Origin of the sequence: Fictibacillus barbaricus, from assembly GCF_031457135.1 — a bacterium.
Lineage (GTDB): Bacteria > Bacillota > Bacilli > Bacillales > Fictibacillaceae > Fictibacillus > Fictibacillus barbaricus_A.
Map to the genome: position 1 here is coordinate 1 of NZ_JAVDWA010000006.1, position 115,343 is coordinate 115,343.

A 115,343-nucleotide genomic window follows, 5' to 3' on the forward strand; every position below is an offset into this window, starting at 1 on the left:
TTTTTCGATTTCCGCTCGTATTTTTCGATTTCCGCTCGTATTTTTCGATTTCCGCTCGTATTTTTCGATTTCCGCTCGTATTTTTCGATTTCCGCTCGTATTTTTCGATTTCCGCGTCCAGCGAGTATTAATCTCGCTGAACGCGCAGCCATAAACAGAAAATGACCGGAAAAATCGCCTTTTAAACAATTTTCCCAGTCATTCTTCAACTGATTACCATATTCTTTTCAAGATGATTTTCTATTTCATCCGCTTTATGTGGTTTATAGAGATAGTAGCCTTGACCGCATAAACATCCATTCTCTAACAAACTGTCCACTTGTTCTGCACTTTCAATTCCTTCTGCAATTACATGAAAACCTAGGTTTTGCCCCATATCAATTATCGTTTTAACGATGGCACCGCTTTTTGAGTCAGTCAAAATATCATCAATAAACATTTTATCAATTTTTAGCGTATCCACTGGAAGTTTCCTTAAATAAGTTAAGGATGAATAGCCGGTGCCAAAATCATCGATGGAAATTTTCATTCCTTTTTCTCTTAATCGATGAAGGACAGGCAGTGTTTCTTCCATGCTTTCCATCGTCGTACTTTCTGTAATTTCAAGTTCTAATAAAGATGGAGGAAATTCAGCTTCCGAAAGGATTGCTTCAACTCTATCAATAAATGACTCGTCTAATAGTTGACGAACTGAAATATTAACCGAAATTGTGAGTTCGCTAAAACCTTTTTTGTGCCATACGGCTCCCTGAAGGCAGGCATTTTTTAAAACCCATTCTCCAATCGGTATAATTAAACCCGTTTCTTCAGCAATCGGGATGAAATCAACAGGAGAAACTATACCCTCATCTTCCTTATTCCATCTCAGCAGCGTTTCAACGCCAATAATTTTTCTTGTACAGAGTTCAACTTGCGGTTGATAAACAAGAAATAATTCATTATTGTTCAATGCTTTTCTTAAACCATGCTCCAGGTTTAATCTTCTTTCCATCTTCCCATCTCTTTGTTCAGTGAAAAACTGATAGGTATTCCGCCCTCGCTCTTTTGCTTGATAAAGAGCAGAATCCGCTCTTTTTAATAGAGTTTCACTATCAAAGCCGTTACCCGGATAAAGACTGATTCCAATACTAGGTGTAATGAATACTTCTTGTCCGCTTAATAGAAAAGACTTTGTAAAGGATGCAATCAGCTCTTCTGCGATTTTTATCACTTCATTTTTAGATTTGAAATCCATCAGCAGAAGGAACTCATCACCACTTCTTCTAAAGACCTCGCCTTTTTCGCCAAGAGTATTTTTAAGCAAGCCAGCAACCTGCTGCAGGAGCAAATCACCGAAACTATGTCCAAGTGTGTCGTTTAGGACATTAAAACGGTCCAGATCTAAATAAAATAAAGCTAGATTATTTTGTATGTAACTCGCTTCTTTCAACTTCTCATCAATTCTCTTTTTAAAACCGTTACGGTTAGGCAATCCCGTTAATTCATCGTAATAAGCCATATGTTCGATCGTCATTTCAGCACGTTTCCGTTCGGTAATGTCAATTAAAATCGAGTTGAAATCAATCAGTTCCTTTTGTTCATTTAAAAAAGGAATCCCTCTGTCATGAATCCATCTAATTTCTCCGTCAGGTCTGATGATTCTGTACTCGCTAGTCGCGACAATTCCGTTTTCAATGTCATTAGCCCTTTTTATCACAACATCCATATCATCCGGATGTATGACCTTTTTCCATAAATCAGCGTCATCATAAAAAGCTTTCAACGGGTATCCATACAGTTTTTCAATACCTGCAGTGATAAGGAGTTTGTCAGCCTTTAGGTTATGTGACCAGATGGCAACATCGATACTGTCAAAAATATTTTGCAGTTTCGTGTTGCTCGTTTTCAGTTGGCTGAATGTTTGTTTATGCTTTTGAATTTCCTGTTCCAAGTTTACTGAATACACATCTTTACGGTTCAGTATTTTATAAACAAATATTGCTCCTGCTATAGATATGACAATATTGAGCATATAAAACATATAGAATTGGCTGTAGATTAACCCTATTGTACCCGCAATCTGAACGCTGAATAGCATTGCAGAGATGTTTATCCATTTCTTCGTATTAGAGTGTCTTGATTCCATGTTTGCCTCCAGGGTCATAAAGGTATATCCTTTTTATCGGTTAACCCCTCACATACTTTACTTTTACTTACAAAAAAATCCCCTCTACTCATTAAATGAACAGAAGGGATTTTCTTAATCCTGCTTATACGCCAGCATTCCGCCAGACATATTTATCACTTTATATCCTTTATCCTGCAAAAAGAGTGCTACGTTCTCACTTCTTCTGCCTGATCGGCAAATGATAATGTGTTCTTCATTTTTATCAATTTCATCCAATCGTTCTGGAATTTCTCCCATTTTAATATGCTTTGCTTCCGAAATCTTTCCTTCTGCAATTTCTTCGTCTTCACGCACATCAATTAACGAAATTTTCTTGCCTTCTCTTAAAAGACTTTTTACTTCGGATGGGGATATTTCTTTTAATTCATAATCCATGAAATGTACCTCCTTTAGTTAGCTACGATATTAACAAGTTTACCTGGAACAGTAATTACTTTTCGAATTGTTTTTCCTTCGATACTTTGTCGTACCATCTCTTCTTTAAGAGCAGCTTGCTCCATATCCTGGCCATTAATGTTTGCTGGAATTGTCAATTTTGCTTTTAATTTCCCATTTACTTGTACGACGATTTCAACTTCATTTTCAACAAGCTGTGCTTCATCCCATACTGGCCAAGATTCATATGCGATACTTGACGCTCCGCCTAGTTTCTCCCAAAGTTCCTCACAAATATGAGGTGCAATCGGTGAAAGCATTTTTACAAACCCTTGGATCAGCGTCTTAGGAAGTACTTCTTGTTTATTCGCATCGTTTATAAATACCATAAGCTGCGAAATCGCAGTATTGAATCGCAATGCTTCAAAGTCTTCTGTAACTTTTTTAACGGTGATATGATACAGACGATTGAACGAATCAGATCCTTTAGCATCCTGGATCGCAGGATTCAACCCTTCTCCGTTTTCTGTTACTAACAATCGCCAAACACGGTCAAGGAATCTTCGTGCACCGTCAAGTCCAGTTGTGCTCCAAGCGATTGAGGCATCAAGAGGTCCCATGAACATTTCATACAGTCTTAATGTATCGGCACCATGGCTTGCTACAATTTCGTCTGGGTTAACAACGTTTCCTTTTGACTTACTCATCTTTTCGTTGCCCTCTCCAAGGATCATCCCTTGGTTGAACAAACGCTGAAACGGTTCTTTAGTTGGGACAACACCTAGATCGTAAAGCACTTTATGCCAGAATCTTGCATACAGAAGATGCAATACAGCATGTTCCGCTCCACCAATATACATATCCACCGGCAGCCAATGATTCAATTTTTCTTTTGAAGCCAGTTCTTCACTGTTTTTTGGATCGATATATCTTAAGTAATACCAGCAGCTGCCCGCCCATTGAGGCATTGTATTCGTTTCACGGCGGCCCTTTTTACCTGTAACCGGATCAACGACATTTACCCAATCTTCTACATTTGCAAGCGGTGATTCACCTGTCCCAGATGGTTTAATTTCCTTAACAATCGGAAGAACAAGAGGAAGCTCTTTTTCATCTACAGCTGTCATTGTGCCATCTTCCCAATGAATGATCGGAATCGGCTCGCCCCAATAACGCTGACGGGAGAAAAGCCAGTCGCGAAGTCGATAAGTAATCTTCTTCTCGCCTTTATTGTTTTCAACAAGCCATGCATTCATTTTTTCGATAGCATCCGCTTTTGACATTCCATTCAGGAAGTCAGAATTCACATGTTCCCCATCGCCTGTGTATGGCTCTTCAGCAACGTTCCCGCCTGATACGACTTCCACAATAGGGAGTTCGAACTTCACGGCAAACTCATGATCTCTCTCATCATGTCCAGGAACTGCCATGATTGCGCCCGTTCCATAGCTTGCTAATACATAGTCTGCAATCCAGATCGGAAGTTTAGCGCCAGTAACCGGGTGTATCGCATATGCACCAGTAAACACACCGGATTTTTCTTTATTCAATTCCGTTCTTTCCAAATCGGACTTTGTTTCTACCTGGTTTTTATAATTCGTTACCGCTTCACGCTGATCATCGGAAACGATTGTTTCGACCAATTTGCTTTCAGGAGCAAGCACAAGGTATGTTGCACCAAAAAGTGTGTCAGGTCTTGTTGTAAATACCGTAATTTTATCTGAATGTCCATCAATATCAAAATGAACTTCCGCACCTTCAGAACGGCCGATCCAGTTGCGCTGCATATCTTTCAAGCTTTCTGGCCAATCCAGTTCATTCAAATCTTCAAGCAATCTGTCAGCATACGCAGTAATTTTAAGCATCCATTGTCTCATAGGCTTACGGACAACCGGATGACCTCCGCGTTCACTTTTACCGTCGATTACTTCTTCATTTGCAAGCACTGTTCCTAGCGCTTCACACCAGTTAACGGGCACTTCATCAACATAAGCAAGACCCTTTTTGTACAACTGGATAAAAATCCATTGCGTCCATTTATAGTAATCCGGATCTGTTGTATTCACTTCACGATCCCAGTCATATGAAAATCCAAGCTCTTTGATCTGTCTCTTAAATGTACTGATGTTTTGTTTTGTAAACTCGGCTGGATCGTTCCCTGTATCAAGTGCATATTGTTCAGCAGGAAGACCGAATGCATCCCAGCCCATTGGATGAAGGACATTATAGCCTTGCATCCGTTTCATTCGTGAAAGGATATCTGTTGCTGTGTATCCTTCTGGATGGCCGACATGAAGTCCAGCTCCTGATGGGTATGGAAACATATCTAGTGCATAAAATTTTTGTTTGTCATATTCTTCTTTGGTTTGGAACGTTTTATTTTCCTCCCAAAAATGCTGCCATTTTTTCTCGATCGTTTTGTGGTTATAATACATAACCGATCCTCCTTCATAGACCCTTTATAATAAAACAAGGCTGTTTTCTTAAGCTTTGTTGCTCTTGAAAGTAGTTAATTTCCGCTCTTTGGACTCGCTTTCCGCAGGGTGTGCGGTGCTAGAGGAAGTAATTGTGCTCCTGCGTCTGCAAGTATAACTATCGAAGCAGGCTTCCTCGTCGCATGCCTTGCAAGATGAATATTCACGTGGCTGGCACGCTCTGCGATATTGAGTGGTCTCACCTGTCCCACTGATCCTGCAGGAATCTCGTCCTTTCGCTCCAATTAACATTTCAATGAAGAACTTAACCAAATTTCTCTCCATAGCAACATTCTTTTAGAAAAGAGCTTTAAACAAATAAAAAACCTTCCACCCCTAATAAAAATTAGGGACGAAAGGTTAGATCACAATTTTTAGAACCTGCCGCGGTACCACCCTGATTAACGTAAAAATCACGTTCTCTCAAAACAAACCTTAACGCGGCGGGACGGCAAGTATTACTTGATTCACACTTGCAACTAAAGGGTGAGTTCAAAAAAGTCCGGGTTGACTCGCAGCTTCCGTCAACTCTCTAGTGCTCCATTCTCTTTTTACTATTCCCTATCATCGTTATTGACGAATAAGTAGATGTTAATTTGTATTTTATGAATTCTTCACGAAAATGTCAAGGCTGTTTCACTTATATTTACCTATTTTTTCCTAATATAAACCATTAAACCGATACTGGATTTATAACTTCATTTTGCTTTTTGTTTATTTGAAGGTTTCTACTATAAATCCCTGTCAAGATAAAGGCAAAAACGAGTAAACCGATAGACGTCTTAAACAGTATATCCATATTAAACAAATCCGTAATCGTTCCACCAAACAAGGGACCTATCATTCTCCCTCCTGTTGCAGTACTGTTCACTACTCCTTGGTAAAAACCCGCTCTTCCTGCCGGTGCCAGCTCTGAAGCAATGGTCGGCACCCCTGGCCAGACAAGCATTTCTCCAATAGTCAGGATAATCATTGAAACTAGGAATCCATTAAAGCTATGTGCATTACCAACAATCACAAATGAGACAACAAAAATAACATAGCCTGTCAGGATCTGAGAGGTCGTTGTGGTCAGCCACTTTTTCAAAAACACATGAACCACTGGCTGCCCCAGTACGATTAAAAGTCCGTTCACCGTCCATAATAAACTATACATTTTCAAACTGACACCCATACTTTGTGTATACGCGGCAATTGTGGATTGCCATTGAACATAACTGATCCACGCAAGTAAGTAGCCTCCACAAAGGATTAGCAACGCTTTAAATGCTGGTTTATTATGAATACGGCGTTTTTGCGTAAATACAGTTTCCACACTCGTTTCTTCTTTCGTTCCTAGGTCTTTGAAGCCAAAGAACACAATGATCAAAAACGAAAATGACAATGCGGAACTGCTAATAAAGGAGATCGTAAAAGAATAAGACGCAGCAAGTCCCCCAAGTGCAGCACCTAGTGCAACTCCTGCATTTTGTGCAATATAAATACGGTTAAATGCCTTCCTGCCGCCTTCTTTCCACATCGTACCGGCTAGGGCATACATGGACGGAAATACAATCCCCATACCAAGTCCCATGAACACTAGCAGAATACTATAAGACCAAAAATCATGAAACCACACAAGCAGTAATGATGTACTGAATGAAATGAGAACGCCCAGCAAAATCGTTCGGTATCCCCCATAGCGGTCAAACAATAAACCGCCTGCCAGATTTCCAATAACACCCGCTCCAGAATTTAATAGAAGGACAATCCCAGCTATCGTTAAAGATTTACCTAAATGCTCGTGCATAAAAATTGTATTGATCGGCCAAAGAAAACTCGACCCTGTAACATTAAGTGCCATTCCAATAATAAGCAGCCACACTTTCGCTGGCATATTGATTCCCCCGCTTACAATGATGTCTATAATTCCTTCTGTATTTTAGTCCTTTTCACTTAATTTTACAATCCTAATAAACCACTAAGCTCCATAGCGCCGCTCACGTGAAAATGCTACAATGCTATATGGTGCTCATCACCGAAAAAAAGGAGTGAACATGATGGCACATTTGACTGAAATACCACCCTACTTTGGGGATAAAAGATATTACACCTGGAACCAGCATTTAAAATCGCATTTTGGTGAAAAAATAATAAAAGTTCCATTAGATGGGGGATTTGACTGCCCCAACCGTGACGGTAAAGTAGCACATGGCGGCTGTACCTTCTGTTCTCAAAGCGGATCAGGTGATTTTGCAGGTGATCGGCGAGACGATATTATTACCCAGTTCAACACCGTAAAGGACCGTATGAACCTTAAATGGAAAAAAGGAAAATATCTTGGTTACTTCCAAGCGTTCACGAACACATATGCTCCCGTTGAGAAACTTAGAGAATTGTATGAAACAGTTCTTGAGCAAGATGATGTTGTTGGACTTTCGATTGCGACACGCCCTGACTGTTTGCCCGATGATGTTGTAGAGTATTTAGCAGATTTAAACAAACGTACTTATCTTTGGATCGAACTCGGTCTTCAAACAGTACATGAACGGACAGCGATGCTGATTAATCGTGCGCATGACTATGAAACGTATGTAGAAGGTGTTAATAAGCTGCGCAAACATAATATTCGAGTATGCTCCCATATCATTAACGGACTTCCTTTGGAAACACCTGAAATGATGATGGAAACGGCACGGGAAGTTGCGAAGCTCGATGTCCAGGGAATCAAGATCCATTTATTGCATCTATTAAAGAAAACACCCATGGTTAAACAGTATGAGCAGGGAATGCTGGAATTCCTTGATTTTGACACATATGTGAAACTTGTATGTGATCAATTGGAAGTCATACCGCCTCATATGATGATTCACCGGTTAACTGGTGACGGACCTCCTGACTTATTAGTCGGTCCAATGTGGAGTTTAAATAAATGGAAAGTATTAAATTCGATCGAAGCTGAACTTAAGCGAAGAGACAGCTTTCAAGGCAAATTTTATCAAACTGTAAAGGAGCAATCATTATGATTTTAGAAGGTGTACTCCCTTTTGCCAGAACGCTGTTGCGAACTTTTAGCAATCCGGGAGACCTTGTGATCGATGCTACATGCGGCAATGGACATGATACATTATTTTTATCAAAACGAGTTGGAAAAGAAGGCAAGGTTTTCGCTTTTGATATTCAGGAAAAAGCCATTCAAAAATCTCAAAAAAGATTAATGGACAATGAAGCTGATGCCAATGTGACTTTTTTTCATGCCTCACATGATACTATAGCGGAGCTTCTTCCTAACACTGTTTCTGGCAAAATAGCAGCAGCTATCTTTAATCTTGGTTACCTGCCTGGAAGTGATAAATCAATCACAACTACAGGGACATCAACCATTCGTGCGATCGAGCAATTGCTGGAATTGCTTAAAATAGAGGGTGTCATAGTCCTCGTAATTTATCACGGACATGACGAAGGGAAGCGCGAAAAAGAACTGGTTATGAATTTTGTTGAAAACTTGGATCAAACGCAAGCACACGTATTAAGATATGACTTTATCAATCAAAAAAATGATCCGCCCTTTGTCGTTGCAATCGAAAAAAGAGGCTGAATTCAACTCATAAAGTTGGTTCAGCCTCTTTTTTTCATTTCTAAAGGCATTTGGAATTTTGTTGTTCTTGGAAGAGGTTGATCTCCATTTCAGGATGCTCGCTTTCCGCGGAGGGAGAAGTGAGCTAGGTTGAAAGACATATGAAGTACTTGCTCCTGCGTCTGCAAGAAACGCTATCGAAACGGGCTTCCTCGTCGCATGCCTTGCAAGGAGAATACTCAGGTAACAGGCACGCACCTTGCACTCCAATCAACCTGTCCATGAAGAGAATTAACTAAATGATCCAAAAGCAACAATCTTTTAGCTAAAAGTATATCAAGAAAGGGAAGGTTTTATTTTTTGATAGAGCTTACGGTTTACGTAAAAGAAGTAACTTGTCGCACCGCCTACTTTTACTAGCTTTGATGCCATCTGTTTAATGACAGGTGATTCCGAAACTTTTTTGTCAGCTAAATAGATTCCTAATAGCCCCCTCTGTATAAGACGGTGAAATTTTGAATTTGGCAGCTTGGCACAGCTTTTTTCTGCCTTTTTAGCAAAGTAGATCATGCGTTCAAGCATATGCTGTTCATTTTGGTAATACGTACAAAAGTTTAAGTCCCCTTCTAGCTTGTCTTCATCTTGATCGATAAAATAATCCAGCAAAATATGTAGTCCTTGAAGCCAAGGAAAATAGCCTTTTTTTATAGCGGCGGCTGACTCTTTCGTGAAATTCCCTTGAAAAGCATAACTTACTAAACAAAAGATTCCTAAAGTTGATCCAGCACAAGCCGAAAACTCATACCAAGTAATATCCGGCAAAATAGACTGATACTCCTCAAACCAGCTGATCAGCCGGGGTTCACGTTCATGCACTACAACATGCTTGTGAACTTGTAAATCACAATAAATTTCGGCAAGACCAATAAGCTCTTTCGCAATATTTGGATATGCTTTTATTTCAGATAAAACACTTTGACAAGTTAATACAAGGCTCGCCAGATAACCACCGTCATCTTGCTCTTCTCTATATCGGTAATAATTTTCCGGTACTGCTCCCGGAGTCAGAGCATGAAACATACTCTCATGAAGCGCTCGGAAATCCTTTTCGTTGAGCGATGTACTTCGGTCACAAAGATTATCTAAATAATCACTGATCGTTTGATAAGCCACTACAAAGGTCATCGCTTTTTTTTGGTGAGGTCCTGCCAGCAAAGTCAAGATGGCTCCCCCTTCACAGTGGAACATTTTATCAGAGATGCTGTTAAGTGCCTGCTGTCTCAATTCAGGGTTGGGGATTAATTTTGCTTTTTCACGCCAGTTGTTGAGCAGCATGCCAACTGCCGGAAAAACATTTTTATAAACGGAATACATTAATCCCCAAGGATGGACCGGAACTTTGTTCATGTCAGTGCTCCTTTTGTGTCGTTCTTTACTTACCTTTATCCTTTATTGACTTCACTATGCAATAATAAAAATCTTTTTACATAATCAAATACTTGATCACGTTCTGGTTCATTTAATACTTCATGGTAGAGAGAGGGGAATTCTTTATACCATTTTTCTTCAAGGTTTACACCGTTAAACCATTGTTTCACGGTCTCCTTATCTACGATTAAATCGTCTCCTGCCTGTAAAAGTAATAATGGCAAGTTCGGAAACTTTTTATAATGATCAAACACATACTTCATGGATGCTGTTAGTTCTCTATACCATCTCACTGATACTTTTTTTACGATGAGTTTATCTTCCTTATCCCGTACACGAATTTCTTCATTACGAGTAGCACTGCCTTCTGGCAGACCGGTAGCAAGTCGAACTCCAGGCGCCAATTTATTTAATAATACGGAAAGAACTTCTTTTCCTTTTGAAGTTTGATGTGACAATCCGAGACATGGTGATGATAGAATTAATGCTTTTATAGAGAGTTTCTTCTCCATCAGCGTTCGTATGACAGCCAAACCTCCCATGCTGTGACCGAGAATGTATACAGGCAGACCGAACTTATGTGCTTCAGCCACCCAGTTTTCAATCGTGAAAATGTATTCATCAAACGCATCGATATGCCCTCTGCGTCTCGTTGTTGTGCCCTGTCCAGGAAGATCACCAGAGACACAATGAAAACCCGCTGCATTAAATTGTTGGATCACCCAATCATATCTTCCATGATGTTCGTTTGCGCCGTGTACAACCACTACTGTACCTATGGCTTCCTGGTTCGTTGTCCATTTCCACATATAATCACCCTCTTTTTTAAAAATAGCTATTTTCGTAAACTTTGTTGCCCTTGACCCTTGGAAGTGGTTGATTTCCGTTCCAGGTGCTCGCTTTCCGCGGGGCTGGCGGTGAGCCACATTCGTAACGTTTCACTTTTAAGTGTCTCACCTGCCCGCCAGTCCCGCAGGAGTCTCCCACCTTACACTACAACCAACTATTCAAAGAAGACATTAAAAAAGATTTAATAGCAACAATCTTTTAGAAAAGAGCATTTAAATTTCAATATAAAAAAAACGGAATAATTTGCTACACTATAGTTAACTAAAAGATAACAGGAAGTGAAACTATGATATATCCTTATCAAGATAAAAAACCGAAAATTTCTGAAACTGCTTTTATTGCAGATTATGTAACCATTACAGGTGATGTTCAAATCGGCGAATACTCTTCGATCTGGTTCAACACATCCATACGTGGAGATGTTTCCCCTACAATCATCGGAAACTATGTAAACGTTCAAGATAACTCTGTTTTACACCAAAGTCCAAACAAGACTCTTCACATTAAAGATGGTGTCACGATCGGCCACAGTGTTATTCTGCACAGCTGTACAATTGAAGAGAACGCACTGATTGGTATGGGTTCTTTAGTGCTTGATGGCGCACAAATCGGTGAAGGTGCTTTTATCGGAGCAGGCAGTCTTGTACCTCCTGGGAAAGTAATCCCTCCCCACACGCTGGCGTTCGGCAGACCCGCAAAGGTAATTCGTGAATTAAATGACGATGATATTCAAGATATGGATCGTATACGCCGGGAATATTACGAAAAAGGTCAATACTATAAGTCTCTTCAGCCTAAGCGTTAAATTCAATTAAGTTACCATCTGGATCACTAACATAAACTTGATGCCATTCTGTTTTATTGATTTCTTTATTGAGATATGGGATTTTATGATGATCAAGAATCTGCAATAATTTTCCCATGTCTTTTACACGGACGGCAAAATGTCCGTCTCTGCTATCGATTTGTGTTGTGTTTCTTCGAGCTTTCCCCTCAGGATATTGTATAAGATGCAATTGAGTATTCCCAATATCATACCAAACGCCTGGAAAATCAAATTGAGGGCGTTTTTTGTTTTGTTTAAATCCTAAAATGCCTTCGTAAAAATACAATGATTCTTTCAAATTTGTCACTAAAACGGACACATGATGTATCCCTTCATACATAAGCCGCTCACCTCATTTAAAGAATGATTTGCCCATTATTTTACCATAGTCAAACAAAAATTGAGATGATTAAGTCATGATAACCTGTTCATTGTGAATAGCATAGATAGAAGACCCTTAGGAAAGGATGGTTTTATTCTGATGAATCGGTACACAAACACAAAATCATACGTGCCTTATCACAGCCCTTTTGATCCTTGTCCCCCGATCGGTGAAAAATTTTACTCGACTCCCCCCAATTTATATATGGGATTTCAGCCTTATGACCTGCCGCAGTTTTCTCCAAAAGAAGCGTTAAAAAAAGGAACTCTCTGGCCTGCGTTTTATGATTATTACGAAAATCCGTACGCAAGAAGGAGGTAATGACATTGCAGCAAACGTTGCCTGAAGAATTTTATCAGTGGATGGAAGAACTTCAAGCGGTTGATTTCGTGCTTGTAGAACTTACTCTGTATTTAGACACACATCCACAAGATTCAAATGCCGTACAACAATTCAACCAATTCGCCCAGCAACGTAAAAAGATAAAACGAGCCATTGAATCCAAGTATGGTCCACTCCAGCAGTATGGTAATAGCTATTCTGGAATGCCATGGAATTGGAACAGCGGACCTTGGCCGTGGCAGATTTAAATGAGGAGGTAGCCATAGATGTGGATCTACGAAAAAAAGCTTCAATATCCCGTAAAAGTATCGACTTGTAATCCTACACTTGCCAAGTATTTAATCGAGCAATATGGCGGGGCTGATGGAGAATTGGCAGCAGCATTAAGATACTTAAATCAAAGATACTCGATTCCTGACAAAGTAATCGGACTGCTCACAGATATTGGAACAGAAGAATTCGCTCATCTTGAAATGATTGCCACCATGATTTATAAATTAACAAAGGATGCCACTCCAGAACAGTTAAAGAATGCCGGCATTGATGCTCATTACGCAAATCATGATAGCGCCATCTTTTATCATAATGCAGCGGGTGTTCCTTTTACAGCAAGTTATATTGCAGCAAAAGGGGATCCAATCGCTGATTTATATGAAGACATAGCTGCTGAAGAAAAAGCACGTGCTACTTATCAGTGGATCATCAACCTATCTGATGATACTGATTTAAATGATTCACTCCGTTTTTTAAGAGAGAGGGAAATTATTCACTCCCAGCGTTTTAGAGAAGCCGTTGAAATTTTAAAAGAAGAAAGAGACCGGAAAATATTCTTTTAAGTGAAGTTAACGAATGCGGCAATTGATAAGTTTAAACAATATTTACAAGCCATTAATCTCCCCCTAACATTTAGGAACTATGATTGTAGTGACTACATTGAATAGGAGGGGATTTTTATTATGACAAAAGTGATCGGTTGGCTTTATGAAAGAGAGTGTACGATTTTTCGTCAAATAAATGGAAGAACACATAACTCGTTAGACCGATTTTTTTCAATATGGACACATCTAGGCGGAGCGACTTTTACCATTTCAACGGCTCTCATCCTTATAATTGCTCTTCCTGACCATTTAAAATCTTGGGGATTCGTATGTTTATTGTCATTGGCGCTTAGTCATATCCCTGTATCGATCGTCAAAAAAATATATCCGCGTAAACGGCCTTACTTATCCCTCCCAGATACAATCACTGGAGATAATCCATTAAAAGATCACTCGTTTCCTTCAGGTCACACTACTGCCATCTTCTCTATAGTGACGCCTTTAATCGTATTAGACCCTTTTATCGGCGTGTTTTTATTAGTTGGAGCACTATTAGTAGCCATATCACGTATGTATTTGGGATTACATTATCCTACTGATGTCATTGCAGGTATGATTCTTGGTATAAGTTCCAGTTTTCTTTCTTTTTTCTTAGTAAATGAAATGATAATGCCTTATTTTCATTAAAAAAGGCTGTTTTCGGATACTTTGTTGCTTTTGAAAGTAGTTGATTTCCGTTTCAGGATGCTCGCTTTCCGCGGGGCGTGCGGTATTCGAGGAAGTAAGTGTGCTCCTGCGTCTGCAAGCATAACTTCGAAGCTGGCTTCCTCGTCGCATGCCTTGCAAGGAGAATATTCAAGTGGTTGGCACGCTACGCGACATTGAATGGTCTCTTCTGTCCCACTGATCCCGCAGGAGTCTCGCACCTTGCACTCCAATCAACTTATCAATGAAGTCTCTTTACAAAAAATTACCTAAGAGCAAAAATCTTTTAGAAAAGAGCTTTAAAAAAGACATATCCGCTTAAAATATAGGGGTGAAAATTTATATTTCCTCGTTCGGCCAATATAAACGAAAGAAAAGCAGACACTCCGAAGAGGTCTGCTTTTTAACATGATTAGATATTTGCTTGCTTTTTAAGCTCTTCAGCTTTATCCGTTTGCTCCCAAGGAAGCTGGATATCTGTGCGGCCAAAGTGACCGTATGCAGCTGTTTGCTTGTAGATTGGACGACGAAGGTCAAGCATCTTGATGATTCCTGCTGGACGAAGGTCGAAATTGTTACGAACAAGTTCAACAAGAACTTCTTCAGATACTTTACCCGTTTCAAAAGTATTAACTGCGATTGATACAGGCTGTGCTACACCGATTGCATAAGCAAGCTGAACTTCAACTTTGTCAGCAAGACCTGATGCTACAATGTTTTTCGCAACGTAACGTGCAGCGTAAGCAGCAGAACGGTCAACCTTTGTAGCATCCTTACCAGAGAATGCTCCACCACCATGACGCGCATATCCGCCGTAAGTATCAACGATGATTTTACGTCCTGTAAGACCAGCATCACCTTGAGGTCCGCCGATTACGAAACGTCCTGTTGGGTTGATGAAGTATTTCGTGTTCTCATCGATTAATTCTGCAGGAACTACTGGAAGAATCACTTTTTCTTTTACATCTTTTTGAATTTCTTCTAATGTGTTTTCAGGGTGGTGCTGAGTTGAAATAACGATTGTGTCGATACGTACTGGCTTATCGTTTTCATCGTACTCAACCGTTACTTGTGTTTTACCATCAGGGCGCAAGTAAGGAATTTCTTCGCTCTTACGTACTTCCGTTAGGCGGCGAGAAAGTTTGTGTGCAAGTGAGATTGGAAGTGGCATAAGCTCTTCCGTTTCGTTGCACGCAAATCCAAACATTAAACCTTGGTCTCCTGCTCCGATTGCTTCGATTTCAGCATCTGTCATAGATCCTTCACGTGCTTCCAGTGCTTGGTCTACACCCATCGCGATATCAGCTGATTGCTCATCGATTGAAGTCAGAACTGCACATGTTTCAGAATCAAATCCGTATTTTGCACGGTCATAACCGATTTCTTTAATTGTTTCACGAACTACTTTCGGAATGTCAACGTATGTTGAAGTTGTGATTTCACCCGCTACAAGCACAAGACCTGTCGTAACTGATGTTTCACATGCTACACGGGCATTTGGATCATTTGCTAAAATCTCATCTAGGATCGCATCTGAAATTTGGTCACAGATTTTATCTGGATGCCCTTCTGTAACAGATTCAGATGTAAATAAACGACGACTTACTTTTTTGGACAATTGAATATCCTCCCTTTATCTACTTTCAATGATACGGTACTTTATTCTATTTATTTGCATACTTAATGTTCTTCGCCTGTAAAATGGCATAAAAAAAGCCCTTCCCTGTTTGACGAATTCAATCACGAGGAAAAGGTTTAAATACATATGCCTTCAACCTCTTATTTTCCAAGGTAATACACCTTGCAGGTTAGCACCTTTTCATTCATGAGGATGTCAGTTCATCCACCGAAATGTCGGTTGCTGGGTTTCATAGGGCCTGTCCCTCCACCTACTCAGAATAAGAGTAGCCGTTCTCGGAATATGATAGCGTAATGATCCTAAGCTGTCAATAGAAACTAGCTTTAAAACTGTTTATTCCTTATTATATAGAGAGAAGAAGTTATCAAGATTTTTGTAACCGTATTCAATATGATGGAAATTGTACATTTTTATCATTTAATTTTGAGTATTAAGAACTTTTTTGAAACCCTTTCATAAAATAGTATACATTATTTAAGTTAATGTGTTATACTAATTTACGAATATATCACTCTAGAATAAAGGATGGTACTGTCTGATATGAATACATTGGAATTTACGACAACTTTAAATGAGCTTGTGACTCGTCAATCGACTCACCTGAATTTACCTGTCCCGGTACTAGTTGAAAAATCGTTAACACGTAAAGAAGGCATACTAACTTCTACAGGTGCACTTCGAGCAACTACTGGCAAATATACAGGACGGTCACCAGAAGACAAATTTATCGTTGAAGACGCCTCCGTAAAAAAACTCATTGATTGGGGAAAAGTAAATAAACCTTTTTCACCCGAAAATTTCGATAAATTATACAAAAAAGTACTTCAATACTTAGGAACCAAAGAAGAATTATTCACATTCAAAGGTTTCGCAGGAGCAGACAAAGAATACCGCCTTCCTATTCAAGTAGTTAACGAATACGCTTGGCATAATTTATTTGCACACCAGATGTTCGTACGACCAAATGAAAGCGAATTGGCTGGACACGAGGCTGAATTCACAGTTGTATCAGCACCTGGCTTTCAAGCAAATCCAGCAGAAGATGGCACGAACTCTGAAACATTTATTATTATTTCGTTTGAAAAACGCATCGTATTGATCGGTGGAACAGAATATGCTGGCGAAATCAAAAAGTCCATCTTCTCTGTTATGAACTTCATGCTTCCCGAAAGAGGAATTCTTTCCATGCATTGTTCTGCCAACGTTGGCAACGAAGGCGATGTCGCATTATTCTTCGGTCTTTCAGGAACTGGGAAAACAACATTATCAGCAGATCCTAACCGCAGACTAATTGGTGATGATGAGCATGGATGGGCGAACACTGGCGTGTTCAATATCGAAGGCGGATGCTACGCAAAAACAATCGACCTATCTTATGAAAAAGAACCACAGATCTGGAACGCGATCCGTTTTGGAAGTGTTTTAGAAAACGTGATGCTTGATGAAGAATCAAGAATCGCCGATTATAAAGATTCTACATTAACGGAAAACACACGTGCAGCATACCCGGTTGACGCGATTCCAAATGTCATTCAGCCAAGTGTCGCTGGACATCCCAATACAATTATATTTTTAACAGCTGATGCATTTGGCGTGCTGCCTCCAATCAGTAAGTTAACGAAAGAACAAGCGATGTATCATTTCCTTTCTGGCTACACGAGTAAACTTGCCGGAACAGAAAGAGGCGTTACTTCACCGCAAGCTACTTTTTCAACATGTTTTGGAGCTCCATTCCTGCCGCTGCCAGCAACAGTATATGCAGAAATGCTTGGTAAGAAAATCGACCAGCATAATGTTCAAGTATACCTTGTCAACACGGGATGGTCTGGCGGAGAATATGGCGTCGGAAAACGTATGAACCTTGGCTATACACGTGCAATGGTGCAAGCTGCACTTGAAGGTGAACTTACATCTGTTGAAACTGTTGTAGATCCGGTATTCGGACTGCACATTCCAACACATTGCCCTGGCGTTCCTGATCAAGTTCTTCAACCGAAGAAAACTTGGGAAAACCAAGATCAATACGACGTTAAAGCAAAAGAACTGGCTGCAAAGTTCAAAGCTAACTTTGAAAAATTCAAAGCCGTGTCACCTGAAATCAAGCAGGCTGGGCCACTAGCTTAAAACTTAACAAGAAACTCCTTCAATTTTGAGAAGGAGTTTTTTTATTGGATAATTTTAGAAAAAACACTTGCAAAGTGACATCTGTGTCAGTTATAATAATGACATGGATGTCACTTTATATTTAGGAGCTGATTTTGTGGAACATGCTTCAGAAAAATTATTAAAAAGCAAACCTTATCAATATTTAATTTCTGCCCAATTGATTTCAAACCTTGGTGACTGGCTTTCTATTCTAGCCGTCTTCACGCTAGTCGGACTAAAATGGGAAGCTACACCACTTCAAATCTCATTCATCATGTTGTCACTTGCCTTACCAATGACCATTCTCGGTCCGATTTCAGGAGTATTTGCAGATCGGTGGGAAAGAAAGTACATTATGATTGTTGCAGATGCGGCTCGAAGCGTTATTATTTTCGGTCTCGTCTTTGCAACAGAACTATGGCACATATATGCATTATTAATTGGTCTAGGTTTATTTTCGACAGTTTTTAATCCTGCAAAAAATGGGAAATTAAAAGAAATTGTTCCAGATCATCACATGCAGCAAGCTACTTCCGTAAGCTCCGTGATTGAAAATGGCACAAAAATTATCGGTCCTGCCTTGAGCGGTTTTCTTCTTACTTTATGGAGTTTCAATATTATTTTCATACTGGATGCTTTATCATTCCTTCTCTCCGCACTTCTTTTACTTAACATTCCAACCAATACATCAAGAACAATGAATAATGAAATGACGACTGAGAGAACAGAAAACAACTTTGTCAAAGAATTACTCGAAGGGTTTACATTTATTAAAAGCCTTCCCATTATTTTTTATGGCACTCTCTTAATGGCTATCACCATGTTTGTGATTCAAATGTCCGATTCACAGTTTGTTACACTATTTAGAGAGCTTGAAGACTCTTCACCCAAAATACTCGGTACTGTTATGACTGCATCTGGTGCTGGATTCTTAGTTAGTGGTCTCATTTTGAGTAAGTACGAGATCAAAAAAGCAATCAACGCAATGGCTGCAGGCATTTTTGTATTAGGATTAGGATTTTTCAGTCTTGCGCTGCTGACAGACATGAACCTTGCTGCACCAATGATCTGGGCTCCTGCTGTTACTTTTTTAGCGTGTATTGGGGCGGGTTTGGTTTTTATTCCTTTTCAATCAAACGTAATGAAGGAAACCCCTTCCGATATGAGCGGACGTACACTTGGTACGATCGGAAGCGTCATGATGTTCGCTTCTCTAATCGGACCGCTTGCCGGTGGTGTCCTCGCAAACATATTCGGTGTAATCCCGATTTTCATCTGTACTTCTAGTGGATTGTGCCTAATAAGTGTGTTAGCTTTTATTCTAAGAGCACAGTTCGAAGCAAAAAAAGGAGAGCCATATGTCACCGAAAGTAACGGAGAGTCACAAAGAAGAGCGGAAGCGTAATATTCTTGATGCAGCAAAGAAGATTTTTAAAAAGAAAGGGTACGAAGCCTTTGTCATGCAGGATGTTATTGATGCAGTAGACTTAAGCAGAGGTGGAGTATACTCCTATTTTTCCAATAAAGAAGATTTATTTCTATCTATTTTAGAGTCTATGAACGAAGCTTATGAGAATGAATTAAATGAATTTGCCAAAAAACCTTCCATATGGGAAGCACTTAAGGATGAGTTTGAGGGATATAAAAATATGAAGGACGATGAAGATGCTTTTAGTGCCGTCCAGATCGAATATTTTTTAATTAATAGACGCGCTCCTCAAAAAACAGAGTACTTTAATGATCGATATCGGTTTGCGATTGCACAACTAGTTAACATGTTTAAACAAGGTGTTGAAAATGGAGAATTCAAACCTAACTATCCTATAGAAACCATTGCAAAATACTTTATTACGTTTAATGATGGATTGCACATTGCGTCCATATTTATCAAGAAAAACGAAATGAACTTCAATGAACAAGTTGATTTGTTCTTACAACAGCTTGGAACGATGCTAGGTGTAGAAAAATTGTAAGGAGCTGAACAATTCAGCTCCTTTTCTTATGTCCTTTCATCCACTCACACAATGCATATGTAATTCTCCGGTTTTCCTTTGGCGGAAAGTAATGTGTATAGGCAGGGTAAATCCATGTTTCGCAAGTTTTTCCCATCTCTTTTAATCTTTTTTCAATATCGATTGTATGATGAACAAGCACATTCTCATCCTTCATTCCGTGTATCGCAAGCAACGGAATATGTAATTCATTACAATAAAACAAAGGAGACCGCCACTCGTATTCTTCAGGGTATTTATCAGGAGTTCCGCCTATTACCCGCTTCATCATCCTTCGAAGATCTTCTCTTTCCCGATAAGTGGCCGCCATATCCGTTACACCGCCCCAAGTTACGATCGACTGGATTTCTGGAAATTCAATGGCTGTAAATAAAGCCATTGGTCCACCCCGTGAAAAGCCAAACACATGAATGTCTTCTTGATCCACTTTTGGAAACTGCTTCAATACTTCAAACGCAGCAAAAGCATCTGTTCTGTCCTTTCCTGCGAAATCTTCATTACCTTCACCGCCTAAGTTACCTCGATAATAAGGCGCCATAACCACAAATCCTTGTGACGCAAATTGAATGATTCGTGCGATTCGAACCATACCGACCGACTTAATGCCTCCTCTTAAATAGAGGAATCCAGGAAATGGACCCTTTCCAGCAGGTATTGCCGCAAGTCCTTTTATTTTTAATCCCTCATTAAAATAGGTCACAACATATAACTTGATTGTTGGATGCGGGGAAGGAAATCGCTGCCATTCTATGATTTTTCCTCTTTTCATTCCAGCACTCCTTTGTCATTTAGTGGGCAAACACACATTTACAGCAATCACATACATTATTACATAAAAGTCATGACTTCATTCCTATATACAGGGGGACCTTACATGAAACCATTCAAAAGAAAAATCACCATACTCTTTGCTTGTTTACTTGCGTTTTCTTTACTGCTTGCAGGGTGTAACAGCAGCTCTAAATCAAAACGGGAAACGGTAAGAATTGCTGAAGTTACGCGGTCTATTTTTTATGCTCCTCAATACGTTGCCATTGAGAAAGGCTTTTTTAAAGATGAAGGCATTAACGTTAAATTAACAACAACCTGGGGCGGAGACAAAACGATGACAGCCCTATTATCAGATGGGGCAGATGTTGCCCTCGTTGGTTCTGAAACTACTATCTATGTACATGCACAAGATTCTACTGATCCGGTAATCAATTTTGCACAGTTAACACAAACGGACGGAACCTTTTTGGTTGCACGTGAAAAGCCTGATTTCTTTTCTTGGGATCAGTTGAAAGGCAGTACTTTCCTTGGCCAGCGGAAAGGCGGAATGCCGCAAATGGCTGGAGAATTCGGTTTGAAGAAGCATGGCATTGATCCAAAAAAGGATTTGACCATGATTCAAAACATTGATTTTGCTAATATTGCTAACGCCTTCGCATCCGGGACTGGTGACTATGTTCAGTTGTTTGAACCTCAAGCAAGCCAGTTTGAAGAAAAAGGCATCGGCCATATTGTTGCATCGTTTGGTGAAGAGTCCGGTAAAATCCCTTACACCACTTTCATGGCAAAAGAAAGCTATATGAAAGATAACAAACAAACTCTTGAAAAATTCACAAAAGGATTATACAAAGCACAGCTATGGGTTGAAAACCATTCATCAAAAGAAGTTGCAGAAGTGATTGCTCCATACTTTGAGGATACCCCTATCGAATTGATTGAAACGGTTGTTGACCGTTATAAGAGCCAGCACAGTTATGCATTGAATCCAATTTTAGATGAAGAAGAATGGAACAATTTGCAAACCATTATGGATGAAGCGGGAGAGCTTCCGAAAAAAGTAGATTACAAAGTTCTAGTTGACACGTCACTGGCTAACAAAGCCATAAAATAATCGGTTTTGGAGGGATCGTCTTGGCCTTTTTGCAGCTAAAATCAGTCGGGCAAACCTACTTCTCAAAAAATTCTGCCACAACGGCCTTGGATGATATTTCACTTTCTGTAAATGACGGAGAGTTCTTATCTTTACTCGGACCAAGCGGGTGCGGCAAATCGACTCTTCTATCGATTATAGCCGGTCTTTTGATTCCGACTGCAGGATCTGTTCTCGTAAATAATCAGAGCGTGAGCAAGCCTCATCCTAAAATCGGCTACATGCTTCAGCAGGATTATTTGTTTCCTTGGAAGACGATTGAGGAAAACATTGTGCTTGGCCTGAAACTAAGGAAACTAAATACAAAGGAACACGTACAATTAGCATTTTCGCTGTTAAAAGAAATTGGGCTCGAACATACAAAAAGCAAATATCCCTCGGAACTTTCCGGGGGAATGAGACAAAGGGTGGCACTTGTCAGAACACTTGCTACCCAGCCTAAACTGCTCTTACTTGATGAACCTTTCTCTGCTCTAGATTATCAAACGAAATTAAAGCTAGAGGATCTTGTATTATCTACGTTAAAGGAGCATGGCAAGACAGCGATTCTCGTAACACATGATATCGGGGAAGCGATCGCAATGAGTGATACGGTCATTCTATTGTCCAACAATCCCGGACGCATATTCCGGACGTTTAAAATGCCTGACAGTCTCAGAAACCTCCTACCCTTCGAGGCAAGACAGCACCCTGATTTTTCAGCTGCTTTTCAGCAAATATGGGAGGAGTTGGAGAACATTGAACAGAATGATCTCTAATAAAAAACACCTGGATTATCTTTTGTCCATAAAAAAAGAAAAACGAAACATCCGGACCGTCCAGGTGCTCATTTTTCTTTTGTTTTTTTCAGTTTGGGAGATCTCTTCCAGACAGGGATGGATCAATCCGCTATTGTTTAGTTCACCCTCTAAAATAGGTGACCTATTTATAGCGAAAGCAACAGATGGATCCCTTTATATCCATGTAGCTGTAACACTTGGAGAGACCGTTTTAGGCTTTATTTTTGGTACACTGCTGGGTACTTTAATTGCCGCCGTTCTTTGGTGGTCGCCATTCCTATCTAAGGTTATGGACCCTTACCTCGTAATTTTGAATGCGATGCCGAAAGTTGCCTTAGGTCCCATATTGATCGTTGCAATCGGTCCTAATTTCGGATCGATCATCGCAATGGGAATCCTTATTTCCGTAATCATCACAACACTTGTTGTTTACACCGCTTTTCAAAATGTTGACGCCAATTATGTAAAAGTTGTTCGTTCATTTGGCGGCGAGAAAAAACAGTGTTTTAAAGAGGTCATACTTCCAGCTTGTTTCCCAACCATCATTTCCTGTCTTAAAGTGAATGTGGGCTTGTCTTGGGTAGGAGTAATTGTTGGCGAATTTCTTGTATCGAAACAAGGATTAGGCTATATGATTATTTACGGATTTCAAGTATTTAATTTTACTTTAGTGCTATTAAGTTTGTTAATTATCGCAGTATTAGCGACTATTATGTATCAAGCTGTCGGGTATCTTGAGAAAAGGCTCATTAAACATCACTCTTAAATTTACTATTAGACCAGGGAATGCTGCAGCGCATATTTCATGCTCTGTTCTAATACCTGGTCTTTCATCATAAAGCTAAACGATTTGTTAGTCGCCACATCCTCAGGAAGTTCACTCATTAAGACAGGACCATTTGTTTCAAAATATCGATGCTTCAGCAGAATTTTATTTACGATTGCCACATAAATATTTTTAATTATTTTTCCGCCTTTACCTTCTACATAGTACTGGCCAATATACTTCAATTCAGAAACACTTCCACCTGTTTCTTCAAAAACTTCACGAACTGCCGCTTCATCAGCCGTCTCTCCAGGTTCAACTTTCCCGCCTGGAAATTCGATCCCTCGTCTTGGATGCTCAGTTAAAAGCCATTGATCTTTAAATTTACAGAGACACCACACATGTTTTGGAGAATCTGAAAATGGGTGGTCTGAAAATGACAATTGTACTGTGTTGTTATAAAAATCTTTGAATGTTATGATTTCCATCGCACTTCTCCATATCGTCTATATCGACTGTTTCCTTTATTGTAAAGTCCGAAACACGTAAAGTCCAATCTTGTGTAATCGTGAAAAAACATGGGGAAATCCCATGTTTTAATCCACAGATGCATATGTGATGATCCACTTGCCATCCATATATTCATAACCTAGCGTTATATCATAAGTTCCATATAATTCTGAAGAATTTTTTTGGTATACCCTGTATGAAGTATCTGAAAGTTGTTTAATATCTACAGGCTTCTCTTGTTCAAGCCAGGGTGGCAGTTCAGTTGGAATGATGTAAAGTGATCCTTCTCTTTCTTCATATAAACCATTCGTATAATATTCAGCAAGATTATTTGAAACATAGTTCTTTAGATATGTTATATATTCTTTTTTTGATGAATAATTTATAACCTTATAATTTTCATCGGATTCCTGATTAAGAGCTTTCATGAAAAGAAGTGCCTTTTCTTTTGCCATCTTTTCATTGAATACAGGATTTTGTTCATTCTGGCTGACTGTTACTTTATTCTTTTCTTCAGCATTTACAGGCTGATTTATTATTTTATCAGAAGTACCTGATTTTTCTTGAACATTTTCGGGAATATGAGGTATAAACAGAAATGATAGTAAAACAGTAAAACAAAGTGCTATAAAAGCCTTCACGAGGTCCACCGCCCGTCATTGTTTTTGTTTCTATACTATAGACTATTCACGGTATGTTACGTTCTGAAACCCTAATTCTGGTTAATAGGAAATGGTACCCAATGAAATTAGTCTACCCTCAACATGTTCTTTTTGATTTTTTACCCTTTTTCCCGATTTCATACAATCCAGTTGCTGCCAATCCTGCGATACCTCCAGACCATAGCCTCAGCTCAGGTCCCATATCGGTAAAAGGCGCCGCCAGAAAACCAATAAACAATCCAACAAAGAAACTGCAGATTGGGGTGTATTTCTTTGGAATCGAAAAAGTTCGTTTTAGCAGCTCCATAAACGCCGTGACTAGCGGAGCTAAAAGCGATGAAAACAAGAGAACTTGCTCCAATCGGACCACCTCCACCTTTCATAGCTTCCATTTATGTAGTTTAAAGATTCAAGCTTCATAACTTAAATCCTGCCTAATTAAAAAATTACTTTTTGTCCTAAACAGACCGTATCTTTTTGCATAAACTAAAGTGCCATGATTTTTTCGGTTATTTTATTTTAATCGGTCCATACTATTGGTAATAGAGCAAGACAGGAGTGAGTTAGATGGTAAAAGGCGATGATCTATATCTTATCCGTCTGGAAGCAAATGAAATATCATGGTGGGAATACGCACGTAATGTTTCTCCTGTTTCTAGACCGCAGCAATATTTAACCTATTGGTCCTTTTTGAAAAACAGGGGAAAGCTGCCTAAGAGATTAGTAAAAGAAGCAGAATGGCGAATGGAAGCCAGAAGAAAAGGTTTATTGGATACTTAAATCATATGGAAACATATAAAAGAAGCAAAAGACCCTCTCGTCCAGGATCTTTTGCTTTATTTTTTAATTTAGTTATGTAATTTTTTGAGAAGCAGGTTCAATTTTCTAACCTTAGATTCATAACCTGGTTTTAAATCGTATTCTAAATCTTTTAACTCTGAATCAACGACCTCGTATGCATAACCTTGACTTAATAAGGTATCAACCAGCAAATCTTTTTCTTCAGCGGTCAAGTTCTTTGGATCCTTATATTTCATGTGAAAGCCCCCTTCCATGTATAAAAACATTATAACGTGAGGCTTATGTTTGAATCCTTACTAAAAATTTGGTAATTTCCTATTAATAACACTTACTTACTTGTAATGACAACCCAGGCGATTGCTCCGATGATGATGAGGATGTTTGTAAAAACGTCAATCAAACGCGTGTCTTTGCTTTTCTTTTTCGAGGAGAAAAATAAGAACAAACTGAAACAAAAGATAAAGGCGATAAATGGACCTAATACGGACCAGGATAGAAACAAAAAATGATTTTGCATACTTCATATCCTCCTTATTTAGTTCATAAATCGAAGGATTGCTTTCGTAAGGTAGCTGGCTGGCATATTTTAGTAATGAAGCCCCTATAGCTTTGCGTCCCCATTTTTCAATGAGTTTGCCTTTATCAAACGATTTATGTGGTATTTTTGGTTTTTTTGTCGGAAAAATCAATCTAATTTCCTATAGTTAGGGATATTATACCAAAAAGGAAAAAGCAGTGGAACAAAAACTGCTTTATCTTGAACTAATTAATTTGGTCTTCATGTAAGCTTTGGGCATATTTCCATTCAGATTCAAGTTCTGTTAATGTAAATTCTGTTAAATGCCTATGATCTTCATATCCGAAAACGCCCTTATGGATTAAATGTTGGATTAAGCGTTGTTTTCGCCCTTCAACTGCACGTCTCAACTGACCTTTATGATGCTCCATTCTCTGATCTTCTCCTTTTTGTTAACCATTTTAACCACCTATGAGAAGAAATAAGCAGGAATTTAAAATAAAGGCGGTATGGTAAACTTTGTTGTCCTTAGGAATGGTTGATTTGTATTTAGGATGCCCGTTTGCGCTATTGGTAAGGCGTGCTTCTATAGTTAGATATGCTACTGAATTTGCTGGATTGGGCTCTTTAATTGTTGGAATACGCGCTGCGTTTGTGGGATTGAGCTCTTCATTTGTTGGATTACGCGATGCGTTTGTTGGATTGGGCTCCTCGATGATAGGATTACGCGGTATTTTGGGCGGATTGTTCATGAGAAGCTAGAAACGCCTCAAAATAAAAGAGTTCCCTCTTATAATCAGAAGAAACTCAAGATGTTAATTATTAATGCAAAACTGATTTACTCCATTCTTCGTAAACGGCATTAGGCGCATTCCAGCATAGCCATGACACCATCGTTTTGATCCCATGCTGGCTAACTTCCCAGTATTCCCAGCGTCTTTTGGAAAGATTTTCATAAATACCTGTTTGATTAACCCAACCATCCATATGGAACGCCTCCTAATATTTATTACTTAAAAATTTCTTGATAAACGTTAAATTTCCTTTTTTTTACGTTTGAGAAACTTCGACAAAAGGTAACATATTATTGCAAAATCATATTAATAGTTTACATAGATAAGGGGTTTATCATACATGCATATAGAAAAAAAGAATCTATGGAATATGCCCACTTTGGAGCTGGCTCAAAAATTATTAGGAATGGAGCTTATCCATGAAAATGAGGATGGCGTTACATCAGGTTATATTGTGGAGACGGAGGCATATCTAGGTCCCGAGGATAGGGCCGCACATTCATTTGGTAATCGAAGAACAGCCAGAACAGAAGTGATGTTTCATGAAGCTGGCACCATTTATACGTACTTTATTTACGGGATGCACACCTGTTTTAATGTTGTATCTGGTCCTGTTGATAAGCCTGAAGCGATTTTAATCAGAGCTATTGAACCTGTAAAAGGTATTGATATTATGAAGAATAGGAGAACCGGTATTAAAAAAGAAGCACAGCTTACTAACGGTCCTGGCAAACTTTCAAAAAGTATGGATTTTCGGCTTTCGCACAGCGGTTTGAAAATAAACCATTGCAAAATTAGTATACAAGATGGTATTTCTGTACTTAAAAAAGAAATTTGTTCTGGTCCAAGAATTAATATTGCTTATGCAGAAGATGCAGTTCATTACCCCTATCGTTTTTGGATAAAAAACAACCCTTACGTATCTCGTTAATACGAAGGGTTAATTTCATTTTCAACGGAAACTGCCGCATCAACATCCAGCAAATCGATAGAGACAGACCGGTTGGTTTCCTGCATCCATGTTAGATGATGATACGCTTGTTTCTTTAATGAAACATATTTTGTTTGCATGATGAAGAGCCAGACAAGTAAAAACAATGTTGTTTTTACTGTGCTTTCTAGAGTGAATTTCATAGAATTGATCGGCAGAACGCCTGCTGCAATACTAGATATCAAACCGATAAATAGCGCTGCGAGTAAAAATAAGGATTGATTGCTGCGCAAAAACCTCACACGCTGCTGAAGGTAATTTTGAATAAACAGCCGCTCTTGGCTATTAAACTGAAGATACTTGCTTTTCGCTGATTTGGCGTTTCCAACTAACCCTTTTGAACGTTCTTTCTGCCATAGGTTCTGAAGAAAAAGAGAGTATTCAATATCTCTTGAATGTTCAAATGTCATTTTACGGTGAATGAAATTGTGCGATTGATAAAAAGTTATGATTCTGTTCACCGCTTCAATTAAAAGAATGCCAGCAATTATTGTGATCGCGAATACAAACCAAAACGAGTTCATGCCGCTTTCAAAAAGCTCTTTGATCGGATAAACTGCTGTTTTTATTTGGACCCATATTACCTTGTTTGCCAGTAAGAATAATTCTAGCCATTTTTCCAAAGAAATCACTCCGAAACATCAGTATGTATTCTTCCATTTTAACATGAAATCTACATCATCTTACATTTTTTTACTCAATTTCTTAAAAATCAAGTCTTAAAAATGAAAAAAAGCCACAGGGAATTTCCCTGCAGCTTTCTCTCCAATTCATTATGCACTGACTTCAGTTGTTTTAGAAGGACTAGCATGCTTATCTTCGCCTTTATCTACAATAACTGCACAAGCAGCATCTCCTGTAATATTAACGGCTGTTCTTAACATATCAAGCAAACGGTCTACTAAAAGCCCACGAAAAAAGAAAAGAATTTTCCGTGGGCTGTCTACCACAATACATAGACTTAGCCCATGTATAAAGTCTCTCTCCAAAAACGCTTACGAGGTTAGCTGTCGGATTAGGAAATTGAGAGTTATCCCTTTTGTATAAAACAAATTCATCCCTAGGCATATGCCAAAGTTGGTTCCCCCGCTTCTTCCCATTCGTATAGAACAGAAGAATTCAGCGAATCATATTATTATGCATTAATTTTATCAACATACTAAAAAATTTGTCAACATTTGTCCCATGTGAATTGTTCCCATTACAAGCATTGAACAATCTATGAATGTTTTTCCAAATTCTTTCTCTTACCCCATAAGCATGAAGAAAACTGCGAAATATGTAACAGGTTTTTATTTTCAGGGAGGTATATCAATATGAAAATTGTATTTTATGAAAAAGGTGATTTAAGCATTATCGTTGGGGCTTCGAAATTAAAAGGGGAGCTTACAATTGAACAAATAAAGAATGAAAGTGAAAAAAAAGCAAAAGAACTTGGTGAATTACTAGGCCGTGAAATCGGGTTCTTAATTGATATGAATGGCAAATTAGACGCGACATTTAAAAAATAAAAACAAGCTGACTCAGAAGCCGTAAACGTCTTCAAAGAGTCAGCTCTTTTTTGGGGGTTATTAAAGATAACTTTAAGGTTTCCATTGTTTAAATACCCAATTGCCCATTTTTAAATAACCTCTTCTATTCGGATGGAGCGTGTCAGAAAAATACATATTTTTTTCGATATTTTCGTAAAGCTCATAGGTAGAGATATATTTTGTTAATGAGCTCTCTTTACTAACATCAAGTATGGTATCATTCCAGCCCCGAATCACGTTAGGCGCATCAGGATCATATTCTTCTCCAAAATATGGATTGTATAGTCCCAGTACATAAATTTGAGCAAAAGAGTTGTTTTTTCTTACTATTTTCAAAGTTGTCGTAAGGTTTTTTCTTAATTGTTCTTTTCCAAGCAGTATGGGTTCTTTGGGCAGCTGTCTAAAATTCCAGCCTGCAGCCCGTCTGAAATCATTCGTCCCTATAAAAACAAACACATAATCCGCTTGTTTCAACGCCTTAATAACCACGCCATTATTTAATTGATGCAGAAGCTGATCTGACCTCTGCCCGCTTATACCAAAGTTGTTTAAAATCACATTTCTTCCTGTTTGTTTTCGGATATTATTTCGAACTACTCCAATGTAACCCATCCTTGTTGGGTCACCAACTCCATACGTTAATGAATCCCCAAGTGCTACAATTTTTATCGGCTGGTTTTTTTCTTGTCCGCTTGATTCATCGGTTTGTCCATACACTTGGAAAACAATAAAGAGTATTATGGCGAGAGCCGCTCCGCTTAATAACCACTTTTTTGAAACCTTCCGCACGTTATGCCCTCAATTCTAGTTAATTGTTTTGTTTTATTACTTTTTACCATAACGAGGGAAAATATCAAGTGCTGAATGTGTTATTTCATATGATAATCCTCTGTATCTATTTCAAATTCTGTCCATAAGTTTTCTTTATCATAGTGATACGTGTCTTTTTTCGTTAAAGAATGAATGAGTAAGGCAACACCTCCACATAATAGTCCTGCCGGTAATAAGGTAATTAAAAAACCAGTCATTTTAATCCCCTCCTGTACAAAACTATATGAAAGAATAAATGTCTTTATGAAAAGCTGTTTTTGTAAGCTTTGTTGCTTTTGGAAGTAGTTGATTTCCGTTCCAGGTCGCTCGCTTTCCGCGGGGCATGCGGTGAGCCACATTCGTACGTTTCACGTATAAGTGTCTCACCTGTCTAGCTGCAGCGGTTAGCCCCTCGAGGTCAAAAGTTCAATGGTCCCGAAGGCAAAAAGCGCCTTCTAAGTCCATTCCCCTTTTGCTTGTCGGGGCTGATCAAACCGCATCCGCTTTTCGGACTGCCCGCCTGTCCCGCAGGAGTCTCACACCTTCCTCTAAAATCAATTGGCAAAGAAGACAATAAAATGAGATTTGAAAGCAACAATCTTTTAGAAATGAGCCTTTTGAAAATAAGATTAAAAAAACAGACTTATGAAACCAGTTTCGATTGTTACCATGTTAAATCTTTATAACTAAGGGTATTAAAGCTATAGCAGAATTTTACGGAGGTGTACCAGTGGGGCTATTATTTACATTGCTCTATTTTGCAATCATTGCAATAGTTATTGAAATCAACGTACTTTTATTCACTTTCACAGGGCTGAAAAAAGAAATTGCCCGTTTTCAGGTTATCTCTATGTTCACGGCTACGGGCTTTACTACTGGGGAGTCCGAACTGATACTTGGACATCCCATAAGAAGACGGCTAAGTACTTTCCTAATTTTATTTGGTGTCTTCTCCTTGGCAGTTGTCATTTCTTCGATTAGCAACATATTATCGGATGAATTCCGTTCTATTGAACTTGGCATTATTTTTCTAGTCTTAATCGCCATTTATCTAATTTTATCCGTGCGAAGTTTACAAAAAAAGCTCCAAAAAACATTTAAAAAGCATTTACATAAAAAATATAGTTTGCGTGATCTTCCCATTCGTGAGGTTTTGTTCATGGATGAAAATGACATTGTTTTGGAGCTTCCGATTCATAACAATTCTTCGATAATCGGAAAAACTTTAGGTGAAGTAACCGAACAGGATGATGATTTAATTGCATTATTTATTAAAAGAGGGGATATTACGATCCGAAAAGAAGCTACTTCTACATCGATCCAAGAAGGAGATATTGTATTCTTATATGGCAGTGAAGAAGAAATTTCAAGTCGGTTTAAGGATGAAATGGAAGAACTTAAAAATAACGAGAAGAAGAATGAATAAGGAGAATCGTCATTCAATTCTTTTTGCAAACCTTTTAAGAATATCTGCTCTATATAAAGTGAGCTAAAAATACAAAGAAGGAGCCGGTCATGCTCCTTCCTTGTCTTACACTTATTTAAGTACAATTTGTTTGTTCATATTGTTTTTCATTTGATTTGAAAGTAAAACTTCTATATTGGAAGCATCCATGGGACGGCATTTGTAAAATCCTTGAATCTCATTACACTTCTGTTCTTTTAAATATTGGTATTGCTGCTCTGTTTCAACACCTTCTGCTACAACATTCATTTTCAGCGAATGAGCTAATGTAATAATCGCGGTGGCAATAGCAGAATCATCTGTTTCTGTACCAATTCCCCTTACAAAAGACTGATCAATTTTTAAGGTGTCGATCCGAAACTTTTTCAAATATCCTAACGAAGAATAACCCGTCCCAAAGTCATCCAATGCAAATTGCACTCCCATTTCCTTCAACAGATCGATTGTAAAAAAAATCGTTTCCTCGTATTTCATTAATGTACTTTCGGTTATTTCTAGTTCTAGTAATTGTGGAGGGATTTCTGTTTTTTCTATGACGGATTGTATAAAAGTGACTAAATCTCTTTGTAAAAATTGACGCGCTGACAAGTTTACAGCCATTTTCACATTCGGGTATCCTTTATCAATCCATTCCTTCGTTTGCATGCATGCGGTTTCCATGACCCAGGCACCAATCTTCGTAATCAATCCTGTTTCTTCAGCAAGCGGTATAAATTCACCTGGTGAGATCATTCCCCATCTCGGATGATTCCAGCGAATGAGAGCCTCAACAGCTAATATTCGCTCTTTTTTAATGGAATACCTTGGCTGATAATGAAGTATCAGTTCGTTATTTTCAATAGCATTATGAAGCTCATTTTCCATCAATAGACGTTCATAGCTGTTGCTGTTAAACCCACTTTGATAGTATTGATATGTATTTTTTCCATTCTCTTTTGCTCTGTACATTGCAAGGTCTGCATTTCTTAATAATACATTTGGATCACCACTGTCACATGGATAAACAGAAACACCAATGCTTGCCGTGATCCTAATCATTTCTTCCATTATATAAAGAGGTTCTGAAAAAAGATTTAATAGCTGAGACATGCTTTCGTTCATTTTTGAAAGATTAATATTCTCAAGAATGATAGTGAATTCATCACCACTCATCCTATAAATTCTTCCACAGCCTTTTGTGAATTTCTTCAGCCTTAAAGATACTTCTTTTAATACAAGGTCACCGAATGTATGGCCTAAAGAATCGTTAATAAATTTGAATCGGTCTATATCTAAAAATAATATACCTAGCTGCTGATTATTTTCATCAGCCTTGCTAAGAAAGCTTTCAAACTCTTCCGAGAATGACCTTCTATTTGGCAGTCCAGTAAGCTGGTCATAATAGGCCATTCTTTTAATGACTTCTTCATGTTTGTTTCTTTTTGTAATATCCCTCGCTATAACTACGATGTTTTCAATTTCACCAGATTCTTTTAACACTGGCATAGCTCTTGCTTCAATCGGGATATATCCCCCATTTTGATGCATATACCGAAATTGAACTTCTAAAGGCTTTTTATCTCTTAATAGCTTTGAAAACATTTTAGAAACAAAATCAATATCATCTGGGTGTGTGTATGTTAAAAAAGAATTACCTAGATTCGCCTCAATTCCAAAGATATGACGATAGGAAGGTGATGTATATTTCACTTTTCCTGCCGTATCCAGCGTAACAATTAAATCTGTGATATTTTCAGTCATTGCCCTGAATTTCGCTTCACTCTTCCTTAATGCCTCTTCTTTTTGTTTTTGCTCAATTGCCAGCCCAGCCAAATGTGTAAATGCTTCCATTGTCCGCCATTCATTTTCATCAGGTGATGCAGGGTGTTTAAAATATACAGCAAGAATCCCTAGGAGCTGATTGGATGATGAGAGAATTGGGTGGCTCCAGCACGCTTTTACACCATGCTTTAGTGCCATCTTCTTTTTTTTATTATTTTTCATCTCGTTAGCTATGTCTTTTAAAATGACAGGTGTGTAAGAATAAGCCGCTCTTCCGCAGCTCTCCTCAACCGGACTAATCTCAATCTGGTGTATTTCCTGTATAAAAATTTCCGGTAATCTGCTTGAAAAGGCATATTCAAGTTTTTGATCTCTTTCATTTGCGAGATGGATGCACACTTGGGATCGGGGCATAGCCGCTTCAAAATTAAGTGAGATTGCCCTAAAAACATCCTGAAGATTACTGCCCTTTGCAATCATTTCCAAGATGAGCTTTTGGCCAATTAACTGGGATTCCACGTTTTTCTGCTCAGCATAAAGAAGCCGGTATTGTTCTTCTGTTTCTTCTAATTTCGCGGCAATTATCTTTGCTTCGGTAAGATCTTTTACAGCAGCTAAAAGAAATGTGCATTCTCCATGTTTATTTAAAATGGGAGTAATATATGTTTCAGCAACCTGCAATTTCCCATTATTTTCACTTTCCGTTTGAAAATGAACAGGTTGTTTTGAATGTAATGTCTTTTCATAAAAGTTTTGTAATTTACTAGCCAATTCTTCATTTAGCACGTCTTGCATTCGCTTCCCAATGGCATCACGAGTAAGACCCGCGTATTTTAATGCCGCATCGTTTGCAGCAGCGTAACGAAATTGGTTATCTGCATCGATTTTCATTAAAAACATCATATCGAGAAATCCATTAAACAATGTGTCAATCTCTGTCTGATCTTCTATTTGAAACATATTATGGTCTCCTCAACAATTCAATCAATTAAATACCCAAAATTCTGAATGTTAATACAAGTATAGTAAATTACTCCTCCTTTTTCCATAAAAATTGCTGTTTTCGTTAAATTTTGAAACAGTCGATTTCCGTTCTAGGCTGCTCGCTTTCCGCGGGGCAGACGGCGAGCCACATTCGTACGTTTTACGTATAAGTGTATCGCCTGTGCGTTTGTAACAGGGCTAAAAAAAAGAAAGAACCCCCATATAAGATATGAGAGTTCCGAATCGTACTTAAGTATAAAAAAAAGAACCTCTCCCCAAGAGGTTCAGAAATCATTGCCGTCTTAAAGGCTTACCCTACTTCTTTTACAGTCATTGGAACGAAAGACAATAATACAGCGATTATATTATTGATTTGTTCCGGGGTAATATGTATCCCATCATTTGCCACTAATTCTTCTTTAAGACGGATTAACGTGTCAGCTTCCTCTAGCCTAGAATCCATCAAACAATAATCAATTGTATTTAACAACTCAAGCAATTGATTATTTTTATTGGTAATGTAATATGTAGTGTTCACCAATAAACACCCCCTACTACCATTATTAACGATACTGAGGTCATTTTCCTACAAAAACAATTCGTCAAATGACGACATATCTTACTTTTTATGGGTTTTAACCCATATTGCCTATGCGTTTATGTCGAATGCAGTCGAATAGACGTGGAAAAAGTCCTAGAATGTTTTATTCTGTAATCGGGAAATATTCACAACTTTAAAAAAAAATCGAAAATTACTTTAGTTAAATAACTTTTGTAATGAAGCAAATGGCGAAACATCTTCTTCGGTTTTTGTTTTGTAAACGAGTTTCTCTGGCTCAAAGAGTTTAGATTCTAAATAAGACGTTGGATTCTTTGAACAAACGATTTCCTTGAACATTTTCTTGAGGATTAGTGCTGTATTTATAGCATCGTCCAATGCCCTATGCTTAGAACCTTCATATGTGAGCTGTATGGTTTGGAGTGCTCTTGACAGTCCAAAACGGAACCCCTTTTCACTGTCATGAAGCATGCTAAAGTGAAATTGAAGATCATTATGATTAACAATCCATTCAATATCGGATTGATGAAAAGTAGAATCTGTAATAAGTGCCCACTTATCTTCAGGACCCCAAGAACATAAATAATACTCATCCGGTCCAATCCATGATCGGAAGCTTTGTATGGCTTCAGTATAGGAAGGAGCTGAAATCAAATCACGTTTTGTTATTCCTGTCAGGTTCGTGATGCGGGAATTTAATTTATCCATTTTAGGCTGTACGAAAGATTGAAAAGTATCAATCTGAACCAATTCACCATTGATTACACGCATTCGTACTGCACCGATTTCTATAATTTCCGACAGACGGTTCGTCATTTCTAAATCATAAACAATATATTGCATCCTATTCACCCCTGCCTTTTTATCATTTATGAACTGAAGAACGGATGGCTCCTTCATATTGTAGATGATTTTTTATGTGATTTGTTAATAAATTGAAATATTTCCTAAAATTTATTGCAGCATCCCATCCCCCATGCTTATAAGTTTAAATTTGCTGGGCTCTTAAATACTATTCTATTCTCCAGACTCAAGAAGTTTCTTAAACTGTCAAACTTTTCATTATGAAATTAGTATTAATTTTGTTAACATTAATGTTATCTAGTTTTAAAAAAAGATTTACATAAAGAGGGATATATGATGAAAAAAATGATATTGTTATTTTCATGTGCGGCAGCTTTAGTCATTTCTGCTTGCTCCAAAGATGAGGCAAAGCCCGCTCAGCCAGCTGCTGCCCAAGCTGAAGACGGAAACAAAAAGTCTGCTTCACCTTCTTCTCAAAAAGATGAAAATGCCACTGAAGCTTCTGCCAATCAATCCGATGAAACCGCTACAAACGAGGAGTCTGAAACGACTGATGTAGATGGTGAAAAAAAAGATTACTTATCGAATGATCACGAATTTGTGGCCAGCGAACTAGCAAATTTAAGTGAAAATCAAGTTAGCGACAAATGGGGCCAGCCGCAAAAATCAGAGAATGTTAAATTCCGCTATTCTGGAACATCTAACTTCGTGCCTGCTGTTGTCCATTATTACCAAAATGAAAAGTATGCGGTCACTTTTGTCCAAGGTAAAGCGGCACGGCTTGTTTACTATGTTGCAGATCAAGAAATTCCATTTGATGATGATGAAGAAAGAGTGAAGGCACTTCAACTTGCTGGTCTCCCGACAGACGCTGAAGAAACAACTGACACAGATACTGCTTATGTTTGGAATAATATTGGCGGTGTTTATGAAGTGACAATGTTTTCAAAAGCGAATATGGTAGATTATCTCTATATCACTCTTGATGAAGCTTACAAATAAACTTTAGACAAAAACGAGACATTGTTTCAATAAATCCGCTATTATCACCGTTTCTAAGCTTATCCTACTTGCATAAGATAGATTGAGGAGAGAAATCGGCTTCTCGCAGTGCAAGAAGAGGAGTGAAACCATGTCTAGTTTTACGATTATAGTAGTACTATTCGTCCTGCTCATTATTGTCGGAGCCGTTTCCTATGGCGGAAATGGATGCTGCTGTGTTTATCCATCTCCGTACGGGTATGCGTCTAACGCACCAATCAATGGGTATTGGAACGCATAATACTAGATGAAAAGAGGAAGTCACCGATTGGGGACTCCCTCTTTTTTTTAGTGCATTGGCTTTTTAAAAAGCATGTTTCTTTATAGCTTCTCTCTCATACTATCTGCAATCGGTTCTACCTCTGAACCTACTACTACTTGTATGTTTTGGTTATTTAATTTGACTAGCCCTTTTGATCCTGCCTTTTTAAGAGCTCCTTCATCTACTTTTGTAATATCCTTAATCTGCAGACGCAAGCGTGTAATGCAGTTTTCTAGCAATACGATGTTTTCTTTTCCGCCCAATGCCGCTAAATATTCATTTGCTGCAGCATCATACTTTTCATTTGCTGTGGCAGCTGTGGCAGCAGCCTCTGCTACAACAACATCCTCATCTTCACGCCCTGGAGTCTTTAAATCTAGTTTTACGATTACATAACGGAACACAACGTAATAGAGCACAAAGTATACAGCACCTATAGGCAGCAGAAGCCAGCCATTATGTGCTTTACGTATGTTTAAGAAATAATCGAGTGCTCCTGCTGAGAACGTAAATCCATGGTGAATATCAAGAAGTACAGCGACTGCCATCGATACAGCTGTTAATAATGCATGAATAACATATAACAGCGGAGATAAAAACATAAAAGCAAATTCGATCGGCTCGGTAATACCTGTTACTAGCGAAGTAAGTGCCATACTTCCAAGCATTCCCGCTACTGCCGCTTTACGGTGTTTTTTCGCAGTATGAATCATAGCTAAGCAAGCAGCTGGAAGCCCAAACATCATAACCGGGAAGAAACCAGCCATGTAAAAACCAGCTTTAGGATCATTTGCAAAGAATCTGGAGAGGTCTCCTGTTACTTTTCCGTTTTCCCCTGTAAACTCTCCATATACAAACCATAAGAAACTATTTAATACATGGTGAAGTCCTAAAGGAATCAAAAGACGGTTAAAGAAACCAAAAATAGCAGCACCTAATGCTCCTGCACTTGTGATCCACTCACCGACATTTTCTAATCCCATTTGAACATATGGCCAAACGACCCCGAATACGATAGCCAAAAGAACCATGGTTCCTGCCGTAATAATCGGTACAAAACGTTTGCCTCCAAAGAAAGAAAGCCAGTCCGGGAGTTTCGTATTACTAAATTTATTATATAATAGCCCTGCAATAACCCCTGCTAGAATTCCTCCAAGGACCGACATATCAAATTCTTTTGTACCCATTACTGTCTCTGCAAAGGATTTCCCGCCTTCTGTTAATACGAAATATCCAATAGCACCGGAAAGACCAGCTGCCCCATTACTGTCTTTTGCTATACCTACAGCTACGCCAATCGCAAAGATGAGAGCTAAATGACCAAATATCGCGTTACCTGCTGCAGCCAAAAACGGAATGTCCAGCATGTCTGACTGACCAAAACGCAGCAATAAACCGGCTGCGGGAAGAACTGCGATTGGCAGCATAAGTGCCCGGCCAATTCGTTGTAAGAAACCCAACATGACAACCTACCCCTTTCATTTTTGAGAATACAATTTTATAGCATCTTTCAGTCTGCCGTTCTGCTTCTCTACATAACCTTTTGCTTCATCCGCTGAAACGCCTGTAATCAGCTGGAAAATAGCAGCTTTTGTGTTTCCGTTTTGTTCTTTTAAAGCTGTATCTGCCTCTTCTTCAGATACGCCTGTGGCTTCCACAATGATATTTCTTGCCCGTTGCTTTAGCTTTTCATTCGTCGGTTGTACATCAACCATCAAATTGCTGTACACTTTCCCCCACTTAATCATGCTCGTTGTTGAAATCATGTTTAATACAAGCTTTTGGGCAGTACCTGCTTTCATTCGCGTTGACCCTGTAACTACTTCAGGACCTGGTACGACTACTAAACTCGTATCTGCCAGTTTTTCCATTGGAGAGTTCATGGAACATACTAATGCCGCTGTATGTGCTCCTTGCTGCTTCGCATATTCCATGGCTCCAAGGCAGTATGGCGTTCTTCCAGATGCGGCAATAGCAACAACAACATCTTTTTCAGTTATATTCTCTTTTTGCAGATCACTTTTCCCTAGTTCAGCATCGTCTTCTGCACCTTCAATCGCATTCCGAAGTGCGAATTCTCCGCCAGCAATAAGACCTATGACCAGCTTTGGATCTGTTCCATAAGTTGGCGGACATTCTGATGCATCCAATACTCCGAGACGCCCGCTCGTTCCTGCACCAATATAAAGCAATCTTCCGCCATTTTCGAAGGCTTCGACTGCTTTTTCAGCAACGATACTGATTTCCTTTAAAGCAGGTGTGATGCAACTGGCTACTTGTAAATCAGCTTCATGTATTTTTTGGACGACTTCTAAAGCAGAAAGTTCGTCGATATTCAGCGTATCCGGATTTCTTCTCTCGGTAGCCAATTTGGTTAAATCCATTTTGATCTCCCTTCGTGTTGTACTCATATATTGTTTTAGTTATGATCATCACTCTATGGGCAAAAAGGTAAACTTTTTTCCGCCGCCTATATATTTGAGCAGCGGCTTGCTTTCTTTACAAACCTTGCCTGCACCATTTACTTTTTTGTTCGCAGGCAGTTTCTGCAAACAAATCTGGAGTTCACCCGAATATCTCCCATACAGCGTGTTATCAACCGTTATATCGCCTTCATTAAAATAGTCATCTGTATAGGATTCGGGTTCATAATGAATTCCGGCTTCTCTGGATGCTGCAGATCGAATGACATATTGTGCAGCATCCATACGATTCATGTGAACCGTATTATAAAACCTTTCATAGTCTTTGTTAAATTTCACATAGAGCGGTATAACTTGTTCCGTTAAAAATTTTAGTTCATTGACCGAATGATCAGAGAGGCTAATATCTCCTGCACAAATTTTATCCGTGCCCAATTTTTTTAGTTCTAATGCTGATTCTAATGGGGTTACATTTCGATGATCTTCAATCGTTGGGAGCCTTTCCTGCAGTGGTCCTCTTAATTTTTGGTTTCCCGGAATAAAGGCCATCGTTTTCAGTCCATATTGATGAAACATCTCATTGCGTTCTTTTAATGCCATTTTAGAAATCCCTGTAAAAGGCTTCGGATAAAAATTATGCCATGCTTCTGCCTGGCTGGTATTTAGCCCTTCTTCAACAAGGTCTTTCAGCTGTTCTTCATCAATTGTACTTGCATTAAGTCCGACTTTTAGAGAATGGGACAGCCAAGCAATCTGCTTAGCTGTAAACCCATAATCCAATCTCACTCCTGTTATTCCCCATTCCTTCAGAATCGGAAGTTCACGAAACGCTATACCTAATCGTTCAAGGGATGCCGGTGATAGATCTGCCATTACATCCATATGAACGCTTTGAGCTGTTTCTCCTAGCCTTTTTACTTTTTCCGTAAACGAAACACCTTCCCCTTTTTCTTCTGGAATGTGTAAAGAAGTAAAAATGTATTGAAATCCGTTTTCAGCACATTTTTGAATCCAATTTGTATTAAAAGATTCAGGCTCGCTTAAATAAATGGATATCCCTAAGCACAAAAAGCATTCAACTCCTGTTTAAATGTCTTTAGCCATGCTTTCTTTAAATCCAAATGTCCATGTAAAGATAAATCCAAAGATATAAGCAATAGCTAATCCTATAATATAAAGCAGCATTTGATTGGTATTTACTAAGAACACAAGCGGGATACCAGAAACGCCGATCGCAATTGTCGCAACTTTAAAGAGGGCTTGGAATGCTCCTCCAACAGCAGCTCCTAAACACGCTGTTAAGAACGGACGGCCAAGCGGAAGAGTAACACCGAAAATTAACGGCTCTCCAATTCCGAGCATGCCTACTGGAAGACCGCCTTTAATCACTTTGCGCAGTCTTTGATTTTTCGTTTTAAAGTAAATGGCAAATGCCGCTCCAACTTGGCCTGCTCCACCCATTGCAAGAATCGGAAGTAATGGATCATCACCTATTGTGTTAATAAGTTCCATATGAACAGGAGTCAGTCCTTGGTGAAGTCCTGTTACAACCAATGGTAAGAATGTACCTGCTAGAATAAGTCCAGAGAAAACACCGCCAATATCAATTAGGTTTAATAACCCTTTTGTAATTAAATCTGATAAAAAACCGCCAACAGGCTGAAGAATATATAAGGTAGCAAATCCTGTAATTAATAACGCAAGTGTAGGTGTTACGATAATATCAATAGCTGCTGGAACAACCTTTCGAATACGCTTTTCTAAAAATGCGATTAAAATAGCTGCAAGCATAACTCCGATTAAACCACCGCGTCCAACAACTAATGCTTCACCAAAAAGCTTAATGTTAGCAAGTCCTGGGTTGATAAGCAGAATACCAGCCGCTCCTCCTAAAGCAGGTGTTCCTCCAAACTCTTTCGCTGTGTTGATCCCTACGAACACTGCCAGATAACCAAATACTCCCCAGCCAATCAACCCAAGCATTTGAATGAATGAAGAATCTGGGTTTGCATCTAATCTTAGTGCTACGTTCGTGATTCCTGCGATCAAACCAGATGCTACGATCGCTGGAATTAACGGAATGAATATACTCGCGATTTTGCGTAAAAATTGTTTGAATGGTGTAGCATTTTTCTTATTGATGGCATCTTTATTCATACGTGCCATCTGCTCAAGGTCCATCGGGTCTGTTTCATCAACAGCATGAATATTCATGCCTGTTTCTTCACTCATCGCCAGTGTTACTCTGTTCACAATTCCTGGACCTACGATGATTTGAAGTGTATCATCTTCTACAACACCTAACACACCATCCACATCTTTTAATCCAGCCATATTTACTTTAGACGAATCATGCAGGTTCACCCTGATTCTTGTCATACAGTGCATCAACGTTTTAATGTTAGATGCGCCGCCGAGGTTTTCTATGATGCTTGTGGCCATTTGCTGCTCTTTCCCCATTTTACCTTCCCCCTTTTTGAAATCGCTTTCATTTTTATATAAAACGCTACTATTAGCGTTTCATATCAATCATAAATTTGTAGCGGTCTCCGCGGTATACGGAGTGAACAACTTCGAGTGGTTTTCCGTTTGTCAAATACGTTTGTCTTTGTATAAGCAAGACAGGTGCGCCTTTGGCAATCTCTAAAATCTCACTCTCTTTTTCTCGTGCAATAGAAGCCTCGAGACTTTGTGTCGCATAATCGATATGAAATCCTGCTTGTTCTACTTGAGAATACAGTGAGCCGTCTTGAATATGGCTTTCTTGCAAATGTATTAATTGTGCCGGAACGAAAGTAGTTTCGATCGCCATCGGCACATCGTTTGCTAAACGAACCCGTTTAATCTCATAAATTTCATTGTTATGGGATATTTCCAGCACCTTTGCAATTTGATGATTAGCTTGAATGGTTTGAAAGGATACGAGTTTAGAAGCTGGCTTATATCCTCTCGCTTTCATATCTTCAGTAAAACTGGTTAAGCCTAATAACTTTTGCTCAATTTTTTTACCGGATACAAACGTCCCTTTACCTTTTCGCCTTGTTAAATAGCCGTCATTCACTAAATTGTTGATTGCTTGACGGACTGTCATGCGGCTCACTTCATAGTTTTCAGCGAATTCTCTTTCGGACGAAATCATTGACCCAGATTCCCATTCTCCTTTATCAATCTTAAGTTTAATCGCCTCTTCAATTTGATAATAAAGAGGTACTGGTGATGTTTTATCAATAATCATAAGAATGATTCAACTCTCCTTATCTAGAAGCATTCTTGCACCTTGATCTGCCAGTACAGTCACATTTGGATGCATGGTCAAAGCTGTAGCAGGAATCTCTTCATTTAAAGAACCTTTTAATAGTTCCATAACAGCTCGTGCTTTACGTTCACCGGCAGCCAGTAAAAGGATTTCTTTGCTTTCCAATATCGTACCGATCCCCATCGTAATGGCTTCAGTTGGCTGTTCTTCATTGGTAAAATATTTAGCGTTAGCTTGAAGGGTGGATGGTGTAAGCTTAACGACATGCGTTCTAGCGTCAAAATTTGTTCCTGGTTCATTAAAACCGATATGTCCATTCTCTCCGATACCTAAAACCTGCACATCAATACCGCCGAGCTTGCTGATTAATCCTTCATACCTGACACATTCATCCTCCAGATTATCCGCTTTTCCATTAGGGAGATGTGTATGCTCAGAAGGGATATCAATATTTTGAAAAAAGTGTTTCTCCATATAGTTGTGATACGTTTCAGAACCTGCATACTCATCCAAATTTACCGTATAGACGTGCTGATAAGATTGCTTATATTCATTACTATATTTCGAAAGGTATCGGTACATGCCTAATGGCGTATTGCCAGTTGGCAAGCCAAAGACCAATCTGTCCGCGGACTTTATTTTTGCAAATAAAATCTCTGCCGCCGTCCGGCTTAATTCTTCTTCATCAGTAACGGAAATAAGATTCATGCTTACTCCTCCTTCCGATGATAGGAAAGCTCCCCGCGGCAAAAGGTCATAAGGATTTGATGGTCCTGAGAAAGCACCGTGATATCTGCATCTTTCCCTTTTGAGAGGCTGCCCTTTCTATCAAAAACCTTCAGTTCCTTTGCAGCATTTGCACTCGTCATTTTGACAATGTCCGATAATGAACAACCTGTGTACTGAATCATATTTCTCACCGCATTATCCATACTTAAAATACTGCCTGCGAGTGTTCCGTCCTCAAGTCTTGCCTGGCCATCCAACACTGTCACATGCTGACCGCCTAGTGTATACTCGCCATTACCTAATCCTTTTGCACGCATGGAATCCGTAATCAGCAAGGTCCGGTCAGCTCCTGTAGAATGAAAAGCAAGCTTTATCATTTCTGGACTTGCATGAACACCGTCAACAATCATTTCTACCATCAGTTCGTCTTGAATGAGAGCTGCACCTGCTACTCCTGGGTCTCGATGATGGATGCCTCTCATCCCATTAAACAAATGAGTGACGTGTGAAATACCTGATTCGATTCCCTCTTTTACTTCTTTAAAAGTGCTGTCACTATGTCCAATCGATGCAATACAGCCCGTATTATTTAAGTAGTTTGCGAGACTATGCCCTCCTTCTGCTTCCGGTGCAAGTGTTACTAGTTTTATATGATTTTCAGAAAGCTGCTGCAATTCTTTAAACAGATTGACATTCGGTTGTTTTATGAATTTTTTCGGCTGAGCTCCTGCACGTTTCTCTGATATAAAAGGACCTTCTAGATGGATGCCGATAATTTCTGCAGATCCTGGCTTTTGTCCCTTTATAAAAGAAGCTGTTTGAATCAGTGCTTTCTCGATAGAATCGATATTTTCGGTCATCGTTGTGGCTAGAAAAGAAGTAGTCCCTTCAGCAGGAAGGGCTCTCGCCATTTTATTAAGCACATCTTCTGTTCCGTCCATGACATCTGCTCCGGCAGCTCCATGAATATGCACATCGATCATGCCAGGAATCATGACAGATCCTTCAGCAATCACATACGTTTTTATTTCTTCTTCGTTTGGAAGCGGATTTTTCTTGCCGATGTAATCAATTTTTCCGTCTTTGATAAAGAGGAAGCCACTTTCTACGTATGTACCATGTTCATCTATATACGCACCGTTCAATAAAATAGGTTGATCCATGTCCACTCCCCTTTATCACTTTATGTAAAGAGTATCATTCCTATGACTAGTTGTCTATACCAGTCAGAAAATTCAAACAAAAAATAGCTAAGGTCATTTTACCCTAGCTATTTTTTAGATTAATAGAGTAAATATTTCTCTCTTAATTTTTTAAATTGCTCTAGCTCATCGTTATAACGTGAAACAATATCCTCTACTGAACTGCCAGATTCGATAGCTTCTCTTACCCAACCGTTTCCGATTAAAAGGTCGAAGTAAGATTTCCCTGCACTGTCCTCTGCGCGGAAAGCAAAATCATCAGGATACATATCGTGGATTGTTTTCACCAACGCTATACCTGTTAAAACAGGCTGAAATAATTTTTCGTCTGTTACATGTATTTCGACTCCATGAGAGAGTTTCCCAGTAAACTTTGAGGTCGATGGAATAAAAGATGCAGAACGGAACTTCACACCAGGAAGTGCTTGTGCATTTAATGCGGATGCCAAGTCATCTCCATTAATAAAAGGTGCACCGATTAGCTCAAACGGCTTCGTAGTCCCTCTTCCTTCTGATACATTTGTACCTTCGATTAATGCGCTGCCTGGATATACGAGTGCAGTGTCTTTTGTCGGCATATTCGGTGACGGAAGAACCCAATCCAGTCCACTTTCTTCATAAGTCCAAGATCTTTTCCATCCTTTCATCTTTACCACTTCTAAATCGGCATTAATATTGAATTCTTTATTAAATAATTTTGCCAGCTCGCCAACCGTCATGCCATGTCTTAAAGGAATCGGATACAATCCTACAAATGAAGAATATTCAGGGTCTAAAACTGGTCCCTCTACTTGTGAACCACCGAGCGGATTTGGACGGTCCAAGACGACAAAAGGGATGTTGTTTTCTTTAGCCGCTTGCATGGCATATGCCATTGTATAAATGTACGTATAGAAACGGGTTCCTACATCTTGAATATCAAACACTAAGACATCAATACCATCCAGCATCTCAGGAGTAGGCTTTTTCGTTGGTCCATATAGACTGTACACAGGAAGGCCTGTTTTAGGATCTGTATAGAATTCTACATACTGTCCAGCTTGCGCGCTCCCTCTTACACCATGCTCCGGACCGAATAATGCTTTTAACTCGATTTTCGGATTATTGTATAACACATCAACAATGCTGTTTAAATTTCGGTCTACTCCGGTTGGGTTCGTAATTAACCCCACCTTTTTACCTTCTAAAAGAGATAGTTTTTCTTTTTGAAGCATTTCAAGACCCGTTTTAAAGTTTTGCCTATGATAATGATCGTAATTGCTCTTATTTGCGTTTATTGATTGCGTATTTGGAAGAACAACCGAAAGCGCGAGCATGAAAACTAATAATAATCCCCATTTTTTCATCGTGATTTTCCTCCTCCTTTTAATAACCTAAACCATGGCCAAATGGATAAAGAACAGAATCTGCATCTTGATAAATCGTAACTGGAAGCTTTCCTGTTGGATTGTTCATTCCAAAAATGGTTTCTGCCGTGGCTTTAAAACTGGCGTCTCTGAAACCATATTGAGCAAGATAAGCCGTTACATTCGGGAATGCCATAATGTCGTAAGGGTTTCGAATTCCAACGGCAACTGTTTTATTGGGAGCTGCTTGAATCACTTGGTTAACCATCTGCATCTGTGCACTTGATGGTAATCGGCCCGATACGTTGAACGTGTATGTTCCTAATACAACTAAATCTGCGTTGCGTACTTTATTAAGCTGTTCTTCATTAAGCTTTTGCGCTGACTGGATCAATTCCACAGAAGGCTTATAGACTGACAAAGCCTGCTGAAGAGATTGACTGTATGTGTTTCCGATAACAACAACTGAATCGACATTGTCTTTATTTACAGGAAGCAACCCACTGTTTTTTACTAATGTGATAGACTTGCGTGCCACTTCTTTTTCAACTTCCTTATGAACACTGTTTCCAACAACATTTTGAGCATTTGCTATTTTTTCTTCCACTGGTTTATCTGTCATTTGTTTAAAGATTCCACGTTTTGCTTTTAACGTTAAAAGGCGCTCTACAGATTCATTTACTCGTTCTTCTTTGATTTCTCCGCTTTTTACTGCATCATATAAACCATTTGCAACTTCTTCTAGACCAACTGGCATCAAAACAATATCTGTTCCCGCATTCACAGCTCGAATGGCAGCATCCACTGGTCCAAAATGATCAACGATTGCTTGCATATTGAGTGCATCTGTTGAGATAACACCTTTAAAGCCCATTTCTTTTCTCATCAAGTTCGTTAAAACTTCGTATGACAAAGTTGCAGGAAGGTTTATCTCTGTACCGTCTTTTTTGGAAATTACAGTTGTAGGATCAATCTTCGGGAACGTAACATGTGCTGTCATGATAGCATCAATCCCTTGATTCATCGCTTGCTGGAATGGATAGAGTTCCACTCTCAATAACCGTTCTTTATCATGGGGAACAGAAGGTAAACCAAGATGTGAATCGACTGCAGTGTCTCCATGACCCGGGAAGTGTTTTGCTGTAGCAGCCATCCCAGCACTTTGTAAACCTTTTGTGTAAGCCGTTCCTAATTCTGCAACTAACTTTGGATCTTCTCCAAAAGAACGAACACCAATAACAGGATTATCAGGATTGTTGTTCACGTCCAGTACTGGAGCAAGATTCATGTTGATTCCTAGCGAATCGAGTTCAGAACCGATGGATTTTCCGACTGATTCTGCCAATTCTGCTGACCTTGTTGCACCAAGCGCCATATTTCCTGGGAAATCGGTACCACTCTGCAATCGTGTCACAATTCCACCTTCTTGGTCGATTGACACCAAAAGACCATATTTCTCATTGGCTTTCTTGTACTCATCTACCAATCTTACTGTTTGCTCAGTCGTAACTACATTTTCACGGAATAAAATGACGCCTCCGAGATGATATTTTTTTACTAACGCTTTTATTTCTTCATTCATTTCAGTAACCGGCTGACCTTTCCAATTACGGAAATCCGGCATAAGCATTTGACCGATTTTTTCTTCCACAGACATCGCTTTAATCGCTTTTGAAATTAAATCGTATTTTCCACCTTTTTGTTTCTCGAATACTGCTTTTCCATGCTTAACAAGTATTCCAATTCTGTCGAATGCTTTGCCATCTGTAACAAAAATAAAGGTTTTCCCGTTATGGCCTCTTAATGTAACGGTGCCATTTTCAACAGATGCAACATTTTCATTTGTGGAGCCCCATTTCAGATTCTCCGTTACTTCTGCATATGTACCATCATGATGAGTTTGTAAAGCAGAAAGTTTAAGTGTATCTCCCTTTATTTCTTCACTAAGCTGGGGCATATTTTGAGCAATAATCAGCGTTTCTTTTCCCCATTGTTTAGCAAATACTTTTGATTGTCCTGTTCCAGCGAACAATGGAACAACCAAAAAGACAGCTAATAATACAGACCCTATCACCCTTAAAGCTTTCAATTTATCCAACCTCCTCAAATTTGGCAGCGCTTTCTTTCTTTGACACTTTTCGGTAAGAAAAGGAAGGTTCCTGTCGCTTCATGTAAAAACAGAACTTAAGTCCTCTCTCTCACTAGGACTAGTTGTCTATACCAATTCAATTTCTACTTTTCCTCAGTAAAAAATGCCCACAATCTTCTTCTTACTGTTTAACTGTTTAACTGTTAAGACCTTTCTATCTGTAAAAATTAAAAGCGGTTTTTTTGCTATCATTGTTATTTTTGAAATCAGCTGATTTCGGCTAAAGGATTCTCGCTTGCTTTACGTGAAGGGGTCTACCTGTCCCCCTAATCGCGCTGGATGCTCCCGCCATTATATAACCCAAATCAATTTTCCATTTGAGGCAGTAAAAATTAATGCTTAATCAACCATCTTTTAAAAATAAACCTATTAAAAAAAGCCCCTTAATTTTGAGGGGCTTATGCTTTGATTTTAAGATTTCCCAACATAAAAAAATTACTTGTCACTTTCAAAGACAGAGGGTATAATTTTTCTATCGCAGTCAACTTGCACCAATACAAATGGGGGCTTAGCTCAGCTGGGAGAGCGTTTGGCTGGCAGCCAAAAGGTCAGCGGTTCGATCCCGCTAGTCTCCACCATACATAAAGCTTCAAACCCCTTGTTATATAAGGGGTTTTTATTTTTTATAAAATTCGAATGAATTCTATATGGTGAGTCAAAATGTCATTTTGGTCACGCTTTGGTCACAAGGCGCTTTATTCGAAGATTTCATCAATTTTCCGAACTGCTTCCTCTTGCATGGTGGGAAGGACATGTGAATACGTATCTAAAGTAACTTTAATATTACTATGTCCTAGTCTTTCTGATATTACTTTAATATTTACACCTTTTGAAAGTAATAGTGTTGCGTGAGTATGTCTTAAATCATGGAATCGAATTTTAGGGACCTTTGCAAGTTTAATTAATCTATTGAAACTTCTTCTAATGTTAGATGCATTATGCGGAGATCCGTGGTGGGTGCAGGCAACAAGATCAAAATCTTGATAAATTGGACCTAAAGTTTCTTTCTCTTTTTCGATTAATAAATTATGTTCCTTTAAAGCCTTAATAGCTGACTTGGATAAATCAACTGTACGTTTACTCGATTTTGTTTTTGCACCTTGTTTAAAACTTTTACCATCATGACTTAATGTTTGCTTAATATATAACGAACCTTTTTCAAGATCCACGTCTTTCCATCTTAAACCCAGTATTTCACCTTGTCGCAAACCAGTAGCCAAAGCTAATTTAAATACAATATAGCAGAAATCGCCTTTTGCAACTTTTAAGAATTGATTTACTTCTTCGTTGTTCCATACTTTCATTTCCGAATTATTAGTTTTCGGAAGTTTAACTTTTACTGCTACGTTTTTGTTAATTAAACTAAAGTCCACAGCATGCTCTAATGAATTTCTAATAATCTCAAAATACTTTTTAATAGTACAGCTGCTTAATCCTTCATCATACAAATTATCAATGAAAGATTGAATGTGAATGGAAGATAATTTTGATAAGGTAATATGTCCAAGTTTTGGTTTTATTCTTTTTCGCAAGCAATTTTCATAAACTACGACTGATTGGGTCCCTATACTGTTTTTCTTGGTGTTAAACCACTTTTCTAAATAATCTTTATATGTCATTTTAGTGGGTTCAATATAAGTACCTTTGTTTATTGCATTAATAGCTTCAACCAAAGCTTTCTCGGCTTCTTTCTTCGTTTTAAACCCCCTTTTCTTTTTTTGTTTCCTTAAGCCCTTTTCATCTTTTCCAAGATCTAATACATAGTACCAACTATTTCCGTTTTTCTTTATTGATCCTCTCATTTCAATCTCTCCTAACTTTATAGAAGAGAGTGCTTAAAAAGCACATCTCATATTTGAGATGTGACATGTATGCCACCTCAAATATATAAAATTAATTTAAAAATTACAATTATTTCAATTTCATCTATACTACTAAAGTCCATAAAGCCAATTAACAAACACTCTCTTTAAAATCTTGATTCTTTTTCCTACCCTAACTGAATGAAACTGTTGGGAGGAGATTAGCTCATAAGCTTGTCTTCTTCCAATTCCTAAAATAACCTGGATATCTTCTACATTTAATACATCCGGATAAGCTTCTAAATCTTTCATTGTTATTACTCCTTTCAGTTGCTAAAGATATTAAGCTGGTTAACACAAAAAAAAACTCTTTGGACATTAGAAATACACACTTAAATCATGTGCTATTCTAAACTCCAAAGAGTTCAAATTAATAAACATTCCCGCTGACTAATAATTAGCCGCCAATAAAATAAAGGCGTCCCCCAAAAAGGAGGACATTAAAAAAATTTAAGAAAGGTTGCTACCTTATATTGATTTAACCATATTTGGAAAATTTAATCAATCTATGTTTATATTTTTATTTTAACGTTAAAGAAAATACCCTCAAATCTTCTTCTACAAACTCGTATTTGTCTATTCAGTGAGGTAAAAATATCATTGGACGGTTTTTACCGTCTTAAACAAAAATAATAATACTAAATTTATAGATAAAAATCATATTTTTTTAACTTATTAATAACTTCTTGATCATCCGGCTTCAACCTATGAGCATATTTAAAATATCCCCTAGCTTTTTCGTACTCTCTTTTTTGCTCATATGCTTGACCTAATTTTTTTACTACTAACCAAACTCCCGGAGTCTCTTGATTTATATCTTCTAGAATCTTTATAGCTTTATCTTCCTTATTACACAATCCAAAGCATATCGCTAAGCGGTAACGATAGTCTATAGACTTAGGCTGCTGTTGCACTAATTGTTGAAAGATTTTTTGAGCCTCTTCGTATTTCTTGATCGAAAATAAAATTCTTGCTTTAAGTTCTTGCATCGAGGTGGAAAAGTTTTCTCTTCTTGTTTCTTCAACATCATATACATTTATTTTATCCAATGTCATTAATGCCTCAAAACGACGATCTGTTCTAAAGTAAACATATGATAACTGAAGAAGTATGTCGGGATAAACATGATCATTTGCAATCTCAGTTTGAAGAATCTTTTCTGCAATCTTAAATTTCCCTAACTTACAATTAGTTATTGCTAATTCAAGAGCATCCCTTTTTTCAACAAGGGTAGCTTTTGGTACATACTTTTCTCTTGCTTCTTGATGGAGATGCTCTTCTATAGCTCGTTTAAAATCCTTTCTCAGCTCAGCAACACGTTGATAACGGTCCTCTGGATCACGTGCTAGGGCTTTTAGGATTACTTGTTCCATTTTTTCATGGATGGACTTATTTAATTCTCTTGGACGTGGAAAAGGCTTATTATGAATGACATCTAGAAAAGTATCATGCGGTGTTTGCCCTGTTAGAAATTGATAGAGAATAGCTCCAAGTGAATATATATCTGAATTTAGAAATCTTTCCTTTGAATTAGCTACTTCTGGCGCTATATAAGCATATGTGCCCGCACCATCAATTGACTTTACAAAGATATCTTCAATTAAGCGACTTGTCCCAAAGTCTGTAATTTTTACTTGTTCGTCTTTAACTAATATATTATCCGGTTTAATATCTCCATGAGCTATCTTCAAATCGTGCATGAATTCTAAACCATCTAAGATCCTCTCGAATATTTCATACACTGTTTGGAAAGTACGAAGAGAGGATATACCAGTGCTTGTTAACTCTTGGGATAATGGATGGCCTTCGAAATATTCCATCTCAATAATGAAATATCCGTCGACCCGACCCATATCATATATTTGAATTAGATTAGGATGAGAGAGACCCTTTAGCTTCAATCCCTCTGTCAATACCTTATCTCCCTTTTCTTGGCTTTTAGGTATTTTTAAAGCTACTGTTTGACTGTTATCACGCCGAACAGCTCTCCAAACTTGACCAAAAGTCCCTTCACTTACATACTCTTGAAGAACATACTTATCCCCTAATTCCATATCCTTTTTTAATTCTAGTATATATCGTTTCCGTACCATACTACTTCACCTGAATCCATTGATTAATCGTTATTTTCTCCTTGTTACCTTTGGCAACAGCTTGAAACACTAAATAATCACTTTCAAATGAATTAATACCATTAATATAGGTGCCATTGGGTAAACGAAAACCTTCATCAAATATAGAAATATATTTTTCTATATTTTTCGGCACTATTCCACTGTGGGACCAATATACGAATAAAATAATAGGAAGATTACCGCCAAGTTGGTGATAGGCAATCAATAGGTTTTCGATTTTTTCTCTTAGTTTATCATTTTTAGCTTTTGAATTTTCAAACCTTTCAAACTCAGAAACTAATACCGGCTTTAGGTCTTCCTTGTTATACCAAATCGAATCAGGTCGAACTTCACGGGTTATACTGTGACCAAATCTTCCATTAATAGAATACACAGGATACTCAGATACTGCTATATATCCATCTAACTGTCTCCCTATTTCAGTGATATAGTTTAATCCGATAGAATGAACGGTTTCTGAATAATCTGGCACTCCTGAAACAGAAAGCATCGGAAACCAATTATCACGTATATTGCCGTTTTTAAATTCTTGGATAATCCATTCTTTTATTTCGCCTTTAGCCATTAAAGATTCCCCATTCTTTAACAACCTCTGGGGATTGACCACCATGAACAAGGGCTTTCGTACCTACTTTTACCAATAATGGTGCTGGAATAGAACGACCAGTAAGTAAGGCTTCACCTGTAGATAGTGCAGGTAATTCGTCTATATCAGCTTTTGTAAGCATATCTGAAGTTTTTGTAATAAAACGTTGATCATCTGGATTTTTTAAACGCATAGTAATAATAGTGTTGCACTGTGAAGTTACATCAGCATCTAATTTTGATGGACGTTGAGAAACAATCGCAAAACCAACACCAAATTTTCTTCCCTCTGCTGCAATTTTCTTTATTATTTTCTTTGATATGGTTGGAGTACCTGCTGGCGCATAGTTATGTCCTTCTTCATAAACTAAGAAACATGGACGAATTGGTCTTTGTTTATCTGCAGCAGCACGCATAATTTCGCTAGACACTAAAGCTGTTACAATTTGTTTCGCATCATCCGATATCCCTTGTAAATCCACAATAATTAACCGACCATTTTTTTCATTCATTTCACCAATTAAATTGTATATATCAGTCGGCTCTCCAATTGCTCTAGTGTAGAAGCTTTTAGCTTCGTTAATAACTCGTTTTAATTTCATAGAAGCGACAGCCGCACTCCTACCGTTCAGAGCACGTGATTCAGCATCAGAAAGATCATCCCAACTTTTAAGTTCTTCTAAATCACCAGACAATAACTCTCGTAAATCTTTAATGTCTCTTGGTGGATGTGGATACTTGAATTTCCAGTAACGAAGTGCAACATCCAGTACTCGTTGTTGAGGTTCCGTAAGACCCGGTAAAATTTCTTCAAAATCGTCCATTTCAAAACGGTCAAACTGTAAGGCAAGGTGATTGTTTTTACCAGAATATTTGTAATCAAACTCTTCCATTTGTGGGGTATATACTTTAATACCACCACCAGCTTCTTGCAGTTTCTTTAGTCTTTTTTGAATAAATAGGATATTTTCCTTTTCTTTTGGATCCTCAATATGTTCTAAATCACTATTGAAATGAACAGTTCCTTTTTCAAATGCTTTCCCGTATTCACCATGCGTGTCAAAGACTACTACTGTACCGTTCATTTGAGCAACTAGTCTTTCAATAATGCGTCCAACTGTATATGACTTACCTGATCCAGTCATCGCTAATACAGCTAAGTGTTCTGTTACTAATTTATTTACGTCCATATAAACCGGTACTATATTTTCTCCGCGTTCATAACCAATTAGGTTTCCAATTGCAATGCTTTTATTCTCATCAAATTGATAGAATTTAGCGAGAAATTCATAATCTACTCCCAAAACTTTACTACCAGGATCTAGCGGTCTTCTTGGAATACGAATTTGACCAGTCCTAGTCTCTTTATATCCTACAAGATCAATCGTCCCAAAAAGTGTTTCCCCAGTCATCTGTGTACCTGGCAGTAATTCAATGGAATTTAATCCATCTCCCATCTCACTGTTATAAAGAATGTTACTCCTAGAAATAGATGTTATTCGTCCAAGAACATATGTCACTTCTTCATCCTCTCGTTCTTGGTGAGAAATCTTGACAAATTCCCCACGTCTTGCAACAAAGCTATCATGTAGAACCATTTTTAAATCGTTTGGATTTCCTGTGTTTCCAATTAGCTTCCCAATATATTTATCTTGGCTCATAAGTTATCCTCCCCAAACAAATCAACTTCCTCGGTCCAAACACTTTCTACCTTTTCACTCTTAATCATTTCTTGAGCTTGTGACTTATAGTACTGAATAATTGTCCCGGTCTTAATAGCCTTTAATCCATAACTTGCATACCAAAGTGGCAGCGGTAATGCTTTTAATTGATCAATTGTATATAATGAAATCAAATAAGAGGTTAACTGATCGATTGATTCAGTTTGCCAGTCTCCTTTATGCCCAATTGCTTCAACTAACAGAGGCATTGTTCTCATACCAGCACGAAAATGAAAATTTATTACTCCAAGCTCTCTTACAAATTGAGGCTCTAAACGATTATCTGAGGTTAAGAGGTCAAATTCATAGGCAGCTGTTCTTGTTCGTCTTGTTAAAACTCCATTTAATAGTTTTTTTACACCGACTTTTTTTATCTTATCTAAAGACATGCTAAGCTCTGAAATCTCTTGTGTGACTAATGAATCAATCATATATTTATCAGTTTGTTCAGAGGTTAATCCATAGAATACCGAACCAAAACGTTTAGAACTAACTGAAACAATTTTGATCCCATTAGAGTTAAAAGGGTAAATCTCATGTTTATGTTCCTTCCAAAAATGTTTAATTCTCTCTTTACATGAGATATAGTCAAAGTGAAGTTCCTCATAGGATTCCAACGGTTCATCGCTTCGTTCTAGTATTAAAGGTGTATCTACAATTACTAGTTCAGGTCTATTAACTTCATTTAATAACTCTTCTAACAAATCATACATCTGATTAATATGAATAAATTTTAACTTTTTGGTTACATCAACGTCATCCGCTTCATCAATATCCACCAAACTATCTTGAAAGGTTTGATATACTACTCCATCTTGAATCGAAAGATCTTGGCGTAGCGCTCCTGCACTATAAAGGATTCCACCAAAAGCAGGAATTGTTTTACTTGCAGTAGCAATACCTGTGACATTCAGAGTTAATGGGACCTTCTTAGTTACTGTTCGAATTACACCACTATTACGAAGTTTTGGAGCTATTTGATCAATAAAACGCATTTTAGAACCCAGTTTGGCGACTGTACTTGGTAAACCCAATTGTATCTTTGCAACTAAACTATTCGCGATGGATATATCTCTTTTCTTATCTCCATGCTCCATCGTCACGCCTCCATCTCTTTATCTCTCGAACAAATGGTATATATCCTTTAAGATTAATATATTTTTCTCCCTTATCTGTTATTGAACCAGAATCCTCTAAAAGTCTTTGGTCTATCAACTTTTGAAGCAATTCCAAAGCTTTATTATGAGATATGTTTACCTTAAAGAAGTTGCTCAACTGCCTTGAGACAACTGTTAGTTCTAATACGTTTGCTGAAGCTAGCATCAGTATGTATTCATGAACAGGCGTAGGTATAAATGATTCTTGATTTTTGGTTGTTTCTTCATTTTTATTTTCTATTATTAATTCTAAAAACAACTTTTTACATATATCTTGCTTGGACATTAAACGATAATCTAGTAGTGGAACTGTTGTTAATGTGACACATCCACTTCCCGAATGTTCATAATGATCAATGGCGATAGTCTTACCGTTATCAAGTTCCCACTTTGATTTAGTATTAGTTTTAATTGATTCAATAACAGGAAGGCTGTTAAATGTATAGGCTTCAATTCCATGTACTGATAGCTCACTATTTAATTGAAGCAAAGAAACAATGTCCATTTGATGAAAAGGAGGGGAAACAATAAGTTGGTTCCCCCATTGTCTCCACCATTTATTTAATGATTGCAACTCCACTTCTGATAATTTAAACATGATAATTGCCGGAATAACGCAAATACCAGACATTAGTTCATTAATGTTTCGTTCGTCAACACTTATCCAGCTTTTTAACATTTTATATTCCGTTCTTTTTGTAAACTGCCGAATGATTTGGATGTTCATTAGGTCAACACCACTTTTGTTTTAATTAGGCCGAAGTTTTCTAGTTCTTCCTTTTCTCTCGGATAACTATTCCAATCAATATCAGCTTTACTTTTTACAACATCTTTAAAAAATTCAAATCGAACAAATTCAGCATTCTTATCATTAAAGAATTGTCTACCGTCTTCATCTAATTGTTCCATTTTCTTTTTTACAGCGGCTATTGTTTGTTCATAGCTATTCTCTTGGATTGCTGAACCGATTTCTGGCTGATATGGTAATTCATGCTGAATACGGTATATAAAATTAACTGAATCAATCAATTCTTGATCATAGTATCCATCACGAATTTTCCTCATAGAACTTTCTATTTGATTAAGCATTGAAATTAAAGATGTAATGTTATTTTTGTGTTCTTTTAATAACCTCTCACTATATTCAATTAGTTGAATTGGGTTACCTTTTTGTGTAAGATGGTAAGCATCTATTTGTTCATCAAACCCCGCTTCAAGGAAAATCTGAATTTCATGATAATTCGTATCTAATTGATTGGATTGAACTTTTTGTTGTACATCAATAGGAGCTGACTCAAAATAAGATAACCATTTCTCAACGATTGGCTGGTTTTCAACAAAGTAATCTACTACTTGTTTAAACTTTTCAAACATTTCGTCGTAACGACCAGATATCCCGCTGCCACCTTTCCATTCAACTTGATTTTGTCCTTCTTTTTTCAAGCCTATTTCACTAATCATTATGTTTAGTCTCTCTATTGCCTGTTTGTAATTAGCCAACCATAAATGATGTGCTAAGCTATCTGTCTGAGCAACCATTGTGTCTCGTTTAGAAGATTTTATATAATCCTTGGCATATTCTATTTCTGTTTGATAACGTTCTAAGGCATTGGTAAACTGGATAATGGGTAAAACATACTCTTTATAAGTACTTTTTGTTCTTACGAATTCAAGTTTCTCTTTTAATTTAGCTAGAATGTTTCTTTGTAAGGTTGAAATGTAATCATGGAATAATTGAACCAGTCGAAGCTTTTTCCAAATAGGCATATCATTGTCAGATATATTTAAAGTACTAATAATTCGTTCGTTAAACGGAATTGCGTTCCATTGTTCTTCATCATAAATAAACTTGCATTCGGAATCGAATGTTTGTAATAGTTTTAATTGCTCTTTCCAAGTATCAAGCGGGTTCACGTTATCAACTTGTAATGAAGAAAGATTAATCTCTTTTAATACTTCATTAATTACATCTAATCGACCACGGTGTTTATCAGCTTTAAGTATTCCTAGTCTGTTTTTATCAATAGTTTGTTTAAATTCATCAACTAACTTGTCGTATTCTTCATCACGCCACTTCTGAACTTTGTCACGTTGAAATTCTAATGTAGCTTTAACAACATTTTGAGCGTGAGTTCCACCTTGGACCTCAATGACTTTCAAATTCTGTAAAAAATAAATCCACTGCTCAATAATTTTAACTGGTTTGATTGTATCGACAGAGCTAAAAAAGAATGTATTTTGAATATCTTTAAAAACACGTCTGGTGTTCCCTATATAGGTTAACAATCCAGCAAAAGTTAAAGGGACATGAACCTCATAATCATCTTCATTGGTTTTTACAAATAACTTAGCACCCTCATATCCATCTTTATCTAGCTTTGCTCGTACTTCTGTTGCTTTTAAGACTTGGCAAAATCTATTATATTTTTCACTCTGCGGGAATTTCACCCCTTGTTTAATACCAAGTTCTGTAGAGGTTGCACTATGAATTAACATCCTAGTGTACCCTTCAGCTAATAAAGGTAGGTTATCTTCTTCTGCCTTTGTAAAGATTAAAGGTCTTAATACATAGCCTTGCTGATCAATTTGCTCAAACCATGCTCTTGAAACTTTTGCAATTTCATCGCGTATTGCTCTAATTTTTGCCTTAAAAGGCGTCGCTAATTGATGAGCAACTGGTCGAATATCCATGGCTTCGCGGTCTACGGATAATACTTCTAATACATTCTTCTGTAGATTTGTCACTTGAAAAAATATTACACATCTACCGGCAAGCGGGTAGTCCCGCTTGAACTTGTTAATATCGATTTCTGTATCAGCGGTAGACGATAAAATAAATATTGGATGTACACCAATATCAAGAAGATTACTTTCCGCTATGTCATTTAACTTTTCTAATCTACTAGCCCAAATGACATCTACAACCTTTTTTGGATGAACTCCTAAGTAAATATCTCGTTCAACATGACTCCTAAATCCACTCACTTGTCCTTTAATTTTAATTGTTTCAGTAGATGGATATTCTTGTTCAAATGCTCGAATAAACCCTAAAACCGTTCTTTCAATATCTTTTCCATAATCCTTTGTACGTTCTTTTAACAACTGCTGTAATTCTTGATCCTTTTCATCTACTAACAAGTAATTTGCAATACCTGTTTGTGCAGCATACCTACGATTTAAACGCTCAAGAAAGGCAAAATTCGGCCCAACAAACGTTTCTTTTATTACTTGGTCCGCTTTCTGTTCAAAATAACTATATAGAATCTCAGCCGCATCCACGACTTCGTCTTTCGGATAGAGTGTTCTTACTTGTGCAAGGAAAGTTTCCCTTTCTTTTCCGATGATAAAGTAATTATCTGGTGCATTAATAGAAAATGTTTCCAAACTACGTATTAACACATCTAAACTAAACTTCTCTCCTGTTGACTCATTGACAAAAAAATGATCAACATCTGGACGATATTTATTATTTACTAGATAAAATCCAAGATCACTTTTTGTAAGTGGAATAGCAATAAATTCTTTAAATAAAGGAATTCCTTGAAGGTTTTTCGCTGATAATAATACTTTTTGCTCTTGTTCAGTATATTCCTTTTTAGGAACCGGTAATTGACGTAATAATGCCTTTTTCAGCAACGGTTGATGTACAGGACTAGAATCAATATAATCAAGTTGCGAAATATCAATTAAACTATCTTTAAAACGCGGTACTGATTGAGAAAGATCTAGTAATATTTGTCCCGCTTCTGCTTCAGGATGATTGTCTAAATATTGATCACAATGAGCCATAATGACATTAAGCCAACCAAAGTTCCCTGCAGCAATTGTATAAGACGCTTCAACTAACCCTTCTGGATATTGACGAATCTTTCCTTCCCTTTGCAAAGATTCAATATAATCAGAGATATCCGCGTACGAATTCTGTGTCATCTCTAGCTTATCTCCACGACGATCTAATGCTTCTAATGACTTAATTTGATCACCAATTGCTGGAGAGCATAGTAATATAAATGAAACATTAGGATGCCTAGAGCGGCTATCTTCATGCTTAATAGCAGACGTTATAACTTTTATTGCTTCACCATCTAGTTTCTTTTTTCGCTCTTCATTGTTTTCATGTATTTCATCTCTAAACAATTCATATTCGGATTCCACTTCATCAACGATAATATGTAAGTGATCAATTGAAAATTGACTTAAATACTTCATTCCCTCTTGTACAAGCTTATCTAAGAGAGGAATATCTTCTCCTAATAATTGTTCTGGGGAATGTTGTCCTTTTTCAATAACCTCACCTAATCTTTGAGGTGAAAAACCAAGTGGAATTAGATTACTTTGTAAATGTTTTATAATACTCCCCTGAATTGTTGTCTCTACATTTTGATTTGCAAGTTTTGCTAGAGCAATATATGCTCCATAGCCCACCCAATTATCTCCATACAGATAATCCTCATTCATTTGTTCATAGCGTATATAAATTGGTAATATACGATCTTCAAAATCTTCTTTTAAAAGCCTGACTTCCTCTAAATCTCCATCACTATTTCGAATCGTCCAACCTTTATCAATACCAAGTACTTCGCTAATGAGTTCATAACCAATCCTTGATTTACCAATACCCCATTTAGCAATTAGTGTAAAAATACGAGACATCGGTGCATCTTTGATATCATTTAAAAAATTCTGATATGCTTGAAAAAACTCATGTTGTCCAACCATTGGCTGTAACACAGGAAAGGTAGAAACCCCATCTTTTAACCAAACTGATTTTTTCATGAATTGAACACTCCTTATCGGTGAATATCAAGCTTTATTAACTGATACTCGCGTTTTCCTAAATAACCTCTACCATGACGTGGTTGGCCTGATTCATGTGCAATTACAGTAAAAATTCCCTTATTTATACCATTTGTAATATAATAATCAACAAACCGAGAAAGCCCTTTATCCCAAGAAGGGTAATGTTTTATTAAAATTTGTTCTAAAGCTGGTTCAAGTGGGAAAAAGCCACGATCATCAGAGAGAAAAAGAATTGTTTCTTTTAATGTATGTACTTCATCTACTGAGTCTGTTTGAGTAATAGTAAATAACGAACCTAAATCATATATATCTTTAGAGACTTTTTCTTTATTTAATATTATTTTTCCTTCTTCATCTCTAATGAACCAATCTAGATATTCAAACAACTGCATAGGAGCGCGCATAAATGCTGTTAGGTTTGTAATAGCAGGTTCTCTTCCTCCAGAGCCAATAAAAGACCAACCTTCTTCCAACTCAACTTCTTTCTCTAGAAGAAATTTCATCCACTCATTACCTAATGCTTCCACTTTAAATTGTTCTAATAAATGATTCATATCATTTTTTTGTGGATTACTTGCAAAAGGATGATATGATGTACCTTCCATATCCAACTGCCATCGCCCAATAAAATCCAAAGGTGTACCATTAGTATTAAAATATCCACCATTTAAAAGCATATAAATAACTACTCTAACTCTTGGTGAAAAACGTAATAACTGCCTCGCTAACAACACTTCCCACCCATCATCATTTATATAGGAATTTACTATTTTTTTTGCATCCTCAGTCAGTTTTAAATGACCATCAAATCGTTCAAGGAAGAAGACACCTTTAATTTCAAATTGAGAAGTACGCTTAAAGTACTCATATCCTAATAATCCAAACAATTCTTTTGAACGATCAAGCTTTTTATCTTTTTCAATTACATCTTTATTTAAGTAAAATGAGGCAATTTCTTTCATTGATTTTGCTTCAGTTTGCTGTGGTATGCGTGATAATTGCTCACACCATAACTCAAAGTTGCCCGGTTCAATCCAAAAGCGTTCAATTGAAAGGCGAATATGTTTCATCTTTTTTCCCTCAATTCATCAATCCATTGCTCCAATCTCCCCCGTAGCTGTTTACTTTCCGCAATAAGAGGGATATATAAGCGAGTATGATAAATGACATCTTCTATTGTTGTTGGCAAACGATATTCATCGTCTACAATCGTAATTAATTTACGTTCAACAAGGTTGTGGAAAACAGTGTGTAAGTTACGCAATTCATTAGGAAACAGTAGATATTGATTTACCTTGCAGAATTCAATAGCAAATTCATCGAAGTTCCCATATCGAAACTCTTGATGATTACTTGCAGTTAATAATACATCAACACCATTCCCTACTACTTGAAAGCGTATAGCCTGAACTCCTTGTGCTTCGAAATTCTCTCGTACAATACAACAAAGGAAAACAAATAACTTCCAAGGATATGTAAAAATATGCTGAAACTGTGGATGTTCAATTTTACGTTCCAGTATAGAAGGAACTAGTGTATATAATGGCCGTACTTTTAATGTGCTAAGAATCAAATTAGTTGAGATTTTTCTGCCTTTTTGCCACTGGTCATCTATTTTCTTGCCGAGGTCTATATCTTCTATCACTTTTTCCTGCTTATATGCTTGAACATGCTTTAAATAAAACATTATACGTAGATAATGCGGCGAACCATCAAAAATAAGGCGATTAAAACTTTGGTATTGGCTTTCTTGTTGGTTAATACGTTTCTCCAATCTTGAAATTGAAAAACCGTTTACTTCTTTGATTTCTGCTAGTACGGAAATAGCGTATCCGGAAAATTTTGGTAAGCTACTTACAAATACTTCCATTCCACCTAAATCATCTGCTTCACTCATTTTTAATGCTGTTAAAAGTGTGACCTCCACTAAATATTTTTGATAATCATTCATAAAACACAAGATAGAAAATAAGTGATCCTTTTTAGATTGAAATTGATTACCATATGTAATCCAATTGTTAGTAATCAAGTATCTATCTTGTTGTAGTTCAAGTAAATTCATTTTCTCTAAAAAAGAAAGTGAAGCAATACATGGCATTTCTCCATAATCAAGGAGTCCTTCTAATATTTGATAAGTTTTCTTAACATCCAATAAATACACTCCCAAAGTATAAAAATTTTATTCTGCTTCAATGATTTTAGATTCCTCGAACGAACCCTCTATAAGAGATTCTACATCAGAAGTTGCCTCTAAAATTAATCTATTTGATGTATATAGTTTTTCTGTAAGATCTACAGTTATTTCATATAATTCCTTTACGATACTTTCTTTCACTAATGGGATTTTAATATTGTCTAAGAAATTTTTACTTATCCCTTTTTGAGCTGTCCCAGTTGCCTCTCTTTTTATTAGTACTTTACCCACTTCACTAATTAAGAAGTAATATATGAATGAAGAATAGTGCTTATAGGCTTCTTTTAATTTGACACAAATTGTATGTTCATTTATATATATATCCTCTTTTGTATAACATGGTGCCAATTTACCAATTGTCTCTCCATCTTTTGCGAATAAAATATCGGAAAAGTCAACTTTATTCAAAGGCGTTTCTATAACTGTTTTTATTTGTTCACCATTTAACTCCAAGAAATTTTCTGAAATATTTCCACTTTGAATAAAGTAAATTTTTTTCCCTATTTCTGACTCGTTCAGTCTGTTTCCAGTAAATGTATAGTTTATTAATTTTCCAATCGATATATATTCAGAGGAAATTTTTTTCATATGATTTTCAATCAATTGAAATATAACCCCATAATACTGACTATCCAAACGATTTAGAAACAAGTCCTCTGAGTTAATCCAGAATGATCTTTTTTCTAACTGATTGATTTTTAATGTAAGCTCTTCCAAATTTAATATAGTTTTAATTATCTGTTCTGCTTCTTTTCTTAATTGCAAAGCCTCTTCACGCATCTGTTCCGCTTTCCGAACTTTATCGCCAATATATGTTTGAGTCTTAAAGGAGGGAATAACTATCAATAAATCTCTTATATTTTTGTTAGTCAATGAAGGTTGCGCTCCACCATAAGAAAATCGATCCATTTGCTTCCTACAGTAACTAGTGTTTAAGAAAGCATAAATATAGTCAACGTCTACTTTGCTTTCGTCAAATGATATTCTGGTTAAGTTTTGTCCCATAGCAACTTTCGGTATCCCTTGTGGTACCTTACAAAGTTTACCTATGGTATGACCTACCCTCGTTATAATAATATTTCCTTCTTCTGCTTGAATTGCAGGTTGAGAATTGTATATTGATGGATCTACATCAATAACTGTTTCCCAATTAATCTTATTGTCTTGTATATTTTGAACTCTAATTAAAGGAATACCGCTTCCTTTATCTCTATAAGCATTTGAAGGAATACCTTGCCAACCAATAGGGGCATTCATAGTATTTATTATTTCACTTAATTTACTTTTACTTGATTTACTATTGAGTAGTACGTTGTGGGAATCAATAAATTTCACATCGTAAAATTTACTATCGAGCCGGTCTACATCTATCGTATCTCCCTTCGCCCAAACAATAGACGGTTTTTTAGAAACTATATTAAACCCCATTACAAAACCCCATTTCAATTCAATAAATCTTGATTTTAAAACAAAACAAACTAGTTCTAATAGAAAAGTTATATACCTTTTTTATAGGCATCCACTATTTTTAATAAGTCATTTCGGTCATTTCCTAATTGCACTTCAATTTTATTTTTAACATCAAAACCTATTTCATCTGCAACTCCCATAAAAACAGCACCTTGCTTTTCGTTTTCGTGTCCTTTCTTTTTTAAATATATAAAAGATGTCTTTGCACCGGTTCCTGAAAGTTGAAATGTCACAGTAGGAAGTGAAACGACTGCTTTAACAATTGCTTTTCCACCTTCGAATTCGCCTGTTATATCATTTTTCTTACCCATAAGGTATTCACGAACATACTTAAAACTCGAATTACTTAAAATCCCATCAGGGAGAATGATTATCAACTGACCTCCCGGCTTCAATAGTTGTAGATTACGGTCAATGAATAAAACTGCTTGATCTGTAGAGTTTACTTGCTTCCATAGGCCATTTGCATTTGGTTTTGAACCTAAGCAAAGCCCTTTCTTTTTGGCTTTACCTGTTTCATCAATACCTGTGCTATATAATTCTAGAATCGCATTACCCTCATCTGTTTTATTTGTAACTGATCCAGAACCAAACGGAGGATTTGTTACTATTAAATCAAAACTCTCTGGCTGTAATGATTCAGTCATTAAAGAATCTGTCACCCAGAATATTGGTGCTTTTGGTAATCCATGCATCGCCATATTTAAGCGAGCTTTTAATACCATGTTTCGCGTCTTATCTGCTCCAACAAAACTATGTTCCTTCATAAGTTCAAAATGCTTTTCCATTTTTTCTTTCATCGTTCCTGTGAATTGGGAAAGCATATACTTTTTAATACCTTCATAGCCCTTAATTAAAAATCCACCAGAACCACAAGTTATGTCGCCCATTCTAAATGTTGGTAATCCTTTTTCATCGGCTGTGATTAATTTTGAAGCTTCTTTTGGGGTAGATGTCAAATCATGCATAACCATTTCAATCATTGTTTCAGTTACTTGTCTTGGTGTTAGGTATGTAGCTTGACCAATTTTATTGTCATATTTACCACGCATTAGTACATCGAATAAACGACCTAATATATCCGCACTCACATTCTTCAATGTCGCTTTTACTCGGCTTCCATTTTCATCTTCAAAATCATCTAGTTCTTGAAATGTATTAAAAGCTGCAATAAAGTTAGCTGGATTTTCCAATCGAATATATTCATCTTCACTAAAGATAAAACATTCTTCACCAAGATCATTAACCGCAACATAATCCTCATGATTTTTTATTTCTTTAAAAGCATCTCGGATTTGTCTAACAGCTTCTTTTCCATTCTCTTTTATGTATTGATGCTTTAAAATATCAAAAATTCGGTATCCTGTATTTTTCCCTTCTCTTAAAACATAGTCTGGATGATATAAACGGAAAGTCTCCATGAAAAGCAATTTACTTAATTCATCGATAGCTTCGTTCGTACTGCTGATATTATCAGCCCCACCCGGTCCATATAAGCGTTCATGCAAATCATCAAATCGCTTTTGAAGAGTAGAGTACATCTTTCTTGACCATTCTTCTTGTTTAGAAATTTGTCGTTTTTCTTTTTTCGTTACATCAATAACAGCCGGTATTTCTGCAAGTGGATCTGACTCAATGCAGTCGGCATAATAATTCACTTCACCATTCGATGCCCAAATGAAATCCGGAGCCTCTTCATGATACTGCGCCTCTATTAAAGCAGCATCTTGTACTTCAAAAGATAAATCTGCTCCTTTGTCAAATACCTTTAGATAAACAATTTTTTCATCCCCAGTAGCTAAGAAAATCGTTGTGCCATCTTCTTCATGTATTTCTGGTTCAGAAAATGTACTATATCCCTTTATCATAAGTTGTTCTTTTAACTCTTCAATTAATGTTTGCATTATTTTTTCCTCCTTATTTTCGTTTTACGCGGATAATATTTTCTCTTGGCGATTCATATCGTCCCGTACTAACAGCCACTTCAATTGCCTCATTATGAGGCACAATCATATCACTTGGTAAATGTTCAATAATATTTGGATCGATCTTGGTAAGCGGCCGCTTTTCTAATGCTTTTTCAATAGCATCTAAAATGATCTGACGACGCTCATCGACTTTAACACTCCATTGACCCGTTTCTCTTTGAAAAATATTAGGGTCAAGATAGCAAAACAATTCGACTTGATCCTCATTCCAGTTCAGACCATGTTCTCGTGCAATATTCACTAATTGTTCTTTTGTTTTTGGCGTGTTTAAGTATTCATGAAAAATCATTATTTCAAACCTCCATTAACACATGGTCATTAATTAATACTTATTTTACTAATAATAATTTTGCTAAGATTAAGGGTTGGCAGGAAATATTCACCTAATTGTTCCATGATTATTAGCTTTGATATAGTAATCCAGATATTAGGCTCATAGTCTAGAAAAAGTCTACCCCTTATAATGCACCTATTTTTAGGAGGATTTCATTTGAGAATTTGTCATACATCCCGTTTTTATAATGACGAGTGTAACGTATTTCGTACAGACATTGGGTTCACTTCATTTTGTTTCAAGGTATGCATCCTCTTAATCTATTAGTTAGGAGTGTTTTCAGTTATCACGAGTTCATTGGTGAATGTTTGTATATCCTTTTCCAGTTGATCATCAGAATTTATTTTAATAGCTTTTTTAATTAAGTTTACTATTGTTTGCTGCTCTTGTAAGGTTGGAACCGGTACTTGAAGATCCTTTATATCTCTTAGTTTTATAAACTGCTGAGCTGCTCCCGAAGCTTTTTGCATTAGTTGATCTACAGCCCAGGGAGTTTGCAAGTAAAAATTTAAATACTCGGGTATTATATGTTCAGAATTACTCTCAACGATTGTAATGTGCTGATTGGCGATACTCCCTTCTAATCTTTGATCGACTAAAGCTGCCTTTCCTATTGTACCAACTCTTGATATTATAATGTTTCCTTTGTTTAAAACAGCTTTTGGATTATTCATAGAAAAATCTTCTTTTACATATATCATATCGTCTAATAAAATTGAGCTTTCATTCAAATTTTTGATTCGTACATAAGGTACTCCGTTCTCTTGATATTCTTTTGCAGGAATGGCGGCTCCTGACCGAAAATTTGCAAGACTATCAAGTGATAATGTTTGAACCGACCATTGTTTTTCAATAGGAGGAGTCATCAAAAAACATACATCCATACGATCTTCTAATTTTCCATAAGGTAATACCTTATATAGAGAGTTCCTGTTTTCACTATAAGAATCATACAAATCGGAGCGTATGCCCCTTTCAACAAAAATATCTTCAATAATTGCCTCTAATGGCTTTATTTGAGTCTGCATTTCAAACCATAAATCATATAAATCTCGAGCTCTATCTACCTTATTGAAATCTAATTCAAGAAACGGTAAATGAATTAATGATAAATCACTTATCTTAATCGTCGGAACTGCTGTACCTCTAGCTAATGAAATGAGGTTTCTACGAACTTCAGTGCTTCGTAAAATGAAATACAATAGTGATGAAATATTAGTTCCTTGTTTAGGTCGTAAAACTACAAACGAATTGTTGACTATGCTATCCGAATATTCCTTCTCAATAATTGCAACCAAGTTCCGTTCTGGCCGTACTGTAGAAAGAATGATGTCTCCTTCTTTTACTAAAAGTGATGCTCGTGTGGGAAGGTCTTCACCAAGTATTTGTTTACTATTAACAATAACGCCTTTTTCTGCTGAAACTGCACTCAAGTCGATATATGAGTATAATTGATTCGAAATAATATTCTTACGATTGAGTTTTTCGGGATTAATATTCACCCACTCAGTTAAAGGGGTACCTTCAGTATTATTATCTACGGGAGTTAGTAATGAATTAATAGACCAAACCTTATTCTCTAAAATTTCGTATGGCACAACCTTCATCATAGTCATTCAAGTGTACCTCCATTTTTCCAAGTCTTGTAACCCTCTACTGCTTCAGGAAATTGTTCTACACTCTCGCAATTGGCAAGAAAGAGATTATCAGCTATTTCCTGGTTATGAGTTTTCCTTCTTAAAACTAATAGACTGACTTTTACACCTGTATATGGCTTTAAGGTATGAGGGGGAAGACTAATTATCGCTTCCACTATCATTCGTTCCTTCAGCAAAGAACGTGTTATTTGAGCTGTTTCACTAAATAAAAATGATTCTGTTACTAATGCAACTACATACCCGCCAGGTAAGACCAATTCCGTAGCTCTTTCTAAAAATAATTCAGAAGTCTCAAGAAATTTTCTCTTTCCTGCATTCGTCACGGAGTATCTAAAGTATTCATCTTTCATTTTTTGAACTTTTCCAAAAGGCGGATCAACTACTACTACATCATATAAAGTGTTTAAACTGTTATTCGATTCAAGAGCATCACCAGAGATTGCATGAGTATTCTTGTGCCCACTAATAATGCTTAACATTTTAAAGTAATTAGCTGTAGACTTATTAAGTTCAATTGCGGTTAACTTCTCAATATTAGGATTACTATTTATCAAAGAATGAGCGATGCTTCCATAGCCTACTCCCATGTCTAGAATGGATAAACTGTCTAAATTTAAAGAATTAATGATGCTAGCAAATAATTCTCGCACAGTGGGGGAAGTCAGATATTCTCCGTAAAAGTTATTCCGTTCTATAAGATTGATCATTAATTGACCATACAATGTATGAGTTGCTGGAATTTCACCCAATTTCCAAATAAAGTGTTGAAAGTTTCTTTCATTAACTAATTGCCTTTCAACATGCTGATCAATTCCATAATGTTGATAGACGGCTTCCAATAATTCAAAAAAATTGTTTTGATTAATTTCACCCCATTGTTCAAGTGACTTATTTTCTAGTAAATATGATCGTGCCAGTAATCCTTGAAGGATGAGAAGCCATCCGTTTCTGGAGGGCATATCTCCACGAAAGTCATTTAATAAAACATGAAAAGTATTTTCAATTTCTTGTAGGTCTTCAACAAATAATTTTTCTGTTTTGAAAGTTGGATTTTCTATAGGTAGAAAAGTATCTGTTTCAAACCAGATTGTTCTATCCTGTGTAATCAGAAGGGCATACGGCGTTTGAAAAATTTCTGCATAGCTCATTAATTGTTTTTGAGCTGACATAGTAGGTTGTAGTTTGATTTCTACTACAACTTGAGGAACAAGTTCGTTGTCTGGGGTAACAGTGTAGCCCACTAGATCAACAGTTTTATTATTCATACGAACCCCTTGTTTAACAACCGGCAATCCCCTTTCTTTTAAAAATTTAACTATCTCCATTTCCATACTTTTTCCATTTAATTGAATCGTCAATTGGAAGCACCCTTTCTTCTTAAGCTGTTTCTTTTGTTTTTGTTTTGTATAAATTAAATGTCATGAGTTTCTTTAAATATAAATTTTCATGCTCTGTTTCTTTTCCTGATAGATAAGCAGCTTCGGAGATTGGTTCGATTGCACGGACCGCAGAAAGAGGTCCCTTTCCTTTTTTTACTCCAGGCATGGTACTTACAAGGTCAATGACATCCATTGAATTGAAGTAAGAAGGGGTTTTTAAAAATCTCGGTACACTTACTTCATTTCTGCTTCCTACATGGCCGTAATAGCAAACCACTTTCCAATACTTATCCATCAGTTACGCCTCCCTGATCTAACTATTTTTTTTTTACCATTGATGCGTTTTTGTTTATAATAGTAATATACCACCAATTTTTGGGTTTGTAAACGCGTTTTTTTAAAAAAATAAAAATAATTTACGCTCCAATGATAAAATATAAATAATCGTTAGATAAAAACAGCAAAAACATTATAAGAACCAAGCCAGCCCAATACATAATAGATGCGGTTTTGCGGGGCATCGAATCCTTGTCGTTAGGCGGCTGCATTCCTTTCGGTCTGCTTTTCGCCGCCTAGGGTGCGGTTCTTTTCCTTCCTTCGTTCTCTTCATTGTAACAACTTCGCTTATGACAGCCGGAAGGGCGTTCAGGGAAGGAAATCGGCAATGCCAAGTCGGCTAAACCACCGTAACCTTGCAAAGTACACAAGCTAACGCTGGCTAAGTCATTGGGCTTCACTCGTTTTCTAACGGAAAAGTCCGTAAATCATGACCTTTCCCTACCCCTCTCTGGCAAGTTCGCTTATTCGTAAGCGAGCCCTTCCCCCTGTTTGCGCGAATTGTTCAGGCTTCCTCAAACACGGAAGGGAGAGAGTTAAATGAAAACAATCTATGAAGTTGTGAGGATCAAACAAGTGATCAAGGAAGTGGAGTCAAGCGAAAAGTTCGTTATCCGTTCGCCGCAAGATGCTGCGGATGTTGCAGCTCAATTTATTGGAGATGATGACAGTGAGGTGTTCTTTGTGATGTGTCTTAAAACACGAAGAATCAAGTGGTTGCAGTGCATCGTTGCCATGTGGGAGGATTAAACGCCAGCATCGTTATGCCACGAGAGGTGTTTAAGACCGCAATTCTAAACAACAGTGCATCCATCATCGTGAGCCATCAGCATCCAAGTCAAGATGTCACACCATCTCGAGAAGGTATCGAGGTGACATCAAGGCTTGTAGAATGCGGAAAAATCCTAGGGGTTGAGGTACTAGATCATCTCATAATCAACACGAAAGCGAAATACTACAGCTTGAAAGAGAATGCTAGACTGTAAGAGCGAGGGAGGAAATCCTCCCTTTTTTTGCTCGTTTCTTCTATATTAAATAGAACTAGAAAGTTATATTTGTCTACCGGTACTTACATTCTATTAATTTGCAAAGATTGATGTATACTGTATACAAAGTATACAGTAGGGGATAAAATGAAACATACATCCAAAAAAATACTGGAGGTCTTTCCGGATATTGAGGAATGCTTGCTAGGAAAAGTGAAAGGGAACAAGGAAGTTAATCCTGTTAAACGAACGTTTCTGCAGCTGGGGACGTTTTTTGAAAATCCAAAACAGGAACATTTTGATCTTGCTCATTTGTATCCGTATTTAGATGATGACTGGCTGGAACTCGCATTAGAACTCATTACCCTTTATTTTTGGGAAGAGACGTATCTCATTCAAAAGCCTTCCTATAGTCTCATCAAAGATGGTTCGGAGTATTTAAATCAAACGGAGTTTGCTCGGTACTTGACTGATCAGGGAGTTCCATATGACCGGCAAAAACTGAACTTGTATTATGAACGAGGAAAAGTGCCTGAAGCCAATCTATTGTTAGGCAGTGGCAAAAAATATTGGCATCTATCCTCGGTACAAGCTTTTTATGAACAGGAAAAGAATCGTGCGAGTCAAAGAGGTTTGTGTGAATTGGCATGCTACTACTAATACAAGCAGGTGATGGTTGGATTGAGCCGGACATTGAGAAAAAAAAGAGTAAAATGGAGTATTATAAACTGTATCTTGAATTGGAATCTTCAATAATGAACTTAAAGAATTGCATGAAACAATGGAATTCGGTTTTTCTAAAGTAAATCAGCAACTGGATAACATTGAAAAGAAGGTACCGAAAAGAGCAGAATGAATTGAAGGTATAAATGGATTGTTTCTAAACTAAAAATACATCCATTCAACTTTATTATTGAATGGATGTATTAACTTTTTTGTGTAATTATTGTATTGGAATCCAATTACCACATTAGGCAATAAGTGCGATATGTAATTATTTTCTCATTCAATTACTCCACCAGCTACACCACTCATGGCGATTGCTTCTGTTACGTGGGTGGAGTTTGTCATTTCATCTCCATAAAAGGCATCAAGGGCTTCCACAAACCATTGTGGTTCTGCCGTAACGACTGTCCCGTGGCTCTTGATATTAGTCAGTGCTTCATTTATTAGATTGATTTTTTCAGCGGATGTCAGAGTGATCCAATCGTTTCCGTCTGCTGAATGAAGGTCTATTGTTGTAACTTCTTGTGTTTCTTCTATAGGTTCCTCTATCACATCTTCATCTGCTGTTTCATCAACTTCTTCAATTGGTGCCGTCTCTGTTACAGGTTGTTTGTCTTCCTCGTTGGGATCGTAAATAAGTTGATCGTCTTTGTAAAGTGCAGCAACCATATCATTGCCTTCGGAGTACCTTTGCGAATATGTGTGTTTCTTAGTTTTTAAAACAATGTTATTAATGGTACATTCATAGTTTTTCCCACAGAAGAATGAACCATCATCTGGATCTCCATTGTTTTTAGCTGCAATTTCGTTAATGCGATTAAAGAATTTATTCTGTTCCTTAGGTGAAAGGCTGTCAAATGAACTCGATAACTTACCTTTTATGTCATCTTCATAACCGTTCTCTTCAAACAAACTAAATTTTAAGCTTGAGAGGTGTTCTGTAAGCTCTGTATCTTCTGCCATTATGTTCAACATTTTATTTATCTGAGAATCTTCTACCCCACAACCTGAAAGCATGATAACCATTGTTATCAATGTTATATACCTCTTCATTTCTTCCCCCTATTAATAAAAACTATAGCTTATATACTATAACGTTTTCCAAAAAAATCTTCTATAGGAAAATAATATAAAATAATTCAGTCTTCTTTCTATTATTTACAAAGGTGATTTGCATTTTATAGATGGCGGTAGAAAATATATAGAAACATGTGTTTTTGACTTAAAAAGTGTGCAAAAGGAGCGATTTGGTTAGACGAAATCGTTATTTTGATCGCTTTGGAGGGCTCATTTTTGATAAATGGCATTTTGCTTCTTTCCTTCTTCTTTTATACATTATCTCTAAGATGACAAGGAGGTAATAAGATGGACATAGGCATTCGATTTGGGAAGATCCAACGACACTTAATGAAGGGTTTTTGAAGAAAAAATTTCATATTGAACATGAGGACACTACGTATTTACAACGTACCCTTTTCTTAGAGTTTATTAATCTATCTGTCCAGGGGCATGGGAGGATGTTGATATTCCTTGTTAAATGTGATGATTATTATGAAAACAAGAGCATTTATGGTGAGATCGTAAAAGAGGTTTATCATTTATTCATTCCATTCTTACAAAGAGAATATGATTATGTACCTGGTGTTGTTTTGATTGATTCAGAACACAATGTATACGGTCGTGCTTTCTAGAGAGGGATTTCCCTTCTTTTTGAAGGGAATAAAAAGAAAATAAACAATAATGATAATATTGTTAACATATATGTCATTGTATATGATGTTTTTAAAAATAATGATGATAGATAAAAGGTTCAGGAGTTTCTATAAATGAAATTATAGAGATACCTGAAGGCTAAATGGTTGTCTTTAGAAACACCACTGATTTTTATCCATCAGTGGTGTTTTTTTATAACTACCTTAGTAGAGAACGGGTTCATCATAATAATAAAATTCATTCTCGATTTTTTTATTACATGCCGAGCAATGATACCAGTAACCAAATTCTTCGTTTTCGGTATATACGCCATTATTGTTTTTGCACGAGCAAAATTCTTCTTTTCCCATGTAAATTTCACCGTCTCTTTTTAAAAAATTATAACATTTTCCCCTCTTGGAATTCACTATCCTTGAAAATATGGAAACCAATCGGCATAAAAAGTGAGATAACCCCACAAAATTACACCACCTAATAAGCCGCAGCTTATTAAGAAATTAAAAATCGACTTTGGTAATCTGCTAAATAACATTTGTATAAGTAGCGCAATGACTAACAATAAACCAAGCAAAATGAATAGAGGAACTGCTGAAATTGAAAGTTCAACGTCTCCGAATAATTTGTTTCCCATTTAAACCACCTCATATAATTTATCGGAGTCAATTATAAGTAATTAACATAAGGCTTCATTTAGGAAATTTAATTTAATAATCTTTCATCTTTTCCGATTATTAAATTAAGAGAAAGTAAAGGATGATGTATTTGAAATCATTATTAGGATTACTAAACGGATTTTTAGGTTATGAAAGAGGAAGAGAAACTGGACTAGCAGGTCTAGGTGGAATTATTGTTACTTTAGTAATTGCAGGTAATTGGAATCACATTCTTCCAATACTGCGGGCGTTAGGAATAGTCGATTTTTTCGCTAAAAAGGGAATGATTTTTGAAGGGGAAAATTATTTAACAGCAGCATATATCCTTGCATTCTTTGTTAAATGGCTCATTATATTTGTCGTACTCTTTAGCATATTTATGGTTCTTGGAATTATTATAGCTATGATTTTTTCAAATGAGACTGCTGTAAAGATAATTTTGCCATTGATAATATTTGTTTTATCTCCGTTAGTAATAGTTGGTTTAATTTTTTATTTATTGTATATAAAGTTTCTTGATCCGATTATTAACAAAGAAAAATACGAAACAGAAGCGCATTTTGAATGATTAGCAAATATGGAAATTAAGGAAATACATGATCTCAAATAAGTTCTATAAAAAGCGTCTAATTAACATAAATATTATTTTATATTTTATCAACGTTGTATAAAGGTGATTCTTTTTAGGATCCACCTACTCATATCAAAAACACCTCCTCTCAAAATGTTTAAGTGAGAGGAGGTGTTTGGGTCTCGGTAGTTGTCTATTTATTCATCATCCCGATAATTATATGGGTCAGCAAAAGATTCGTAGTCTGAGGTCGGTGGGACATCCTCATAATAGGGATTAAAATCACCATGACTAATGAGAAGGAGTCTGTAAATCGAGTGTGATAGTAACAGCCTTTTGAATTGTTAGATATGGCTACTTATACTAACACTCAATTTGTTATGCTGATCTCTATACCCTGATAGTTCAGTTAATTTATTCCTAACATCCAACCTGACGGAATTTGTTATGCTATCCATCCAACTAGTTGGTTTATAGGTGACACCTGGTTCAGTAATAAAAGCAGCATAGACATTCACTGAGGTATGTACATTTGCATACTGAATCAATTTTTTTATGTCATCTTTAAAACCTTTATCATTATTACCATATATGTATTTAATCTCTATCAGGACTTGAGTTGACGTTACACACTCACTCAGATGATTCTCATTCGCTGCATTTGAATCGATTTTAACGATTGCTATATCAGCTCTTTGGTTGGAAGCAAGGCGATATTCTGTGAAAATACGATAACCTTGTTGAAAGAGAGCAGCTTCTTCAAGCTTTCTTCTTAAATGAAAATATAGTGCGCTCTTCAATGAGTCTTCATACAACAAAAACGAACGGTCATAATCATGAGGAATGGATTCCAGCCAAGTTGCTTTGATGATTCCATCTAGCAGTTCTTTTACATAATTATCGTAGTGATTATTTATTAATCTTAATTGGTAAGCTTCATCAATGAAGGGTTTGATTTGAGACAAATCTTCTACCCATTCTAATCGGATGTAGACTTCACCTGGCGTCAAGACTGTATTATCAGTTTTTTGATACTCTTGTCCAAGAATCTGATCAATTTCTTTTTGCATTTCTTGTGCTCTTTTAGCATGATATTTCTTACCAAGATGCAGTATAAAGCAAACCTTTCTTGCCATGGTGATTGTAGCAAATTTATAAGAACCTTTCTTACTTATGTACCCAATGCAGTCTGTTCGTTTTCCACCTTTATACCTCTTATGAAAATCTTCAACTTCTTTTTTATATGGGCTCTCATCATACAGATATTCATTTATTTCTCTTGCAAGTTCCCTAGCTTTTTGTGTTTTAAATAGACGATAAAAATACTCATTCGATTTATCAGCACTCTTCGTTAACAAAACATCGCCCCCTTTTTATTAACTATTATACCAACTAATGGTAATATTGTAGTGATGGAAGTAGGGTTTGAGATTTTTTTAATGTTCACTTTTGTATGAACGTGTATAAAAAATGAGTAAGAGTGGAGTAATGAAAAAAATGCTATTAGAAAAATACACTTTACCTGAAAGATATTATAAAAATAATAAGGAATGTTTTTTAGATCCTGTGCGAAAAAGAATGATACAGATAACTCCCGAGGAGATTATTAGACAACAAACCGTTTCATTTTTAGTGAATGAACTACTGGTTCCAATCAACAAGATTGAATTAGAAGTGCCCATGTCTTACTTTGTAAATGGAAGTAAGGGTAGGGCGGATATAATTGTCTATGGTAAAGAAAATGATGTACTTGTTCCTATATTAATTGTCGAGTGCAAAGCTCCGCAAATTGAGATAACTGATAAGGTCATCAATCAAGTGGTTAGATATGATGAGATTATATATGCGGACACACTAATGATAACGAATGGTATTGAAATTCTATTTATGACGTGGGATGAAAAAGAAAATGGTTATATGCAATTGAAGGACTTCCCTTCATATAAAAAACTTAATGAAAAATGTCTTTTGTCTATCGATTCCACTCCATATATACCTTGGGAAAGACCTGACTTTATTAAATATAATACACCTGATGTGAGAGAACTTTTTGAAAGCTACGGTTGGATTGGTGAGGATTCAAGTTCTGAACTATGTTCTTTTTTTATTAACTTGGCTGGATTTATTCAAGATGAGAACAATAGCCTTCCCCCCAAAAACTTAGATGGTATTGGTATGATTGCTGATAAAGGTATTAGGTTTACTACTTTTGGAAATGCAGCAGGTGGTGGTTGGGCAGGATTGTATAGATATTTTATTATCAATGATGAAGATCAAAACAATCAAATTATTAGTCTTTCAATTCTTGCCAAAGGAAAATATAAAAATCATTCGGTCTTTGGAAATACTAAAGGACACACCATACTTATAGTAGCAATTGATGACTATGAAAAAAGTCACAACTCTCTTCAGCTCGATTTAGATAGATTTACAATAAAGTATGACGATTAACTTATCATTTGGCATAACGGTGCATTGACTAACGGGAAAAATGGTGCTGCGAAGCAGAATGAGGTTATACAATTTGTACAAGAACGAGCACCTGAACTAATTGATGAAAATGGTAAGGTGTTTTTAGGTGCATTTGATAATAGAAAAGAGATAAACTGGAATCAAAACCAAACTAAACAATTTATCTCCCGACTAATTAAGAATTCATTATTAAGAGACGAATTTAGACGTTTAAACAATCGATTTCTTTAATGTAATTACTACTATCATGATGGGTCTGGTTGAGGTTGCGTACCAAAACCTCCCGGGCCTTCATATCAAGATAATAAACAGCAAACATAAAACTCATAACTAATAGAACATTAGCAGCAATACGTAGTACAAAAACCGCTTTATTTACCCAAATCCTTTTTTTAATAATAAATGCTGTAAAATCCTTTCCTTTTCCCTGTCTTTTCCCTTTGAAAACCACTTTTTTACTACAGATGACCTTTTTCTCCATATGTATAATAAAAGGAGAACCATATTTTTTAACATTATTAAATTAATTTACAATTAAAATCATCTCTAAAAAACCCTCTTAAACTTTCAAATTATGCAGATTTTATTCCAATTGTTCTTTCCTTAGTCCATCCAACCCTTGCCAAAAGATCCAGCCATTCTGCGAATGACCTGAACAAAGTTCGGCAGGTGTACTTGGACTATTAAATTCTACATCGTCAACTAGTTTTGCAATTGAAACGTCTAATTTAACAGCTTTACCCGCTTCGATAAGTTGGTTAAATCTTCTTAATGAACGTTTATAAAAAGTCCCTCCATCACTCCAATCTTTTGTTCGATCTAATGGTGCTCTAATTTCAGAGTTTTCTAGTAGAATAAACTTTCCATCTCTTATCGCAATCTGAGCGTTATATGGAGATTTGGCATTAAAAACTTCATTATTTAATTCATTATCTATAGATGGTGATGGTTTGAACGATATTCCCATAGCCTCTAGCAGAAATTGAATTTGTACAGCAAAGGAATTCAGGGTAGATTGATTAAAGAAATTAACATTAGGCATTACTGTTCTCAAATCATGGTTTTCCAGGCTATATTGTGTTTTTGCAAATGCCTGAATAAAAAAGTACTCCAGGTAATCAATACTTAATTTATCAAAACTATTATTATCAGTTACAAACAAAATTCCATATTGCCAGAAGTCTTTTTCCCTCAAATGTGATTTTATACGCTTGATTCCATTTACAGACTGGCCTATGTAGACGCTTGATTCTTCGGAATCCGAGAATAGAAAATAGACTGCATGATTATTTGCATAATCTAGATTTTCCACTTTGTTTAACTGGCTTTTTGTGAAATAAAACCCTCTAATCTGACTGGTTGGATCTTGAAAAATTTTTAATGAAGCTGCATAATCTGTATCAGGAAAATACAACATTAAAGTTCGGTCATTCATCTAAGTTCTCCCTCTTGATATCTTTAGTCAAACAAACCTCTGTTACAGAAGGCTTTTTTTCTTCTTTGAAGTTTATATTTAATAAAGCTATTTAACTTATACATCTTAAACATTACCATATATAGGTTAATAGATATTAAATTATACAAAATTATCACATTGATAGAGTATAAAAAAATGCTCTCCTTGTATTTAACAGAAGAACATTTTAGGTGCTTTAATAAATATTGTGGATTAATTATAAAAATAAACTATCTGTTTCTATAGGTAAACTATATTTTTTCAAAAAACGATTTGCATCAACTTTTAATTCCTTCATGGATTTATATCCAAAAATAACCCATAAACCTATATAGTCGTCCTTTAATAAGTCTATTTTTGCTATACATAATTTTGGACCATATTGGGTTCCCCGGTAAATGTAGTCTGAAGAATAATGTGACCAACTGATGTCAAAGGTTTCAAAACCATATCTAAGTTGCTTGTATTTTACATCATAATCGAAGTAACGACCTGGAAAATTGATTTCATCAAATACTTTAAAAGACAATTTTTGCCTAGTTATTATATATCTAGCACCCTTAAATTTGTTTACTAAAGATACAATGTTTTTATAAATATCATTATGTATACTACTTAAATCATCTGGCAGAGGATCTATAGATTGTTCATTTGATATAGCAGTAACTCCAATACAACTATTTTTTTTAATAGTTGTATTGGATGACTTAGAATTATTAAAAATTCTATCTAAATGTCTTTCTAAAAGTGGTAAATTGACTTCAAGTAAAATTTTTATATCCATTGATAAGTCAGGTTTATATTTTTCTATATAATTTAGAATGCTCCGATCAATTACCCAGCCTTCTCTTACTTTTGTTAAAATCTCATCTATATCGTAATTTATGCAATGCATTTTATTATAAACAGCTTTTGCTATTTCCTCAGGTATTCCTAACTCTTCTTTTAAGTGATTAATTCCTAAACTCCTAATAACTTTCGTTTCATTATGCTTAATAACAAATTCATGCCGAAGTTGTCTCCCACATTCACATCTAGCACTTGACGTCCTTTCTCCATGATCAATATAGCGTAAAAAGTCCCATTTTTGGGTACCTCTATATGAAGCTAGAATATTTCCGAATTCTGATTTGTGAGTAATACTAATTGCTTTAAATAATGATTCACGTTGAATAGCAGAAAGTCTTTTTAATAATTTTGAACGCTCAGTTGGATTTAAATATACCTTCATTGTATTCTCCTTTAAAAACTTTTAAAGATCTTTATTATTTTGGTGATACAGAACCTCCACGGTAAACTTTTATTTGATTTCTCTTATAGTGATCACATATGTTATACTTTTTAATCTTTAAAAAATGTTTTGAACAAAGATTAACATCATTATAATAAAAGCAAACTCTACAACATTTTCTATCGCTTTCAGAAATTTTAATTCCAAACATTTCTTTTTGAATTTCTCGATTCATTTTTCTCACTCCATTTTCTTATATATCGGAACTTTCATTAATAATTAAATATTTATGGTGTTGAGAATTAAGAACAACAAATGGTAAGAATAAATGTTTACAAGGTAATAGTAATATCCATTTTTTTGTGTTTTAAATTTCACAATAAAGAAAAAAGTTTATCATATTGATAAACTTATCTTATAACTCTATAAATACCTCTTCAATAAATTACTAATTTTAATGCTTTCTCTAGGGCTTTAATTACAAGTCCCCTCTTAAGAATGTCATGTACAAACTGATTTTTATAATTCTTTAGACAACCGTAACAGCTTGTTTCGGGGCCACAACTGCAATCATTTAGTCTTTCTGAAATGGTATGAAGTATTATATCAAGTTGTATTGGAACTTCTTTTGTATATCCAGCTCCTCCTGGTACATTGTCAAAAATAATTAAAGAAGGATGTGATCTGTCTTTATAATAAATACAACCGTCAATATCATTCCTATCTACACCTAGAACCGTACTAATACTATCCAAAAATCCATAAAGGAGAGAATGCCAAAACCCTTCTACTTCAGTATAATCTTTTGATACCCCTTCAATTTTAAGTTCAAAAACGTCTGTCATGAATTCATGACCCAGTAGTGATCTTTCAAAGTTACCGCTACATTTACCACCCCAAGGAGTATTATGTTGACGACCTTTTGCTCCAGAATAATCTTTTTCTACACCGCATGATTGACATATGAAATACCCTCTTCCCTTACCTTCGTTTACAACTGCTAGTTTTCCAAAAGGAGAGTATTTCCAGTTAAGATATAAATCGCCTAACATTAAATTACCTTCTGACTCTCTTGAAACATCCTGTTCTGCAAGTTGGTACTCTGAAAAAAAGACTCTTGAACGATATGCTTTTGCAGGTCTAAATTCACCAGGTTTATCTCCTTTTTCAGATGTGAATCCGAATATTGGAGATATAAAAGATTGAATTGTTACTTCGTTCATGCATGACTCGCAGATTATAGTTTCATTGGTTTTACTTTTCTGATGACGAGCCACAGTCTGAAAATGACCACAATTACAGTGTAGATATTGGACCGAAGGTAATTCATATTTAGGTAACCGCTTTACACCTATACTACGATATATGTTACCATCTGCAATGATTTCAGCACCGGGTGCATATTCTGAAATCGCTATCGCAAGATCACGATCCAGTGATATAGGCGCGTTTTTATCCTGAAGTTGCAAAGATACAACATCTACCGGAAATCCGTATTTTGGAAGAACATTATGGCTAGATAAGAATTGAATTAACTCACGATCCATAATAGTTCTAATCATTCTTTGGATACTGTCTGTACTTTTTTGTTCTTTAAAGCGTCGTTCTCTAAGCTGCTTTAATTCATCAATGTCTTGTAAATATAAACTCTCTGATTTGGTTAATATACCGTTTTCTCCACATAATTCCTCCACCCATTTCCAGGAATATACTCCCAACATATTGTGCAGAGACGATGGAACAATGCGTTCTAAGGATTGTAAGATCTGAAGAGGCTTCTTCTTTAGAAATTCATTAATTGCATAAACTCCCTGAATTTCCTTTGAAGAGGAAGATCTTAAAAACTCCTCGATTTTTCCACCTTTTCCGTAATAGGAGGGGTTTTCTCGGAAAAATGCTGACAATGCAACAGAGTGAATATGCCGCCGAATAATCTTAATGTTATCTATTTTAAATACCGGAGGACTAATGGTACCAGCGATTATACTTTCAGGGTTTTTAAAGTAAGATAAGTCGTGAGATCTTCTTTGAGCATATGTTAAAGAGTATGCAACTGTTGATTTACGTCTCCCTGCTCGGCCCGCTCTCTGGATATAGTTTGATGTTTCCGGAGGAACATTTCGCATAAAAACTGACTCAAGACCACCAACATCTACTCCCATTTCAAATGTGGTCGAACAACTTAAAACATTAATTTTATTATCAATAAAGTCTTGTTGATACAATGTAGCTTGATCATTACTTAATTGAGCAGTATGTTCTTTAGTAGTCATTTTCATTGGTATTAAATTAGTATAAAGATTTCTATAGTGATTATGACCTTCTAAAGGATTTCCTTTTTGTAGAATACCCTCACACTTCAACTCCGGACAGATATTTTCAACATTCCGTACAGTCCAATTTCCACAATTTGAACACTTATACCAATCTGCTCGATGATTAGGTATCCTCCAAGCGTCATATTTCATTGTAAAAACAGTTCCTGCTCCAGATACGTTTATTCTTTCAAATAGCTCCGGAAGTCTCTGCTTTGAAATCAGACCTGTCCAAATCATATCTAACATATGCCGAGCTTTTTCAATTGCTTTATCCTGTGTAAATCCCTTCTTTATATAAACACGGGTAAGATAATCTAGCCGTCTATTTGTTCGTTTTTCAGAAGGTATCCATGCATGTACATGGTGAGTAGCCACAGATTGATGACCATTCATATAGCTCCTCCGATTACGGGGGTAAAACAATGGATTCTGTGGATCTACCAATTCTGGATAACTTAAAGCATTTTGTATTCGAAAAGAATCAAAAAGCACTTCAAAAATAGTCCATATTTCAGACGTTTCAACACCAAATTTTTGAGCTATTATATTAAGTTGACTCTGAAATCTTTCAGGTATTGGAATATAAAAAGATAAAAGACCTGTACCTTGTAATGATATTCTTTTTTCTATCTGCAAAAGTTCTCGTAATAGATGTGTTTGGACCATGGTTTCCTTCGATTGTTTTGTTTGATTTCCATCAAACAATTTAGCCTCCTCAGCTAATTCTCTCATTTTGTAAATTAAATCATCCAATGATAATTCATTACCTAAGAGATTAGTAAGTGTTTTAAATAATAGTCTTTTCCACATGATTGTAGTATGGGTTCGTTCAAGATAAGGAGCAAAAAATGCAGCATCTTGACGAGAGTCGGAAAAAACTAATAGTTTTTGGGGTTCGTAGATTTGTTTATCTATTTGTGAACTATTAGTTATATCCAAAGCACCAAATGGATCATCAATTAAGTCGAAGGAGCTATCCAATTCTTCAATTACATTAGGATTTGATTTAATTAATTCCTGGTATAGGGATGTTACTAGAACACTAGTAGGTGCATCTTGGCCAGTTGTAAATAATTTGATTGGATTACCGCTGCGTTTACCACAGTTGTGGCATATTGCTCTTTGATTTCGTCTGATTTCTTCTTTAATTACATAAATAGGATTTACTTTACCATGTTGTTCACAACAGCAAGGTATTTTACCTCCACTAGGATTAATTGAAGTACAACTTGGACATATTTGATATACATGCTGATCAGTCTCAATTACATCGCCTGCAAACACTTCTTCATCTTCATCAATTATAGGAGTAAAATCCTTATGATCAATGACCATATATGCCGTGAATTTTAGTTCGGGATCAGGATTATTCGAACTCTTCTGATATAATTTGCCGTTTCGTTCCTCACCTATTATATGAATCTGTCCACATTGATTACATACTCCCGTTTCAAATAATGGATAAGTAAAAGTGCCGTCTTTGACTTCTTTTTTTGCGTCTAAATGTAATTGGGGTTTTGGCAAAAATTGTACATAGGCACCTTCTATTGCACGTACAAATACATGATAACGCGCGGGAAGTAAAGGTAAGTCAGACTCATGTCGTTTTGCTCTTACAGCTAATTCAACAAAATTTGTAAGAAGTTCTTCTGCAATCTCAGGATCAAGATAAGTTGAACGCTCAATAAAGTCAACTTCTACAACTTCATGAACAATTTCTCTTAACAGACGAGGTTTTTCTTTTAAAGATTGCCGTAATCTCTGTAAATGTGATGTACCTGAAATTAGTTCATATAAAACCTGTTGAGGAGGAAGATTCTTTCCTGTTACATGATTTACAAGGTAATCTGGAAATCCATAAGAAAGAAGACGATCTTTATCTAATTTAACTGTATCTTCACCTACAACCTCTTTTAAATATGTGTAACTGTTCCAATCAGGAGCTCCCCAATATTCAAAGTGATCATCATAATCAATTCGAATCGCTTCAATTAAATCTTGTTCTTCTTGTACTTCATTATTCCAAATAAAAGGTTCATCAAATAAACTTTCTGCAAAATTCATAACTTTCGTTTTTGCATTCGGTCCTGAACCGAGCGTTGCACTGGTTGCAATACATTGGATACTTCCTCTTGTTGGCTTATTTTTTAATACTCTGTCCTTTAACCTTCTAAGGAGCATACCTACTTCAATACCTTTAGCACCGTTATATGTATGAGCTTCATCTAAAATAATATATTTCCAATTTAAAGATGTAGGGCCATCAAAGAAATTTGTATCCCCTGGTCTTAAAAGCAGATATTCAAGCATCGCATAGTTAGTAATTAAGATATGCGGTGGGTTATCACGCATTTCCTCCCTAGACAAAAGTTCATTCGGAAGAGGTTCCTGCCCATCATGACTATTTTTATAATAAGAACGTGCTTCTTCTTTTCTGTTCTTAGTTTCCCCAGTAAAACGACCAAACGTTATTTCAGGTGTATCAGCTAAAATAGTTCTAAGTCTTTTAAGTTGGTCATTTGCAAGAGCATTCATTGGGTAAACTAAAAGAGCCCTAACTCCTGCTGTAAGTTTGTTCTGCTCTTTTTCCCGAAAGAGGTGATTAATGACTGGCAACAGGAAACTTTCTGTTTTTCCACTACCTGTACCGGTTGCGACTACAAAGTTTCTACCGTTAACCGCTTTGCGTATAGCTTGTTCTTGGTGAACGTAAAGTGGACGTCCCTTTGGCATATCATTTTGATTCAACGTTCCCATTTGTATTGATAAAACATCTTCATTTATCAAATCTTGAATACTAACCCCTTCTTTATAAGGGTTTGTCATCTCTAAATAAGGACCTTTTAAAAACTTGTTCTTTTGACTTAATAGTTGTTCAAATTGTTCCATTAATTTTTTATTGTTCATATGGAAAGAAGTTAATAAGTATTCCCGGTAACTTTGTTCAATTCTTTGTGTTCCATGAATAGGATGTATGCCCAATTAATTCGCCCCCTTTTTTCATTCCTCTTTCATTTAAAATACTTTCAAAAACATAAGCATCATGAAATAACCAAAGATCATCAATGGCACATAATTCTTTTGTTATCTTTTTAATACAATCTATATCAGTAAATGAAAATTTTGTTTTTTCCCTTACATACAACCGATTTAAAAATGCAATGAGTGAAATAAGATAAGGATAATTAATAAAAGGTGGCTTTTGGGTCTTACTCCACCTTAAATTTATAAGATCTTTTATTTCCTTAGGTACCATTCCTTTTTCAATAAAACGATAATATATCCGTCTTAAATTAATCAGATGTTTAGAACAGATACTTTCTACCTTTTCTTTATAAAACTCATTGTCTTTAGTTCTCATTACGAATTGAATAATTTGATGAGTAACCGAAAAACCATTTATAATACCCTTTTCATACGGAATCATTAGAGATAAATCTCGTAATTCATTGAAAGATTTGCTAAAAAAGGGATTCAAATCTCCCTGTACCGTTCCAAAATCCATAGCATTAATGTTTATAACAGGTAATTTAATCCGGCTTTTTAAATAAGAGATAGATAAAATCTCTTCCCAATCCCTTTCATAAAGATTTATAAGTCCATTCATTAATCCTTCTTCAGATTCTGTTAAGCTTAAAGAATTTGCAAATTCTAAAAAATTTTCATGGGATACTTTATGAGATAAATCCTGCACGTAAATTAAGTCTTCATTATTATTGAGATATTGGACCTGATCACCTTTGAAAAAATTTCTATAGGAAGCAGCAACATAGTTATAAAAACTATGAAACCTTTCATCAATACTATTATCAATCTTATATAAATATGTATTAGAACTATTTTTGGGATAAACTATTTCATCCAAAAATCCAAAGATATCATCGTTCCTCTTTTGATCCCATTCGAATAAATAACTTCCTGTCCAAATTCTCCATGGAATTTCAAGTGATAAATCACCATCTGGAATCGGTATTTCTTCAAACGGTTTCCAGGGTTTATCTGCATCCCAAATTCTAATAACCCTACCTGGTAATAACGGCTTTTCCTTCCACATTATTTTAAGTGAATTTATATTATCACTAACATTTACATCAAGAATCTCCCAAACTTTTTCAATAACAAGAAGAGGGATATGTGGAATTTCTTCTGAATTCTGAGGGAATGACGCTCTTAAGGAGAAGCGATTTCCTTTAGAATGTTTAATAGTATCGTAAAATGATGAAAGATTAATTGGGATTGGTGAAGACGAAATTTTTCTATTAATATGTAATGTTCCCTGCCCCTTTTCGTCTAGCAATTCAATTTTGGTACTAATCCATTTGCGGTGATTCAAATTAGTACGTAAAAATATCGTACACTCTAAACATTCATTTTCATAAACACTGTACATAGTATTTGTTGCTTTTACTTCTTTATTTATTGCAATGTCCCAATTAACTTTTTTTGCTATCAGTAGTAATGATAGATTATCAGCACCCTTCTTTAATGCATTTATATTAACTTCCGCCACACAAGATGGAACGAAAAGTTTATAAACACCAGGTTTAATTTGATTAAATTTACAATTGTTTGTATTGCATTCAAGTTCATAGGAAGAGTCAATTTTAAGCTGATATGTAGCAATTTCTTTTTTGGTTGAATCGCTATTTACTTGTTTAATAACTGAAAGTGACGGCGGAAGTAGCATAAAAGAAAGACGTGTACCCATACCAAGTGGCCCAAGAATTTGAATTTCTTGTTGCCCTGGGTGTAATATATTTGATAATTCCTTTAATGAGAATCGATAATATTCCCCATAATCTCTTAATCTATCTTTTAAAGAACTTATAGTAAATGAGTAAGACTTTTCTTTTCCAGATTTAATTTTAATGGTCCAGTCAGACATTTTTCTGGTATGCAAGTGTAATTTTGGAATAAAAATGGTTGGCGGAGTACTATAACAAGATAAACTTCCTCCCCAGTATTTTTCACTCTCTTCAAGTAGATAAGGTTTTTCACGTTTTAGTTGTATAGGAACCACATATTCATTAGTTTTGCTAATAAACTTTACTGTGTCGGACTTGCTAGGTGTAACTTCAATAAGTCTATGTTTTATCCAAGCTGCTGATAATCTTTCATAGGTTACACCATGATCCTTAGAATGTATGAATGAATAGTCATCCTTAGCAACCATCCAATACACTCCTGCATAATTGTGATGCTTTATAATATAAAGTCCCTCATTAGCAGAAAAAATTAGTGGGCTATAGGTGGTAAAGCTCCATTGTTTATATATACCATCGTTAATTAATAGAGAAAGAGTATATTCCTTTTCTGGATTAGCTAGAATGTAATCATTTTCCGGAAACGCTTCCAATTGGTTATTACGAGTTATGATATTACAGGCTACTACCTTTTTATCCTGTATTCCAGTTGAAATTTCCCATTTAACTTCTTGCACTTTAAATGAAAAAGCCAGTATTGGTATTTGAAAAAAAACCCCACCCTCAATTGGATCTAGACACAAAACAGGGGGACGTATCCTATCTCTCTTTTGCATTAATTTTGATTCTATATTGCTTACAACATCTTCTAATCCGTTTAAAACCCTTAATGGTAATATTCCTTTATATACTTCTTTAAATGGTTTTTCTTGTTCTTTTAGTACATGCAGACATCGATCAACAAAATCTACTGCAACCTCTCCCCCAGAACTTAGATAGTCTCTAACACCTTTATGAAGAAGATATAATTGACCATGTTTCTCATTTTCCCTGATATCAAATAATACTTCTTCGGCATCTAATCCCGTTGTTAAAGCAGGAATTAACAACCCTTTCACAAAACCTTCCATACTCTTTTTGGGTACACCAGCATGCCCTAATATAGTGCTTACATATTTTTGGGTCCCCTCTTCATCAAATAATGGTATACCCATTTTTTTTAGGGATTGCCACATACATAACTTCCAATTGTTTATATCTTTACAACTAGTTGCTTTTTGAAAATGTTCCCAAAAATTTCCGTCGTAAAAATAAATTGCAGTAAAAACTGTAACAGTAAGGCATGTATATGGATACTCATACCAAAGGTTACGGATTTCTCTCTCCTCTATATTTGAAAGCTTTAATCTAGTTTTTAATTGCTTCCTCAGAAATGTGTAGTCACTAGAAGTTATCTTTAACTCACTAACTAAAGTAATGGAGCGAAACATATTAGCGAGTATTTTCTCCGCTTCTTTAAGTTGCTGAATTGATTCAAAACGCCCCATAATCATCCACCTCATAATCTATTAAAATCTTTTCTCATCCAAATTATCGGTATTTATTTAAATAAATAAATAAATATTTAGATATTATTGAATGTTACAAAAAGATATTTTCTTTACAATTTCGATAACAGGAATTTAGCACCTCTTATTTTGACGAAATTTGCAAAAAAAGAGTTTTATTTAAAAAGCTCTTCCAATTGAAAACAAAGATCCAATAATGTTTCCGCAATGTCGCAGATTCCTTACAAAATCAACAACGAAGTTTAAAATAACCAAAAAAAAGATTCTCTTATCGAGAACCTTTCTTCAAAATTTTATAACAATAAAAAGTTAAGAGATGATTATTATAATTGTTATTGTTTATTATATTGTTACCAAATGTTCAAACCATCTTATTCATTAATATTAATAATTTTTCCATTTTCAAATAACCATCTTTCTTGAAATGCTCTCCTTGCTGCCCAACCAACATCTTTAATATACCAAGCATTTGCTGAAGCTCCTACTAAAGCTCCAATAATGGGGATGGCTTGTAGAGCTTTACGCTTGGAGATATTTATTCCTAGTTGTTTAGCAAGATTTTTTATGGCTAATATCGCAGCTTCTTTACCAAATGGTTGTTGAGCTGCTTTCTCAGCCATTTTTTTCCAAGTTTGTTTTGCAATTGTATTTTGAATGGATTTTAAAGCAAGAATTGCTGCTGTTTTTTCTTCTACACTATTTGCACCCGATGCAGCCAAAATTCCTAAGACAAAACTTTTTTCATCTTCAGTTTTACATTCGTAGCCATAACACAATCCGATTTTATGTATTGTCCTTAATGCAAAAGTTATAGTTGTAGGAATATCAACTACAGTTCCTGGCAAACCAAAAAACCCAGTAATCCCCCCCTCTGCTGTTGATAACCCTATTGCCCAGTTGTGAATTTCATAGCTAATTGATCTGACATTTTTAAGTCTTTATATCTTAGATCCTTTAATTTAGAGACATTAGCATCCCTAAGAATATCATTTGAATCTGCTCAATCTTCCAACTTCATTAGCTCCTGCTAAAAGTCCTTGAATTGATTTTTCAGGAATTACTTTTTCTACAACCCAAGCAATAGGTTTTATAGCATTTCCAAATGCCTGATTTATTACACTAGGTTCCTCATTCTTCCATTTTTTTATTAATTCTATTTGCGCTTCTTCATAAATGGAAATAGGATTTTCATTAAATGGTGTTTCCATTACTCAATTCACTCCTAAATATTTAATATTATTTTTGTGTTTTACCTATTCTTTTACTAGCTGGTAACCTTCTTCATAATTTCTTAATTCGACTAGATCAATTCTTCCAAGATACTTTTTAAAATCCTCATTGCTATTCAATAATTCATCTGAGATGTCATATAAATCAAATTTTATATCAATTTTTCCCAACATTTCATCTTTGTTAGGAAATTTCAATCTATTATCAACGAAACTTTTAATATAATTATTATAAACTTCCCTTAAAGTAATTCTTTCTTCTTCTAATTCCCGTTTTAAAAATCGATCTTCTTCTAATAGTCTATTTAAGAACGTTTTATCATCAATGGAAATAGATTCTAGATAATAAATTAATTCGTTTCTTGAATTATTTAATACCTGATTTAAGGTGTAATTATGTTTATTCTGATTATCAATGTATTTAAAAAAACGATTTTCACCCTCAAATTTGCCCTTCATAAAATTTATAAACTCATCTTTAAGTTTATTTATTCTTTCTTCGTAGTCTTTTATTTGTTGTGTTTTAATTAACGATCCAAATCTTCCAATATCAATAATAAATTCATTATCTATAAGTTGTAATTCTTTCTCAAAGTGATACATATTTTGAAACTTGTTTATATCCTCATTTGAAAAAATATTCCAACTACTCAATAATCTTTCGTTTTTGGATTCAAGTAGTTTGAGAAATGAATTTATATTAAGTTTTTTATTCTTTATTTTTATTCCGAGCAACTGTTTCTTTAATATTTTAAAATTATTTCTGTAAAGATTTATTTTTTTTAGTTTTTTCGGATCAATAGGAGGATAATTTTCTAACTTACTTAAGGTATTACTTAATTGTTCATTTATTAATTGCTCGCCTTGTGGTTGGAAATTTCTAATTTCTCCAAACGGATTGTTTATTTCTTTTATATTGGTGGATATATCAACATCATTACCAGGCAATTCCAATAAGATCTTTTTTACTAAACTTTCATCTCCGTAAAACCCACTAGGGAAATCAAGGTCACTTTCATCATCTAATTGAGCAATGTTTGGTGAATAAATTAAACAATTGTTATCAACTACTAAAATGGATAGTTTTATACGATTTACCGTTTGTACGTTGAACTTATCTTTCGTTTTAATTATTAAATTTAGTGCCTCTGTATCACCTAATCCAAACCTAATTGATTCATCTCCTTTTTCAAAGTATAGTTCACACTTATTTATATTATTTTTTTGTATTGAAGATAATAGTTCTTCGATTTCCCACCTATAAAAAGCTGGTTTTATAAATAAAATTCTATACCTAGCTGCTCTAATAAAATCACTTATTGAAGGTTTAGAAACTTTAACAAATTTCATTTCAGACAAATTATACACCTCTAAACATTAATATAGCTCAAGCATACAAATACAATTTTTTAAATTAATAGATGTCTAAATGCAATATAATGGGATACACAACAAAGTTATCAAATTATTGAATGATTTGTTTTTTTTAAAAGCTACTTACAGATTATTTTCTTTTATATGTTCTATAACTTTCTTAGCTGATTCTATATCTATTCCAAACATAGTGGACATAAATCTATAATTAATTCCTGTAATACTTTTTATTTCTTTAGCTGATAAGGGACTTGAAAGTTCCTTAAAAGAATTTAGTCCTACATTGTATTCTTCATCTGGTTCATTTTCGTATGTATTTTTCTCTAACTTACCATTTGAAATTCCAAAAGCTACAATTCCTTTACCAGACTGATAGAGAAAAACATAATTCCCCTTCTTTAACTTTGTTATATTTCTCTTCCAAGGATCGAAATATGCTGCAGCTTTCTTTTTCTGTATCATATCCTTATGAGTAGAAGGGTTATTATTATAGTTTGTATTTAGGATATAATAACCTTCTTCAATGTCGGAATAAGGGTTTTCATTTATTTCGAACGTATCAAATTCTAGTAAAATATCGCCCTTTACTTCATATATCCGATAAATCCAGCTCTGAGTGTCTAGCCCTTGGGTTCTCCAATAAAGTACTGCCTCTCTTGTCTTCAAATCCAGACCGTTTGTAATAATAACAAAATGTTGTTTTTGATTAATTTGATCTTCTTCAAGGTTAACATCGTATTTATTATTAATAACCTCTACTAAACTTTTGTTACCAGGAAAATGTTTCAAATAGAGCTGATTTAAAGCCTGATAATTATATTGTCCAAAAATTTGTCCATACCTCAAAACTTGTAAAAGATTATGGTCTTTTGATTCCCATGCTTTTAGTTCGAATATATATAGATCTCCATTCTGATCAAGAGCCATTATATCTGGTTCTTCTTGCCAATTTCTTGATTGAGCAATCAACAATAAATCTTCATCCTGTAAAAGCTTTTCTAAATTTTTGTATATAAGTATTTGTAAATCTTCTTCTTTCCAATTAATACTTTTCAAATGTTTTCCTGGAAGTCGTTCTAGGGTATGGTTTTTTTGTTCTAGTTTATATAACAATTTTGGTACCGCCTTTCATAGTCCTTAGGTTCAAATAGATCTTAATTTTAGAGATTGATAAGTCGGTTCAATTTTTGTATCAAGAAAAAATTCATCAGCAAATTTCTTACAGGTAGTTAGTACCCACTTTCCAAAATCCGCACTTAATAATTGATCAGGAAAAAATGGATCTTCGTGATAGGAATGCTTATTTCTTTCGAATTTCCCTATTAGACTTTCATATTTATGATTTTCTGTATGTGAAACCCAATTTGGCGTATAATGTGTCATTTCATTTCTAATATCTAAAATGATTTTTAAACTTTGAGAAGGTTCTTTTCCTTTATTTAAGGGTTTTCCAGTGGTCAACATCAATAATTGGTTATACTTATCTATCATCATTCTTCTTTTCTTTGTGTTTTCTTCCCAATAATCTTTAATAGAATTTTTTTGTTCTACATTAAATGAAGAAGTATAACCAGTCTCTCCTCCTTCATAGACATCTTGATAAATTTCATTTATTGTCGCTTCTAAAAAAGCTACGGAAGAAAATACAGATGCTATAATATATGATCTATGTAAAGAATATTCTCGTTCAATATACACAAGCCCTAAAATTCTATTTTTCGGTTTAATAATACTAGATTCTAGTTTCATAGCCTCATATACAAATAAATCAGCACTTAATAAGTGTGTTAAAGATAAATAAGACCTTGATGCTATTGCTCCCATATATCACCTCTTTATTTATCGAGCTTTTAGTCCTTTATATTCGTTATCACTTAACTCAGGAAATGCGTTTTTCCAAAGTTCAAAGGTTTTATGCAGTTCCCGTGAGCCTTTCTTATGTAGATGAACATAAATATATCCATATTCATCGCCGTTTTTGTGCCGTGCTTTTTTCGTTTTTTTAGAAATAATTCTTCCTGTTCTTGTAATGTCATACTGTACTTCAAACCCTTTTATGCTACGTCTTTCTTCGTTCATAAGACTTTTCTCTCCTTCTCATAATAGCTATCCTATTTAAAAAACATTCCGGTTTGGAATGTGTTAAATAATTTTGTGTCTCAAACAAGTTTCAGCAAAATTTCAGATATATTTTTATATACCTTTAAACAATGTCTCTGAGAAATTAATCTCTTATATTGATAATCAATTCTTTTAATTGTGATATTTCAGACAGTAGTAATTTGTCATTTTCAAGTTAGACTTACCTTACATACATAGCTTTTTTTTGACTCCAAACTTTTATGTAACAAACATCCTACTCAAAATTCATATAGTTTATTAAATACTTCAGGGTTAATAGATTTTAAAACTTCAAGTTCTACTTTGGCTAAGAATAACTCATCTTGCAGTAACTTTCTCCACTCTTTTTCCACAAGTAGGCCAAATAAATCCACCTGATCGAATATATTTTATTGTTAGGTGTATCTTTAATATCGTCATTTTATTTACAAATTTTAGAATGTATAAATCTAACTTTTTTAGCAATGTAGAAATATATAGATACATATCCAATATAAACTATTTTTGTATATAATTAACTTACATTTCAAGATGACTAGGAGGATAATATGAAAAGTTTACTTGGGTTCTTAGGTAAAAATTTTAGTACTCAGACAGAAAATCTAGCTACTGAAGCTCTAACCTATATTTTAGAAAATAGCACAGCTGCAAGATCCGCATTAACAAAATTAAATTCAATCATACAACCGGATATCAATCCTCAATTAATCTATCATAGTCAAGTTTACGGAGAGGATGCTGCAATCCCTGATGTAGTGGGATTTGATTATAATCAGGAATCAGTACAAATTATTGAGGCTAAATTTTGGGCTGGACTCACTGAAAATCAACCCGTTACCTATTTAAAGCGATTATCTGAAAATCAACCTTCACTACTCCTCTTTTTAGTCCCTCATCTAAGAATGGAGAGTATCTGGGGTGAACTACTATTTAGACTTGGAGAAAATGGTTTTGATTATCAGAATATAAAGATTCAAGACAATATCTTTTCAGCTGAAATCTCACCTGCAAAAATGTTAGCAATAATAAGTTGGGACAGTCTGCTTAACTTAATGTTGATTGAAATGGAATTACAAAGGGATGAAGCATTTAAAGGGGATTTATTGCAGTTGAAAGGTTTATGTAACGAACTGGACAACGATGCTTTCTTCCCGATTCAATCAGAAGAAATTTCACCGATGATAGCAAGAAGAAATAATAACTTTTCAGATCTTGTTGATGAAATTATTTACAAAGGCATAGCAGAAAACTATTTCTCTAATGAAAATGGCAAATTAAGAACGACTTATGGTCCATATCATTATGGTAGGTTCTTTAAGTGTAATGACTTTTATGCTTCTCTAGTTTTCAATAATATCGCATGGGGAGATTTATATAATACACCTATTTGGTTAGAAATCTATGGTAAAGAATGGCGAAGCCCTATTCATTTAAACAAAGTGAAATTAGCACTTAGTACCTTACAAATTGAAACTCCAAGACGGCTATATATTGTCGATGGTACTCCCTACATTCCAATTTTCTTAAAAACAGGTACTGAAAAATCAGTATTACTCAATGATATTATGAAACAAATTCAAGAAGTCTTCACTATGCTACAATTGAACTTTGATCAAAAGACAGTGGTAAAATAATGAATATTTTTCAATATCAAGATCAAGAAGAGGATCATTACACAAATATTTTATTAAATACACTCTCATTAAATAATTGTAAACTTGCTAAACCCTTCTTACAATATATGATTCCAAATGAATCAAAACATTTTATCTTTAATAAGGAAAACGTGTTTATCCGTAAAAGATATCGACCGGATAATGAGAAAGATATTGAATTGATTTTAGGAGTTGCTCCTTATAGAGTATATTGGGGATGAAACAATCATTCATGATTATTGTGTTGTACCAGGTAGGTCTGAAAAGAAGAATCAATGGAATCAATGGAGAATAGGTTCCATGTTAGAAAAGGGGATGAAATAATGCCAAAATCAAATCAAGCTTTAAAAAGTCCAGATCCGATTGTTATGACACCAGATGATATAAATGAAGCTCTTTGTACTTATCTATCTGCAAATGGATTTTCTATTAGACGTGGCCATGATCATTCCGAAATGGATATTCGAGCGGTTAGAGGTAAAGTTGAACTTTTCATTGAGTCACGGGGTAATCAAGCATTTAAAAATAAGGGTACTGATCTTGTTTTTGATAGTTCACAAATAGATAACCATCTTTCAGAACATATTTCACAGATTATGAGATTTCAACAATCAATTTCCTCTCCATATGAAAAGATATTCATTATGGCCAATCCATATATACCAAGAATCGTAGAAAGGGTTCACAAGCTTAATAAAGGACTAGATAAACTAGGAATTATTAGAGGTTGGATATTTAAAGAAGGTAGTATTACATTTGAGGCGGATCAAAACTTACTAACTAAAATTGAAGGTATTTTCGATAAGTAATTTTCTACATAAAAAGGAAAGAATTCATATACGATTCTTTCCTTTTTTACTTCTGATAGTAATTAATTTTATATATCTTATATATCTTATATAACATATTTAATGATTTCACCTCTGGTTGTTAGTTTTTAATTTATGCTTACCATTCTATTACTTTATTATCGGGTGATTAAAGTAAACCAACTAAACATTTTATCTCCTAAAATGTAATAAGCTAGATGAATTGCCCCATAGATACATGCAATAAAAAAGATTGTACTTAAGCAACCTGCACCGTCACCATCATCACTACTTAAAAGTAAAGTAACAAAATAGAGACCTATTAATAATGCTATCATGATTTCTCTTCCTCCTTTCTACATTTTAACATCCTCCAATTCTTTGGTTTCTTAGAAGTAAAAGTAGCTATTTCTCCATTAATCAACATTACATATTGACCAAAACCTTCTTCATCCACGTACCATGCTAGTCTTGATGCTGCTGCTAATGGCGAATTATGATTATGTAATGGGTAAGGAGATTTGTAGACATTCTCACTCCATCCCTGCTCCGGTATATTCGTATGATTTGAAACCACTACAAATTTCTTTTTTGATTTATTTAAAATCCAACATCCATAACTTTTACATGGTGAGATAAACCAAACTGCATCATTTCTCTGTAAAGGCCGATCTGACTGGAGTGGGTACAAGGAGTTTTTTTCGTTTTTGTATTTATCACCTACGATTTGATTATCACTCTCTGGTTTCCACTCATAAATAGGTTCTTGTTGAGTTGCTAAATTTCTCATGTACTCTCTACAGAGGAATAGATTACAGCAACTTAGAGTGTTAGGATCATCAATATTTACACGTCTTTTAATCGAACACCCTTCTGTTATCAAATCATATAATTCGCAGCTATTCCGGCATGTTTTCTTCATTTTGATTTCTGAATTCCAAACTAACCTAACCATTACTGGAATTACCCCTTGACTTCATATACCGTAGATTTGCTGTCTCTAAAAGTAAGTCAATTTCTTTTTTAATAAGTGTAGCCTCCTTTTTAGAATGTGCCGTTAATAATTCCAATTCTAATTCAGCAAGTTTTACTTTTTCATCGAAAGTTAGAACCTCATATACCCTCAGTTTTTTATTAACCATAATACCTTCTAATAGATGTTCATACTTACTTAGAAGTGATTTAATCATCTTCAAATCTTCTTGTAACTCTAAAAGTAACTCTTGATTAAATTCCTTTTTCTCCATATTTTCATCTCCTTTTTTACTAGATAACTAAATTATACATGCCTTTTTATCTATTGTAAATATTTACCATTACAACAACCGACAAAAAACGAGTTTCTTCTTAATTAACTCGTTAGGAAACTAAATGATTATTTTATAAAGAACAATGTTCAATATCTAAATGTTCTCTTAAGTTATTTGACTCCTGACCGAGGATAGAACACATTCAGGAATTCCTACGATATTTGTTTAGCTTTTATATAAGCCGCTCTGTATCCTTACGTTTCTTTAAATTAAGAAAAAGAGAAATAAAAGGTTTTTAAGAAACAGGTGGCGAAATAGGAAAAAGATTAGAGAATATATTGGATTGTGAGAATGAGGTTGAACATGGAAGAGCATAAGTTTTTAGAGAATGAGAATATTTTGATAAGTAGTACAAGGTTAGTACTGAAGAATAAAACAATAGTGATGGGTGCTGTTTGTTCAGTAGAGTTAGATAAAGAAGATGTTTCAACTCCGTGGTTCTTTATCGTGATTACGATAGTTGGATTATTAATGGCTCTAGTATCACCATTTCCGAATATAAATGCTATAGGGTGGCTCTTTACAGTATTGGGTGGAATAATGGTTCTTTTAAAATGGACAAAAAAACGAAAAGAAGCAGTCATAATCGAATTGAGTTCAGGAGAAAAGGAGTTTATAGATGATAGTGAGGTTCAAGATCTAACTAGTGTATTTAAAGCAATAAATGATGTGATTTTGTTTAGAGGTTGAGGGGAAAAGCAGATCTTATGTTGCTGATTGTAAGTACCACTAACTACAAGTTAATATAACTAATTACAAATTACACCTTACCTTTTCTAGGTTAATATAATTAAAGAGAATAATAAATTTAACAAATAACGGAGGCTATTAAATGAAGTACTTTGTTCTACATACGATTGATGACAAATAACTGAAGAATATTTCATACAAGTTAAATCTTATGAACATATGGAAGATAGAATTAAAAAATATTCTGATGGTATGCTCTCTACTAACAAATGGACATTGATCACAAGTAACTTAAGCTATGGTTACCTAAGGGAGATTAAATTGACGGAGTACCCCAAATTAAAGAAACGAGATTTTGCTATAATCGATGAAAACCTCAGCTATTCTTTATTTGAAATAAATTCAAACCTCTATTAAAAAACGAGTTGTCTAAAAAAGACACCATTGAAACTTCTTTTGATATATAATAAAGCCACCTGCAAGAATTGCGGTGGCTGCTATGTGGCTATCGTAAGGTTAAAAGACTCTGGATCATAGATTCCGAGTCTTTTATTGTTTTGATGATGAGAAGATAAAACTTTTACACTTTAATACGTCTGCAGGTATTGTTCTTTCGCTTTAGCATAGATTATGTCAATCTCGAGTAATTCAATAAGTACCTCTTTTGTTAAGATGTCCTTCATCTTAACCCTTTACAGTCCCCTAATCTATTTCCCCTTAGCTATATGCCTTTCTCTAGCAACTGCAAATATACGATCAATCTCCTGTTTCAACTCGAAAATCTTTTGTCTCTCCTCTTTTGTAAGCAGATCAGTATAATCGCTTTCAGATTTTACCGAATGCAAAAGCTCATAATTTTTTTTAAGTATTTTTTCTACATTTTCTTGTAGTTTTCTATATTTAGCTTTTGTTACATTATGTCGTTCCTCGTTGATCTCTCGTTGAGACTTAAAATGAATAACACCTGATTTTGGTCGTTTTTTATGCACTTTCATTCTCTCCTTTCCTGGCTATCAGAATTTTTCAGAGGCGACATTTCAACAATTTAATTATCATTTTTTGAACATCATCCAACCATTCCTTGATTTGCTTCTCCAATTACTTTTATATAAATCTTCCGTTCTTCAACTTTTTAGGATTAAACAAAAGACCTAACTCTAGTATGGTAGAAGAGCCAGGCCGCCTAGCGCTATGAGAGAATGCCGGAGAAGGTTATTTAAGTATAAAAATTATAACATTTATTCCATTTTTGTATAGAACTTTAAATTTGCTGTAACTGAAACTTCCAACTGTTTTCATCTTGGAGCTAAAAATTTTATCTAATCTCGTTGGGGAGACCAGGAATTGACGGTTTTCTAAAAATATTCCCATTTAATCGCAAAAGAACTTAAACTTATTTATTTATTTTACAATCTCCTCATTAAAATTAATTATGAAATGAATATCATCTAGATCTAAGTTGAACCATTCTCCTTTTACTTTTTTCTTACAATATAAATTATGAAAATAACTCTCTAAATTAGAGTAATTTGGTGTTAGAATACTGTGGATTAACTCAGATTTATAAGGAAGCATAGATATTAAAGAGGTTATTCTATTTTGTAAATTTTTTGTTTTACCAATTTTCACAATTCCTGAATTAACCTCTTTTAAAAAATACACATAGCCAACTTCACTTAAATCTTTTTTAACTTGTTTATCAAGTCTGAATAGGCAGTACTCACAAACCTTTATATTTTCTTTATTAAATATATAATTCGTTAATTCGCCGTTTTTTACTATCCTACTACAATTTGAACAAACTTCTTCTTTTGTAAGGTCTACAATTGACCATTGATGTTTTTCTCTAGAGTCTATCATATGAATACCAAAAAATCTTAGGTTTTCCTTGACAAAAGCCCTAATCTCTTCCCATTTCTTATATCTATTAAATGTATATTCTTTAAATGATTGAAAACTGTTCGGATCAAGTATTTTTTTTATATTTTTATTGTAGAGGTTATCATATGGTGTTGTGCAGTCATCATCAATAACATATATTATGATACCTTCTTTTTTTTCTCGATAATACTTTCTTAACCAAAATTCTTCTTCCCTTAATTCCATAGAATAATAAGTATCTTCACTTATTCCATTTTCTTCAAGATATTTTAGCGGTATTCTAAATTGCAATGATGTTTTTAATCGATATGAATCAATCGCTATCCATTTAGGCATAGAATTCCCCCGTTTTTTATATAATTTAATCACCAATAAATGATTCAATAGTAGTTTTACTTCTTAGATTAACCATAAGTTGTTGATTACTAATATTAGTTCTGAATCTCCCTTAAAACACAAAATTAATGTGAGGGTATATCATCACTTTATTCTTCTTAAACTTTTATAGTTATAGACTATTTTCCATAGATTATATGGAACTTTGAAGATAGGTTTTAATCGATGTTGCGCTATATTGTATTGTTTATAGATGTGGATATTTATTCCGGTTATATTGGTGATTTTCTCTGACCTCATCGAATGACAATAACTCTATTGAATCTTTTATTAGGATCATATTTACGAGAGAACTGTTTTGTTTAAAATTGCTCGTTATTAAAATACTCCAAACTTCAAAATAACAAATTTGGCCATTGCTTTTGATCGTAAACTTTTTTTACCGTGTTTTTGGTATCTCTCATGAAGATATATGGTCTTTCTACAAAATCATGTGTTGTTTTCACTGTTATATAACGAACCTTTTTTAATGCTCCTGTAATCTTGATATCCATTCGCATAGTCTCTTCATCCTCATAAACAACGTAAAGAAATTCAGCTGTACATCCTGGCTCTAAACATCTTACATCAGAGAGTTGAACTATCTTATCATAGTCAATGATATTACCTATCTCCTTATACTGGAATATAGTGAAGAAGATTGTATTTTGATTTTTTTCATGGATATTAATTAGCTGCGGGGAAAAGTTATAATTTTTATTATAACTAGTCAAGATATCCATTCCTTCAATAATCTCTATTGAATTATGACAATTACCTCGTTTAAGTAAATCCAAGATTTTACAAAGATCTCTTCTTATTGTATAATCCTTATCTTCTTCTAAAAAACTCAATGCACCTTTTGAAGCAAGAAACATGGGTAAAACATAAATATGTATATTTTTATTTAGTACTTCTGGTAAAGTGGATATTACTTTTGTTATGTTTCTTATACGATTTGTACGATCTTCTATTCCTTTTCTATTTGGGATTGAGTTATCTAAAAGAGCGATTAATATCCCTTCTTTTCGTTCTTCCTCTGTATAATGGTCTGCTTCAGCTAAGTACCGGAGCACTTTTCCCTTTAATTCATTCAACGCTTCGGATCCACTGTCAAATTCAATATATAGGGTAGCTTCACCCAATTTTATAACACCATCAGGGATAACAGCTGGAAAGACTCTAGCTATTCTTGAGGGGATAATCTGGGGCTCCTCAAGAATAGGGTTAGGATCTTTAAATTCTATTAGACTATTAAGAATCACTTCTTTTGTCCCAAAATGATGATCAAGATTAGTTTTAGGGATGTTGCTTAGTTTTTCATTCTCATAATACTTAGGAACAACTTTAATATTTTTTATTAGATCATATCCATATTGCCTTAGCCGAAAATATTTTAAAGTCGTACCGTTCTGTCCAACTTTATATTTATAACTTTTAATTAAACCGTACTCCTCAAACTTAGCTAACTTTTTCCAAAATCCCGGATAAGAAATTCGTTTACCATGGATAGTTGTATAATACCGATATAATTGTTTTTCAGTTAATAATTTTTCGGTTAATAAGTTATTAAACAGTTTTAAATCATAGTATCTTAGTGTTAGCTTTTTCCGGTTGTGATCTCTTTTAATTACAATAGATCCGCTTGTTAAAATCATGAATTTCCTCCTCAATATCGGGGTATAGTCTGTTATGGAAAAATATCTGAAAGTATTAATTTTTAAAGGTTTAAGTAGTTAATCTGAGATTAACTACCCAAGATTAACTAGTTTAGTTATAAGCTATTCATTCATTAGAGCGTCTCCTTCCGTAAAAAAGAAAAAAGACCCGAACTAACGCCTTAATATAAAGGCGTAGCTCGGGTCTTTCCCGTTAATTATTAATTTTTTCCATTTCAATATAACTTTATTGTCAATTAGAGTCAAGTAAATAATTTAGCCAGATAGACCTTTTTGAGATTATTATAAAAATCACTAACAAAGTAAATAAATGTTATTTTAAAGTCCACAAAAGAGAGCAATTAGGAGAAACCGTGCCATTTGTCGGCATCGCACTCAATAGCTAACCTGCTTATTCCTTTGACTACAAGGTCGATCTTTTTCTTCCACTCTTAACTTATTACGATAACAATACAAATATATCCCTGCAAATTCTTGAAAATTACATATTAATTAGCAATTTAAAAAGCATGCAAAATTTTAACATTTCATTTTCTATTGAATAGTAAACTTGGGATGGTTCTGGTAGATTAAAAAGCCATCGGTACCTTCTAAAGGCAAGCATTTTAGGATTATAGAAAAGTCCTCTTCCCCTATTTTTCCTCAAGTATTAAATCAGGATGTACTTTCTCATAGAATTCAAATCGGTCCCAGTTTTCAAGAGCAAAGATTTTGAGTAACTCTTTTTCGATTTCTTTAATTGTTTTTTCCATTCCAGCTTTTAAGCTTTCGTAGTCGAGGACTTCTTTTTTTGTTAGTTCATTAATTTGGTTTTCTTTCTTTTTCCTAGCACTGGCTGTTGCCCAGATACTTCCAAAAATAGAACCAATAGTTGGCATCAATTTTACAACAAGTGAAGGCTTAGCCCTCGCCAACACTCCAACTACTGCTGAAAGGAATATAGGGGAGGAAATAAAAGCTGTGGAACTAAGTATAAATGATGCTTTATTTTTAAAATTTTCTTTATTCATCCTTTTTATTGATAATCTAGCTTTATAAACTTCGTAATCGCAAGCAATAAAGAGACTTGTTGCCTCACTTTTAGTCAGCTTTGTAGGCTCCGTTTCAATTGCAACTACCTTAGACCGGCTAATGCCCATTCTCACAGCAGCATCTTCCTGTCTCCACCCAAATAATTTCCTTATTTGTTCAAAATGTGATCCTAAATACTCTAAATACTCTTCCTTTTTCATATCTATCACCTTTTATTAATCAATTTATAAAAACAAAAAATAAATTTATTATTTGACACATTTATGTAAATTTGTTTAAATTAAAACATAAAGTTTATTTCATTGTTTATTCACAACTTATTATAACATATAAAGCTATTTGAAAACAAAATACTAAAAATTGTGGAGGAATTATTTATGTCAAAATTTGAAACTTACGATCTGGAAGCAATCAAAGGTATTGCCAAACATTATGAAGACCCATATTGGTTCGACCGTTTGATTAAAATTACAGGGAAACCCGTTGATTTTGTAATTGAAGGAGCAAAAAAAATATCAGAAAAAAAGACAGATGAAGTGTTAAAAGCTGTTAATGATGGAATCCAATTAGGTCTTTATAAGGCAATTAAGGGGGTTAACAAATTTCATAATGAAAAGAAAATCCTTATGAATTACAACAAAGTAAAGGATATCTCAATTTCTTCCGTAAGCGAAATTAAAAACCTGCCCCTTAAAGATATCGATCAAGTAGCCAACCAGTTTAAAACCATTAATAAAGTACTTGCAACCGGAGCAGGTGTAGTGCTTGGCGGTCTAGCTTCTGCAAGTTTTGTCGCACCATTAGCTATCCCATTGGTTGTTACTGCCGATCTAGGTTCTACCCTTACGTTATTAATTAAACATATTAGCCTGATTTCTACTTCCTTTGGATATTCATCTAAGGATAATTCTAATATTCATTTTATCCTTGAAGCGATGACCCCTATTCAATGTAACGAAAATGGAGGCTATCTCTCAAATAAAGTAAACCACCAAAAAAATCTGCGGTTTGGAGCAGATTTCATCAAGAAAAATCACGACAACCTCTTTGATTTGATTGGCAAAAATGAAGCACCAAAAATCATCCAATTGTTACACACTCTCGCGCAGAGACTCGGGATTTCCCTTACGGAAAAGGAATTCGCCATGCTCATACCTGTAATTGGTGCTATCGGAAATGGAATGGTCAATAACTTTTTTCTTGAATCTGCCCATCAAACAGCTCACAATTATTTTAGAAAAAAGACTCTTGAAGAACGTTATGGAAAAAATCAAGTAGCAGAAGAAATAGGAAACCAAAGAGAACTAATCCGCAAAGAAAAAGAATTATCAAAATCTAACGGATTGGCTTTTAATTAATTTTAAAAAACAAAGGTGGCCAGTAAAAAACTGTACACCTTTGTTCATTAATTCTAAGTTACCGTCCAATCAAGGAATCACATTGGGATATTTCAATAGTAATTATGACTTTTTGATCAAAAATTTTCGCATACCGTCACATCTTAAAAACTTACTGTTTCCAGTCAACAAGAACATTTTTCACACCGAATTTTGGTTATACATTTGGTCACATTTTGGTCACACAATATAGAAAACTACCGGAAATAACAGTCCATTTTTGGACTTACATACTCCTTAGAAACCTTGCTATTCCAAAATCCTGCTCTATTGCTTAATACCAATTATTTCAAAATCAAGAATTTAACTCAATCCTTTTATTCTAATAAAAAAGACACTTACCTAATTACAGATAAGCACCCGATCGTAATATAAGGTTAGCCAGATTTCTGGTTGACCTTTTTGTTGAACTCCAATTGCCTTATTTTAAGAATATCTTATCGCCAAGATTTATCTCACCGAAACGTTCAACCTTCGCCCATACACCAAAGGTAGATTCATGCTTATTAACCAAATATCGAAGTAATCTTGTATCCCGTTTTAGTTCCTCTTGAGGATTATTTACCATTATACATCTCTGAAGAGGAGCAACAACTTTTAGGATAACTGACGAACCTACTAGGATCAGTTGATCCACCCAATCATCTTCTATCCATCCCGTCGATTCAGTATCAATTAATAAGTTTGCTCTAAAGCGTCGTGGGTCAACAAGTTCCCCTAATTCCTGACTCACCTTCTATAACGCAGAAGTAGTAATAATACTTACTGGACCTTCATCAAAATGTGATATTGACTCTTCTTTTGCCAAAGTTACGTTAGATCCGAGCAACTCAGACAACTTCTTATTAATGGTATTATCGTCACCTCGATAATCTGTTCCGTCAGGCATAGTTATAATGGGAGTAGTATCCTTATATCTTGCTCTATATTTAAATAAACCTTCCATCTGTTGAAAACGACGTGTTGTCTTACCGCTGCCAAACTTTCCATTCATATTTTCTATTGCCCACAGGCGATCTCCAATGAGTCCTCGTCTATCAATTGAAATGGATTTTAATGTCTCTCCTAAAATTGATTTTACAGGGAATCGGCGGATTTCTTTCCCTTTACCAATACTATCATTTTTACCATCCAATGTTTCCACCCCCGTTTTATACCTTATCGCTCTTCACTTCAATAAAAATGAGCACATTTCCTTCTTAAAGAAATGCACCCGATAGTTGAATAATAGTCTAACATCGCTGTACTACGCAGTATATAAATAATTTTTTTCTCTTGCATATTCGCCCATTGTTAAAAAATGCATCAATAAGTCCTTTTGTTCATAGGGATTTAATGTCATTTTTCATCTCTTTTATATTTTTTTATTTTTTCAATGCTTAATATTGATTTTTCTTGTAAAGGGAAAATCACTTCTTGTTCCGCTCTGATAGCCGGTGAGTTTAATTCGAAATTCTTAATTTCAAGTTTTACAACTTCTATAAATCCTTTAACACTAATCCCAGGATTATCTTTTGTTGCTTCTGCTGTAATTATTGTATGAGCACTTATTGGATTGAACCAATATAGATCTTCTAACTTTTCAGCTGATGTCCATGAAACATAATGATTATTATAATTCACTTCATCATGGCCTAAATGAACTCTTCTTATTTTCCCTGTATATAGTAGATATTTTGCAACCTCATTTTCATATTTATTTTCACTTTTCTCCCAATTACGAATATCATGTAATAACTTTTTCCAACATTCATCTGTATGGTCTAAGTTACTTCTACCAATTCCTTCTTTTGGATGATTTACCCACATTTTAAATAATTCGAAAATATCCATTTTTAACTCCCTATTTTAATACATATCATTATAATATCTTAAATGAATTAAAAACTAAAAGACCACCTATATGATAGTAATTGTTCTCGCAATATTTAAAGAGATATGAAATTTCGGTTCATCTTTTTTTGCAAATGTCTAAACTCTTTTCAAAACGGTGCGACTTTATTTCAAAGCCACAATAAATAAATTCCTTATTCATTTCACATTTTTGATTTCTACCAAATTTGAAGTTGTTTATTGAGCAGTAACAGTCTTCTACACAAAACCAGAAGTAATAATCTTGCCTTACTTAACCCTTCAGATTACATAGTAAGCCCATAGTTGAGCTCATCCTTTTATTTTCAATTATTTTTCCAACACTAACAGCGAAACACATTCCACATGTCTGGTGTATATCCTGCATCTGGCCCTTTCATGTAAAGAGGCGCATTTCTTAATACAGAAATGCACCCGATCGTAATATAAGGTTAGCCAGATTTCTGGTTGACCTTTTTTTATTTGGTCTTATGATAGCGGTAGTCGGGGTAGAACGTAGCACCCGTGGGATTAAATCCCGTCCGCAAAACTGTTCACCCCCTACTTGTATAAACATGTTTCAGGCTGGTTGGGACAATAAGGATCCCGTTTAACAAGCGAACCTATGACATTACAAGGAGCTCAGGGGTTACCGACTAATTCTATTTCAAGGAAGGAGAATCATAGATGAATCCAGTTGTAGGTCTGGATGTTTCAAAGGGTGAAAGTCAGGTTCAAGCCTTTTTAGATAAAGGAAAACCCTATCGGAAGAACTTTAGCGTTAAGCATACTCTTGATGGTTTAGATCACTTATTAGAATTCTTAGTAGAGATTACAAGATTAACGGATGGAAAAAAACCTTCGGTTATTCTAGAATCAACGGGTCATTATCATCATCCAGTCGTTCAATTTCTTGAGGATCACAATTATGTGTACATCGTGGTCAATCCACTTGTTTCTCACCGTTCTCGTAGTGCAAATCTTAGGAAAGTCAAAACGGACGCAGCAGATGCATATCAGCTTTGTGAATTGTTTTATAAGGAAGAACTAGCTCCTCATCGAAGAAGAGGTATACAGCTTTTAAACCTTCGCAACCTTACGAGACAACAAGAAACCATCACAAGCAACGCTTCTCAAACCAAACTACAACTCCAATCGGTATTAGATCAAGTATTTCCTGAATATCGAGGTGTTTTTGGAAACTTATACTCTAAGGTTTCTTTACGAATGTTAGAAGCCTTTCCAACATCCGAAACCGTTTTACAAGCAAGTGAAGCCGAATTGAAAGATACAATTGCTTCGTTATGTAGGAGCCGTTCAGAGAAATGGGCAGTAGATAAAGCTCAGAAGTTAAGAGAAGCCGCATTACGTAATCCATTTCAGAACAACTTATATGAGAGTCTTATTTTTAATCTCAAGATGTTAATCAACATTGTGCTTCAATACGAAGAGCATCTATCCATGTTAGCAGCAGAAATAGATGCTCTCGCCAAAGAAATTGAAGAATATAAGATTATCCAATCTATCCCTGGTATTGGAGAAAAGATTGCAGCAACAATCATTTCTGAGATTGGCGAGATAGAAAGGTTTAATCACCCTAAGAAGTTGGTCGCGTTCGCAGGAGTAGACCCTAGTGTTTATTCTTCAGGAAGATTTACAGCATCCGTTAACCGCATCACCAAACGTGGATCCAGCAGATTAAGGCTAGCCTTGTATATGGCTGTCACCTGTGGCATCCGAGATGCCCGAAAGCAAAAAACAACGGATGAGATTATCCCTAGAAACAAGAAACTACGAGAATTCTATGATAAGAAACGCAACGAGGGGAAACCCTTTCGGGTAGCCGTCATTGCATGTGTAAATAAGCTCTTACACTGGATCTATGCCCTTTTAAAAAGCAGAACGACTTACCATGATATAGTTTAACCTCTACATCTATCCACTAAATGAAAAACCTTCCAAAGTTGAATGATCGGAAGGTTATTTGTCATGGACAAAATTAGTATAACATGAGTATTTATCAATTTTTATTGAAAAATGTTGACAAGCTATTAGCTGGTTTTGTGGTAGATCGTGCTTTAATTTACGCACTAGTTATGGTATTTCATAAAACTGATGAACAAAAAGGAATTGGAGACTCCGGCATGTACCAAATATGCTTCTTATATTTTTTAATATTTTGATTTGAATAGAATTAACCTAGTTTGCTTAATGACCTCTGAAACAAAAATTATTTGTTAAAAGATTTTTGTCTACGTATATTAAGAAAAAACATAACTCCAACTAACAGCAACCAAAAAACAATTGTCCATCTTAACGGATGATTATCCACATATTCTCCGACTATAGGTAAATTCCCCAATATATCAATAGTGATAAATTTCAATCCGTTATATGCCAACAAAACTGTAAGTAAAGAGGAGACAATAAAAATAAAAGATTCATTTTTTTTAATTTCAAATTCTCTATTCTTGTCAATGTCATCCCTCAGGTCGCTAAACATACTTTCCACTTTAGAAAGTATATGTGAAGTTTTTGTTTTTTCTTCTAACTTACAATATAACTTTTTGGGACTACCATCGGTTAAAAAAATCGATTCTTCATCATACAATAATTTAATGAAATTCAAATCCCTTTTTACACTGTTATATTCAGAAAGTGTATGATAAACCTTAGTGTTCAAATTATTCAATAAATTCCTGAGGTAAAACTTTTTTATAAATGTAAGCTCATAAAACCTTAGAAATTCATACATATGATGCCAGGCAAGCTCTTTAAAAATGTTATTCATTTCACTATCGTACATATTCTCCTTTTTAAGTTGTGTCTCGTTTTCTTTAAGTTGATCTTTAACAGTTTCGTAAAATAGCATATATCCAATTGATAATATTGAGGTTGTTTCGTTACAGTAAAAATGGGAATATTTATTTTCAGAAACTAATGAAGCCTTGAACTCTTCAACAATAGTTTCATTATTAAATAACGAAACATAATGTTTCCCACTGTTTCTTAACAACCCGAAATAATATTGTTTATTATTGTTTACAAACTGTTTATGTTCAGGGTTTTTATTTTTTTCAAAATCACATAAAACCCAAGAAGTCGGTTTATAATCGTCATTTGTTATAAGCTTCGAAGAACATATTTCTTTAAGCCATTTCTCATAATGATTAAGCACCTCATGTATTGGAATATTTTTCCTTTTCACTTTCTTTTGCCAATAATCCTTTGAATAATACGATTTTTTTATAGGAAGAAACTCCACTTCATCAAATATAATGTTTGATTCTGGATCACTTTTTAAATCCGGTACCTTTTTATTTTCTGAAGAAATCATAATATTTAAAGTCACGATCCCTTGTTTATAAAAAGTTGCAATTACTGTGGGTTCTATGAATTCACCGCCAATTTTAGCGATAAACGGAATAAGAGAAAACCTCATTTGCGTTTCAAGCTGCTCTTTTTTCAAGTATTTGTCATCAACGTTTTGTATATATTCTTCCGTATCTAATGCAAGATGTTGAAGATGTCTTTCAACAGGGTTAACAATATGATTGATTGTGTACATTATGTCATCTTGTTTTATAAATTGTTTCTCATAATAATAATCATCACCTATAGGTTGATCATCAGCAAATGCTACATCTTCTTTATCATATTTAGATATGTTAGGATCAATTATGGTATATATTGGTCCATTTATTTCCTTTTTTTTAGTAGGTACTTTCCTTGTATACATCCCTTGTTTTAGGTTTATGTATTTTGAATATCTGTTATTTTCAGTACCTTTTCCTTTTTCAGTATCAATATACGCTACATATGCGTAGGATTCTCGAGTGTCACTGATAATTTTTTCGTAATTTTCACTTGAAAAGTTGATGATAGAATATATATTAAAAATTTTATAAAACATTTTTACACACCTCATCGCAAATTGTAAACAATTAAAATGGAACTAGTATAATATTCAATTATAACACCCGGTGAATAAAATTTATCGTACTTTAAAAATTGTCTTTGTTAGTTTTTTATTAATCACTTAGCCCGAAAACACCCTGGTGTTTTATCCACTAACCTGCCACTTTAGTTTAAGTAAATTTTTCCAAACACGTTCTAATATTAGCTGATCATTCACACACCTTATTCAACAATCTGGCCTTGTTTGTTGAATAAGGAACTCCGTATTTTTAACCTTGGTATATTTTCGTTTTAGTGTCTTTTTATCCCTTTTCGTCAGAATTGGTAAGTCAACTAGCAAACTAATTCGCATACAACTCAGCGTGAAAAAAATTATTGTCATCTTGCTAAAAACGTATGTGAATTGAGGTAGCTAATTCGAACAAGAAAATTTAATAAACGTTGATAAATCAACAAAAATAAGCCACCTAATTCATATGCGATTTAGGCGGCTAGCATTGCTTTTTTTCTGCTCTGTACTCCAAAAGAAAACCCGTTAGTATTTTAGATTAAGTTTTTTATTTTTCATTTTTTTATTATCTTTCCTTGATAACCTTGGCATATGGTCACATCTTTTTTTTAGTTTTCTGGTCACATTTTGGTCACACACTATAGAAAACTATCGGAAATTACAGTTTATTTTAAGTTTACATACTCCTTAAAAACCTTAATATGAAGCCATTTCTGGACAATTTAGGACACATAAGGAAATTATATTATCCACGCTGGCAGCCAAAAGGTCAGCGGTTCGATCCCGCTAGTCTCCACCATACATAACAGTTAAAAACCCTTGAGGATTCAAGGGTTTTGTTTTTTTATAAATGGCAAATTTTTATCAAATAAAATTGTTTAATCGTATAGGTTCACATTTGGTTCACCTTTAGTTAACTAAAGGGGAAAATAGGATGATCATTAATAGAAAATCGCCTTTTCTTTCATACACGGTATATTGCAGTAATTCCGGTTATAAATTGTAAAAAAGCACCTCGATTATCTGCTCTGGCTTGCAGATAATCGAGGTGCTTTTTTGTATTCTTTAGTTACATTACTTTACTACACTTCGTGAGATAGCTTCACAAGGAAAATTATGGTTGGTGTCCTTGTTCAAATATATAATATGTTCCATCAAAGTTTATTTTAAACACGAATAAATAATTTCATTTTTTACTTAGAGTTAATAATAAGTAACCATGCTCTTTATTCCACAAACGCACCCGATTCGTAATATAAGGTTAGCCAGATTTGCTGGTTGACCTTTTTTATTTGGTCTTATTATAGCGGTAGTCGGGGTAGAACATAGCACCCGTGGGACTGATCCCGTCAACAAAACTGTTCACCCCCTACTTGTATAAACATGTTTCAGGCTGGTTGGGACAAGTAAGATCCCGTTTAACAAGCGAACCTATGACATTACAAGGAGCTAAGGGGTTACCGACTAATTCTATTTCAAGGAAGGAGAATCATAGATGAATCCAGTTGTAGGTCTGGATGTTTCAAAAGGAGAAAGCCAGGTTCAAGCCTTTTTAGATAAAGGAAAACCATATCGGAAGAGCTTCAGCGTTATGCATACACTTGATGGTTTAGATAGTTTATTAGAGTTCTTGGTAGAGGTTACTAAAGTAACGGATGGAAAGAAACCTTCGGTTATTTTAGAATCAACGGGTCATTATCATCATCCAGTTGTTCAGTTTCTAGAAGATCATAATTATGTGTATATCGTGGTGAATCCACTTGTTTCTCACCGTTCCCGTAGTGCAAATCTTAGGAAAGTCAAAACGGATGCAGCAGATGCGTTTCAGCTTTGTGAATTGTTTTATAAGGAAGAGCTAGCTCCTCACCGAAGAAGAGGTATACAGCTTTTAAACCTTCGCAACCTTACGAGACAACAAGAAACGATCACAAGCAACGCTTCTCAAACTAAGCTACAACTCCAATCGGTATTAGATCAAGTATTCCCTGAATATCGAGGTGTTTTTGGAAACTTATACTCTAAGGTCTCTTTACGAATGTTAGATGCCTTTCCAACATCCGAAACCGTCTTACTAGTAAGTGAAGCAGAATTGAGAGATAAAATCGCTTCATTATGTAGGAGTCGTTCAGAAAAATGGGCAATGGATAAAGCTCAGAAGTTAAGAGAAGCTGCATTGCGTAATCCGTTTCAGAACAACTTATATGAGAGCCTGATCTTTAATCTCAAAATGCTTATTAGCATTGTTCTTCAATACGAAGAGCATCTATCCATGTTAGCCGCAGAAATAGATGCCCTCGCGAAAGAAATTGAAGAATATAAGATTATCCAATCTATCCCTGGTATTGGAGAAAAGATTGCAGCAACAATCATTTCAGAGGTAGGCGAGATAGAAAGGTTTAATCACCCAAAGAAGTTGGTTGCGTTCGCAGGAGTAGACCCTAGTGTCTATTCTTCAGGGAGATTTACAGCATCCGTTAACCGCATCACGAAACGAGGATCAAGCAGACTCAGATTAGCCTTGTTTATGGCTGTCACCTGCGGCATCCGAGATGCACGAAAGCAAAAAACAACGGATGAAATCATCCCTAGAAACAAGAAACTGCGTGAATTCTATGATAAGAAACGCGACGAAGGCAAACCCTTTAGAGTAGCCGTTATTGCATGTGTAAATAAGCTCTTACACTGGATCTATGCTCTTTTAAAGAGCAGAACGACTTACCAAGATATAGTTTAAACTCTACATCTATCCACTAGATGAAAAACCTTCCAAAGTTGAACAATAGGAAGGTTATTTGTCATGTTCAAATGTAGTATAACACGAATAAATATAGGCTTTTATTGAAAAATGTTGACAAACTATTAGCTGGTTTTATGAAGTTATGTGCTTTGAATTTCAGTTTTTATAACTAGACATTTTTTACAATAATAATAGTAAATGTTCATCTCACCGATTTGAAATTCGACTACTGAAATAAGATCAGGGTCACCAAGGTCTTGTGTAATTGTAGCAATGTACATCATTTCACGTTTGCATCTCGGGCACTCTAAATTATTAGGAACTTCCTCATACAAGGGGGCACCTAACAATCTACATACATATTCAGAACCAAATAAATCAAATGCAGCATCATAACTTTCTTCATTTATTGGAACATCTTTATCTTTCATTTCAATTAATTTCACATTGGTTTCTGGAAGTGGTACAGGTAGTTGATCTTCTTCATTTTGAGTCCAATCTTCAGTATTGTCTTGACTCAATACTTGTATAGTTCTCCCCTCATTACTTAATTGAAAATATTGTGGCTCCCACACCATTGCACAGTTTAGGCAAGAAACTAATGGTAACATACTCATTCCATCCGTTTTTAATTCTGAAAGCCTTGGATCTTTCAAATCAAAACAAAATATTTGGTGCATTTTCTTACCGCACAGTTTACAAACAGGTACTTCGCAATCTTGACCACCAAAATTATGTTTATACTCATCGATTTCTTCAATTACTCTATATCCTTTTATGCTTCTCCAGTGTTCTCCATAAGGTCTCTGTTTCATAAACATCCTCACTTATTAAAGTTAGCTTTAAAAATATTAAATTCTTTATTTTATACAAGGTTTCCTTCTTCAACAATCCTGCTACGATTGTGGAAGAAGGAGATTATGCCACATATTAGAAATATATGCTATCACTAATGAGTCTTCATTTTTTTAACCTTTACTGTACCATAAGTGCAACCAGAAAAAAGGATCGCAGCTGCAACCCTTTGTAAAACTCAAGCAATCTTTAGCTAATAAAAAAGAGCTAGTCTATTTAAAGGTGTTTATTGAACCAATCTAATACCCTATCATAATAGTCTTTTAAGTTTTCCTCTTTCCAAGTACCCTGCCAGTGTCCTTCATCATATAGGGCTAATTCCGCCGTCTTCCCAAGTCTATTTAGAGATGTAAATATGGATCCTGCCTCATCAGAACATAAATGGTCCTGTATGCCTTGAACAATTAATACTGGCACTTGAATATTTTGAAAATCAAACAATGGGGAATTTCTAATGTAACGCTCTTTATTTTCCCATAAAGTTGTTGCCAAATTAGCTTGTCCATCTTCAACCCATCCATAATTGAAATTAGGAGGATTAAAATTCGTATAATAACTTATTAAGTTTCCTGTACCAGATGATATTACAGCAGCTTTAAATCGTTTAATTCTTGTAATTGCAACAAGTGCAGAGTATCAACCGAAAGAATGCCCGATGATCCCAATTCTCTCAGGATCAATCTGAGGATGCTTTACAAGTTCATTTAATGCATTTTCAATTGCAATACTAATTTCTTCAGCTGGTTCGTTGCTTCTCGACATAGGTAGGTCAGGTAAAAATACAGCATAATCTCTAGTTGAAAATAAATGGTGATTATCTGCTGCGTATGAACTTAGTCCGAAAAATCTGACATTATTTGATTGCATCGAACCACCATATACACGCATTACAACAGGTACTTTACCTTTTTTATTTTTAGGCATTAAGAGTGCTCCTCTTAATTTCCGATTACCTTGTTTCCAAGTGATAAGTTGAGAAGTACCAAACTCATTTGTATTTACCTCATTTAAAGCAGATTCAACTATAATCGTTTTAGAACTCACATCGAGTACCTTAAGTGTTGGTGGTTCATTAGATGATTGTGATTGCGAGAAAAAAGGAATGATTTCGTGGACTTGATTTTTCTGATATGCGGAACCTCCTTCAAACCAAGGGATATGTGATTTAGGTTCCTCAAATATCTTTTCACTTTCACCTGTTTCATAATAAATTTTATAGAATCCATAAATAGCGTTAAACTTCTCTTCTGTTTGTACGATTACATACTTTTCAGATTGATTAGTAATTGGGAATACAGATACAATGTCTCTATCTTCAAGAGTAAAAACTTTACCTTTATTGACTTTAGATGGTGAATGCGTAAACAACCTTCCATTCACAATCATTATAATTTCACCATTTTTTAATGGGGTTGGTCCGTCAAATTCTCTCCCCATATGTATTCCTTCAGGATTAAATTCGAGTTTTGCTGAGTCTGGAAATCGAGTATTTACCGACCACAAACCACCTTCTGATAACGGACCATTAGTAGTATAAAAAATTGTTTTATTATCTAACCCCCAAGAAAAGCTCCATCCGTAATCCATCCTTACCTTTCTTTCTATTTTAGTTAGATTTGTAACACTATTTTCCTCAAGAGTGGAAACCCATAATTCGTAAACATTTTGTTGGGTATTTAATCCTTCTTCCCCCATACAATTTGTAAAAGCAAGATACTTACCATCATTTGAAATCGCCATTCCAACTGGTCTGAATCCCTTACAAAGTATTCTATATTTTCCTGTTGAAATATTAACCATTGTTAAATCCGCCCTGTAACGGTTCACCCAAGATGTATTATTATCATTAACTTCATTTGTTGTAATTGTGTTTGTTGTAAAAGTTCGTGGTTTTGAATTATAACTTTTGGAAATCGAATTTTTAAAAGATAAAGATGCACTGAAATCTGTATCATCAATCTTTTCAGTGGGCAAAGATTTAACAATGATATGAAGACCATCATTTGTCCAAATGGGCTTTTCATACCCAAAGAAAGGGCGGACAATGATTTCTGACCCGAGTTCCAAAGAACCATTAGAAGGTGTCCACAACCAGAGCTGAGCTTTACTGTTAATGTCTGCAAAGAAAGCAAGCGTTTCACTTTCAGGGGACCAAACACCGCCCCAACTACTTTTAGCTTGTTTGGAAATTGGAAAAGATTCTCCAGTTTCAAGATTACATACCCATTGAGTATTACCTTCTACAACTTGAGAAACACCCACCGAATTACTTTTTATATTACCGCCTATACAGAATGCCAACCACTTACCATTAGGAGATATGGACATTTGGACTCCATTCGCAGGCTCTTTTATATTTAGAACATCATTCACTGATAAAGGACTCATACTTTTCCACCTAATTAAAAATTTTTAATTTCTTGATTAAATGTATTACAAAAAAATATTTACATCCCATCCCATTTTCTCAAAACCCATAAGCGTACTTTTGCCATAAATATAGCTGAGAATTGAATACCACGATCAACCATAAAAACATTACTATAATTCATAGCCTCCTGGTTAAAAATACGCTATTTCTAAATACATTTCGATAAGCAAAGAAAAACCCTTATTCACAAT

General features: G+C 35.4%; 104 protein-coding genes, 1 tRNA gene, 4 pseudogenes, 3 riboswitches and 1 other annotated feature. Of the genes and pseudogenes, 32 read left to right on the top strand and 77 right to left on the bottom strand.

Going from position 1 to position 115,343, the window contains the following annotated elements; translation table 11 throughout:
• From J2X07_RS15170 to J2X07_RS15190, 5 genes are all read right to left on the bottom strand, one after another.
• The coding region (locus J2X07_RS15170; protein ID WP_310260509.1) for a hypothetical protein at positions 1-209 on the bottom strand (209 nt) is incomplete at its 3' end.
• The gene (locus J2X07_RS15175) at positions 206-2,125 is read right to left on the bottom strand and encodes a bifunctional diguanylate cyclase/phosphodiesterase (RefSeq protein WP_310260511.1); all 1,920 of its coding nucleotides are present in this window, start codon (positions 2,123-2,125) and stop codon (positions 206-208) included. The genes J2X07_RS15175 and J2X07_RS15170, both read right to left, overlap by 4 nt.
• Positions 2,126-2,239: 114 nt before the next feature.
• Positions 2,240-2,542 (bottom strand): rhodanese-like domain-containing protein, encoded by a 303-nt coding sequence (locus tag J2X07_RS15180; protein WP_310260513.1) that lies wholly within the window; start codon positions 2,540-2,542, stop codon positions 2,240-2,242.
• Between the two features lie 14 nt (positions 2,543-2,556).
• Entirely contained in the window at positions 2,557-4,977 is a 2,421-nt protein-coding gene (gene leuS / locus J2X07_RS15185) for a leucine--tRNA ligase (protein WP_310260515.1), read from the bottom strand.
• Positions 4,978-5,361: 384 nt separating this feature from the next.
• Positions 5,362-5,593 (bottom strand) — a binding site (T-box leader).
• Between the two features lie 96 nt (positions 5,594-5,689).
• The gene (locus tag J2X07_RS15190) at positions 5,690-6,892 is read right to left on the bottom strand and encodes an MDR family MFS transporter (RefSeq protein ID WP_310260517.1); all 1,203 of its coding nucleotides are present in this window, start codon (positions 6,890-6,892) and stop codon (positions 5,690-5,692) included.
• A 163-nt stretch (positions 6,893-7,055) separates the two neighbouring features.
• On the opposite strand from J2X07_RS15190, the gene J2X07_RS15195 reads away from it, so the two are divergent.
• On the top strand, positions 7,056-8,021 hold the full coding sequence (locus J2X07_RS15195) for a TIGR01212 family radical SAM protein (protein ID WP_310260957.1): 966 nt from the start codon (positions 7,056-7,058) through the stop codon (positions 8,019-8,021).
• Positions 8,018-8,593 (top strand): tRNA (mnm(5)s(2)U34)-methyltransferase, encoded by a 576-nt coding sequence (locus J2X07_RS15200; protein ID WP_310260519.1) that lies wholly within the window; start codon positions 8,018-8,020, stop codon positions 8,591-8,593. Before J2X07_RS15195 ends, J2X07_RS15200 begins: the two co-directional genes overlap by 4 nt.
• A gap of 315 nt (positions 8,594-8,908) precedes the next feature.
• Here J2X07_RS15200 and J2X07_RS15205 read toward each other — a convergent pair whose 3' ends face one another.
• Both J2X07_RS15205 and J2X07_RS15210 read right to left on the bottom strand, forming a co-directional pair.
• On the bottom strand, positions 8,909-9,979 hold the full coding sequence (locus tag J2X07_RS15205; RefSeq protein WP_310260520.1) for a tetraprenyl-beta-curcumene synthase family protein: 1,071 nt from the start codon (positions 9,977-9,979) through the stop codon (positions 8,909-8,911).
• 35 nt (positions 9,980-10,014) lie between these two features.
• On the bottom strand, positions 10,015-10,809 hold the full coding sequence (locus J2X07_RS15210; RefSeq protein ID WP_310260523.1) for an alpha/beta hydrolase: 795 nt from the start codon (positions 10,807-10,809) through the stop codon (positions 10,015-10,017).
• A 326-nt stretch (positions 10,810-11,135) separates the two neighbouring features.
• Here J2X07_RS15210 and J2X07_RS15215 point away from each other — a divergent pair, with 326 nt between their 5' ends.
• The gene (locus J2X07_RS15215; protein ID WP_310260526.1) at positions 11,136-11,654 is read left to right on the top strand and encodes a gamma carbonic anhydrase family protein; all 519 of its coding nucleotides are present in this window, start codon (positions 11,136-11,138) and stop codon (positions 11,652-11,654) included.
• Here J2X07_RS15215 and J2X07_RS15220 read toward each other — a convergent pair.
• Positions 11,644-12,015: a VOC family protein gene (locus J2X07_RS15220; protein ID WP_310260528.1), complete on the bottom strand. Its 372-nt coding sequence runs from the start codon at positions 12,013-12,015 to the stop codon at positions 11,644-11,646. The two genes, J2X07_RS15215 and J2X07_RS15220, sit on opposite strands and share 11 nt — an antisense overlap.
• A gap of 141 nt (positions 12,016-12,156) precedes the next feature.
• On the opposite strand from J2X07_RS15220, the gene J2X07_RS15225 reads away from it, so the two are divergent.
• From J2X07_RS15225 to J2X07_RS15240, 4 genes are all read left to right on the top strand, one after another.
• Complete coding sequence (locus J2X07_RS15225) at positions 12,157-12,378, top strand: spore coat associated protein CotJA (protein ID WP_310260531.1); 222 nt, start codon at positions 12,157-12,159, stop codon at positions 12,376-12,378.
• On the top strand, positions 12,378-12,647 hold the full coding sequence (locus tag J2X07_RS15230) for a spore coat protein CotJB (protein ID WP_310260534.1): 270 nt from the start codon (positions 12,378-12,380) through the stop codon (positions 12,645-12,647). Before J2X07_RS15225 ends, J2X07_RS15230 begins: the two co-directional genes overlap by 1 nt.
• Before the next feature lie 18 nt (positions 12,648-12,665).
• Positions 12,666-13,235: a manganese catalase family protein gene (locus tag J2X07_RS15235; RefSeq protein ID WP_310260536.1), complete on the top strand. Its 570-nt coding sequence runs from the start codon at positions 12,666-12,668 to the stop codon at positions 13,233-13,235.
• Between the two features lie 120 nt (positions 13,236-13,355).
• Positions 13,356-13,904 (top strand): phosphatase PAP2 family protein, encoded by a 549-nt coding sequence (locus J2X07_RS15240; protein WP_310260541.1) that lies wholly within the window; start codon positions 13,356-13,358, stop codon positions 13,902-13,904.
• A gap of 430 nt (positions 13,905-14,334) precedes the next feature.
• Here the strand turns inward: J2X07_RS15240 and metK are convergent, their stop codons facing one another.
• Positions 14,335-15,540: a methionine adenosyltransferase gene (metK, locus tag J2X07_RS15245; protein WP_310260543.1), complete on the bottom strand. Its 1,206-nt coding sequence runs from the start codon at positions 15,538-15,540 to the stop codon at positions 14,335-14,337.
• 158 nt (positions 15,541-15,698) lie between these two features.
• A riboswitch (SAM riboswitch) is annotated at positions 15,699-15,827 on the bottom strand.
• 274 nt (positions 15,828-16,101) lie between these two features.
• Here metK and pckA point away from each other — a divergent pair.
• The 3 genes from pckA to J2X07_RS15260 all read left to right on the top strand — a co-directional run bounded on the left by pckA (position 16,102) and on the right by J2X07_RS15260 (position 19,679).
• On the top strand, positions 16,102-17,685 hold the full coding sequence (pckA, locus tag J2X07_RS15250; RefSeq protein WP_310260547.1) for a phosphoenolpyruvate carboxykinase (ATP): 1,584 nt from the start codon (positions 16,102-16,104) through the stop codon (positions 17,683-17,685).
• Positions 17,686-17,821: 136 nt separating this feature from the next.
• Positions 17,822-19,111, top strand: a complete 1,290-nt coding sequence (locus J2X07_RS15255) for an MFS transporter (protein WP_310260549.1) — start codon at positions 17,822-17,824, stop codon at positions 19,109-19,111.
• Complete coding sequence (locus J2X07_RS15260) at positions 19,065-19,679, top strand: TetR/AcrR family transcriptional regulator (protein ID WP_310260552.1); 615 nt, start codon at positions 19,065-19,067, stop codon at positions 19,677-19,679. The genes J2X07_RS15255 and J2X07_RS15260 overlap by 47 nt, the downstream gene beginning before the upstream one ends.
• A 13-nt stretch (positions 19,680-19,692) precedes the next feature.
• Here the strand turns inward: J2X07_RS15260 and J2X07_RS15265 are convergent, their stop codons facing one another.
• The gene (locus tag J2X07_RS15265) at positions 19,693-20,487 is read right to left on the bottom strand and encodes an alpha/beta hydrolase family protein (protein WP_310260555.1); all 795 of its coding nucleotides are present in this window, start codon (positions 20,485-20,487) and stop codon (positions 19,693-19,695) included.
• A gap of 105 nt (positions 20,488-20,592) precedes the next feature.
• Between J2X07_RS15265 and J2X07_RS15270 the strand changes: the two genes are divergently transcribed.
• Genes J2X07_RS15270 through J2X07_RS15280 form a run of 3 tightly spaced genes read left to right on the top strand, consistent with a single transcriptional unit; the run spans position 20,593 to position 23,184 of the window.
• Positions 20,593-21,600, top strand: coding sequence for an ABC transporter substrate-binding protein (locus tag J2X07_RS15270; protein ID WP_310260558.1), 1,008 nt, complete (start codon positions 20,593-20,595; stop codon positions 21,598-21,600).
• A 20-nt stretch (positions 21,601-21,620) separates the two neighbouring features.
• The gene (locus J2X07_RS15275; protein ID WP_310260561.1) at positions 21,621-22,397 is read left to right on the top strand and encodes an ABC transporter ATP-binding protein; all 777 of its coding nucleotides are present in this window, start codon (positions 21,621-21,623) and stop codon (positions 22,395-22,397) included.
• Positions 22,387-23,184 (top strand): ABC transporter permease, encoded by a 798-nt coding sequence (locus tag J2X07_RS15280; protein WP_310260960.1) that lies wholly within the window; start codon positions 22,387-22,389, stop codon positions 23,182-23,184. The genes J2X07_RS15275 and J2X07_RS15280 overlap by 11 nt, the downstream gene beginning before the upstream one ends.
• 8 nt (positions 23,185-23,192) lie before the next feature.
• Here the strand turns inward: J2X07_RS15280 and ytkD are convergent, their stop codons facing one another.
• From ytkD to J2X07_RS15295, 3 genes are all read right to left on the bottom strand, one after another.
• Positions 23,193-23,666 (bottom strand): RNA deprotection pyrophosphohydrolase, encoded by a 474-nt coding sequence (gene ytkD / locus J2X07_RS15285; protein WP_310260963.1) that lies wholly within the window; start codon positions 23,664-23,666, stop codon positions 23,193-23,195.
• A gap of 114 nt (positions 23,667-23,780) precedes the next feature.
• Positions 23,781-24,335, bottom strand: coding sequence for a hypothetical protein (locus tag J2X07_RS15290; RefSeq protein WP_310260564.1), 555 nt, complete (start codon positions 24,333-24,335; stop codon positions 23,781-23,783).
• A gap of 118 nt (positions 24,336-24,453) precedes the next feature.
• The gene (locus J2X07_RS15295; RefSeq protein WP_310260566.1) at positions 24,454-24,717 is read right to left on the bottom strand and encodes a holin; all 264 of its coding nucleotides are present in this window, start codon (positions 24,715-24,717) and stop codon (positions 24,454-24,456) included.
• Between the two features lie 206 nt (positions 24,718-24,923).
• On the opposite strand from J2X07_RS15295, the gene J2X07_RS15300 reads away from it, so the two are divergent.
• Positions 24,924-25,136 carry a hypothetical protein gene (locus J2X07_RS15300; RefSeq protein ID WP_310260569.1) on the top strand — a complete coding sequence of 71 codons (213 nt, stop codon included), beginning with the start codon at positions 24,924-24,926 and terminating at the stop codon, positions 25,134-25,136.
• A gap of 68 nt (positions 25,137-25,204) precedes the next feature.
• Here J2X07_RS15300 and abbA read toward each other — a convergent pair whose 3' ends face one another.
• The 5 genes from abbA to J2X07_RS15325 all read right to left on the bottom strand — a co-directional run bounded on the left by abbA (position 25,205) and on the right by J2X07_RS15325 (position 26,661).
• On the bottom strand, positions 25,205-25,393 hold the full coding sequence (gene abbA / locus J2X07_RS15305; RefSeq protein WP_310260572.1) for an antirepressor AbbA: 189 nt from the start codon (positions 25,391-25,393) through the stop codon (positions 25,205-25,207).
• A gap of 92 nt (positions 25,394-25,485) precedes the next feature.
• A complete protein-coding gene (locus J2X07_RS15310; RefSeq protein WP_310260574.1) occupies positions 25,486-25,674 on the bottom strand; it encodes a hypothetical protein in 189 nt (62 codons plus the stop codon).
• 47 nt (positions 25,675-25,721) lie between these two features.
• Positions 25,722-25,805: riboswitch (cyclic di-GMP riboswitch) on the bottom strand.
• A 114-nt stretch (positions 25,806-25,919) separates the two neighbouring features.
• On the bottom strand, positions 25,920-26,105 hold the full coding sequence (locus tag J2X07_RS15315; RefSeq protein ID WP_310260575.1) for a Fur-regulated basic protein FbpA: 186 nt from the start codon (positions 26,103-26,105) through the stop codon (positions 25,920-25,922).
• A 30-nt stretch (positions 26,106-26,135) separates the two neighbouring features.
• Complete coding sequence (locus J2X07_RS15320; protein WP_310260577.1) at positions 26,136-26,426, bottom strand: hypothetical protein; 291 nt, start codon at positions 26,424-26,426, stop codon at positions 26,136-26,138.
• A 70-nt stretch (positions 26,427-26,496) separates the two neighbouring features.
• Positions 26,497-26,661, bottom strand: a complete 165-nt coding sequence (locus J2X07_RS15325; RefSeq protein WP_310260579.1) for a hypothetical protein — start codon at positions 26,659-26,661, stop codon at positions 26,497-26,499.
• Between the two features lie 147 nt (positions 26,662-26,808).
• On the opposite strand from J2X07_RS15325, the gene J2X07_RS15330 reads away from it, so the two are divergent.
• Positions 26,809-27,399 carry a DNA-3-methyladenine glycosylase gene (locus J2X07_RS15330; protein WP_310260582.1) on the top strand — a complete coding sequence of 197 codons (591 nt, stop codon included), beginning with the start codon at positions 26,809-26,811 and terminating at the stop codon, positions 27,397-27,399.
• On the opposite strand, the gene J2X07_RS15335 is transcribed toward J2X07_RS15330, so the two are convergent.
• Both J2X07_RS15335 and J2X07_RS15340 read right to left on the bottom strand, forming a co-directional pair.
• Complete coding sequence (locus tag J2X07_RS15335; RefSeq protein ID WP_310260585.1) at positions 27,396-28,082, bottom strand: hypothetical protein; 687 nt, start codon at positions 28,080-28,082, stop codon at positions 27,396-27,398. The two genes, J2X07_RS15330 and J2X07_RS15335, sit on opposite strands and share 4 nt — an antisense overlap.
• A gap of 150 nt (positions 28,083-28,232) precedes the next feature.
• A pseudogene (locus J2X07_RS15340) lies at positions 28,233-28,361 on the bottom strand (cation:dicarboxylate symporter family transporter); the annotation flags it as partial.
• A 74-nt stretch (positions 28,362-28,435) separates the two neighbouring features.
• A riboswitch (cyclic di-AMP (ydaO/yuaA leader) is annotated at positions 28,436-28,594 on the bottom strand.
• 181 nt (positions 28,595-28,775) lie between these two features.
• Between J2X07_RS15340 and J2X07_RS15345 the strand changes: the two are divergent.
• Positions 28,776-28,970, top strand: coding sequence for a hypothetical protein (locus J2X07_RS15345; RefSeq protein ID WP_310260588.1), 195 nt, complete (start codon positions 28,776-28,778; stop codon positions 28,968-28,970).
• Positions 28,971-29,042: 72 nt separating this feature from the next.
• Here J2X07_RS15345 and J2X07_RS15350 read toward each other — a convergent pair whose 3' ends face one another.
• Together J2X07_RS15350 and J2X07_RS15355 are read right to left on the bottom strand one after the other, a co-directional pair.
• Positions 29,043-29,780, bottom strand: a complete 738-nt coding sequence (locus tag J2X07_RS15350; RefSeq protein WP_310260590.1) for a GDSL-type esterase/lipase family protein — start codon at positions 29,778-29,780, stop codon at positions 29,043-29,045.
• A gap of 80 nt (positions 29,781-29,860) precedes the next feature.
• Positions 29,861-30,019, bottom strand: a complete 159-nt coding sequence (locus J2X07_RS15355; RefSeq protein ID WP_310260593.1) for a hypothetical protein — start codon at positions 30,017-30,019, stop codon at positions 29,861-29,863.
• Between the two features lie 512 nt (positions 30,020-30,531).
• Here J2X07_RS15355 and J2X07_RS15360 point away from each other — a divergent pair.
• Positions 30,532-31,227 (top strand): TrkA C-terminal domain-containing protein, encoded by a 696-nt coding sequence (locus J2X07_RS15360; protein WP_310260596.1) that lies wholly within the window; start codon positions 30,532-30,534, stop codon positions 31,225-31,227.
• Positions 31,228-31,338: 111 nt separating this feature from the next.
• On the opposite strand, the gene J2X07_RS15365 is transcribed toward J2X07_RS15360, so the two are convergent.
• The 3 genes from J2X07_RS15365 to J2X07_RS15375 all read right to left on the bottom strand — a co-directional run bounded on the left by J2X07_RS15365 (position 31,339) and on the right by J2X07_RS15375 (position 35,413).
• Positions 31,339-33,987, bottom strand: a complete 2,649-nt coding sequence (locus J2X07_RS15365; protein ID WP_310260599.1) for a sensor domain-containing phosphodiesterase — start codon at positions 33,985-33,987, stop codon at positions 31,339-31,341.
• A gap of 334 nt (positions 33,988-34,321) precedes the next feature.
• Entirely contained in the window at positions 34,322-34,552 is a 231-nt protein-coding gene (locus J2X07_RS15370) for a hypothetical protein (RefSeq protein WP_310260602.1), read from the bottom strand.
• A gap of 216 nt (positions 34,553-34,768) precedes the next feature.
• Positions 34,769-35,413 carry a 3'-5' exonuclease gene (locus J2X07_RS15375; RefSeq protein ID WP_310260604.1) on the bottom strand — a complete coding sequence of 215 codons (645 nt, stop codon included), beginning with the start codon at positions 35,411-35,413 and terminating at the stop codon, positions 34,769-34,771.
• A 294-nt stretch (positions 35,414-35,707) separates the two neighbouring features.
• Between J2X07_RS15375 and J2X07_RS15380 the strand changes: the two genes are divergently transcribed.
• Both J2X07_RS15380 and J2X07_RS15385 read left to right on the top strand, forming a co-directional pair.
• Positions 35,708-36,376 (top strand): hypothetical protein, encoded by a 669-nt coding sequence (locus tag J2X07_RS15380; RefSeq protein ID WP_310260606.1) that lies wholly within the window; start codon positions 35,708-35,710, stop codon positions 36,374-36,376.
• Between the two features lie 130 nt (positions 36,377-36,506).
• Complete coding sequence (locus J2X07_RS15385; RefSeq protein ID WP_310260609.1) at positions 36,507-36,656, top strand: YjcZ family sporulation protein; 150 nt, start codon at positions 36,507-36,509, stop codon at positions 36,654-36,656.
• An 80-nt stretch (positions 36,657-36,736) separates the two neighbouring features.
• Here J2X07_RS15385 and nagE read toward each other — a convergent pair whose 3' ends face one another.
• The 9 genes from nagE to nagZ all read right to left on the bottom strand — a co-directional run bounded on the left by nagE (position 36,737) and on the right by nagZ (position 47,722).
• Positions 36,737-38,140, bottom strand: a complete 1,404-nt coding sequence (gene nagE / locus J2X07_RS15390; RefSeq protein WP_310260612.1) for an N-acetylglucosamine-specific PTS transporter subunit IIBC — start codon at positions 38,138-38,140, stop codon at positions 36,737-36,739.
• Between the two features lie 15 nt (positions 38,141-38,155).
• Positions 38,156-39,088 (bottom strand): N-acetylmuramic acid 6-phosphate etherase, encoded by a 933-nt coding sequence (gene murQ / locus J2X07_RS15395; protein ID WP_310260615.1) that lies wholly within the window; start codon positions 39,086-39,088, stop codon positions 38,156-38,158.
• Between the two features lie 21 nt (positions 39,089-39,109).
• Positions 39,110-40,168, bottom strand: a complete 1,059-nt coding sequence (locus J2X07_RS15400; protein WP_310260618.1) for a DUF871 domain-containing protein — start codon at positions 40,166-40,168, stop codon at positions 39,110-39,112.
• 18 nt (positions 40,169-40,186) lie between these two features.
• Entirely contained in the window at positions 40,187-41,560 is a 1,374-nt protein-coding gene (locus tag J2X07_RS15405; protein ID WP_310260620.1) for a PTS transporter subunit EIIC, read from the bottom strand.
• 52 nt (positions 41,561-41,612) lie between these two features.
• The gene (locus tag J2X07_RS15410) at positions 41,613-42,332 is read right to left on the bottom strand and encodes a GntR family transcriptional regulator (protein WP_310260966.1); all 720 of its coding nucleotides are present in this window, start codon (positions 42,330-42,332) and stop codon (positions 41,613-41,615) included.
• A 12-nt stretch (positions 42,333-42,344) separates the two neighbouring features.
• The gene (nagB, locus tag J2X07_RS15415; protein WP_310260622.1) at positions 42,345-43,064 is read right to left on the bottom strand and encodes a glucosamine-6-phosphate deaminase; all 720 of its coding nucleotides are present in this window, start codon (positions 43,062-43,064) and stop codon (positions 42,345-42,347) included.
• Between the two features lie 2 nt (positions 43,065-43,066).
• A complete protein-coding gene (gene nagA, locus J2X07_RS15420; protein ID WP_310260625.1) occupies positions 43,067-44,248 on the bottom strand; it encodes an N-acetylglucosamine-6-phosphate deacetylase in 1,182 nt (393 codons plus the stop codon).
• Between the two features lie 119 nt (positions 44,249-44,367).
• Positions 44,368-45,633 carry an exo-beta-N-acetylmuramidase NamZ family protein gene (locus J2X07_RS15425; protein WP_310260627.1) on the bottom strand — a complete coding sequence of 422 codons (1,266 nt, stop codon included), beginning with the start codon at positions 45,631-45,633 and terminating at the stop codon, positions 44,368-44,370.
• 19 nt (positions 45,634-45,652) lie between these two features.
• Positions 45,653-47,722, bottom strand: a complete 2,070-nt coding sequence (nagZ, locus tag J2X07_RS15430; protein ID WP_425590186.1) for a beta-N-acetylhexosaminidase — start codon at positions 47,720-47,722, stop codon at positions 45,653-45,655.
• A gap of 562 nt (positions 47,723-48,284) precedes the next feature.
• Here nagZ and J2X07_RS15435 point away from each other — a divergent pair.
• Positions 48,285-48,360: transfer RNA gene (locus tag J2X07_RS15435), tRNA-Ala, on the top strand.
• A gap of 117 nt (positions 48,361-48,477) precedes the next feature.
• On the opposite strand, the gene J2X07_RS15440 is transcribed toward J2X07_RS15435, so the two are convergent.
• The 16 genes from J2X07_RS15440 to J2X07_RS15515 form a co-directional block, all read right to left on the bottom strand.
• A complete protein-coding gene (locus J2X07_RS15440) occupies positions 48,478-49,584 on the bottom strand; it encodes a tyrosine-type recombinase/integrase (RefSeq protein WP_310260630.1) in 1,107 nt (368 codons plus the stop codon).
• Positions 49,585-49,716: 132 nt separating this feature from the next.
• The gene (locus tag J2X07_RS15445; protein WP_310260632.1) at positions 49,717-49,896 is read right to left on the bottom strand and encodes a helix-turn-helix domain-containing protein; all 180 of its coding nucleotides are present in this window, start codon (positions 49,894-49,896) and stop codon (positions 49,717-49,719) included.
• 392 nt (positions 49,897-50,288) lie between these two features.
• Positions 50,289-51,737 (bottom strand): protein kinase domain-containing protein, encoded by a 1,449-nt coding sequence (locus tag J2X07_RS15450; RefSeq protein ID WP_310260634.1) that lies wholly within the window; start codon positions 51,735-51,737, stop codon positions 50,289-50,291.
• Position 51,738: 1 nt separating this feature from the next.
• A complete protein-coding gene (locus tag J2X07_RS15455; RefSeq protein ID WP_310260636.1) occupies positions 51,739-52,344 on the bottom strand; it encodes a hypothetical protein in 606 nt (201 codons plus the stop codon).
• Positions 52,337-54,025: a helicase HerA domain-containing protein gene (locus J2X07_RS15460; protein ID WP_310260638.1), complete on the bottom strand. Its 1,689-nt coding sequence runs from the start codon at positions 54,023-54,025 to the stop codon at positions 52,337-52,339. Before J2X07_RS15460 ends, J2X07_RS15455 begins: the two co-directional genes overlap by 8 nt.
• Positions 54,022-55,182 (bottom strand): hypothetical protein, encoded by a 1,161-nt coding sequence (locus J2X07_RS15465; protein WP_310260642.1) that lies wholly within the window; start codon positions 55,180-55,182, stop codon positions 54,022-54,024. The genes J2X07_RS15460 and J2X07_RS15465 overlap by 4 nt, the downstream gene beginning before the upstream one ends.
• Entirely contained in the window at positions 55,166-55,969 is an 804-nt protein-coding gene (locus J2X07_RS15470) for a hypothetical protein (RefSeq protein ID WP_310260644.1), read from the bottom strand. Before J2X07_RS15470 ends, J2X07_RS15465 begins: the two co-directional genes overlap by 17 nt.
• Positions 55,969-60,018, bottom strand: a complete 4,050-nt coding sequence (locus J2X07_RS15475; protein ID WP_310260646.1) for a hypothetical protein — start codon at positions 60,016-60,018, stop codon at positions 55,969-55,971. The genes J2X07_RS15470 and J2X07_RS15475 overlap by 1 nt, the downstream gene beginning before the upstream one ends.
• Before the next feature lie 14 nt (positions 60,019-60,032).
• Positions 60,033-61,112, bottom strand: a complete 1,080-nt coding sequence (locus J2X07_RS15480; protein ID WP_310260649.1) for a hypothetical protein — start codon at positions 61,110-61,112, stop codon at positions 60,033-60,035.
• Positions 61,109-62,194 carry a hypothetical protein gene (locus J2X07_RS15485; protein WP_310260652.1) on the bottom strand — a complete coding sequence of 362 codons (1,086 nt, stop codon included), beginning with the start codon at positions 62,192-62,194 and terminating at the stop codon, positions 61,109-61,111. Before J2X07_RS15485 ends, J2X07_RS15480 begins: the two co-directional genes overlap by 4 nt.
• A 27-nt stretch (positions 62,195-62,221) precedes the next feature.
• Positions 62,222-63,664 carry a restriction endonuclease subunit S gene (locus tag J2X07_RS15490; protein ID WP_310260655.1) on the bottom strand — a complete coding sequence of 481 codons (1,443 nt, stop codon included), beginning with the start codon at positions 63,662-63,664 and terminating at the stop codon, positions 62,222-62,224.
• 68 nt (positions 63,665-63,732) lie between these two features.
• Positions 63,733-65,610, bottom strand: a complete 1,878-nt coding sequence (locus J2X07_RS15495; protein WP_310260658.1) for an HsdM family class I SAM-dependent methyltransferase — start codon at positions 65,608-65,610, stop codon at positions 63,733-63,735.
• Positions 65,611-65,623: 13 nt separating this feature from the next.
• Positions 65,624-65,983, bottom strand: coding sequence for a hypothetical protein (locus tag J2X07_RS15500; protein WP_310260660.1), 360 nt, complete (start codon positions 65,981-65,983; stop codon positions 65,624-65,626).
• Positions 65,984-66,291: 308 nt separating this feature from the next.
• Entirely contained in the window at positions 66,292-67,644 is a 1,353-nt protein-coding gene (locus J2X07_RS15505) for a restriction endonuclease subunit S (RefSeq protein WP_310260661.1), read from the bottom strand.
• Positions 67,641-69,044: an Eco57I restriction-modification methylase domain-containing protein gene (locus J2X07_RS15510; RefSeq protein ID WP_310260664.1), complete on the bottom strand. Its 1,404-nt coding sequence runs from the start codon at positions 69,042-69,044 to the stop codon at positions 67,641-67,643. Before J2X07_RS15510 ends, J2X07_RS15505 begins: the two co-directional genes overlap by 4 nt.
• A gap of 19 nt (positions 69,045-69,063) precedes the next feature.
• Positions 69,064-69,360, bottom strand: a complete 297-nt coding sequence (locus J2X07_RS15515; protein WP_310260666.1) for a hypothetical protein — start codon at positions 69,358-69,360, stop codon at positions 69,064-69,066.
• Positions 69,361-69,941: 581 nt separating this feature from the next.
• On the opposite strand from J2X07_RS15515, the pseudogene J2X07_RS15520 reads away from it, so the two are divergent.
• Both J2X07_RS15520 and J2X07_RS15525 read left to right on the top strand, forming a co-directional pair.
• Positions 69,942-70,387 (top strand): annotated as a pseudogene (locus tag J2X07_RS15520) (JAB domain-containing protein).
• 147 nt (positions 70,388-70,534) lie between these two features.
• Positions 70,535-71,047, top strand: a complete 513-nt coding sequence (locus J2X07_RS15525) for a hypothetical protein (RefSeq protein ID WP_310260668.1) — start codon at positions 70,535-70,537, stop codon at positions 71,045-71,047.
• 342 nt (positions 71,048-71,389) lie between these two features.
• Here the strand turns inward: J2X07_RS15525 and J2X07_RS15530 are convergent, their stop codons facing one another.
• A complete protein-coding gene (locus J2X07_RS15530; protein ID WP_310260672.1) occupies positions 71,390-72,166 on the bottom strand; it encodes a hypothetical protein in 777 nt (258 codons plus the stop codon).
• Between the two features lie 464 nt (positions 72,167-72,630).
• On the opposite strand from J2X07_RS15530, the gene J2X07_RS15535 reads away from it, so the two are divergent.
• Entirely contained in the window at positions 72,631-72,804 is a 174-nt protein-coding gene (locus J2X07_RS15535; protein WP_310260675.1) for a hypothetical protein, read from the top strand.
• A gap of 428 nt (positions 72,805-73,232) precedes the next feature.
• Here J2X07_RS15535 and J2X07_RS15540 read toward each other — a convergent pair whose 3' ends face one another.
• The gene (locus tag J2X07_RS15540; protein ID WP_310260678.1) at positions 73,233-73,457 is read right to left on the bottom strand and encodes a hypothetical protein; all 225 of its coding nucleotides are present in this window, start codon (positions 73,455-73,457) and stop codon (positions 73,233-73,235) included.
• Between the two features lie 131 nt (positions 73,458-73,588).
• Here J2X07_RS15540 and J2X07_RS15545 point away from each other — a divergent pair, with 131 nt between their 5' ends.
• On the top strand, positions 73,589-74,047 hold the full coding sequence (locus J2X07_RS15545) for a hypothetical protein (protein WP_310260681.1): 459 nt from the start codon (positions 73,589-73,591) through the stop codon (positions 74,045-74,047).
• A 347-nt stretch (positions 74,048-74,394) separates the two neighbouring features.
• Here J2X07_RS15545 and J2X07_RS15550 read toward each other — a convergent pair whose 3' ends face one another.
• The gene (locus J2X07_RS15550; RefSeq protein ID WP_310260683.1) at positions 74,395-75,408 is read right to left on the bottom strand and encodes a hypothetical protein; all 1,014 of its coding nucleotides are present in this window, start codon (positions 75,406-75,408) and stop codon (positions 74,395-74,397) included.
• A 130-nt stretch (positions 75,409-75,538) separates the two neighbouring features.
• Between J2X07_RS15550 and J2X07_RS15555 the strand changes: the two genes are divergently transcribed.
• On the top strand, positions 75,539-76,501 hold the full coding sequence (locus tag J2X07_RS15555) for a type I restriction enzyme HsdR N-terminal domain-containing protein (RefSeq protein ID WP_310260686.1): 963 nt from the start codon (positions 75,539-75,541) through the stop codon (positions 76,499-76,501).
• 604 nt (positions 76,502-77,105) lie between these two features.
• On the opposite strand, the gene J2X07_RS15560 is transcribed toward J2X07_RS15555, so the two are convergent.
• The 10 genes and pseudogenes from J2X07_RS15560 to J2X07_RS15605 all read right to left on the bottom strand — a co-directional run bounded on the left by J2X07_RS15560 (position 77,106) and on the right by J2X07_RS15605 (position 92,480).
• Positions 77,106-77,957 carry a GIY-YIG nuclease family protein gene (locus J2X07_RS15560; RefSeq protein WP_310260689.1) on the bottom strand — a complete coding sequence of 284 codons (852 nt, stop codon included), beginning with the start codon at positions 77,955-77,957 and terminating at the stop codon, positions 77,106-77,108.
• A 238-nt stretch (positions 77,958-78,195) separates the two neighbouring features.
• A complete protein-coding gene (locus J2X07_RS15565) occupies positions 78,196-79,209 on the bottom strand; it encodes a hypothetical protein (protein ID WP_310260692.1) in 1,014 nt (337 codons plus the stop codon).
• Positions 79,210-79,646: 437 nt separating this feature from the next.
• Positions 79,647-84,509 (bottom strand): DEAD/DEAH box helicase, encoded by a 4,863-nt coding sequence (locus J2X07_RS15570; protein WP_310260695.1) that lies wholly within the window; start codon positions 84,507-84,509, stop codon positions 79,647-79,649.
• Positions 84,472-87,777 (bottom strand): hypothetical protein, encoded by a 3,306-nt coding sequence (locus J2X07_RS15575; protein WP_310260698.1) that lies wholly within the window; start codon positions 87,775-87,777, stop codon positions 84,472-84,474. The genes J2X07_RS15570 and J2X07_RS15575 overlap by 38 nt, the downstream gene beginning before the upstream one ends.
• Positions 87,778-88,169: 392 nt before the next feature.
• A pseudogene (locus J2X07_RS15580) lies at positions 88,170-88,721 on the bottom strand (EcsC family protein); the annotation flags it as partial.
• Between the two features lie 63 nt (positions 88,722-88,784).
• Positions 88,785-89,006 carry a hypothetical protein gene (locus J2X07_RS15585; RefSeq protein ID WP_310260701.1) on the bottom strand — a complete coding sequence of 74 codons (222 nt, stop codon included), beginning with the start codon at positions 89,004-89,006 and terminating at the stop codon, positions 88,785-88,787.
• Positions 89,007-89,051: 45 nt separating this feature from the next.
• Entirely contained in the window at positions 89,052-90,386 is a 1,335-nt protein-coding gene (locus J2X07_RS15590) for a hypothetical protein (protein ID WP_310260704.1), read from the bottom strand.
• A 138-nt stretch (positions 90,387-90,524) separates the two neighbouring features.
• Positions 90,525-91,514, bottom strand: coding sequence for a hypothetical protein (locus J2X07_RS15595; protein WP_310260707.1), 990 nt, complete (start codon positions 91,512-91,514; stop codon positions 90,525-90,527).
• Between the two features lie 30 nt (positions 91,515-91,544).
• Positions 91,545-92,225: a hypothetical protein gene (locus tag J2X07_RS15600; RefSeq protein ID WP_310260710.1), complete on the bottom strand. Its 681-nt coding sequence runs from the start codon at positions 92,223-92,225 to the stop codon at positions 91,545-91,547.
• 15 nt (positions 92,226-92,240) lie between these two features.
• Positions 92,241-92,480 carry an NUMOD4 domain-containing protein gene (locus tag J2X07_RS15605; RefSeq protein WP_310260713.1) on the bottom strand — a complete coding sequence of 80 codons (240 nt, stop codon included), beginning with the start codon at positions 92,478-92,480 and terminating at the stop codon, positions 92,241-92,243.
• A gap of 590 nt (positions 92,481-93,070) precedes the next feature.
• Here J2X07_RS15605 and J2X07_RS15610 point away from each other — a divergent pair.
• From J2X07_RS15610 to J2X07_RS15620, 3 genes are all read left to right on the top strand, one after another.
• Positions 93,071-94,156 carry a hypothetical protein gene (locus J2X07_RS15610; RefSeq protein WP_310260716.1) on the top strand — a complete coding sequence of 362 codons (1,086 nt, stop codon included), beginning with the start codon at positions 93,071-93,073 and terminating at the stop codon, positions 94,154-94,156.
• Entirely contained in the window at positions 94,156-94,398 is a 243-nt protein-coding gene (locus J2X07_RS15615; RefSeq protein WP_310260719.1) for a hypothetical protein, read from the top strand. The genes J2X07_RS15610 and J2X07_RS15615 overlap by 1 nt, the downstream gene beginning before the upstream one ends.
• A 102-nt stretch (positions 94,399-94,500) precedes the next feature.
• Positions 94,501-94,986, top strand: coding sequence for a hypothetical protein (locus tag J2X07_RS15620; protein ID WP_310260722.1), 486 nt, complete (start codon positions 94,501-94,503; stop codon positions 94,984-94,986).
• Positions 94,987-95,144: 158 nt separating this feature from the next.
• Here J2X07_RS15620 and J2X07_RS15625 read toward each other — a convergent pair whose 3' ends face one another.
• The 3 genes from J2X07_RS15625 to J2X07_RS15635 form a co-directional block, all read right to left on the bottom strand.
• Positions 95,145-95,324: a hypothetical protein gene (locus tag J2X07_RS15625; RefSeq protein ID WP_310260723.1), complete on the bottom strand. Its 180-nt coding sequence runs from the start codon at positions 95,322-95,324 to the stop codon at positions 95,145-95,147.
• Complete coding sequence (locus J2X07_RS15630; RefSeq protein ID WP_310260725.1) at positions 95,321-95,776, bottom strand: hypothetical protein; 456 nt, start codon at positions 95,774-95,776, stop codon at positions 95,321-95,323. Before J2X07_RS15630 ends, J2X07_RS15625 begins: the two co-directional genes overlap by 4 nt.
• A gap of 157 nt (positions 95,777-95,933) precedes the next feature.
• Complete coding sequence (locus J2X07_RS15635; RefSeq protein WP_310260729.1) at positions 95,934-96,233, bottom strand: hypothetical protein; 300 nt, start codon at positions 96,231-96,233, stop codon at positions 95,934-95,936.
• A gap of 366 nt (positions 96,234-96,599) precedes the next feature.
• On the opposite strand from J2X07_RS15635, the gene J2X07_RS15640 reads away from it, so the two are divergent.
• Complete coding sequence (locus J2X07_RS15640; protein ID WP_310260731.1) at positions 96,600-96,986, top strand: DUF6232 family protein; 387 nt, start codon at positions 96,600-96,602, stop codon at positions 96,984-96,986.
• A gap of 707 nt (positions 96,987-97,693) precedes the next feature.
• Here the strand turns inward: J2X07_RS15640 and J2X07_RS15645 are convergent.
• The 4 genes from J2X07_RS15645 to J2X07_RS15660 form a co-directional block, all read right to left on the bottom strand.
• Positions 97,694-97,975, bottom strand: a complete 282-nt coding sequence (locus tag J2X07_RS15645; RefSeq protein ID WP_310260734.1) for a hypothetical protein — start codon at positions 97,973-97,975, stop codon at positions 97,694-97,696.
• 412 nt (positions 97,976-98,387) lie between these two features.
• Entirely contained in the window at positions 98,388-99,203 is an 816-nt protein-coding gene (locus J2X07_RS15650) for a GIY-YIG nuclease family protein (RefSeq protein ID WP_310260737.1), read from the bottom strand.
• A gap of 395 nt (positions 99,204-99,598) precedes the next feature.
• Positions 99,599-100,900, bottom strand: coding sequence for a replication-relaxation family protein (locus J2X07_RS15655; RefSeq protein ID WP_310260740.1), 1,302 nt, complete (start codon positions 100,898-100,900; stop codon positions 99,599-99,601).
• Between the two features lie 653 nt (positions 100,901-101,553).
• Positions 101,554-102,153 carry a helix-turn-helix domain-containing protein gene (locus tag J2X07_RS15660; RefSeq protein WP_310260742.1) on the bottom strand — a complete coding sequence of 200 codons (600 nt, stop codon included), beginning with the start codon at positions 102,151-102,153 and terminating at the stop codon, positions 101,554-101,556.
• A 177-nt stretch (positions 102,154-102,330) separates the two neighbouring features.
• Here J2X07_RS15660 and J2X07_RS15665 point away from each other — a divergent pair, with 177 nt between their 5' ends.
• Positions 102,331-103,311, top strand: a complete 981-nt coding sequence (locus tag J2X07_RS15665; protein WP_310260745.1) for an EcsC family protein — start codon at positions 102,331-102,333, stop codon at positions 103,309-103,311.
• Between the two features lie 460 nt (positions 103,312-103,771).
• On the opposite strand, the gene J2X07_RS15670 is transcribed toward J2X07_RS15665, so the two are convergent.
• The 3 genes from J2X07_RS15670 to J2X07_RS15680 all read right to left on the bottom strand — a co-directional run bounded on the left by J2X07_RS15670 (position 103,772) and on the right by J2X07_RS15680 (position 105,183).
• On the bottom strand, positions 103,772-104,083 hold the full coding sequence (locus J2X07_RS15670) for an MOSC domain-containing protein (protein ID WP_310260747.1): 312 nt from the start codon (positions 104,081-104,083) through the stop codon (positions 103,772-103,774).
• Between the two features lie 3 nt (positions 104,084-104,086).
• The gene (locus J2X07_RS15675; protein WP_310260750.1) at positions 104,087-104,485 is read right to left on the bottom strand and encodes an MOSC N-terminal beta barrel domain-containing protein; all 399 of its coding nucleotides are present in this window, start codon (positions 104,483-104,485) and stop codon (positions 104,087-104,089) included.
• 203 nt (positions 104,486-104,688) lie between these two features.
• The gene (locus J2X07_RS15680) at positions 104,689-105,183 is read right to left on the bottom strand and encodes a hypothetical protein (protein WP_310260754.1); all 495 of its coding nucleotides are present in this window, start codon (positions 105,181-105,183) and stop codon (positions 104,689-104,691) included.
• Positions 105,184-105,888: 705 nt separating this feature from the next.
• Here J2X07_RS15680 and J2X07_RS15685 point away from each other — a divergent pair.
• On the top strand, positions 105,889-107,127 hold the full coding sequence (locus J2X07_RS15685) for an IS110 family transposase (protein WP_310260757.1): 1,239 nt from the start codon (positions 105,889-105,891) through the stop codon (positions 107,125-107,127).
• Positions 107,128-107,431: 304 nt separating this feature from the next.
• Here J2X07_RS15685 and J2X07_RS15690 read toward each other — a convergent pair whose 3' ends face one another.
• Positions 107,432-109,114, bottom strand: coding sequence for a hypothetical protein (locus tag J2X07_RS15690; RefSeq protein ID WP_310260760.1), 1,683 nt, complete (start codon positions 109,112-109,114; stop codon positions 107,432-107,434).
• 1,510 nt (positions 109,115-110,624) lie between these two features.
• Here J2X07_RS15690 and J2X07_RS15695 point away from each other — a divergent pair.
• Entirely contained in the window at positions 110,625-111,863 is a 1,239-nt protein-coding gene (locus tag J2X07_RS15695; RefSeq protein ID WP_310260762.1) for an IS110 family transposase, read from the top strand.
• Positions 111,864-112,006: 143 nt separating this feature from the next.
• On the opposite strand, the gene J2X07_RS15700 is transcribed toward J2X07_RS15695, so the two are convergent.
• From J2X07_RS15700 to J2X07_RS15710, 3 genes and pseudogenes are all read right to left on the bottom strand, one after another.
• Complete coding sequence (locus J2X07_RS15700; RefSeq protein WP_310260766.1) at positions 112,007-112,681, bottom strand: hypothetical protein; 675 nt, start codon at positions 112,679-112,681, stop codon at positions 112,007-112,009.
• A 256-nt stretch (positions 112,682-112,937) separates the two neighbouring features.
• A pseudogene (locus J2X07_RS15705) lies at positions 112,938-113,342 on the bottom strand (alpha/beta hydrolase family protein); the annotation flags it as partial.
• 15 nt (positions 113,343-113,357) lie between these two features.
• On the bottom strand, positions 113,358-115,109 hold the full coding sequence (locus J2X07_RS15710; RefSeq protein ID WP_310260768.1) for a S9 family peptidase: 1,752 nt from the start codon (positions 115,107-115,109) through the stop codon (positions 113,358-113,360).
• Positions 115,110-115,343: the final 234 nt, after the last annotated feature.

What these genes read in the sequence shown, in the direction of transcription:
- J2X07_RS15640 (WP_310260731.1), top strand. Translation starts at nt 96,600, where the DNA reads ATGGAAGAGCATAAGTTTTTAGAGAATGAGAATATTTTGATAAGTAGT.
- J2X07_RS15620 (WP_310260722.1), top strand. Translation starts at nt 94,501, where the DNA reads ATGCCAAAATCAAATCAAGCTTTAAAAAGTCCAGATCCGATTGTTATG.
- J2X07_RS15320 (WP_310260577.1), bottom strand. Translation starts at nt 26,426, where the DNA reads ATGAACAATCCGCCCAAAATACCGCGTAATCCTATCATCGAGGAGCCC.
- J2X07_RS15525 (WP_310260668.1), top strand. Translation starts at nt 70,535, where the DNA reads ATGAAACATACATCCAAAAAAATACTGGAGGTCTTTCCGGATATTGAG.
- J2X07_RS15325 (WP_310260579.1), bottom strand. Translation starts at nt 26,661, where the DNA reads ATGGATGGTTGGGTTAATCAAACAGGTATTTATGAAAATCTTTCCAAA.
- J2X07_RS15540 (WP_310260678.1), bottom strand. Translation starts at nt 73,457, where the DNA reads ATGGGAAACAAATTATTCGGAGACGTTGAACTTTCAATTTCAGCAGTT.
- J2X07_RS15220 (WP_310260528.1), bottom strand. Translation starts at nt 12,015, where the DNA reads ATGTATGAAGGGATACATCATGTGTCCGTTTTAGTGACAAATTTGAAA.
- J2X07_RS15265 (WP_310260555.1), bottom strand. Translation starts at nt 20,487, where the DNA reads ATGAAAAGAGGAAAAATCATAGAATGGCAGCGATTTCCTTCCCCGCAT.
- J2X07_RS15710 (WP_310260768.1), bottom strand. Translation starts at nt 115,109, where the DNA reads ATGAGTCCTTTATCAGTGAATGATGTTCTAAATATAAAAGAGCCTGCG.
- J2X07_RS15500 (WP_310260660.1), bottom strand. Translation starts at nt 65,983, where the DNA reads ATGATTTTTCATGAATACTTAAACACGCCAAAAACAAAAGAACAATTA.
- J2X07_RS15455 (WP_310260636.1), bottom strand. Translation starts at nt 52,344, where the DNA reads ATGGCTAAAGGCGAAATAAAAGAATGGATTATCCAAGAATTTAAAAAC.
- leuS (WP_310260515.1), bottom strand. Translation starts at nt 4,977, where the DNA reads ATGTATTATAACCACAAAACGATCGAGAAAAAATGGCAGCATTTTTGG.
- J2X07_RS15690 (WP_310260760.1), bottom strand. Translation starts at nt 109,114, where the DNA reads ATGTTTTATAAAATTTTTAATATATATTCTATCATCAACTTTTCAAGT.
- J2X07_RS15475 (WP_310260646.1), bottom strand. Translation starts at nt 60,018, where the DNA reads ATGAAAAAATCAGTTTGGTTAAAAGATGGGGTTTCTACCTTTCCTGTG.
- J2X07_RS15195 (WP_310260957.1), top strand. Translation starts at nt 7,056, where the DNA reads ATGGCACATTTGACTGAAATACCACCCTACTTTGGGGATAAAAGATAT.
- J2X07_RS15215 (WP_310260526.1), top strand. Translation starts at nt 11,136, where the DNA reads ATGATATATCCTTATCAAGATAAAAAACCGAAAATTTCTGAAACTGCT.
- J2X07_RS15575 (WP_310260698.1), bottom strand. Translation starts at nt 87,777, where the DNA reads ATGGGGCGTTTTGAATCAATTCAGCAACTTAAAGAAGCGGAGAAAATA.
- J2X07_RS15425 (WP_310260627.1), bottom strand. Translation starts at nt 45,633, where the DNA reads ATGAAAAAATGGGGATTATTATTAGTTTTCATGCTCGCGCTTTCGGTT.
- J2X07_RS15345 (WP_310260588.1), top strand. Translation starts at nt 28,776, where the DNA reads ATGAAAATTGTATTTTATGAAAAAGGTGATTTAAGCATTATCGTTGGG.
- J2X07_RS15225 (WP_310260531.1), top strand. Translation starts at nt 12,157, where the DNA reads ATGAATCGGTACACAAACACAAAATCATACGTGCCTTATCACAGCCCT.
- J2X07_RS15470 (WP_310260644.1), bottom strand. Translation starts at nt 55,969, where the DNA reads ATGAACATCCAAATCATTCGGCAGTTTACAAAAAGAACGGAATATAAA.
- J2X07_RS15600 (WP_310260710.1), bottom strand. Translation starts at nt 92,225, where the DNA reads ATGGGAGCAATAGCATCAAGGTCTTATTTATCTTTAACACACTTATTA.
- J2X07_RS15490 (WP_310260655.1), bottom strand. Translation starts at nt 63,664, where the DNA reads ATGGGGTTTAATATAGTTTCTAAAAAACCGTCTATTGTTTGGGCGAAG.
- murQ (WP_310260615.1), bottom strand. Translation starts at nt 39,088, where the DNA reads ATGAGTACAACACGAAGGGAGATCAAAATGGATTTAACCAAATTGGCT.
- J2X07_RS15190 (WP_310260517.1), bottom strand. Translation starts at nt 6,892, where the DNA reads ATGCCAGCGAAAGTGTGGCTGCTTATTATTGGAATGGCACTTAATGTT.
- J2X07_RS15210 (WP_310260523.1), bottom strand. Translation starts at nt 10,809, where the DNA reads ATGTGGAAATGGACAACGAACCAGGAAGCCATAGGTACAGTAGTGGTT.
- J2X07_RS15280 (WP_310260960.1), top strand. Translation starts at nt 22,387, where the DNA reads ATGATCTCTAATAAAAAACACCTGGATTATCTTTTGTCCATAAAAAAA.
- J2X07_RS15565 (WP_310260692.1), bottom strand. Translation starts at nt 79,209, where the DNA reads ATGAAGGTATATTTAAATCCAACTGAGCGTTCAAAATTATTAAAAAGA.
- J2X07_RS15205 (WP_310260520.1), bottom strand. Translation starts at nt 9,979, where the DNA reads ATGAACAAAGTTCCGGTCCATCCTTGGGGATTAATGTATTCCGTTTAT.
- nagE (WP_310260612.1), bottom strand. Translation starts at nt 38,140, where the DNA reads ATGTTGGGTTTCTTACAACGAATTGGCCGGGCACTTATGCTGCCAATC.
- J2X07_RS15440 (WP_310260630.1), bottom strand. Translation starts at nt 49,584, where the DNA reads ATGAGAGGATCAATAAAGAAAAACGGAAATAGTTGGTACTATGTATTA.
- J2X07_RS15200 (WP_310260519.1), top strand. Translation starts at nt 8,018, where the DNA reads ATGATTTTAGAAGGTGTACTCCCTTTTGCCAGAACGCTGTTGCGAACT.
- J2X07_RS15365 (WP_310260599.1), bottom strand. Translation starts at nt 33,987, where the DNA reads ATGTTTCAAATAGAAGATCAGACAGAGATTGACACATTGTTTAATGGA.
- pckA (WP_310260547.1), top strand. Translation starts at nt 16,102, where the DNA reads ATGAATACATTGGAATTTACGACAACTTTAAATGAGCTTGTGACTCGT.
- J2X07_RS15630 (WP_310260725.1), bottom strand. Translation starts at nt 95,776, where the DNA reads ATGAGAAATTTAGCAACTCAACAAGAACCTATTTATGAGTGGAAACCA.
- J2X07_RS15610 (WP_310260716.1), top strand. Translation starts at nt 93,071, where the DNA reads ATGAAAAGTTTACTTGGGTTCTTAGGTAAAAATTTTAGTACTCAGACA.
- J2X07_RS15505 (WP_310260661.1), bottom strand. Translation starts at nt 67,644, where the DNA reads ATGACTATGATGAAGGTTGTGCCATACGAAATTTTAGAGAATAAGGTT.
- J2X07_RS15315 (WP_310260575.1), bottom strand. Translation starts at nt 26,105, where the DNA reads ATGGAGCATCATAAAGGTCAGTTGAGACGTGCAGTTGAAGGGCGAAAA.
- J2X07_RS15330 (WP_310260582.1), top strand. Translation starts at nt 26,809, where the DNA reads ATGCATATAGAAAAAAAGAATCTATGGAATATGCCCACTTTGGAGCTG.
- J2X07_RS15175 (WP_310260511.1), bottom strand. Translation starts at nt 2,125, where the DNA reads ATGGAATCAAGACACTCTAATACGAAGAAATGGATAAACATCTCTGCA.
- J2X07_RS15535 (WP_310260675.1), top strand. Translation starts at nt 72,631, where the DNA reads ATGTTGATATTCCTTGTTAAATGTGATGATTATTATGAAAACAAGAGC.
- J2X07_RS15380 (WP_310260606.1), top strand. Translation starts at nt 35,708, where the DNA reads ATGATGAAAAAAATGATATTGTTATTTTCATGTGCGGCAGCTTTAGTC.
- J2X07_RS15625 (WP_310260723.1), bottom strand. Translation starts at nt 95,324, where the DNA reads ATGATAGCATTATTAATAGGTCTCTATTTTGTTACTTTACTTTTAAGT.
- J2X07_RS15310 (WP_310260574.1), bottom strand. Translation starts at nt 25,674, where the DNA reads ATGCAAAATCATTTTTTGTTTCTATCCTGGTCCGTATTAGGTCCATTT.
- J2X07_RS15700 (WP_310260766.1), bottom strand. Translation starts at nt 112,681, where the DNA reads ATGAAACAGAGACCTTATGGAGAACACTGGAGAAGCATAAAAGGATAT.
- J2X07_RS15695 (WP_310260762.1), top strand. Translation starts at nt 110,625, where the DNA reads ATGAATCCAGTTGTAGGTCTGGATGTTTCAAAAGGAGAAAGCCAGGTT.
- J2X07_RS15465 (WP_310260642.1), bottom strand. Translation starts at nt 55,182, where the DNA reads ATGGAGCATGGAGATAAGAAAAGAGATATATCCATCGCGAATAGTTTA.
- abbA (WP_310260572.1), bottom strand. Translation starts at nt 25,393, where the DNA reads ATGAAATATAAGGATCCAAAGAACTTGACCGCTGAAGAAAAAGATTTG.
- J2X07_RS15615 (WP_310260719.1), top strand. Translation starts at nt 94,156, where the DNA reads ATGAATATTTTTCAATATCAAGATCAAGAAGAGGATCATTACACAAAT.
- J2X07_RS15450 (WP_310260634.1), bottom strand. Translation starts at nt 51,737, where the DNA reads ATGGTACGGAAACGATATATACTAGAATTAAAAAAGGATATGGAATTA.
- J2X07_RS15460 (WP_310260638.1), bottom strand. Translation starts at nt 54,025, where the DNA reads ATGAGCCAAGATAAATATATTGGGAAGCTAATTGGAAACACAGGAAAT.
- J2X07_RS15405 (WP_310260620.1), bottom strand. Translation starts at nt 41,560, where the DNA reads ATGGGGAAAGAGCAGCAAATGGCCACAAGCATCATAGAAAACCTCGGC.
- J2X07_RS15650 (WP_310260737.1), bottom strand. Translation starts at nt 99,203, where the DNA reads ATGCCTAAATGGATAGCGATTGATTCATATCGATTAAAAACATCATTG.
- J2X07_RS15300 (WP_310260569.1), top strand. Translation starts at nt 24,924, where the DNA reads ATGGTAAAAGGCGATGATCTATATCTTATCCGTCTGGAAGCAAATGAA.
- J2X07_RS15555 (WP_310260686.1), top strand. Translation starts at nt 75,539, where the DNA reads ATGAAAAAAATGCTATTAGAAAAATACACTTTACCTGAAAGATATTAT.
- J2X07_RS15375 (WP_310260604.1), bottom strand. Translation starts at nt 35,413, where the DNA reads ATGCAATATATTGTTTATGATTTAGAAATGACGAACCGTCTGTCGGAA.
- J2X07_RS15655 (WP_310260740.1), bottom strand. Translation starts at nt 100,900, where the DNA reads ATGATTTTAACAAGCGGATCTATTGTAATTAAAAGAGATCACAACCGG.
- J2X07_RS15560 (WP_310260689.1), bottom strand. Translation starts at nt 77,957, where the DNA reads ATGAATGACCGAACTTTAATGTTGTATTTTCCTGATACAGATTATGCA.
- J2X07_RS15665 (WP_310260745.1), top strand. Translation starts at nt 102,331, where the DNA reads ATGTCAAAATTTGAAACTTACGATCTGGAAGCAATCAAAGGTATTGCC.
- nagB (WP_310260622.1), bottom strand. Translation starts at nt 43,064, where the DNA reads ATGAATCTTATTTCCGTTACTGATGAAGAAGAATTAAGCCGGACGGCG.
- nagA (WP_310260625.1), bottom strand. Translation starts at nt 44,248, where the DNA reads ATGGATCAACCTATTTTATTGAACGGTGCGTATATAGATGAACATGGT.
- J2X07_RS15515 (WP_310260666.1), bottom strand. Translation starts at nt 69,360, where the DNA reads ATGGATAAGTATTGGAAAGTGGTTTGCTATTACGGCCATGTAGGAAGC.
- J2X07_RS15495 (WP_310260658.1), bottom strand. Translation starts at nt 65,610, where the DNA reads ATGCAAACATTAATTGAAGAGTTAAAAGAACAACTTATGATAAAGGGA.
- J2X07_RS15260 (WP_310260552.1), top strand. Translation starts at nt 19,065, where the DNA reads ATGTCACCGAAAGTAACGGAGAGTCACAAAGAAGAGCGGAAGCGTAAT.
- J2X07_RS15660 (WP_310260742.1), bottom strand. Translation starts at nt 102,153, where the DNA reads ATGAAAAAGGAAGAGTATTTAGAGTATTTAGGATCACATTTTGAACAA.
- J2X07_RS15480 (WP_310260649.1), bottom strand. Translation starts at nt 61,112, where the DNA reads ATGAAACATATTCGCCTTTCAATTGAACGCTTTTGGATTGAACCGGGC.
- J2X07_RS15680 (WP_310260754.1), bottom strand. Translation starts at nt 105,183, where the DNA reads ATGGATATTTTCGAATTATTTAAAATGTGGGTAAATCATCCAAAAGAA.
- J2X07_RS15235 (WP_310260536.1), top strand. Translation starts at nt 12,666, where the DNA reads ATGTGGATCTACGAAAAAAAGCTTCAATATCCCGTAAAAGTATCGACT.
- J2X07_RS15635 (WP_310260729.1), bottom strand. Translation starts at nt 96,233, where the DNA reads ATGGAGAAAAAGGAATTTAATCAAGAGTTACTTTTAGAGTTACAAGAA.
- J2X07_RS15270 (WP_310260558.1), top strand. Translation starts at nt 20,593, where the DNA reads ATGAAACCATTCAAAAGAAAAATCACCATACTCTTTGCTTGTTTACTT.
- J2X07_RS15240 (WP_310260541.1), top strand. Translation starts at nt 13,356, where the DNA reads ATGACAAAAGTGATCGGTTGGCTTTATGAAAGAGAGTGTACGATTTTT.
- J2X07_RS15445 (WP_310260632.1), bottom strand. Translation starts at nt 49,896, where the DNA reads ATGAAAGATTTAGAAGCTTATCCGGATGTATTAAATGTAGAAGATATC.
- J2X07_RS15355 (WP_310260593.1), bottom strand. Translation starts at nt 30,019, where the DNA reads ATGACTGGTTTTTTAATTACCTTATTACCGGCAGGACTATTATGTGGA.
- J2X07_RS15180 (WP_310260513.1), bottom strand. Translation starts at nt 2,542, where the DNA reads ATGGATTATGAATTAAAAGAAATATCCCCATCCGAAGTAAAAAGTCTT.
- J2X07_RS15685 (WP_310260757.1), top strand. Translation starts at nt 105,889, where the DNA reads ATGAATCCAGTTGTAGGTCTGGATGTTTCAAAGGGTGAAAGTCAGGTT.
- J2X07_RS15385 (WP_310260609.1), top strand. Translation starts at nt 36,507, where the DNA reads ATGTCTAGTTTTACGATTATAGTAGTACTATTCGTCCTGCTCATTATT.
- J2X07_RS15605 (WP_310260713.1), bottom strand. Translation starts at nt 92,480, where the DNA reads ATGAACGAAGAAAGACGTAGCATAAAAGGGTTTGAAGTACAGTATGAC.
- J2X07_RS15530 (WP_310260672.1), bottom strand. Translation starts at nt 72,166, where the DNA reads ATGAAGAGGTATATAACATTGATAACAATGGTTATCATGCTTTCAGGT.
- J2X07_RS15230 (WP_310260534.1), top strand. Translation starts at nt 12,378, where the DNA reads ATGACATTGCAGCAAACGTTGCCTGAAGAATTTTATCAGTGGATGGAA.
- J2X07_RS15585 (WP_310260701.1), bottom strand. Translation starts at nt 89,006, where the DNA reads ATGGAAACACCATTTAATGAAAATCCTATTTCCATTTATGAAGAAGCG.